Origin of the sequence: Streptomyces scabichelini (assembly GCF_011045015.1) — a bacterium.
GTDB lineage: Bacteria > Actinomycetota > Actinomycetes > Streptomycetales > Streptomycetaceae > Streptomyces > Streptomyces scabichelini.
Genome location: NZ_JAAKZY010000001.1, coordinates 56841 through 162877, shown reverse-complemented (window position 1 = coordinate 162877; position 106037 = coordinate 56841). Strand labels below are relative to the sequence as shown.

General features: G+C 70.4%; 102 protein-coding genes (1 of these 102 only partly in view). 53 read left to right on the top strand and 49 right to left on the bottom strand.

What is annotated here, in order from left to right; all coding sequences use genetic code 11:
* Window positions 1–112: 112 nt before the first annotated feature.
* On the top strand, window positions 113–1303 hold the full coding sequence (locus G5C60_RS00765; protein WP_165254156.1) for a zinc-dependent alcohol dehydrogenase: 1191 nt from the start codon (window positions 113–115) through the stop codon (window positions 1301–1303).
* 22 nt (window positions 1304–1325) lie between these two features.
* Here the strand turns inward: G5C60_RS00765 and G5C60_RS00760 are convergent, their stop codons facing one another.
* From G5C60_RS00760 to G5C60_RS00750, 3 genes are read right to left on the bottom strand one after another with little or no spacing between them, the layout of a single operon-like run.
* Window positions 1326–4496, bottom strand: coding sequence for a carboxyl transferase domain-containing protein (locus tag G5C60_RS00760; RefSeq protein ID WP_165254155.1), 3171 nt, complete (start codon window positions 4494–4496; stop codon window positions 1326–1328).
* 59 nt (window positions 4497–4555) lie between these two features.
* On the bottom strand, window positions 4556–5251 hold the full coding sequence (locus G5C60_RS00755) for an HAD family hydrolase (protein ID WP_165254154.1): 696 nt from the start codon (window positions 5249–5251) through the stop codon (window positions 4556–4558).
* Between the two features lie 20 nt (window positions 5252–5271).
* Complete coding sequence (locus G5C60_RS00750; protein WP_165254153.1) at window positions 5272–5748, bottom strand: Lrp/AsnC family transcriptional regulator; 477 nt, start codon at window positions 5746–5748, stop codon at window positions 5272–5274.
* Window positions 5749–5989: 241 nt separating this feature from the next.
* Here G5C60_RS00750 and G5C60_RS00745 point away from each other — a divergent pair, with 241 nt between their 5' ends.
* The 3 genes from G5C60_RS00745 (at window position 5990) to G5C60_RS00735 (ending at window position 9965) form a co-directional block, all read left to right on the top strand.
* Window positions 5990–7507 carry an FUSC family protein gene (locus G5C60_RS00745; RefSeq protein WP_165254175.1) on the top strand — a complete coding sequence of 506 codons (1518 nt, stop codon included), beginning with the start codon at window positions 5990–5992 and terminating at the stop codon, window positions 7505–7507.
* A gap of 172 nt (window positions 7508–7679) precedes the next feature.
* Complete coding sequence (locus G5C60_RS00740) at window positions 7680–8864, top strand: nitric oxide synthase oxygenase (protein ID WP_165254152.1); 1185 nt, start codon at window positions 7680–7682, stop codon at window positions 8862–8864.
* A gap of 60 nt (window positions 8865–8924) precedes the next feature.
* A complete protein-coding gene (locus G5C60_RS00735; protein ID WP_165254151.1) occupies window positions 8925–9965 on the top strand; it encodes a beta-propeller fold lactonase family protein in 1041 nt (346 codons plus the stop codon).
* 189 nt (window positions 9966–10154) lie between these two features.
* On the opposite strand, the gene G5C60_RS00730 is transcribed toward G5C60_RS00735, so the two are convergent.
* The 4 genes from G5C60_RS00730 to G5C60_RS00715 form a co-directional block, all read right to left on the bottom strand.
* Window positions 10155–11078 (bottom strand): sirohydrochlorin chelatase, encoded by a 924-nt coding sequence (locus G5C60_RS00730; RefSeq protein WP_206438925.1) that lies wholly within the window; start codon window positions 11076–11078, stop codon window positions 10155–10157.
* 120 nt (window positions 11079–11198) lie between these two features.
* Complete coding sequence (locus G5C60_RS00725; protein ID WP_165254173.1) at window positions 11199–12191, bottom strand: N-acetylglucosamine kinase; 993 nt, start codon at window positions 12189–12191, stop codon at window positions 11199–11201.
* A 14-nt stretch (window positions 12192–12205) separates the two neighbouring features.
* Window positions 12206–12883 carry a uracil-DNA glycosylase gene (locus G5C60_RS00720; RefSeq protein ID WP_165254150.1) on the bottom strand — a complete coding sequence of 226 codons (678 nt, stop codon included), beginning with the start codon at window positions 12881–12883 and terminating at the stop codon, window positions 12206–12208.
* A 159-nt stretch (window positions 12884–13042) separates the two neighbouring features.
* Window positions 13043–14128, bottom strand: coding sequence for a WD40/YVTN/BNR-like repeat-containing protein (locus G5C60_RS00715; protein WP_165254149.1), 1086 nt, complete (start codon window positions 14126–14128; stop codon window positions 13043–13045).
* Between the two features lie 209 nt (window positions 14129–14337).
* Between G5C60_RS00715 and G5C60_RS00710 the strand changes: the two genes are divergently transcribed.
* A complete protein-coding gene (locus G5C60_RS00710) occupies window positions 14338–14916 on the top strand; it encodes an Rv1733c family protein (RefSeq protein ID WP_165254148.1) in 579 nt (192 codons plus the stop codon).
* Between the two features lie 113 nt (window positions 14917–15029).
* On the opposite strand, the gene G5C60_RS00705 is transcribed toward G5C60_RS00710, so the two are convergent.
* Window positions 15030–16109 (bottom strand): oxidoreductase, encoded by a 1080-nt coding sequence (locus G5C60_RS00705; RefSeq protein WP_165254147.1) that lies wholly within the window; start codon window positions 16107–16109, stop codon window positions 15030–15032.
* Between the two features lie 176 nt (window positions 16110–16285).
* Between G5C60_RS00705 and G5C60_RS00700 the strand changes: the two genes are divergently transcribed.
* On the top strand, window positions 16286–16645 hold the full coding sequence (locus G5C60_RS00700) for a helix-turn-helix domain-containing protein (RefSeq protein WP_165254146.1): 360 nt from the start codon (window positions 16286–16288) through the stop codon (window positions 16643–16645).
* Here G5C60_RS00700 and G5C60_RS00695 read toward each other — a convergent pair.
* The 3 genes from G5C60_RS00695 to G5C60_RS00685 form a co-directional block, all read right to left on the bottom strand.
* On the bottom strand, window positions 16565–17962 hold the full coding sequence (locus G5C60_RS00695; protein ID WP_165254145.1) for a nucleobase:cation symporter-2 family protein: 1398 nt from the start codon (window positions 17960–17962) through the stop codon (window positions 16565–16567). The genes G5C60_RS00700 and G5C60_RS00695 overlap by 81 nt on opposite strands.
* Window positions 17963–18164: 202 nt before the next feature.
* Entirely contained in the window at window positions 18165–19517 is a 1353-nt protein-coding gene (locus G5C60_RS00690; RefSeq protein WP_165254144.1) for an FAD-dependent oxidoreductase, read from the bottom strand.
* A 90-nt stretch (window positions 19518–19607) separates the two neighbouring features.
* A complete protein-coding gene (locus G5C60_RS00685; protein WP_165254143.1) occupies window positions 19608–20258 on the bottom strand; it encodes a DUF305 domain-containing protein in 651 nt (216 codons plus the stop codon).
* 204 nt (window positions 20259–20462) lie between these two features.
* Here G5C60_RS00685 and G5C60_RS00680 point away from each other — a divergent pair, with 204 nt between their 5' ends.
* Window positions 20463–21965, top strand: coding sequence for an LVIVD repeat-containing protein (locus G5C60_RS00680; RefSeq protein ID WP_165254142.1), 1503 nt, complete (start codon window positions 20463–20465; stop codon window positions 21963–21965).
* Here G5C60_RS00680 and G5C60_RS00675 read toward each other — a convergent pair.
* From G5C60_RS00675 to G5C60_RS00655, 5 genes are all read right to left on the bottom strand, one after another.
* On the bottom strand, window positions 21953–22645 hold the full coding sequence (locus G5C60_RS00675) for a TetR/AcrR family transcriptional regulator (RefSeq protein WP_165254141.1): 693 nt from the start codon (window positions 22643–22645) through the stop codon (window positions 21953–21955). The two genes, G5C60_RS00680 and G5C60_RS00675, sit on opposite strands and share 13 nt — an antisense overlap.
* Window positions 22646–22831: 186 nt before the next feature.
* The gene (locus G5C60_RS00670; protein ID WP_165254140.1) at window positions 22832–23524 is read right to left on the bottom strand and encodes an HAD family hydrolase; all 693 of its coding nucleotides are present in this window, start codon (window positions 23522–23524) and stop codon (window positions 22832–22834) included.
* 69 nt (window positions 23525–23593) lie between these two features.
* Entirely contained in the window at window positions 23594–24280 is a 687-nt protein-coding gene (locus G5C60_RS00665) for a phosphatase PAP2 family protein (RefSeq protein WP_165254139.1), read from the bottom strand.
* Window positions 24281–24348: 68 nt separating this feature from the next.
* Entirely contained in the window at window positions 24349–25284 is a 936-nt protein-coding gene (locus G5C60_RS00660; protein WP_165254138.1) for a M56 family metallopeptidase, read from the bottom strand.
* A 104-nt stretch (window positions 25285–25388) separates the two neighbouring features.
* On the bottom strand, window positions 25389–25922 hold the full coding sequence (locus G5C60_RS00655) for a DUF5134 domain-containing protein (RefSeq protein ID WP_165254137.1): 534 nt from the start codon (window positions 25920–25922) through the stop codon (window positions 25389–25391).
* Window positions 25923–26085: 163 nt separating this feature from the next.
* Between G5C60_RS00655 and G5C60_RS00650 the strand changes: the two genes are divergently transcribed.
* The 7 genes from G5C60_RS00650 to G5C60_RS00620 all read left to right on the top strand — a co-directional run bounded on the left by G5C60_RS00650 (window position 26086) and on the right by G5C60_RS00620 (window position 34666).
* Window positions 26086–27723: an FUSC family protein gene (locus G5C60_RS00650; protein WP_165254136.1), complete on the top strand. Its 1638-nt coding sequence runs from the start codon at window positions 26086–26088 to the stop codon at window positions 27721–27723.
* Window positions 27720–28250 carry a MarR family winged helix-turn-helix transcriptional regulator gene (locus G5C60_RS00645; protein ID WP_165254135.1) on the top strand — a complete coding sequence of 177 codons (531 nt, stop codon included), beginning with the start codon at window positions 27720–27722 and terminating at the stop codon, window positions 28248–28250. Before G5C60_RS00650 ends, G5C60_RS00645 begins: the two co-directional genes overlap by 4 nt.
* A 147-nt stretch (window positions 28251–28397) precedes the next feature.
* Entirely contained in the window at window positions 28398–29534 is a 1137-nt protein-coding gene (locus G5C60_RS00640; protein ID WP_241266375.1) for a LacI family DNA-binding transcriptional regulator, read from the top strand.
* Between the two features lie 24 nt (window positions 29535–29558).
* Window positions 29559–30806 (top strand): sugar ABC transporter substrate-binding protein, encoded by a 1248-nt coding sequence (locus G5C60_RS00635; protein WP_165254134.1) that lies wholly within the window; start codon window positions 29559–29561, stop codon window positions 30804–30806.
* Window positions 30807–30813: 7 nt separating this feature from the next.
* Complete coding sequence (locus tag G5C60_RS00630; RefSeq protein ID WP_165254133.1) at window positions 30814–31776, top strand: carbohydrate ABC transporter permease; 963 nt, start codon at window positions 30814–30816, stop codon at window positions 31774–31776.
* Window positions 31773–32600, top strand: coding sequence for a carbohydrate ABC transporter permease (locus G5C60_RS00625; RefSeq protein WP_165254132.1), 828 nt, complete (start codon window positions 31773–31775; stop codon window positions 32598–32600). The genes G5C60_RS00630 and G5C60_RS00625 overlap by 4 nt, the downstream gene beginning before the upstream one ends.
* Window positions 32601–32656: 56 nt before the next feature.
* Window positions 32657–34666, top strand: a complete 2010-nt coding sequence (locus tag G5C60_RS00620) for a glycoside hydrolase family 31 protein (RefSeq protein ID WP_165254131.1) — start codon at window positions 32657–32659, stop codon at window positions 34664–34666.
* Between the two features lie 16 nt (window positions 34667–34682).
* Here the strand turns inward: G5C60_RS00620 and G5C60_RS00615 are convergent, their stop codons facing one another.
* Window positions 34683–35447 carry a VOC family protein gene (locus tag G5C60_RS00615; protein WP_165254130.1) on the bottom strand — a complete coding sequence of 255 codons (765 nt, stop codon included), beginning with the start codon at window positions 35445–35447 and terminating at the stop codon, window positions 34683–34685.
* Between the two features lie 167 nt (window positions 35448–35614).
* Here G5C60_RS00615 and G5C60_RS00610 point away from each other — a divergent pair, with 167 nt between their 5' ends.
* On the top strand, window positions 35615–36559 hold the full coding sequence (locus G5C60_RS00610; RefSeq protein WP_165254129.1) for a GNAT family N-acetyltransferase: 945 nt from the start codon (window positions 35615–35617) through the stop codon (window positions 36557–36559).
* 192 nt (window positions 36560–36751) lie between these two features.
* On the opposite strand, the gene G5C60_RS00605 is transcribed toward G5C60_RS00610, so the two are convergent.
* Window positions 36752–37654 carry a TIGR03619 family F420-dependent LLM class oxidoreductase gene (locus G5C60_RS00605; protein ID WP_165254128.1) on the bottom strand — a complete coding sequence of 301 codons (903 nt, stop codon included), beginning with the start codon at window positions 37652–37654 and terminating at the stop codon, window positions 36752–36754.
* Between the two features lie 336 nt (window positions 37655–37990).
* A complete protein-coding gene (locus tag G5C60_RS00600) occupies window positions 37991–38233 on the bottom strand; it encodes a hypothetical protein (RefSeq protein ID WP_165254127.1) in 243 nt (80 codons plus the stop codon).
* A 68-nt stretch (window positions 38234–38301) separates the two neighbouring features.
* Between G5C60_RS00600 and G5C60_RS00595 the strand changes: the two genes are divergently transcribed.
* The gene (locus G5C60_RS00595) at window positions 38302–39552 is read left to right on the top strand and encodes a serine hydrolase domain-containing protein (protein ID WP_165254126.1); all 1251 of its coding nucleotides are present in this window, start codon (window positions 38302–38304) and stop codon (window positions 39550–39552) included.
* 530 nt (window positions 39553–40082) lie between these two features.
* On the opposite strand, the gene G5C60_RS00590 is transcribed toward G5C60_RS00595, so the two are convergent.
* The gene (locus G5C60_RS00590) at window positions 40083–41132 is read right to left on the bottom strand and encodes a Ppx/GppA family phosphatase (protein WP_165254125.1); all 1050 of its coding nucleotides are present in this window, start codon (window positions 41130–41132) and stop codon (window positions 40083–40085) included.
* Between the two features lie 140 nt (window positions 41133–41272).
* On the opposite strand from G5C60_RS00590, the gene G5C60_RS00585 reads away from it, so the two are divergent.
* The 4 genes from G5C60_RS00585 (at window position 41273) to G5C60_RS00570 (ending at window position 43656) form a co-directional block, all read left to right on the top strand.
* Window positions 41273–41620 carry a DUF6479 family protein gene (locus G5C60_RS00585; protein ID WP_241266374.1) on the top strand — a complete coding sequence of 116 codons (348 nt, stop codon included), beginning with the start codon at window positions 41273–41275 and terminating at the stop codon, window positions 41618–41620.
* A gap of 101 nt (window positions 41621–41721) precedes the next feature.
* Window positions 41722–42021 (top strand): plasmid stabilization protein, encoded by a 300-nt coding sequence (locus tag G5C60_RS00580; RefSeq protein WP_165254123.1) that lies wholly within the window; start codon window positions 41722–41724, stop codon window positions 42019–42021.
* Window positions 42022–42101: 80 nt separating this feature from the next.
* Window positions 42102–43115, top strand: a complete 1014-nt coding sequence (locus G5C60_RS00575) for a DNA topoisomerase IB (protein ID WP_165254171.1) — start codon at window positions 42102–42104, stop codon at window positions 43113–43115.
* 52 nt (window positions 43116–43167) lie between these two features.
* On the top strand, window positions 43168–43656 hold the full coding sequence (locus tag G5C60_RS00570; RefSeq protein WP_420907327.1) for a flavin reductase family protein: 489 nt from the start codon (window positions 43168–43170) through the stop codon (window positions 43654–43656).
* A gap of 12 nt (window positions 43657–43668) precedes the next feature.
* Here G5C60_RS00570 and G5C60_RS00565 read toward each other — a convergent pair whose 3' ends face one another.
* Together G5C60_RS00565 and G5C60_RS00560 are read right to left on the bottom strand one after the other, a co-directional pair.
* Window positions 43669–44631: an SMP-30/gluconolactonase/LRE family protein gene (locus G5C60_RS00565; protein ID WP_165254122.1), complete on the bottom strand. Its 963-nt coding sequence runs from the start codon at window positions 44629–44631 to the stop codon at window positions 43669–43671.
* On the bottom strand, window positions 44628–45266 hold the full coding sequence (locus G5C60_RS00560) for a diguanylate cyclase (protein WP_241266373.1): 639 nt from the start codon (window positions 45264–45266) through the stop codon (window positions 44628–44630). Before G5C60_RS00560 ends, G5C60_RS00565 begins: the two co-directional genes overlap by 4 nt.
* A 144-nt stretch (window positions 45267–45410) precedes the next feature.
* Here G5C60_RS00560 and G5C60_RS00555 point away from each other — a divergent pair, with 144 nt between their 5' ends.
* Together G5C60_RS00555 and G5C60_RS00550 are read left to right on the top strand one after the other, a co-directional pair.
* Window positions 45411–46376 carry an LLM class F420-dependent oxidoreductase gene (locus G5C60_RS00555; RefSeq protein WP_165254121.1) on the top strand — a complete coding sequence of 322 codons (966 nt, stop codon included), beginning with the start codon at window positions 45411–45413 and terminating at the stop codon, window positions 46374–46376.
* A gap of 71 nt (window positions 46377–46447) precedes the next feature.
* Window positions 46448–46822, top strand: a complete 375-nt coding sequence (locus tag G5C60_RS00550; RefSeq protein WP_165254120.1) for a VOC family protein — start codon at window positions 46448–46450, stop codon at window positions 46820–46822.
* Between the two features lie 11 nt (window positions 46823–46833).
* Here the strand turns inward: G5C60_RS00550 and G5C60_RS00545 are convergent, their stop codons facing one another.
* On the bottom strand, window positions 46834–47220 hold the full coding sequence (locus G5C60_RS00545; protein WP_165254119.1) for a VOC family protein: 387 nt from the start codon (window positions 47218–47220) through the stop codon (window positions 46834–46836).
* A 69-nt stretch (window positions 47221–47289) separates the two neighbouring features.
* On the opposite strand from G5C60_RS00545, the gene G5C60_RS00540 reads away from it, so the two are divergent.
* Entirely contained in the window at window positions 47290–47832 is a 543-nt protein-coding gene (locus G5C60_RS00540; protein ID WP_165254118.1) for a GNAT family N-acetyltransferase, read from the top strand.
* Window positions 47833–47872: 40 nt separating this feature from the next.
* Here G5C60_RS00540 and G5C60_RS00535 read toward each other — a convergent pair whose 3' ends face one another.
* A complete protein-coding gene (locus G5C60_RS00535) occupies window positions 47873–48556 on the bottom strand; it encodes a glycerophosphodiester phosphodiesterase (RefSeq protein WP_165254117.1) in 684 nt (227 codons plus the stop codon).
* A gap of 402 nt (window positions 48557–48958) precedes the next feature.
* On the opposite strand from G5C60_RS00535, the gene G5C60_RS00530 reads away from it, so the two are divergent.
* The 3 genes from G5C60_RS00530 to G5C60_RS00520 are packed head-to-tail and all read left to right on the top strand — an operon-like array spanning window position 48959 to window position 52208.
* Window positions 48959–50356 (top strand): DUF6421 family protein, encoded by a 1398-nt coding sequence (locus G5C60_RS00530; protein WP_165254116.1) that lies wholly within the window; start codon window positions 48959–48961, stop codon window positions 50354–50356.
* A gap of 38 nt (window positions 50357–50394) precedes the next feature.
* Entirely contained in the window at window positions 50395–51141 is a 747-nt protein-coding gene (locus tag G5C60_RS00525) for an SDR family oxidoreductase (protein ID WP_165254115.1), read from the top strand.
* Complete coding sequence (locus tag G5C60_RS00520) at window positions 51138–52208, top strand: beta-eliminating lyase-related protein (protein WP_165254114.1); 1071 nt, start codon at window positions 51138–51140, stop codon at window positions 52206–52208. Before G5C60_RS00525 ends, G5C60_RS00520 begins: the two co-directional genes overlap by 4 nt.
* 88 nt (window positions 52209–52296) lie before the next feature.
* Here the strand turns inward: G5C60_RS00520 and G5C60_RS00515 are convergent, their stop codons facing one another.
* Together G5C60_RS00515 and G5C60_RS00510 are read right to left on the bottom strand one after the other, a co-directional pair.
* Window positions 52297–52545, bottom strand: a complete 249-nt coding sequence (locus G5C60_RS00515) for a helix-turn-helix domain-containing protein (RefSeq protein ID WP_165254113.1) — start codon at window positions 52543–52545, stop codon at window positions 52297–52299.
* The gene (locus tag G5C60_RS00510; protein WP_165254112.1) at window positions 52545–53036 is read right to left on the bottom strand and encodes a DUF2975 domain-containing protein; all 492 of its coding nucleotides are present in this window, start codon (window positions 53034–53036) and stop codon (window positions 52545–52547) included. Before G5C60_RS00510 ends, G5C60_RS00515 begins: the two co-directional genes overlap by 1 nt.
* 158 nt (window positions 53037–53194) lie before the next feature.
* Here G5C60_RS00510 and G5C60_RS00505 point away from each other — a divergent pair, with 158 nt between their 5' ends.
* On the top strand, window positions 53195–53788 hold the full coding sequence (locus tag G5C60_RS00505; RefSeq protein WP_165254111.1) for a transglutaminase domain-containing protein: 594 nt from the start codon (window positions 53195–53197) through the stop codon (window positions 53786–53788).
* Between the two features lie 33 nt (window positions 53789–53821).
* Here G5C60_RS00505 and G5C60_RS00500 read toward each other — a convergent pair whose 3' ends face one another.
* Window positions 53822–54550 (bottom strand): lysophospholipid acyltransferase family protein, encoded by a 729-nt coding sequence (locus tag G5C60_RS00500; RefSeq protein ID WP_165254110.1) that lies wholly within the window; start codon window positions 54548–54550, stop codon window positions 53822–53824.
* A 272-nt stretch (window positions 54551–54822) separates the two neighbouring features.
* On the opposite strand from G5C60_RS00500, the gene G5C60_RS00495 reads away from it, so the two are divergent.
* The 4 genes from G5C60_RS00495 to G5C60_RS00480 all read left to right on the top strand — a co-directional run bounded on the left by G5C60_RS00495 (window position 54823) and on the right by G5C60_RS00480 (window position 57997).
* The gene (locus G5C60_RS00495; RefSeq protein ID WP_338145635.1) at window positions 54823–55206 is read left to right on the top strand and encodes a TlpA family protein disulfide reductase; all 384 of its coding nucleotides are present in this window, start codon (window positions 54823–54825) and stop codon (window positions 55204–55206) included.
* Window positions 55207–55429: 223 nt separating this feature from the next.
* Entirely contained in the window at window positions 55430–55939 is a 510-nt protein-coding gene (locus G5C60_RS00490) for a flavin reductase family protein (RefSeq protein ID WP_165254108.1), read from the top strand.
* 255 nt (window positions 55940–56194) lie between these two features.
* Window positions 56195–56980, top strand: coding sequence for an electron transfer flavoprotein subunit beta/FixA family protein (locus G5C60_RS00485; RefSeq protein ID WP_165254107.1), 786 nt, complete (start codon window positions 56195–56197; stop codon window positions 56978–56980).
* 54 nt (window positions 56981–57034) lie between these two features.
* Complete coding sequence (locus G5C60_RS00480) at window positions 57035–57997, top strand: electron transfer flavoprotein subunit alpha/FixB family protein (RefSeq protein ID WP_165254106.1); 963 nt, start codon at window positions 57035–57037, stop codon at window positions 57995–57997.
* An 87-nt stretch (window positions 57998–58084) separates the two neighbouring features.
* Here the strand turns inward: G5C60_RS00480 and G5C60_RS00475 are convergent, their stop codons facing one another.
* Window positions 58085–58993, bottom strand: coding sequence for an endonuclease/exonuclease/phosphatase family protein (locus G5C60_RS00475; RefSeq protein WP_338145633.1), 909 nt, complete (start codon window positions 58991–58993; stop codon window positions 58085–58087).
* Between the two features lie 211 nt (window positions 58994–59204).
* Between G5C60_RS00475 and G5C60_RS00470 the strand changes: the two genes are divergently transcribed.
* Window positions 59205–60509, top strand: a complete 1305-nt coding sequence (locus G5C60_RS00470) for a DUF6986 family protein (protein ID WP_165254104.1) — start codon at window positions 59205–59207, stop codon at window positions 60507–60509.
* Between the two features lie 120 nt (window positions 60510–60629).
* Window positions 60630–62588, top strand: a complete 1959-nt coding sequence (locus tag G5C60_RS00465) for a protein kinase domain-containing protein (RefSeq protein ID WP_165254103.1) — start codon at window positions 60630–60632, stop codon at window positions 62586–62588.
* On the opposite strand, the gene G5C60_RS00460 is transcribed toward G5C60_RS00465, so the two are convergent.
* Together G5C60_RS00460 and G5C60_RS00455 are read right to left on the bottom strand one after the other, a co-directional pair.
* A complete protein-coding gene (locus tag G5C60_RS00460; protein WP_165254102.1) occupies window positions 62534–63337 on the bottom strand; it encodes a hypothetical protein in 804 nt (267 codons plus the stop codon). The genes G5C60_RS00465 and G5C60_RS00460 overlap by 55 nt on opposite strands.
* Before the next feature lie 3 nt (window positions 63338–63340).
* Window positions 63341–64435 (bottom strand): LacI family DNA-binding transcriptional regulator, encoded by a 1095-nt coding sequence (locus G5C60_RS00455; protein WP_206438922.1) that lies wholly within the window; start codon window positions 64433–64435, stop codon window positions 63341–63343.
* Window positions 64436–64633: 198 nt separating this feature from the next.
* On the opposite strand from G5C60_RS00455, the gene G5C60_RS00450 reads away from it, so the two are divergent.
* Window positions 64634–65593: an ROK family protein gene (locus tag G5C60_RS00450; protein WP_165254100.1), complete on the top strand. Its 960-nt coding sequence runs from the start codon at window positions 64634–64636 to the stop codon at window positions 65591–65593.
* A 90-nt stretch (window positions 65594–65683) separates the two neighbouring features.
* On the opposite strand, the gene G5C60_RS00445 is transcribed toward G5C60_RS00450, so the two are convergent.
* The gene (locus G5C60_RS00445) at window positions 65684–67729 is read right to left on the bottom strand and encodes an NPCBM/NEW2 domain-containing protein (RefSeq protein ID WP_206438921.1); all 2046 of its coding nucleotides are present in this window, start codon (window positions 67727–67729) and stop codon (window positions 65684–65686) included.
* Window positions 67730–67995: 266 nt separating this feature from the next.
* On the opposite strand from G5C60_RS00445, the gene G5C60_RS00440 reads away from it, so the two are divergent.
* The 5 genes from G5C60_RS00440 to G5C60_RS00420 all read left to right on the top strand — a co-directional run bounded on the left by G5C60_RS00440 (window position 67996) and on the right by G5C60_RS00420 (window position 72614).
* On the top strand, window positions 67996–69264 hold the full coding sequence (locus tag G5C60_RS00440; RefSeq protein WP_165254098.1) for an ABC transporter substrate-binding protein: 1269 nt from the start codon (window positions 67996–67998) through the stop codon (window positions 69262–69264).
* Between the two features lie 20 nt (window positions 69265–69284).
* Window positions 69285–70199, top strand: coding sequence for an ABC transporter permease subunit (locus G5C60_RS00435; protein ID WP_165254097.1), 915 nt, complete (start codon window positions 69285–69287; stop codon window positions 70197–70199).
* Window positions 70196–71122: a carbohydrate ABC transporter permease gene (locus G5C60_RS00430; RefSeq protein ID WP_165254096.1), complete on the top strand. Its 927-nt coding sequence runs from the start codon at window positions 70196–70198 to the stop codon at window positions 71120–71122. The genes G5C60_RS00435 and G5C60_RS00430 overlap by 4 nt, the downstream gene beginning before the upstream one ends.
* A 36-nt stretch (window positions 71123–71158) precedes the next feature.
* Window positions 71159–71362 carry a hypothetical protein gene (locus tag G5C60_RS00425; RefSeq protein WP_165254095.1) on the top strand — a complete coding sequence of 68 codons (204 nt, stop codon included), beginning with the start codon at window positions 71159–71161 and terminating at the stop codon, window positions 71360–71362.
* 187 nt (window positions 71363–71549) lie between these two features.
* Complete coding sequence (locus G5C60_RS00420; RefSeq protein WP_338145632.1) at window positions 71550–72614, top strand: NUDIX hydrolase; 1065 nt, start codon at window positions 71550–71552, stop codon at window positions 72612–72614.
* 93 nt (window positions 72615–72707) lie between these two features.
* On the opposite strand, the gene G5C60_RS00415 is transcribed toward G5C60_RS00420, so the two are convergent.
* A complete protein-coding gene (locus G5C60_RS00415) occupies window positions 72708–74063 on the bottom strand; it encodes a dipeptidase (RefSeq protein WP_165254093.1) in 1356 nt (451 codons plus the stop codon).
* A gap of 175 nt (window positions 74064–74238) precedes the next feature.
* Here G5C60_RS00415 and G5C60_RS00410 point away from each other — a divergent pair, with 175 nt between their 5' ends.
* Window positions 74239–75441 carry a geranylgeranyl reductase family protein gene (locus G5C60_RS00410; protein WP_165254092.1) on the top strand — a complete coding sequence of 401 codons (1203 nt, stop codon included), beginning with the start codon at window positions 74239–74241 and terminating at the stop codon, window positions 75439–75441.
* A gap of 73 nt (window positions 75442–75514) precedes the next feature.
* Here the strand turns inward: G5C60_RS00410 and G5C60_RS00405 are convergent, their stop codons facing one another.
* Window positions 75515–76075 carry a nitroreductase family deazaflavin-dependent oxidoreductase gene (locus tag G5C60_RS00405; RefSeq protein ID WP_420907326.1) on the bottom strand — a complete coding sequence of 187 codons (561 nt, stop codon included), beginning with the start codon at window positions 76073–76075 and terminating at the stop codon, window positions 75515–75517.
* A 106-nt stretch (window positions 76076–76181) separates the two neighbouring features.
* Between G5C60_RS00405 and G5C60_RS00400 the strand changes: the two genes are divergently transcribed.
* On the top strand, window positions 76182–76916 hold the full coding sequence (locus G5C60_RS00400; protein ID WP_165254090.1) for a TetR/AcrR family transcriptional regulator: 735 nt from the start codon (window positions 76182–76184) through the stop codon (window positions 76914–76916).
* On the opposite strand, the gene G5C60_RS00395 is transcribed toward G5C60_RS00400, so the two are convergent.
* Entirely contained in the window at window positions 76871–77707 is an 837-nt protein-coding gene (locus G5C60_RS00395) for an AfsR/SARP family transcriptional regulator (RefSeq protein ID WP_165254089.1), read from the bottom strand. The genes G5C60_RS00400 and G5C60_RS00395 overlap by 46 nt on opposite strands.
* Before the next feature lie 106 nt (window positions 77708–77813).
* Here G5C60_RS00395 and G5C60_RS00390 point away from each other — a divergent pair, with 106 nt between their 5' ends.
* From G5C60_RS00390 to G5C60_RS00380, 3 genes are read left to right on the top strand one after another with little or no spacing between them, the layout of a single operon-like run.
* Window positions 77814–79982, top strand: a complete 2169-nt coding sequence (locus G5C60_RS00390; protein ID WP_165254088.1) for an MMPL family transporter — start codon at window positions 77814–77816, stop codon at window positions 79980–79982.
* Window positions 79983–80034: 52 nt separating this feature from the next.
* Complete coding sequence (locus G5C60_RS00385; protein ID WP_165254087.1) at window positions 80035–81318, top strand: sensor histidine kinase; 1284 nt, start codon at window positions 80035–80037, stop codon at window positions 81316–81318.
* Window positions 81315–81980: a response regulator gene (locus tag G5C60_RS00380; protein ID WP_165254086.1), complete on the top strand. Its 666-nt coding sequence runs from the start codon at window positions 81315–81317 to the stop codon at window positions 81978–81980. The genes G5C60_RS00385 and G5C60_RS00380 overlap by 4 nt, the downstream gene beginning before the upstream one ends.
* Here the strand turns inward: G5C60_RS00380 and G5C60_RS00375 are convergent.
* Both G5C60_RS00375 and G5C60_RS00370 read right to left on the bottom strand, forming a co-directional pair.
* Window positions 81941–82225: a DUF6332 family protein gene (locus tag G5C60_RS00375; RefSeq protein ID WP_165254085.1), complete on the bottom strand. Its 285-nt coding sequence runs from the start codon at window positions 82223–82225 to the stop codon at window positions 81941–81943. The genes G5C60_RS00380 and G5C60_RS00375 overlap by 40 nt on opposite strands.
* An 81-nt stretch (window positions 82226–82306) precedes the next feature.
* Complete coding sequence (locus G5C60_RS00370) at window positions 82307–83791, bottom strand: MFS transporter (protein WP_165254084.1); 1485 nt, start codon at window positions 83789–83791, stop codon at window positions 82307–82309.
* An 85-nt stretch (window positions 83792–83876) separates the two neighbouring features.
* Here G5C60_RS00370 and G5C60_RS00365 point away from each other — a divergent pair, with 85 nt between their 5' ends.
* Window positions 83877–84284 carry a MarR family winged helix-turn-helix transcriptional regulator gene (locus tag G5C60_RS00365; protein WP_165254083.1) on the top strand — a complete coding sequence of 136 codons (408 nt, stop codon included), beginning with the start codon at window positions 83877–83879 and terminating at the stop codon, window positions 84282–84284.
* Between the two features lie 36 nt (window positions 84285–84320).
* Here G5C60_RS00365 and G5C60_RS00360 read toward each other — a convergent pair whose 3' ends face one another.
* Window positions 84321–85067 (bottom strand): maleylpyruvate isomerase family mycothiol-dependent enzyme, encoded by a 747-nt coding sequence (locus G5C60_RS00360; RefSeq protein WP_165254082.1) that lies wholly within the window; start codon window positions 85065–85067, stop codon window positions 84321–84323.
* Between the two features lie 193 nt (window positions 85068–85260).
* Here G5C60_RS00360 and G5C60_RS00355 point away from each other — a divergent pair, with 193 nt between their 5' ends.
* Window positions 85261–86487 carry a cytochrome P450 gene (locus G5C60_RS00355; protein WP_165254081.1) on the top strand — a complete coding sequence of 409 codons (1227 nt, stop codon included), beginning with the start codon at window positions 85261–85263 and terminating at the stop codon, window positions 86485–86487.
* Window positions 86488–86530: 43 nt separating this feature from the next.
* On the opposite strand, the gene G5C60_RS00350 is transcribed toward G5C60_RS00355, so the two are convergent.
* From G5C60_RS00350 to G5C60_RS00325, 6 genes are all read right to left on the bottom strand, one after another.
* On the bottom strand, window positions 86531–87811 hold the full coding sequence (locus G5C60_RS00350) for a cytochrome P450 (protein WP_165254080.1): 1281 nt from the start codon (window positions 87809–87811) through the stop codon (window positions 86531–86533).
* On the bottom strand, window positions 87808–88488 hold the full coding sequence (locus tag G5C60_RS00345; protein ID WP_165254079.1) for a GTP-binding protein: 681 nt from the start codon (window positions 88486–88488) through the stop codon (window positions 87808–87810). The genes G5C60_RS00350 and G5C60_RS00345 overlap by 4 nt, the downstream gene beginning before the upstream one ends.
* Entirely contained in the window at window positions 88469–88825 is a 357-nt protein-coding gene (locus tag G5C60_RS00340; RefSeq protein ID WP_165254078.1) for a DUF742 domain-containing protein, read from the bottom strand. The genes G5C60_RS00345 and G5C60_RS00340 overlap by 20 nt, the downstream gene beginning before the upstream one ends.
* A gap of 4 nt (window positions 88826–88829) precedes the next feature.
* A complete protein-coding gene (locus G5C60_RS00335; protein ID WP_165254077.1) occupies window positions 88830–89240 on the bottom strand; it encodes a roadblock/LC7 domain-containing protein in 411 nt (136 codons plus the stop codon).
* Window positions 89241–89358: 118 nt separating this feature from the next.
* Window positions 89359–91119, bottom strand: coding sequence for a sensor histidine kinase (locus tag G5C60_RS00330; protein ID WP_165254076.1), 1761 nt, complete (start codon window positions 91117–91119; stop codon window positions 89359–89361).
* Between the two features lie 431 nt (window positions 91120–91550).
* Window positions 91551–92720 (bottom strand): MFS transporter, encoded by a 1170-nt coding sequence (locus tag G5C60_RS00325; RefSeq protein ID WP_165254168.1) that lies wholly within the window; start codon window positions 92718–92720, stop codon window positions 91551–91553.
* 262 nt (window positions 92721–92982) lie between these two features.
* Between G5C60_RS00325 and G5C60_RS00320 the strand changes: the two genes are divergently transcribed.
* Complete coding sequence (locus G5C60_RS00320) at window positions 92983–94461, top strand: glutamate-cysteine ligase family protein (RefSeq protein ID WP_165254075.1); 1479 nt, start codon at window positions 92983–92985, stop codon at window positions 94459–94461.
* A gap of 51 nt (window positions 94462–94512) precedes the next feature.
* Here G5C60_RS00320 and G5C60_RS00315 read toward each other — a convergent pair whose 3' ends face one another.
* From G5C60_RS00315 to G5C60_RS00300, 4 genes are all read right to left on the bottom strand, one after another.
* Window positions 94513–95640: a Gfo/Idh/MocA family protein gene (locus G5C60_RS00315; RefSeq protein WP_165254074.1), complete on the bottom strand. Its 1128-nt coding sequence runs from the start codon at window positions 95638–95640 to the stop codon at window positions 94513–94515.
* Window positions 95610–96320 (bottom strand): ThuA domain-containing protein, encoded by a 711-nt coding sequence (locus G5C60_RS51410; protein ID WP_165254073.1) that lies wholly within the window; start codon window positions 96318–96320, stop codon window positions 95610–95612. Before G5C60_RS51410 ends, G5C60_RS00315 begins: the two co-directional genes overlap by 31 nt.
* A 212-nt stretch (window positions 96321–96532) precedes the next feature.
* The gene (locus G5C60_RS00305; RefSeq protein WP_165254072.1) at window positions 96533–96859 is read right to left on the bottom strand and encodes a hypothetical protein; all 327 of its coding nucleotides are present in this window, start codon (window positions 96857–96859) and stop codon (window positions 96533–96535) included.
* Between the two features lie 249 nt (window positions 96860–97108).
* A complete protein-coding gene (locus G5C60_RS00300; RefSeq protein ID WP_338145631.1) occupies window positions 97109–99193 on the bottom strand; it encodes an RICIN domain-containing protein in 2085 nt (694 codons plus the stop codon).
* A gap of 335 nt (window positions 99194–99528) precedes the next feature.
* On the opposite strand from G5C60_RS00300, the gene G5C60_RS00295 reads away from it, so the two are divergent.
* Window positions 99529–100170 (top strand): hypothetical protein, encoded by a 642-nt coding sequence (locus G5C60_RS00295; RefSeq protein ID WP_165254070.1) that lies wholly within the window; start codon window positions 99529–99531, stop codon window positions 100168–100170.
* A 115-nt stretch (window positions 100171–100285) separates the two neighbouring features.
* Here the strand turns inward: G5C60_RS00295 and G5C60_RS00290 are convergent, their stop codons facing one another.
* Both G5C60_RS00290 and G5C60_RS00285 read right to left on the bottom strand, forming a co-directional pair.
* On the bottom strand, window positions 100286–100603 hold the full coding sequence (locus G5C60_RS00290) for an antibiotic biosynthesis monooxygenase family protein (protein ID WP_165254069.1): 318 nt from the start codon (window positions 100601–100603) through the stop codon (window positions 100286–100288).
* A gap of 67 nt (window positions 100604–100670) precedes the next feature.
* Window positions 100671–101459, bottom strand: a complete 789-nt coding sequence (locus G5C60_RS00285) for a DUF429 domain-containing protein (RefSeq protein ID WP_165254068.1) — start codon at window positions 101457–101459, stop codon at window positions 100671–100673.
* Between the two features lie 221 nt (window positions 101460–101680).
* Here G5C60_RS00285 and glnT point away from each other — a divergent pair, with 221 nt between their 5' ends.
* The 5 genes from glnT to G5C60_RS00260 form a co-directional block, all read left to right on the top strand.
* Complete coding sequence (gene glnT, locus G5C60_RS00280; RefSeq protein ID WP_165254067.1) at window positions 101681–103009, top strand: type III glutamate--ammonia ligase; 1329 nt, start codon at window positions 101681–101683, stop codon at window positions 103007–103009.
* 65 nt (window positions 103010–103074) lie between these two features.
* A complete protein-coding gene (locus tag G5C60_RS00275; RefSeq protein WP_165254066.1) occupies window positions 103075–103950 on the top strand; it encodes a class II glutamine amidotransferase in 876 nt (291 codons plus the stop codon).
* Window positions 103938–104612 carry a GltB/FmdC/FwdC-like GXGXG domain-containing protein gene (locus tag G5C60_RS00270; protein WP_165254065.1) on the top strand — a complete coding sequence of 225 codons (675 nt, stop codon included), beginning with the start codon at window positions 103938–103940 and terminating at the stop codon, window positions 104610–104612. The genes G5C60_RS00275 and G5C60_RS00270 overlap by 13 nt, the downstream gene beginning before the upstream one ends.
* Before the next feature lie 14 nt (window positions 104613–104626).
* The gene (locus tag G5C60_RS00265) at window positions 104627–105958 is read left to right on the top strand and encodes an FMN-binding glutamate synthase family protein (RefSeq protein ID WP_165254064.1); all 1332 of its coding nucleotides are present in this window, start codon (window positions 104627–104629) and stop codon (window positions 105956–105958) included.
* On the top strand, window positions 105955–106037 hold the start of the coding sequence (locus G5C60_RS00260; protein WP_165254063.1) for an FAD-dependent oxidoreductase. Its footprint extends 1009 nt past the window's final position; 83 of the gene's 1092 nt are visible here — the first part of the coding sequence; the start codon lies at window positions 105955–105957; its stop codon lies beyond the right edge, outside the window. The genes G5C60_RS00265 and G5C60_RS00260 overlap by 4 nt, the downstream gene beginning before the upstream one ends.

Below are 106037 nucleotides of genomic sequence, written 5' to 3'. Positions count from 1 at the left end.
GCGGGCGGGCGGGTGAGCGTCCCGAACCCGGGTACTCGGCGAGCGCCTCCGGCAACGACGAGCAGCCGACGACGGACGAGCCGACGACGAGCAGCGGCGAAGGGAGCGCACGATGAGGGCCGTGACCTGGCAGGGCAAGCGCGAGGTGCGGGTGGAGACCGTACCCGATCCGGTGATCGAGGAACCGACGGACGCGATCGTACGCATCACCTCCAGCGGGCTCTGCGGTTCCGACCTGCATCTGTACGAGGTGCTCACCCCGTTCATGACCCCGGGGGACATCCTCGGGCACGAGCCCATCGGCGTGGTCGAGGAGACCGGCTCCGGGGTGACCGAGCTGAAGCCCGGCGACCGGGTGGTCGTACCCTTCCAGATCGCCTGCGGGCACTGCTGGATGTGCGGCGCGGGGCTGCCGACGCAGTGCGAGACCACCCAGGTGCACGACTCGGGCATGGGCGCGGCGCTGTTCGGCTACACCAGGCTCTACGGCGGCGTGCCGGGCGCCCAGGCCGAGTATCTGCGGGTTCCGCAGGCCCAGTTCGGGCCGATCAAGGTACCGGAAGGGCCGTCGGACGACCGTTACGTCTATCTCTCCGACGTACTGCCGACGGCCTGGCAGGCCGTGCAGTACGCCGACATCCCGCCCGGCGGTTCCGTCGCCGTCCTCGGTCTCGGGCCGATCGGCGACATGTGCTGCCGGATCGCCCGGCTCCAGCGGGCCGAGGTCGTCATCGGCGTCGACCTGGTCTCGGAGCGGCTGCGCCGGGCGCGCGAGCGGGGCGTGGAGACGTACGACCTGCGGCGGTACGAGGGGCGGAAGGAACTCGTCGAGGAGATACGCGACCGGACCGGCGGTCGTGGCCCCGACGCCGTGATCGACGCCGTGGGAACCGAGGCCCACGGCAGCCCCGTCGGGCGGACCGCCCAGCAGATGTCCTCGATGCTGCCCCGCGCCTGGGCCGCCCGGCTCGCCGAGCGGGCCGGCACCGACCGGCTGGCCGCGCTCCTCACCGCCATCGAGCTGGTGCGGCGCGGCGGCACGATCTCGCTGAGCGGTGTCTACGGCGGCATGGCCTCGCCACTGCCGCTGATGACGATGTTCGACAAGCAGATCCAGCTGCGGATGGGCCAGGCGAACGTACGGCGCTGGGTCGACGACATCCTGCCGCTGCTCACCGACGAGGACGCGCTCGGCGTCGACGGCTTCGCCAGCCACCGGCTTCCGCTCGAGGAGGCGCCGCACGCGTACGAGATCTTCCAGCGCAAGCAAGAGGAAGCGGTGAAGATCCTCTTCCAGCCCTGAGACACCGGTCCCGCCACCCCGCTCACCAGGTGTCGACGAACGAGCGCCCCGCCCCCTCCCGCGGCGGCATCTCCCCGTGCCCGTCCAGCGCCGACAGGATCCACCCCCGGGAGTCCGCCGGATCGATCACCGCGTCGATCTCCAGGGCGGCCGCGGCGTTCACCGCCTTGCCGTGCTCGTACAGTTCGGCGACGCGCTCCTCGAAGGCACGCGCGCGGGCCTGCGGATCGGCGATCGCCTCGAGTTCCTTGCGGTAGCCGAGCCGGACCGCGCCCTCCAGGCCCATACCGCCGAACTCACCGCTCGGCCAGGCGGCAGTGGCCAGCGGGGCGCGCGTCGAGCCGCCCATCATGGCCATCGCGCCGAGACCGTACGCCTTCCTGAGCACCAGACTCACCAGGGGGACGCGGAGATTCGCGCCCGTCACGAAGAGGCGGGCGAAGTGCCGTACCGTGGCGGTCCGTTCGGCGTCCGGGCCCACCATGAAACCCGGTGTGTCACAGAGTGAGACGACCGGGAGCCCGAAGGCGTCACACAGTTGCAGGAAGCGTGCCGTCTTGTCGGCCGCGTCGCGGTCGATCGCGCCGCCCAGGTGCGCCGGATTGCTGGCGACGAGGCCCATCGGCCGGCCCTGGATGCGGATCAGCGTCGTCAGGATGCCGATGCCGAACTCCCGCCGCAGTTCGAGAACCGATCCGGTGTCCGCCAGCCCTTCGACGGCCGCACGCATGTCGTAGGCCCGCCGCCGGTTCTCCGGGACGGCGTGCCGCAGCAGCCGCCGGTCCGGTTCCGTCCAACTGTCCTGCGGGCCCTGGAAGTACGAGAGGTACTGACGCGCCACCCGCACGGCGTCCGCCTCGTCCGAGACCGCGATGTCCACGACTCCGTTCGGCACCTGGACGGACAGCGGGCCGACGTCCTCCGGCCGGTACGCCCCGAGTCCGCCGCCCTCGATCATCGCGGGCCCGCCCATGCCGATGGTCGCCTCCGGCGTGGCGATCACGACGTCGCAGCAGCCGAGCAGTGCGGCGTTGCCCGCGAAGCACCGGCCGGACGCGATACCGACCAGCGGCACCAGGCCGCTGAGCTTTCCCATCTGGTGGAACGTGGTCACGTCGAGCCCGGCGATCGAGGTCGTGTCCGTGTCTCCCGGCCGACCGCCACCGCCCTCCGCGAACAGCACCACCGGCAGCCGCCGTTCCTCGGCGAGGTGCAGCATGCGGTCGGTCTTGCGGTGGTTCTGCAGGCCCTGGGTGCCGGCGAGGACGGTGTAGTCGTACGACATCGCCACGCACGGCTCGCCGTTCACGTGCCCGGTGCCGGTCACCATCCCGTCGGCCGGAGTCGAGCGGATCAGGTCGTCCAGCGACCGCCGCTGCCGCTGGGCGGCGATCGCGAGCGCCCCGAACTCGGTGAACGTGCCCTCGTCGCACAGGTCCTGGATGTTCTCGCGTGCGGTGCGGCGTCCGCTGCCGTGGCGTCGCGCGACCGCCTCGGGACGGTGCTCGTCAAGGCCGAACGCGTGCCGGCGCAGGGCTTCGGCCAGGTCGGGCCGGATCTCGTCGAGGTCCACCGACTCGGTGTGGTCGAGGGCCGGTGAGTCCGTCATCCCGTCCACGGCCACCAGGAACTGCCCCTCGGCGACGGTGTCGCCCACGCGCGCCCGCACGGCCCGTACGACCCCGGAGCCCGGCGCGCGCACGACGTGCTCCATCTTCATGGCCTCCAGAACCAGCAACTGCTGCCCGGCCCGGACCGGTTCACCGGGGGAGACGTCGACGGAGACGACCGTGCCGCTCATGGGCGCGGTCACCATGCCGTCGAGGGCAGGCTCCAAGACAACCGGGGAGTCCGCCAGATGCTCCTCGACCAGGCCCGCAAGGGCCCAGAATCCCGGCTGTGCGAGAACTTCCCGCAGCAGGGGAATCCCGGTCCCGACGCCCTCGACCCTGAACTCGCCGAGCGCTCGCCGGGCCCGTTCGCAGGCCGCGGTCACGCTGTCGTGCGGCACGTGGGCGATCACCTTCGCGAGCAACGAGTCGTAGCGCACGCCGATTTCGACGCCTGCGCGGGCCGCCGTGTCGACGCGGACGCCAGGACCGGTGGGCACGTCGAAGCGCGTGAGCCGCCCGGCCGACGGCCGCACCGTCCCGTCGGCCGCGGCGACCTCGGCGTTGACGCGCGCCTGCACGGCGAATCCGCGCGGCGGCGGGGGCGGTCCTGCCAGGCCCAGTTCCTCCAGCGACTCGCCCGCCGCCAGCCGCAGTTGTACGGCGACCAGGTCGACGCCCGTCACCTCCTCGGTGACCGTGTGCTCGACCTGAAGCCGCGGATTGGCCTCGATGAAGTGGAACTCCTCGCCCTGGACGAGGAATTCGAAGGTGCCGAGCCCCGAGTAGAAGCCAAGTCCCGAGGAGTGGGTGGCGCGCGCCATCCGCAGGGCGCTGTCCAGGAGCATCTCCCTGACGCCGGCCGGCAGTTCGGGCGCCGGAGCGATCTCGATCAGCTTCTGGTGACGACGCTGGGCGGTGCAGTCACGCTCCCACAGGTGTGTGACGGCCCCCGTCCCGTCCCCGACGACCTGCACCTCGATGTGCCGGGCCCCCTCCAGCAGCCGCTCGACGTACAACTCTTCCCGGCCGAAGCTCTGTCGGGCTTCCGAACGGCACCGCTCCCAGGCCTCGTCGAGCTCGTCGGGTGAGCGGACGACCCGCATGCCACGGCCGCCGCCACCGCTGATGGCCTTGAGCATCATGGGCCCGCCTGTCAGGAAGTCCCGAGCCTCCTCAAGGTTCGTGGCACGCCGCGTCCCCGGGAGAACCGGCACCCCCACCAGGAGGGCCAGTTCCCGTGTGCGTCCCTTGTCCCCGAAGAGAGCGAGGACTTCGGGCGACGGCCCGACGAAGGTGATCCCGGACTCGGCACACTGCTGGGCGAAGGCGGAGGACTCGCTCAAGAACCCGTAGCCGGGGTGCAGGAACTCGCAGCCCGTGTCGTGAGCGGCGGCCAGCAGGGCGTCGGCGTCCAGATAGCCCGAACCCTTCAACGCCACGGCTTCGTCGGCCAGTTGGACATGCGGGTCGTCGCCCTCCGCGTACACCGCGACCGTCCGCAGCCCGGCCTCGGCGGTGGCGCGCAGGATGCGTACGGCGATCTCCCCGCGGTTGGCGACGAGCACGGCGGCAGAACCCATGGAGCGCCTCCGGGGCGTGGCGGTCGGTCCCGCCATGCTCATTGACGCTGATATCAACGTCAACGGGACGGAGCCGAGCGCACCAGCCAGTCGTACGCGGTCCGCGCCGTGAACTCGGCCTGACCGCCGCGCAACAGCAGCCCCGCGGTGGCGAACGCCGGATCGTCGGCCTGCGCGGCCACGTACGGGATCGCGATGCAGCGCATCCCCGCCGCGTGCGCCGCCGCCGCGCCCGGGGCGGCGTCCTCGAGGACCACGCAGTCCTCCGGGGCTGCTCCCAGCCGCCGTGCCGCCTCCAGAAAGACGTCGGGGGCGGGCTTGCCGTGGGCGACCTCGTCCGCCGAGACGACCGTCCGCAGACTGGTGTCCAGCCCTGTGCCCGCCAGGACCACCTCGATCGCCACACGCGATGAGCCAGAGGCGACGGCCATGGGCACGCCCTCGGCGGCCAGCAGCTCCACGAACTTCCGCATCTCCGGGTAGACGCGCGTGGAGGCGCGGGCCAGTTCCAGATAACGGCGGTTCTTCTCCGCGAGCAGTACCTCCGGTGAGGCCTCTATCGCGTGCCGCTCCTTCAGCAGTGCGGTCGTCTCCGCGGCGCTGATGCCGACGTACCCCTCGTGTTCCGCCCAGGTGAAGTCGGTGACGCCGTACTGGGCGAGCGTCTGCCGTGCTGCCTCGTAGTAGTTCGGCTCGCTGTCCACGAGCGTTCCGTCGAGATCGAAGATGACCGAAGTGGCGCCGAGTGTGCTCATGCGTTCCAGGATGCCAACGATCAGTTCACGGCCGCGCGTCCGATCGACTCCACCAGCGGCAGCAGCCGGTGCGGCACGCGCTCGCGCAACGCCACCTCCGTACGCGTCCGGACGACCCCCGGCAGGCTGATGAGCGCCTGGATCACATCCTCCAAGTGCGCGTTGTCCCGCGCGACGACCCGGGTGATCAGGTCCCCGCCACCGGTGATCGAGAACGCCTCGACGATCTCCGGCACGGCGGCCAACGCGTCGCCCACGTCGTCGAGATGCCCCTGGGTGACCTCGATATGGACGAAGGCGAGCACCGGGTGGCCGAGCGCGGCGGGGGAGAGCGAGGGACCTGTGCCGGTGATCACACCGTCCCGCTCCATCCGGTCGAGCCGCGCCTGCAGCGTGCCGCGGGCGACACCGAGGATGCGGGCGTACTCGCGCACGCTGGTGCGCGGCTGCTCCAGGAGGAGCCGCAGGATGCGGGTGTCGAGCTCGTCCACGGCCATGGTCCGTTGGCCTCCTCGTGGTACTGACTGATCGCTGCCGACTGTACCAATGGCTCAGCAGTTCACGAGCCTGTTGAGCCAGTGCCTCGGTGTTGCGTATCGTGTATCTATCGATGGCGCCGCGCAGCGCCGGACGGCGAAGATGCCGATCCGTGCCCGCGGCGCCATTCCCATGGTCTGAAGGTCATGTCCTGAAGGTGTGGTCAACGCGAAGAGGGGCGAGCTGCCGACGGTGAAGAAGATGTTCATGGCTCCGGATCCGGGCCTGGTACGGCTGCGGGTCTCACTGCGGGCGGTGCTCGGTATCGGCCTCGCGGTGACCGCGTCGGCACTCGCCGGGCTCTCGCTGCCCGCGTCGATCACGGGCGGACTCGCCGCGCTCCTCGCGCTGTTCACGGTCGGCGACCAGACCGTGCGCGGCCAGGCGGTCACCACCGCCCTGCTGCCCGTCGTCGGCTTCCCCGTGCTCGCCCTCGCGACCGCGCTGCACTCGGTGCCGGCCGTGCGCGACGCGACCTGGCTCGCCGTGATCTTCTTCGGGGTGTACGCCCGCCGCTGGGGACCACGCGGGCACGCGCTCGGCATCTTCGCGTTCATGACCTTCTTCATCACGCAGTTCCTGCACGCCGTGCCCGGCCAGCTCCCGCAGCTGTACGCCGCGATGGCGCTGTCGCTGGCCGCCTCCTCAGCGGTGCGCTTCGGCGCGTGGTGTATCGAGCGGCGCACTCCGCCCCCGGCGGTGCCCGCTCCGCTCGACGGCCGCGGGCTCGCCCGGCCGACCACCCGGCAGGCCTTCCAGGCCACGGCCGCCTGCGCGATCGCGATCGCCGCGGGCCAGTTCCTGTCGCACGAGCGCTGGTACTGGGCCGTCGGCACCGCCTGGTGGATCTTCGTCAACACGGCCTCGCGCGGCGAGACGCTGGTACGCGGCTTCCGGCGCGTCGTCGGCACGGTCACCGGTATCGCCGCCGGCCTGCTGATCGCCGTACCGCTGCACGGCGCCCCGGCGCCCACGGCAGTGATCGTCGCCGTGTGCGTCTGGGGCATCTTCTACACCGCGGCGCTCTCGTACAGCTGGATGATGTTCTTCGTCACCGTCATGGCGGGCCTGCTGTACGGGCTCCTCGGCGTGCTGCATCCGGGACTGCTGGGGCTGCGCCTCGCGGAGACCGCGGCCGGCGCGCTCGGTGCGGCCCTCGCCGTCGCGCTGATCCTGCCGGTCACCACGCACGCGGTGACGGATCGCTGGGTGGCCCGTGCCGTGCATGCCGTGCACGGCTGCACCTCGGCGGCGGCCCGGCGCCTGGCCGGAGACTCCGGCGCGGATCCCGCGACGCAGGCCGCGGAACTGGAGGCGCTGCTCGGCCGGGTCCGCTTCGCCCTCGCCCCGCTGGTCCACCCCCTCAACCCGCTGCGGGCGCGTAAGGCCCGGGCCCGGCAGGTGCTCGCGCTCCTGGACGACTGCGCCTGCGAGGCACGCGGTCTCGCGGCCGTCGCCGCCGATCCCGACGCCTCGCACGACGCCCGCCTCACCGCCGCCTGTGGACGCGTCGAGGCGGCGGTCGAGGTCCTGGTCGGCGCCGTTCCGGACCGTGCCGTGACGTCGGCCGCGCAAGGGCCGGGCACAGGGGTGTCGGTCGCGGGGCCCCCGGGCCGGCACCCGGGAGCCGAGCAGGCACTCGCCCACCTCCACGGCCTGGAACGGGCGCTCGCCGCACTGGCCACACCGCTGCGCGGCTCCTCTGCGGTGGGAGCCTGAACGTCCGCTCCGCCCTGCTGGGTTGGACACCCGGACCGTGAATGAGGCAGGTGCACCGGGCACTTGGAGGTGGATCAGGCCGACGGACGGGTAACCCCGCGGCTATCAGACGCACAGAGCCCGCGGGCCGTGCGGGAGCGGCCCGCGGAACGCAGCCGCCTGGGGGTGCGCCATGCTGAAGATCCCGCGCGGAACCGGAGGGTGGCCCGGGTGCGTTCGGGACGACGCCCTCTGCCTTGCCGCCGCCGATTTCATCACCCTTCACCACACCGAGGAGCGGCTCGGTGACCCGGCCCACCGGATTGCCGCGGCGCACGCGGAGATCGCGGACTCGGGAACGTACCGGCACACGACGGAGGAACTCGTCTTCGGCGCCCGAGTCGCCTGGCGCAACGCCAACCGCTGCATCGGGCGGCTCTACTGGCACTCCCTGCACGTACGAGACCGCAGGGACATGACCGAGGCGGAGGACGTCGCCGAGGCCTCGGCCGACCATCTGCGCGAGGCGACACGCGGCGGCCGTATCCGCGCGCTCATCACCGTCTTCGCGCCCGACACACCCGAGCGGCCGGGCCCGCGGATCTGGAACGAACAGCTCATCCGGTACGCCGGCCACCCGCGCCCCGACGGCGGCGTGACCGGTGACCCCCGAAACGTCGGCATCACCGCGCTCGCCCGCCGGCTCGGCTGGCCGGGCGGCCCCGGAACCCCCTTCGACATACTGCCGCTCGTGATCCAGGGCGCCGACGGGGCGCCCCGGTGGTTCGCGCTGCCGGAGGACGCGGTGCTCGAAGTGGATCTCGCCCATCCCGAGTACACCTGGTGGCGCGAGCTCGGACTGCGCTGGCACGCCGTGCCGGCCCTGGCCAACATGTGCCTGGAGATCGGCGGCATCTGCCACCCGGCCGCGCCCTTCAACGGCTGGTACATGGGCACGGAGATCGGCGCCCGCAACCTCGCCGACGCCGACCGCTACGACCTTTTGCCGCACATAGCCGACCGCCTCGGCCTCGACACCCGCAGCGACCGCTCCCTGTGGAAGGACCGCGCGCTCGTCGAACTCAACCGCGCCGTGCTGTACTCCTTCGACCGCGCGGGCGTCACGGTCACCGACCACCACACCGAATCCCGCCGCTTCCTCGCCCACCTCGGCCGGGAGGAACGCAGGGGCCGCCCGGTCGGCGCGGACTGGTCCTGGATCGTGCCGCCCATCTCGGGGAGCGCCACGCCGGTCTTCCACCGGACGTACGAGGCGGTGGAGCGGCATCCCGCCTATGTGCACCATCCGGAGGCGCGCGCCCGCGCGCGCGGGGAGACGGCCCCGGCTCTCGCCCGGCTGACGACCGGTTTGGTCTAGGCCTTTGATCGTCGGCTGCTACCGTCGCCCCGGACAGCGCGGTACCGAGAGGGGACGGCAGTGGCAGACGGCGGCAGGCGGCAACGACGGGCGTTCATCGGCTCCTTCACGGCGGCGGGAGGGCTGGGTGTCCTCACCGCGTCCGTGGACGAGGACAGCGGCGCGCTGACGGTGCTGAGCAGCGTGGATGATGTCCCCGACCCCTCGTACCTCGCGCTGTCGCCCGCCGGGGACACGCTCTACGCGGTCAGCGAGACGGCCGAGGGCGCGGTGGCCGCGTACCGCGTGAAGGGCGACAAACCGGAGCTCACGGGCCCACCCGTCCCGATCGGCGGCAGCGGGCCCACCCACCTCGGCGTCCACGCCGGACACGTCCTGACCGCCAACTACGGCTCCGGCAGCGTCACCGCCGTGCCCGTCCGCGCCGACGGCAGCCTGGAGGGCGCCGCGTCCTGCGTGCTCCGGCATTCCGGCTCGGGCCCGTACACGCCGCGCCAGCAGGGCCCGCACGCCCACCAGGTGCAGCCCGACCCGAGCGGACGGTGGGCCGTGAGCGTCGACCTGGGCACGGACTCCGTACGGGTGTGCGCGCTGCGGGACGGGGCGCTCACGGTCCACCGCGAGATCGCGCTGCGCCCCGGGTCCGGGCCCCGCCACCTCGCGTTCCACCCCGACGGCGAGCACGCGTACGTGGTCAACGAGCTCACGCCCACCGTCACCGTCTGCCGCTGGGACGCCGCCGACGGCACGCTGCGGCCGCTCGGCGAGACGCCGGTACTGCCGGCCACCCCGGACGGTGACGCCTATCCGTCGGGCATCGTCGTGTCGTCCGACGGACGCTTCGTGTGGACGGCCACGCGCGGCCAGGACGTCCTCTCCGTGCTGGCGGCCGACGGGGAAGGGCTTCGCCTCGTCATCACGGTGCCCTGCGGCGGCAACTGGCCTCGCGCCCTCGCCCTGCACCCCTCGGGGCGCTTCCTGTACGTGGCGAACGAGCGCTCCGGAGACGTGACCTGGTTCACGGTCGACCCGGACACCGGCATCCCACGCCGCGGCGGCTCCATCGAGGCGCCTGCGGCGTCGTGCGTGGTGTTCGACTGAGCCGACTTGTCGAAGTCCGGTGCAGTACCGCGCCCCTCAGGGAGGCCGCAGGCCTCTTAGGGGTGCGGGGCTGTATCAACTTGCGGCTCCGCAGCGAGGGCGCGACCAGCGCCCTTTAGGGGCGCGGGGAACTGCGCGACCAGCCACGACGAACCCGCAGCTTCGAACCGCGCCTAACCAGCGGAGCGTTTAGCGGACCGGCGCACCCTGCGGCTGCTGCGGCGCGATGCCCAACGCCGTCGTGTACTTGGCGAGGGCGAGCTTGCCGATCGCCGGGTACGCGCCGAGCGACTCGGCAGCGGAGCAGCCCGCCTCCTTCGCGGCCGCGTCGAGCAGAGCCGGGTCGAGCTCGGGACCGATCAGGTACGGCGCGAGCGCCAGATGCTGGGAGCCCGAGGAACGCAGCTGCTCGGCGGTGGCCGCGATCGCGCCCTCCTCGTCGAGTGCCGCCGCCATCACCGGCACGGCGAGACGGGCGGCGAGCAGCATGCCGGTGATCCCGGCCGCCTGCACGGCCTCATCGCCGCCCACGGACGCCAGAATGATGCCGTCCGCGGCGGTCGCCACCGTGAACAGGCGGGCGCGGTCGGCACGCGCCAGACCCGCCTCGGAGAGGCGCACGTGCAGCGCCTCGGCGAGCAGCGGGTGAGGGCCGAGCACATCGGTCAGTTCGGCCGCGATACGGCTCTCCATGACGGCCTGGCGGATACGGCGCAGCAGCGCGTTGTCCGGACCGGCGAGCAGCGGCACGACGACGGCGACAGGTCCGTCCGGCTCCGTCACGTCCATGCCGGCGGCGCGGGCCTGCTCGAAGCGGGCGGTGCGCTCCTCGGCGGCACGCACCAGCACTGACTGGAGCGTGGGGAACTCCGCGTCGTCACCGTCGAGGTACCCGATCCGGCCGTCGAGGCCGGGCAGCTCGGAGCGCGCGATGCTCACGACCTCGTCGGCGAGGCTGCGGACGGCGCCGCTGGGCGTGCCGGGCACCGCGAGGACGAGCGCGGGCGCGCCCTCGGGAGCCGCCAGCGGCTCGGGACGGCGGTGCCGCCCGGGCTGGCGGGGTCGCGGCATTCGTACTGGCAGGCCGGACGCGGGCCCAGTGGGGGAGCTCATGGCGCCGCATGTTACTGGTTTCCTGGGCTCCCTTGTTCGGGGAGGGTGCAGGTGAACGGTATACGTCCACTTTTGTCTGATGAGTTACGTACGGATTGATCTCATCGAGTACGTACGGGGTCAGGGCGAGCGTTCCGCCGCCACGACGTACAGCATGTTCACCTCGCGAGGAAGCGTCAGGCGGTCGTCGGCCAGGTCCACGGCGATGCGTACGGCGCCGACGAGCGGGTCGCCCTCGGGCGGGACCAGCCGCGCGTACGGCAGCCGGTCCGCAAAGGCGGCACGCAGGGGTACGAGAAGGGGCTCGCCCATCTTGAGCAGTCCACCCGTGAGGGCGACTCGGACCTCCCCGGAGACCTCGCCCTCGGTGGGGCAGACCGCGGCGGCGGAGTCGGCGATGTGCCGGGCGGCCTCGGCCAGGATGTCCGCCGCCACCGGGTCGTCGCCGGCGCAGCCCGCCACCTGGGGCGCGAAGGACGCGAGCAGGGCGGGGCGGTCGGTGCGCGGGTAGAGCTGCCCCGGCCAGGTGGCGGGCCGACCGAACATCTCCTCGGCGCGCACCAGCAGCCGGGCAGAGCCCCCGGACCGTCCGTCGTGCGAGCGCAGGGCCGCGTCGAGCCCGGCCCGCCCGATCCACGCCCCGCCGCCGTTGTCGCCCAGCAGATGGCCCCAGCCGTCCGCCCTGCGCCAGCTCGTCAGATCCGTGCCGATCGCGATCAGACCGGTGCCGGCCGCGACCACCGCGCCCGATCGCTGCCCGAGCGCACCCACGTACGCGGTGACGCCGTCGGCGGCCAGTGCGAGCCTGCGCACGCCGAGTTCGCGGGCCAGCGCCGACGGCAACTCGTCGCGCAGCGAGTCACCCAGTGTGGTGTAACCCGCGGCCCCGACGGCGACGGCTCGGAGCGCGTCGAGTCCCGCATCCGCCATCAACTGCCGGGCCATCGGCACCAGTTGCTCCACCAGATGCCCGGCGTCGATGCCACGCGGCCCCGTGCGCACCGGCTCCTTGGACTTCAGCGGAACCGTGCCCCCGCCGTCCCGGCCACCCTGGACCGACAGCACGGCACGCAGTCCCGAACCCCCGGAGTCCACACCCAGCACGCCCGACATCTCGTCGGGACCGGTCACGGCAGCCGCCAGTCCACGGGCTGACCACCCTGACGGACCAGCAGGTCATTGGCCCGGCTGAACGGGCGCGAGCCGAAGAAGCCCCGGTCGGCCGACATGGGCGACGGGTGTGCCGATTCCACCGACGGCAGATCACCGAGCAGCGGCCGGAGGTTACGGGCGTCGCGCCCCCACAGGATCGACACCAGAGGCCGTCCGCGCGCGGCCAGCGCCCGTATCGCCTGCTCGGTGACCTCTTCCCACCCCTTGCCCCGGTGCGCGGCGGGGCGGCGCGGGGCCGTGGTGAGCGCCCTGTTGAGCAACAGCACACCCTGCTGCGTCCAGGGCGTCAGGTCGCCGTTGGACGGCTGGGGCAGCCCTAAGTCGCTGTTCAGCTCCCGGTAGATGTTGATGAGGCTGCCCGGCAGCGGCCGCACCTCGGGCGCGACCGAGAAGGACAGCCCCACAGCGTTTCCAGGTGTCGGATACGGGTCCTGGCCGACGATGAGGACCCGGACGTCGTCGAAGGGCTGCTGGAAGGCGCGGAGCACATTCGGGCCCGCCGGGAGATAGGTGCGTCCCGCGGCGATCTCCGCACGCAGGAAGTCACCCATCTCGGCGATCCGTCCGGCCACGGGGTCCAGGGCCTTGGCCCAGCCCGGTTCGACGATTTCATGCAACGGTCGTGGTGCCACGGCGTCACCCTACTGCCGTACAGGCGGACGCGATCAACCGGTGGCCGAGGAACGACCAAGAGTGATACGTCCGTTGACTGCGAGGGGCGCCAGGCCCCGGCAGACGACCGCCAGGCCCCGGCAGACGACCGCCGGGGCTCGACCGACGACCGCCGGGGCTCAACCGATGACCGCCGCGCGTACGCACAGCACATCCGGCAGATGCGACGCCAACTGCTGCCAGCTGTCCCCGTCGTCGGCCGATGCGTACACCTCCCCGTTGCGGTTGCCGAAGTACACGCCCGCCCGCTCCGCGTCGTCCGTGCACATCGCGTCGCGCAGCACCGTGCCGTAGTGGTCCTCCTGCGGCAGTCCCGCGGAGAGCGGCTCCCAGGTCTTGCCCGCGTCCGCCGTGCGGAAGACCCGGCACCGGTGCTCGGCGGGAACCCGGTCCGCGTCGGCGTTGATCGGGAACACATAGGCCGTGTCCCCGCGGTGCGGGTGGGCGGCCGCGGCGAAGCCGAACGTGGACGGCAGGCCCTCGCCGATGTCCGTCCAGTGCGCGCCCGCGTCGTCGCTGCGGTAGACACCCCAGTGGTTCTGGAGATACAGCCGGTCCGGCGTCGCCGAGTCCTTCGCGATCTTGTGGACGCACTGGCCGAACTCCGGGTTCGGATCGGGCAGGAACACCGCGGAGACACCGGAGTTGGACGGCGCCCAGGTCTCCCCGCCGTCCGTCGTACGGAAGACTCCGGCCGTGGAGACGGCGACCGTCACCGCGTTCGGATCGCGCTCGTCGGTGATGACGGTGTGCAGGCCCTCTCCGCCGCCGCCGGGCACCCACTGCGAGCGCGTCGGGTGCTCCCACAGGGGACGGACGAGCTCGAAGGTCTCGCCGCGGTCCTCTGAGCGGTACAACGCGGCCGGTTCCGTGCCCGCGTACACCACGTCCGGCTCGGCCGCCGCCGGGTGCAGCTGCCACACCCGCTCCAGCGAAGCACCCGTGTCCTGGGGGAACTTGACCGCGGGCTTGGCCGGTTCCGTCCATGTGCGGCCCAGGTCGTCGGAGTGGAACACGGAGGGGCCCCAGTGCGCGCTGTCCCCGCCGGCGAGGAGCCGTGGCACGTCGCCGCGGGTGTCGATGGCGACCGAGTAGACGGCCTGCGCGTTGAAGTAAGGACTGTCGTCGAACTCCCAGGCGCCGCCGCGCCTTCGCCCGATGAACAGGCCCTTGCGTGTGCCTACCGTGAGCAGTACGTCGGCCATGCCGACCACCTCCGGACGTCATTGTCACCAGACACGGGTCAGTCTGCACCCAGGCACTGACAATCACCCCTGGACGCGCTGTCCAGGCAGGTCAGGGCATTTTCAGCGCCTGCCGGCGATGTGGGGAACGTCTCCGTGTGAGCACCGGGACGATCCCTCTCGTATGGGAGGGAGGGACTGGTGTGTCGGTTGAGGAGAAGGGGCGTTCGATGGCGGCATTCCGTGGTCCGAGGGTGTGGCTGTGGCGATGGCGGCGCAATCCGCTGCGGCGCCGCAGTGACGAACTGGAGGCCTGGATCGTGCTCGCCACCTGGGCCCTGACCCTGGCCACCGCGCTGCTCACCGGCTTCGCGACGGCACACGCGGTCAAGGACAGCCTCGCCCAACAGCGCGCCGAGTGGCACCCCGTCCTCGCGCTGACCAGCGAGAACACGCCCGCTCCCACCACGACCACGTCCAGTACCGAACGGGTGTGGGCAGAGGTGCGCTGGACCGCGGGCGACGGGTCGGCACACACGGGGCAGGCACGCGTCGCGCCCGGCAGCACGGCCGGTACCCCGGTCATGGTGTGGACGGACCGCGACGGCCGTCTCGTGACCAAGCCCGCCAGCGAGTCCCAGGCCGAACTGCGGGCCGGTCTTGCCGGGTCGCTGGTGGGGGCGAGCGCGGCCGCCGTGCCCCTCGGCGCCGGGCGGCTCTTACGCCAGCGACTGGACCGGCGGCGCATGGAGCAGTGGGACGCGGAGTGGGAGCGGGTCGGCCCTCAGTGGGGGTGGAAGACGGGCTGAGGGCACACCCGACCACGCTCGCTGCCGTCGCGGACGGTCGGTTCCGTACGGACCGGTGGTCGGTTCCGTACGGACTGCCAGCCAGACGGAATGCCGGTCAGACGGACCGGCGGTCAGACGGACCGGTGGTACTGGTCCGGTACATGCACGTCGTCCCCGATTTCTCGTGCCGCGTGCCGGGCCCACGACGGGTTGCGCAGCAGTTCCCGGCCCAAGAGCACGGCGTCCGCCTCCCCGTTGGCGAGGATCTTCTCGGCCTGCCCGGCGTCGGTGATGAGGCCGACGGTGGCGACCGGCATGGAGGTCTCGTTCTTCACGCGGGCCGCGAAGGGGACCTGGTAGCCAGGGCCGACGGGGATGCGCACGCCGGACGCGTTGCCGCCGCTGGAGACGTCCAGCAGATCGACGCCATGGGCCGAGAGTTCGGCGGCGAAGCGGACCGTGTCGTCGGCGGTCCAGCCGTTCTCCTCCAGCCAGTCGGTGGCCGAGATACGGAAGAAGAGCGGCTTGTCGTCCGGCCACACGGCTCGTACGGCGTCGACGACTTCGAGAGCGAGGCGCGTGCGGTTCTCGTACGAGCCGCCGTACGCATCCGTGCGCCGGTTGGAGTGCGGGGAGAGGAACTCGCCGATCAAGTAGCCGTGCGCGCCGTGGATTTCGACGATCTCGAAGCCGGCGGCGAGAGCGCGGCGCGCGGCGTCGGCGAACTGGTCGACGATCTCCCGGATCCCCTCGACCGTGAGCTCGGTCGGCACCGGGTGGCCGGCGTCGAAGGCGAGCGGGCTCGGCCCGAGCGGCTGCCAGCCATGGGCCTCAGGACCGACGGGGGCACCGCCCTTCCAGGGGCGGTCCGTCGACGCCTTGCGACCGGCGTGCGCGAGTTGCACTGCCGGGACCGTGCCCTGCCCCTTGAGGAAGCGCGTGATCCGGCGGAAGGCCTCGGTCTGCGTGTCGTTCCAGATGCCGAGGTCGTACGGCGAGATCCGGCCCTCGGGGCTCACAGCCGTGGCCTCGACGACGATCAGGCCCGTGCCGCCGGTGGCGCGCGCCGCGTAGTGGGCGAAGTGCCAGTCGTTCGGGGCGCCGGCCTCCGGGCCCTCGGGTGCTGCCGAGTACTGGCACATCGGGGGCATCCACACCCGGTTCGGGATGGTCAGATCGCGCAGGGTGTAGGGCTCGAAGAGCGCGCTCACGGCGGACTCCAATCGTCACGGGGCCGGTGTACGACTCGTACGATAAGCATCGTAGTACGGAGGATGTCAAACTACGAAGGGTCTCGTACAATGGACCTCTATGGACTTCTCCGGAGGGCAATCGAGCCCTCGGAGGCCTTCGGCCAGAAGGCCGGACCAGAAGGACTGGAGCCGCCGTGACGACCGCCGCCCCGACCAGCAGCAGCCGCGACCTCCCGCACCCCGTGCGCGAGGAGATCCGCCTGGAATCCGTGCTGCACGCGCTCTCCGACCCGATGCGGCTCCGGGTCGTGCGAGAGCTCGCCGCCGACGGCGACGAGCTCTCCTGTTCGCACTTCGACCTGCCCGTCACCAAGTCCACGACCACGCACCACTTCCGGGTGCTGCGTGAGGCCGGTGTGATCCGGCAGATCTACCGGGGCACCGCCAAGATGAACGGGCTGCGCCGGGACGACCTAGACGACCTCTTCCCGGGACTTCTCGACAGCGTCCTCGCTGCCACCGCCCGCCAGGCCGTCCGCCTCGGAGGCAGCTGAACCGCCCTTCCCGGGAAGGTGGTTGAAGAGCAGGTTCAGCACGATCGCCGTCAGGCATCCCGCGCTGATGCCGCTGTTCATCACCGTCTGGAACCAGTCCGGGAACTTCTCGTAGACCGTCGGCACCCCGACCGGCAGCATGCCCACGGCGACCGAAACGGCCACGACCGTCAGGTTGTCGTTGCCCTTGAAGTCCACCTGTGCCAGCGTCCGCAGCCCGCTCGCGGCAACCGTCCCGAACATCACCAGGCCCGCGCCGCCGAGCACCGGCGCCGGGATCGCCGCGACCACGGCGCCCAGCTTGGGCAGCAGGCCGAGCAGGACGAGGATGCCGCCGGCGACGGCCACGACCCAGCGGCTGCGGACCCGCGTCATGCCGACGAGGCCCACGTTCTGCGCGTACGCCGTGTACGGGAAGGTGTTGAAGACACCGCCGAGGACCGTGGACAGGCCGTCGGCGCGCAGACCGTCGGCGAGCGGGCGCGGCTCGACTTTGCGCCCGGTCATCTCGCCGACCGCGATGAAGTCACCCGTGGTCTCGGTCATCGTCACGAGCGCCACGACCAGCATCGACGCGATCGCCGACGCCTCGAAGGTGGGGGCGCCGAAGTGGAACGGCGTACTGATCCCGAGCCAGTCCGCGTCCCCGACCCCGCCGAAGTCCGTGAAGTCGAAGGGCACCGCGACCGCGAGGCCCACGGCGATGCCGATCAGCACCGCGATCCGGCTCAGGAACGCCGGGGCGAAACGCTGCACGCCGAGCACCACCGCGAGGACGAACGCCGCGAGCGCCACGTTCTTCGGCTCACCGAAGTCCGGCGAACCCACGCCACCCGCCGCCCAGTTGCCCGCCACCGGCAGTAGCGAGAGCCCGATGATCAGGATCACCGTGCCGGTGACCAGCGGCGGGAAGAAGCGCAGCAGCTTCCCGAAGACCGGCGCCAGAAGGATGATCGCGAGCCCGGCGACGATCACCGACCCGTAGATCGCGGGCAGCCCGCCGCCGCCCGTACCGATCAGCACCATCGGCGACACGGCCGCGAAGGTGCACCCCTGCATGATCGGCAGCCGCACACCGAAGCGCCAGAAGCCGACGCACTGGATGAGCGTCGCGATACCGCACAGCAGCAGATCGGCCGTGATCAGATACGCCATGTCCGCGGGCGACAACTTCATCGCGCTGCCGACGATCAGCGGGACCGCCACGGCGCCCGCGTACATCGCGAGCACGTGCTGCAGCCCGAAGGCGGCCAGGTGGCGGACGGGTGGGACCTCGTCCACGGGGTGCACTTGACGTGCGGAGGTCGTGGTTGGCATGGGCACTCCTGGAGCGGCGGTGGAGCGGGGACTGCACGAGACCGTAGGCGACTTGAACAGTTTGTTGATTTCCGGTCTGTTGCCGCTGGGTGTCCTACCCAACCGTGGTACGTAATCTGCGGATCCGCTGTGGCTGGTCGCGCCCACGCGGAGGAGCCGCAAATTGACACAGCCCCGCGCCCCTAAGGGGCCTGCGGCCTCCTTACGGCGCGCTACCCTGCCGCGCCGCTTCCCGCAGCGACGGCCAATCGGGGAGTTTGACCACGCTCCGGCCCAGTGAGGCCCCCAGCTCCGCCTCGGCCCGCTCGATCGCCTGCCAGCCCGCCCACTCGACCGGCTGCAACCCCTCCGCAAGCAGTGCGGCCAGCGGATCGTCCGGCAGCTCACGCCGTACGAGTACGGGCGCGTCCTCCAGCAGCGAGGTCACCGTCTCCTTCGAGCAGGGCCGGTTGGTGCCGATCACGCCGGTCGGACCCCGCTTGATCCAGCCCGCCACGTACTCTCCCGGCGCCACCGAGCCCTCCCGCAGGACCCGCCCCGCGAGATGCGGCACGGTGCCGTGTTCCGCGTCGAACGGCAGCCCTTCCAGCGGCACTCCGCGGTAGCCGACCGAGCGCAGCACCAACTGCGCCTCGATGTCCTCGTACCGCCCGGTGCCCGTCACTCCGCCGTGCCCGTCCGGCAGCGTCCGCTCGAAGCGCACCGCGCCCACGCGCCCTCCGTCGGGGAGCAGTTCCACCGGGCGGAGGAAGAAGCGGAGCCGGATCCGGTGGGAGCCGCCGCGCGGCGGCCGTTCGGCCCAGCCGCGCAGCACCTCCACGTTGCGGCGCTGGGCGGCGGGCAGCGCGGAGGGATCGGCGTACGCCGGATCGAGCGCCAACTCCTCCGCATCCACGACCACGTCGGTGTCGGGGAGCGCGCCCAGCTCCCGCAGTTCCTTGGTGGTGAAGCGGGCCTGCGAGGGGCCGCGCCGGCCCACCATCTGGATGTCCCGCACCTGGCTGTGGCTGAGCGCGGCGAGCGCCGCCTGCGGCATGTCCGTGGGGCTCAGCTCCGCGACGCCCCGGGCCAGCATCCGGGTCACGTCCACCGCGACATTCCCGACGCCGATGACGACCGCCGCCCGCGCGCCGAGGACGAAGCCGTCGGACACGGCGTCCGGGTGCGCGCTGTACCAGGACACGAACTCGGTCGCCGACCAGCTGCCCGGCAGCTCCTCACCGGGCACCCCGAGACGCCGGTCGGTGGCGGCTCCGACGCAGTACACGACGGCGTGGTACAGCTCCCGCAGCCGGGCGGTCGGCAGCCCGTCAGGGCCGACCTGGACGCCGCCCAGAAAACGCACCCGCTCGTGCTCCAGGACCGTACGCAGATTGTTCTGCAGCGACTTGATCTTCTCGTGGTCGGGCGCCACGCCGTAGCGCACCAGGCCGTACGGGCACGGCAGCCGGTCCAGGACGTCCACGTGGACGTCCGGCACCTGGCTCTGCTGGACGAGACTCTGAGCGGCGTACACCCCACTCGGCCCCGAACCGACGACGGCGACGTGCAGCACGGCAGAACTCCTTCCCCGCGGGAAAACGAGGAGATCGCTGATGCCTCCAGGATCGCACCGCGCCGCCCGCCATGGGAGGGACCGAACGGGTCAGGGCATGTCGCGCATCTTGTTGATCTCGGTCGTCTGCTGTGCGATCACGTCGTCGGCCATCTCGCCGATCTGGATGTTGTTGCCCTGTGCGAGCACATCCGTGGCCATGGTGAGCGCTCCTTCGTGATGGGTGATCATCAGCTTCAGGAACAGTTCGTCGAAGGCCTTGCCCTTCGCGGCGCGCAGCTTCTTCAGCTGCGCCTCGGTCGCCATGCCGGGCATCGCCTCGTGCTCGTGCGTCGTGCCCTTCTTGCTGCCGCCGTGGGTCTTCTGCCAGCCCTTCATGGCGTCGATCTCCGGTCCCTGAGCGGCCGCGATCCGCTCGGCTAGACGTTTCAGCCGGGTCGACTCGACGCGTTTCGGGGCGAGTTCGGCCATGTCCAGGGCCTGGGTGTGGTGCTTGATCATCATCTGCGCGTACGCGAAGTCCGCGGAGTTGGGGGTGTCGTCGTCGGAGCGCTGTTTCGCGGCGTCCTCGGCGGAGAGCGTCTGCGCCGCCTCGCCCGGCTTGCCCGGAGCGATCACCGAGGGGCCCTTGTCCGACGCGGAGCCGGTGTCGTCGTCCGAACCGGTGCAGCCCCCGAGTACGAGGACGACGGCCGTCACGGAGGCGGTGACCACGTGGCGGGACGTACGGGGTAAGAGCACGGCGACCTCCTGCGGCGCACGGGATGACAGACGCCTTGTGGGCGTTGAGAACCGTCCTAGCACGCTTCGGGCATGCTTCCGATCGTCAGTGATCAAAAAGATTCGTTACGAGTGTGTTGCCCTCTGTTGATCTGTGCATGATGAAGACGATACTTCCGTGGTACCTGAACCGTTCAACTGCGAACGGCTACAAGGGAGGAAGCAGTGACCCTGTTAATCAACCACCGAACGCGGCGCAGACGGCTGGGAGTTGTCGCCACCGCGGCCGGACTTCTGGCCGCGCTGCTCACAGCCGGTCCGGCGGTCGCGACCCCAGACCCCGGGGACACGCCGGCCACCCCGCAGAAGGTCTCCAAGAGCGAGGCGGCCGAAGCCAGGGCGGCGGTGGAGAGCGGCGAGATACCCGGACAGGACGAGATCGTCCACTCGGACAACATCACCCACCTCGCCAATATCCCCAAGGACGCGCTGCCGGGCACCAATTCGGACCTGGCCTTCCAGGGGAAGTACGCGTACGCCGGCAACTACGACGGCTTCCGCATCTTCGACCTCAGCAACCCGAAGGCTCCGAAGACGGTCTCCCAGGTGCTGTGCCCCGGCTCGCAGAACGACATCTCCGTGTCCGGAAACCTGCTCTTCCTCTCCACCGACTCCTCGCGCAGCGACAACTCCTGCAACAGCACCACGCAGCCCGCAACCGAGAAATCCTCGTGGGAGGGCATGAAGGTCTTCGACATCAGCGACAAGGCCAACCCGAAGTACGTGGCCGCCGTCGAGACCGCGTGCGGCTCGCACACGCACACACTGGTGCCGGAGCGCAGGAACGTCTACGTGTACGTCTCCTCGTACTCGCCCAGCGCAGCCTTCCCCGACTGTCAGCCGCCGCACGACGGCATCACGGTCATCAAGGTGCCGCGAAGTGCCCCCGAGAAGGCGGCGGTCGTCGGCTTCCCGGTGCTCTTCCCCGGTGAGGGGCCCGACGGCGGTGGCAACCCGGGCTCGCCCACCAACCCGGGCGTCTCCAAGACCACCGGCTGCCACGACATCACCGTGCTGCCCTCCAAGGACCTCGCGGCGGGCGCCTGCATGGGCGACGGCATCCTGTTCGACATCAAGGACCCGGAGAACCCGAAGATCATCGACCAGGTCCAGGACAACGTGAACTTCGCGTTCTGGCACTCGGCGACCTTCAACCAGAAGGCCAACAAGGTCGTGTTCACCGACGAGTTGGGCGGCGGCGGCGCGGCCACCTGCAACGCGGAGATCGGCCCGAACCGTGGTGCCGACGGCATCTACGACATCGTCGGCAAGGGCGACAAGCGCAAGCTCGTCTTCCGCAGCTACTTCAAGATCGACCGCCACCAGGCGGACACCGAGGTGTGCGTGGCCCACAACGGCTCGCTGATCCCGGTCAAGGGCAAGGACATCATGGTCCAGGCCTGGTACCAGGGCGGCGTCTCCGTCTGGGACTTCACCAACTCCTCGAAGCCCAAGGAGATCGCCTACTTCGAGCGCGGACCGCTGACCATGGACCGGCTCACCACCGCGGGCTCGTGGTCGGCGTACTACTACAACGGCTACATCTACTCGAACGACATCGCCAAGGGCTTCGACGTCCTGAAGATCAACGACCGGCGCACGGACCCGGCGAAGTGGGTCCGCATGCCTGAGCTGAACGTGCAGACGCAGCCCGATTACTTCGACTGATCGGCCTGACCTGCCGCGTCGGCTTCGCGGTCCTGAGGCGAGAAGAACCGTGAGAGGTCCTCGCCATACGTCCCGCCGGGCGCCTCGGCGTCCGGCGGGACACCCAGCTCCAAGTCGAGCCCGTAGCGCTGGAACAGCTCGGCCCGCAGGGACCGCAGGGGCATCGGGACGCCCGGCACCAGCGCCGCGTAGACCGCACCCATCAGCAGCGCCCGCAGCATCGAGTAATCGACGGTGGCGTCCGGCGAACCGTACCGGGCGACGGTGTCCCTGAGCAGTTCGGCCAGGCGCTGCTGCTCCGCGCACTGCATGAACCCCTCGGCCTGCAGGATGCCCGCCATGTGCTGGCGCATCAGCACGGGATGGTCCCGGGCGAGCCCCAGGATCGCGTCGATGGCCCGCGCCAGGAGCTCCCGGCCGTCCTCCGTGCGCGGCTCGCGCTCCAGCGTTTCCTGGAGCGTGCAGTGCATCAGCCGGTGCACGGCCGACTGCACCAGCTGCCGCTTGCTCGGGAAGTAGTACGAGACGAGACCGCGCGCGGAGCCCGCCCGGTCCGCGATGTCCCCAAGTGTTGTCGCCTCGTAACCATGCTCGCTGACCAGCTCAAGTGCCGCCTGCAGAAGCTTTTCCCGGGAACGCCGCCGCAACTCTTCATTGACCGACGGGCTGCGAGGGGACATCCTGTAACTCCTGCGTTGACTGGCTGCCAGCCAACTATACTCAGCGCGTCCGGTCCGTACCCCCGTCAGGGGATCTTTCCGGGCTGCCGTCCGCCTGGGCGACGCGGGGGATCGTCCAGGCGGACAGGCGGGATCCGGCTCCGGATCCCGGCCCACGCCTCCAGCGCTTCCAAGACCCCCGTCGGATCAGCCGAGCAGGCCCAGGACCGGGCGGAGCCCGTCCGGGCGCTGTGCCACCGGCAGATGGTCCACGAAGTGCACCCCGCAGCCCAGGGCCGCCGCGCCGCCGTCCGCGCGGCGGTTGTCGCCGACCATCAGCGCGTCCTGAGGGGCGACACCGAGGGCGTCGCAGGCGGTCGCGAACAGGCGTGGGTCCGGCTTCTGGATGCCGTGTTCGTACGACAGCACATACGCGCCGACGTACCGGTCGAGGCCGTGGTCACGGAAGACGGGCCGCAGGTCCCAGCCGATGTTGCTGACCACACCGACCGCGACACCGCGCTCACGCAGCGCCCCGAGCACCTCGGCCGCGTCGGCGTACGGGCGCCACGCGGCCGGTGTCATCTGGCGGTCGTACAGGGCGTCGTGCAGGGCGGGATCGGGCAGCGGCACCTGGCGGGAGAGCCCGGTGTACGCGGCCCGGTGCAGCTCGGCGCTCATGTCGCGGATGTCCCACACGGCGGCGACCTCGTCGGGAATCCGCCCCGCCGGGGAGGCCCCGCCCGGCAGCGCGCCCGCCGTCTCCAGGTCCCGGGCCGTCCGGATCAACTCCGGTTCCGGGAGGGAGACTTCGGCCTCGGCCAGTACCGCGCGCAGCCAGGACTCGGTGGACTCGATGCGGAAGAGGGTTCCGGAGAAGTCGAACAACACGGCAGCCATGGGCTGGACTTTACCGATCCTTCTGTCCAACGCCCGGCGGTTGGTGTCCCCGCGAACCCGGTCGTCCGGTCAGCGTGGCTCAGGGGTTCCCCGGAACCTCGTGTACGAGGACACCGCCAGTGCCACCGTCAGCGCCCCCAGCAGCCAGCCGCCCAGCACGTCCGTCGGCCAGTGCACGCCCAGCCAGACACGGGTGAGGCCCACGCCGAGGACGGAGACCGCCGCGACGGCCAGCGCGACACGCCACACGACAGGGCCGACGCCGTACACGCGCAGGAGCCAGAGCAGCAGACCGCAGACCACCGCGGCCGTCATGGCGTGCCCGGACGGGAAGGCGGAGTAGTGGGCCGAGTCCACGGGGTCGGGCCACACGGGCCGGTCCCGGCCGACCGCGGCCTTCAGCCCCTGCTGAAGCGCCGTGCCGAGCGCGGTGGCGGCCGCGAGCCACAGGGCGAGCCACCATGCCGAGCGCCGTACGGCCAGCCAGAGCACGGTCGCGGTGCACAGCGCGCGCATCGTCCAGGGGTCCCACACCCAGTCCGTCAGGATGCGAGACGTCTGCGTGACGTCGGGCTCGTCGACGGCCCACCCGTGCGTCGTACGCGCGATGTCGCCGTCGAGATCCATGAGCGGGTCCCAGGACAGGGCGACCAGTAGGAGCAGCAGCAGGGAGGGAACGGCAAGGGCGATCGTGGCGCGGACAGCGGTCCGGGGCCTCGGCGTGTGGGGCGGCGAGTCGACGGTGGGGGAGTGCATGGAATGATCCTCGCCGACCGATGGGGTCTCAGGCCAACTCCGATGCGTACGGCCCCTTGCGCGCTCGGTTACCCCAGCGCCCGCAGCCCCGGCACGAACGCGACGAGAACCGGAATCACCGGCACCAGCGCCGCGGCCGCCGTGAGCCGCAGCCGACGGACGGCCGGGAGGCGGTCCGGCGGAGTGAGCAGGCGGTTGACGCGCTGCGGGACGTGGGCCTGCGGGGTGGGGCAGGGGCCGAACACGCCCCGGTCCTCGTTGAGTTCCACCAGCGCGAGGGCGATCGTGAGGCGGCCGAAGCGGCGGGACGCCATGTCGTCGGCGGCGAGCTCGACCAGGCGGTGCATCTCGTCGCGGAACGCCGCGAACACGGGGACCTGCGGAAAGCCGTTGGCCAGTGCGGCCGAGGAGTGCAGCAGCCAGTCGTGCCGGGCCCGTGCGTGCCCCTGCTCATGGGCGAGCACGGCGTCCAGCTGGCTTCCCTTGAGGCGGCGCAACGCGGCGGTGGTGATGACGAGTTGGGGTGCCGCTCCGGGCAGCCACCAGGCGTCCGGACGCTCGCCCTCCAGGACGACGAGCCGGTCGCTTCCCGGCTCCTCGCCGGGCAACAGCGGGGCACGGACGAGGAGTTCGTCCCGCCGACGGCGGTGCCGCGCACGGGCCCGTACGATCTCGCGGACCAGCATCGTCGCGCTCCACGCACCACCGCACGCGAGCGCCACCGCGGTCGCCGCGGCCCACGGACCCGCTCCGGCGAGCGCGTAGGCGTCCACGACGGAGTTCGGGGCGGGAGCGAACACATGGCCGCGCACCGCCTGCCAGGCGGCGGCCGCGCTGAGCGTCATCGACAGCACGCAGCACATCAGAACCGCCACCACCACGCACTGCCACACCCACAGGGCGACCACCGGTTCGCGGTCCGCCCAGTCCGTTCGGGCGAGCAGCCGCGGAGCGAGAACGGCGGCCAGGGCGCCGAGCAGCAGCAGTGCCGCGGGGACCATCATGGGGGCAGCCTATGAGCGGGGCGGCGTCAGGGGATACGGGCGGCCGCGGCAAAGTGACGCAGACCACGGTTTCGTACAGTCGGGCAGTCGGACGGGCAGTCGGGTCACAGCGTGAGAAGCATCGCCAGCATCCCGATGCCCATCGAGAGCCGGCAGGCCAGCGCCAGCTCCGGACGGTCCCCCCAGCCGACCGTGCGGGTGCCCCCTTCGGGTCCGGTGACGACGGCCGGCACCAGGTGCGTCCCGGTCCACAGCACGTATCCGGTGAAGTACGCGAAGAGTGCCCCGGTGAGCACGGGCAGCCCCGAGTGTGTGCCGCCTGCCATCACCACCGCCATGTAGACCATCGCTGACGCGCCCACCAGATGATGCAGATGACGGCGGCAGGCCCGCGCCGCCCACAGGGCGCGCAGCGCGGCCGCGCCGAACACCGCCGCGCAGACGAGCCAGGCCCATCTCGGCGGCGTCAGCACCGCGGCGGGTACGGCCATCGCGGCCATACCGAATCCCATGAGCGCCTCATCGCCCGCCGTGCGGCGCTGTTCCTCGACGGAACTGCGCATACGCAGCAGGCAGTAGGCCCCGGTCGCCGCGCACAGCGCGACGAGCAGCCAGTCCGACGGCGCCGGTCCGTGCACGGCGCACCTCCCCCGGTCGACCTTCCCGGACAGTCCGGTCGAAGAGATGCCCGGGACGGCCGGTGCGCATACGAGCGCAAGGGGGTACGCGGGGGAGCGTGCGGGGGCGAACCGCAGATCAAAGGAGGTGCTTTACGAGTAAAACACATGTTAACCTAGTGCCATGAGCACCCCCGGACCTCCGCCTGTACGCCGACTCCCGCTCGCCGGTGTGCTGCGCGCCGGACGCCCCTCCGACATCTGGTTCAAGCCAGCTCTGAGCGTGGTCGTCGCGGTGGGCGTGCCGAACCTGACGCTGCTGGCGCTCGGCCGGCTCGATCTGGCGATGTACACGATGGCCGGGGCGCTCTGCGCTCTCTACGCCCACAACCTGCCGTATGCCGCCCGGTCCCGCACCCTCGCCGGGCTCGTGCTCGGCATGCTCGCCTCGGTCACGATCGCGCTGGTCACGGCGTCGCTGACGTCCTCCGCCGTGGTCCTGGTCACCGTGGGTGCCCTGCTCGCCGCCGCGCAGAAGGCACTGTGCGACGCGACGCGCATCGGACCGCCGGGGCCGGTGATCTTCGTCTTCATCAGCTCGGCCTCCCTCTTCGCGCCGCAGGCCCTGCACCAAGTCCCCGGCCATGTCGCCCTTGCCGCCGCGGCAGGCGCCTGGGCCTGGCTCGTCGGCATGGCGCCCGGGCTCCTCCGGCCGCACGGCCCGGAGCGCCGCGCCACCGCTCGCGCGCTGAACGCCGCCGCCGCGTATGCCGAGACGCGCGGTACCGGCCACGGCCACGAACGGACCCGGGCCGCCGGAGCCTCCGCCGTGCATGCCGCCTGGCAGTCGCTGCTCGCCACCGGTGCCCGCTCCGCGCCCCGCCGCGCCCTCGAACGCCTCGTCGTCCGGGCCGAGGTCGCGCTCGCCGCCCCCGCCGACACGGACCCGGAGCGGCTGCGCGCCTGGGCCCGCGCACTGCGCGGCACGGGGGCGGTGCCGCGCGTGGACCCGGCGGCCGACGAACTCCTCGGTGTGGAAGCCGAACTGGCCGTCGGCGAGCGCCCGTTGCTCAGCAGGCTCGGCCCGCTCCTCCCGCTGGCTCTGCGCACCGCGCTGGGCTGCGCCCTCGCCGGCTACGTCTCGCTCGCGCTCGGCGTCGGCCGCCCGTACTGGGCCCTGGTCACCGCCGCCTCGCTGTACCAGGCGAACATCACCCTGACCTGGAGTCGCGGGATCCAGCGCGTGGTCGGCAACCTCGTCGGCGTACTTCTCTTCGCGGCGATCGCCCCTGTCGCCCATCTGGGCCCGGCCGCCCTCGTGCTGTGCTGCCTCGCCTTCAACTTCGGCGCCGAGGCCCTGATGAGCCGCAACTACTGGCTCGGCAGCGTCTGCGTGACGCCCATGGCGCTGCTGATCACCGAGTTCGCGGGTTTCCAGAAGCCCGGTGAGCTCATGACCGACCGCGTCGTGGACACGCTCGTGGGCGCGCTCATCGGCTTTCTCGCGGCGGTCGCGGTCACCAACCGGCGGGCCGGCGACCGTATCGAGGACGCCCTCGCCGCCGTGGAGCACGCCCGTGAGCACGCCGCGCGGCTGGTCGCCGCCGACCGCCCCGAGGCCGGCGCCCTGGAGTCCGCCCGCCGCCGGCTGGCCGGTGCGCTCGTAGAGCTGCGCGCCACGGCCGACGCGGCGGCCGGCGAGTGGTGGCAGCGCGCCCTGCCGGAGGAGCGGGTGATGCTCGCCGAGCAAGCCGGACACCGTACGCTCGCGGCGACGGTACGACGGCAGGGACTGCACGCACTGGGGGGCGCACGGGCATGACGGCAGCGAACGGTCGGGCGACGGCGGGGGACACCGTCGCGGCGGTGGTACGGCAGTGGCAGACGGTCCACCCCGGCCTCGATACCGGGCCCATGGAGATCATCGGACGCATCAACCGCTGCGCAGCGCTGCTGCAGCAGGCCGAGGACGCCCCACTGCGTCATGCCGGACTCACCCGGCCCGAGTTCGACCTGCTGGCCGCCCTGCGCCGCACCGGCCGTGAGCTCACCCCCGGCGAGCTGGCCCGGGAGACCTTCTCCTCCGGCGCCGCCGTCACCAAGCGCCTCAAGCAGCTGACCCAGCGCGGACTCGTCGAGCGCCGCGGCGACAGCCGTGACCGGCGCGTCGCCCATCTGCGTCTCACGGACGCGGGACGCGACCTGGTCGACGGAATCCTCCCCGAACAACTCGCGTACGAGACGGTCGTACTGTCCGGTCTCGACGCCTCGCGGCAGGACGAACTCAGTGCGCTCCTCGGGGAATTGCTGGTCCAGCTCGAGGGCCGGCTGGGCGTCCCACGGGTCTGAGCGGTTCCGTCGGGTCAGAAACTTTGTGGTTACGGACCGTTGACATGAGACCTACGCCACTCCTACGTTCAGGCACGCCGGTTCGGGTAACCGGCTGACGTGCGAAATGTCGAACGACTGGTTGGCCGTGGAGGAGGTGTAGGCGCGATGTCGAACCGGTTCGACGAGATGGCCGAGAGCAGGCGCACCCCCGAGCACGAAGACAGCCGCACCGCCGTGAACAGAGACAGCCGCATTCCCGTGAACAGCGGCAGTCCCGCCCCCGTCAACATCGGGGAGATCGCCCGTCTCGCAGGCGTCTCGCGCAGCACGGTCTCGTACGCGCTGAGCGGCAAGCGGCCGATCTCGGAGCGGACCCGGCTGCGCATCCAGCAGGTCATCGACGAGTACGGCTTCCAGCCCAACGCCAGCGCCCGTGCCCTGGCCCACGGCCGTACCCAGACCATCGGTGTGGTGTTCCCGCCGGCCGGCCGCCGCTACACCGACATGCAGCTCGACTTCCTCAGCGCGGTGATCGACGCCGCCGCCGTGCACGACCACGACGTACTGCTGTCCCGCAGCGGCGAGGGTTCGGACGAGGCCTTCGACCGGCTGGTGGGCCAGCGGCGCGTCGACGGCGCGATCCTGATGGAGATCCGCGTCCAGGACTCACGGGTGGACCGGCTTCTCGGCAGCGGGTTCCCCTTCGTCACCATGGGGCGGACGGCCGATCCCGACGCCCTGTCCTGGGTCGACATGGACTGGACGGAGCTCACCGCACGCTGCGTACGGCATCTCGCCGAGCTCGGCCACCGGCGGCTCGCCCTGGTGAACCGGCCCCGGAAGCTGTTCGCCGTGGGATACGAGGCCGCGCACCGAGCCGTCGACGGCTTCCGTGCGGCCGTCGCCGAGCTGGGGCTGACCGGCGAGATCCATCACTGCGGGGACGACGCTGCCTCCGGCGAGAGAGTCGTCCGGGAAATCCTCGACCACGACCCGCTGACGACCGGCCTCGTGGTTCTCAACGAGGCGGCGCTCGTGGGCCTGTACCGCGGGCTCGACCGGGCGGGCCTGTCCGTTCCCGGCGATGTCTCCGTGACCGGTGTCGTCGGCGCCCGCTGGGCCGAGACGGTCACCCCGATGATGACCGGCTTCGACAACCCGTCGGACGTCATGGGCCGGCTCGCCGTGGACCTGCTCCTCGAACGGCTCGCGGGCCCCACCTCTGCACGGCCCCGGCAGCACCTGCTCACCCCCGAACTCACGGTCCGCGCGAGCACCGGCCCCGCGCAGACGCGCAGTTGATCCACGCACCCCTGGGAGACGCACATGTCGAACCGGTTCGACCGACGCTCGTTCCTGCGCATATCGGGTTCAGGACTCCTCGCCGCGGGACTTGCGGGCCCGCTCACCGCCTGCGGCGGCTCGGACAGCGGCTCGTCCGGCGGGAAGAACGAGCTCATCTGGTGGGACTACCTCGTCGAGGAGGCCCGCCAGCCCGGTATGAAGGCGCTCATCGCCGACATCGAGAAGCAGGTCGGCGTCAAGATCACCCGGCGTACGTTTCCGTTTGCCGAGCTGGAGCCCGCGATCATCAAGGGCGCCGCCTCCGGGGACCTGCCGGACATCGCGATCGTCGACAACACCTCGATGAACTCCTTCGTCCCGCAGGGACTCCTCACCGACCTCACCGACCGCGTGAAGGAGTGGGGCCAGTCTGACGCGTACTACGAAGGCCCCTGGAACAGCGGCGTCATCGACGGCAAGACGTACTCCGTCCCGAACAACTCCAACTGCCTCTGCCTGTACTACAACACCGAGATGCTCGAGGCGGCGGGCGTCGAGCCCCCGAAGACCTGGGACGAGCTCGCGGCGGCGGCGAAGAAGCTCACCAGGGGCGACACGTTCGGGTTCGCGATGAGCGCGATCAAGACCGAGGAGGGCGTCTTCCAGTTCGAGCCCTTCCTGTGGTCCACGGGCGGTGACCTGGACACCTTCGCCAAGGACGGCTCCACCGCACTCGCGTTCCTGAAGGAGCTGGTGGACGCGGGTTCGCTGTCGAAGCAGTGCGTCGGCTGGACGCAGCAGGACGCCAACAACCAGTTCGTCTCGGGCCGCGCGGCCATGCAGATCAACGGTCCCTGGCAGCTGCCCGCCCTCCAGGGACAGAAGAAGGTCAAGTGGGGCGTCGTGCCGATCCCGGTCGACAAGGAGCCGGCGAGCTGCCTCGGCGGTGAGAACTGGGTGATCCTCAAGACCAGCGGCAAGGCCGACCAGTGCTGGCAGGCCATCAGGCGCAGCCAGGAGAAGACGGTCCTCGCCAAGTACCTCGACGGACTCGGGCTGCTGCCCGCCCGCTCCGACATGGCCGACGCGGGCAAGTGGGCCACCGACCCCACGCTGAAGGTCTTCGTGCAGGAGTTCAGCAACGCGCGCCCGCGCTCGTACGGCCCGAACTACCCGCAGATGTCGCAGGCGATGGCCGAAGCCCTCCAGGCGTCCCTCACGGGCAGTTCCAGCCCGGGGGACGCCGCGAAGAAGGCCGCGGACGCCATCACTCCCAAGCTGCAGAAGTAGGGCAGGGATGAGCCTTCAGGTGAAAGCCCGCGAGCCGCTGAAGGCGGTGGCGAAGACCGAGACCGTGCGGCGGGGCCGTTCCCTGGCGGCCCGCCGCACCCGGGCCGGGTACCTCATGTCGGCCCCGGCCCTGCTGTTCCTCGGTGCGACCATGCTCTTCCCGCTCGCCTACAACTTCTGGACCTCCGTCCACGACGTCGCCATCGGTGATCTCCTCACCGGGGACTGGCAGTTCAGCGGCGTCGACAACTACGACAGCGTCGTCTCCGAGAGCGCCTTCTGGCACGCGGTGCGGGTCTCGCTGGTGTTCACGGCGGGCTCGCTGTTCTTCCAGTTCACGATCGGCTTCGCGCTGGCGCTGCTGTTCGTGAAGCAGTTCCCGCTCGCGGGCCTCTTCCGCTCGCTGATGCTGGTGGCCTGGCTGCTGCCGCCGATCGTCAGCGGCACCCTCTTCCGCTGGATGCTGGACGCCGACGCGGGCGCGTACAACGAACTCCTGCGCGTCGTCGGCCTGGACTCCCTCGCCCACAACTGGCTGACCGACCCCAGCACCGCCCTGCCCGGCGTCATCGCCGCCAACATCTGGGTGGGCGTGCCCTTCAACATGCTGCTGCTCCTGGTCGGCCTGCAGTCCATCGACCCGACGCTGTACGAGGCGGCCGAAATCGACGGCGCCGGGCCCTGGCAGCGGCTGCGGCACATCACGGTCCCGCTCATGCGCCCCGTGTCCGCGGCCGTGCTGCTGCTCGGCCTGATCTACACCTTCAAGGTCTTCGACCTGGTCTTCGTGCTGACCGGCGGCGGACCCGTCGACAGCACGAGAGTCCTGCCGCTGTACGTGTACGAGGTCGCGTTCAAGCTCTTCCAGCTCGGCCGGGGTGCGGCGGCGGGCACACTCCTGCTGGTCATCCCGCTGATCGTCGCCATCGTCTACGTACGCCGCCTGCGCAAGGAAGGAGCCGCCTCATGACCGGTACCAAGCGGCCCTGGCTGCTCACGCTCATCGCGGGAGTCATCACGGCGTTCTTCCTGCTGCCGCTGTACTGGATGATCGCCACCTCGCTGAAGAAGCCCGACCAGGTGCTCGTCTCACCACCGCAGTGGATCCCCTCACCGTTCACCGGCGAAAGCTACTCGCGGGCCCTCGACAAGCCGATGCTCGGCCAGGCGCTGCTCAACAGCGTCGTCATCTCCCTCGGCGTCGTGGCGCTGACGCTGCTGCTCGCGGTGCCCCTGACGTACGCGGTCGCCCGGATCCGGATGCGGGGCTCCGGTGCGATGGTCCTGTCGCTGCTGGTGGCGCAGTTGCTGCCGAGCATCGTGCTGGCCGCACCGCTGTTCATCGTGCTGCGACAGGTGGAGCTGACCAACACCCTCATCGGGCTCGTCATCGCCGATACGACCCTGACGCTGCCCTTCGCGGTCATCGTGCTGCGGCCACTGGTGCGGGCCATGCCCGTCGAGGTGGAGGAGGCGGCGCTGGTGGACGGCTGCGGGCTGCCGGGAGTGCTGGGGCGGATCGTGCTGCCCGTGATGCGGCCCGGACTGATCGCGATCGGTGGCTTCTCCTTCCTGCTCGGCTGGGGCGAGTTCGTCTTCGGGATCACGCTCAACAGCGATCCGAAGGTGCAGCCGGTGACCGTCCTGCTCAACACCTTCGTCGGCCAGACGGGTACCGACTGGGGACCGCTCATGGCGGTCGCCACGCTGGTCAGCATCCCCGTGGTATGCGTCTTCGCGATGCTCCAGCGGTTCATCGTCGGCGGGCTGACCGCCGGGAGCGTCAAGTCCTGAGTCCCATGACAACTCCCTGAGATCCATAGCAACTCCCTTTGTACGCAAGGAGTTTCATGCCTGTCTTCCGTGTGCTCGACGATGCCCTGGAGGTGCGGCACCGGCACGAGGTACTGCGTGTCGAGGCCTGGGGCACGGACAGCGCCCGCGTCCGGGTCGCCCAGTACCGCATCCCCACGGACAGCGTCGGGGCACTCGAGGTGCCACCGGAACACAGCGGCACCGTGACCGTCGGCGCGGAGAAGACCTCGGCCCGACTGGTCAACGGTGAGCTGACCGTCACGGTCGACTTCCACGCCGCCGCCCACCCCGAGTCACAGCTGACCTTCACCCGCACCAGCACCGGCGAGGAACTGCTCGCCGAGCAGCGGGAGCACCCATGGGCACCGGGCGCCCGGGACTTCAAGGGCAACCGGTCCGGCGCGTACGAGATCCACCAGCGTTTCGCGGCGTACGACGGCGAGCGGCTCTACGGTCTCGGCCAGCACACCCACGGCCGCCTCGACCACAAGGGCCTGCGCCTCGACCTCGTCCAGCGCAACGGCGAAGTGACCATCCCCTTCGTGCTCTCCAGCCGGGGCTACGGCTTCCTGTGGAACCAGCCCGCCCTCGGCCGCGTCGAGTTCGCCGGGAACGCCACCCGCTGGACGGCCGACCAGGCCCGGGGAATCGACTACTGGATCACGGCCGCGCCCACCCCGCGCGACATCCTCGCCCGATACGCCGACGCCACCGGCCACGTGCCCGAACTCCCCGACTGGGCCAGCGGTTTCTGGCAGTGCAAGCTCCGCTACCGCACACAGGACGAACTCCTCGCCGTCGCCCGCGAGCACAAGCGGCGCGGCCTGCCCATGTCCGTGATCGTCACGGACTACTTCCACTGGTCGGCCATGGGTGACTACCGCTTCGACCTCGACGAGTGGCCCGACCCACAGGCCATGGTCGACGAACTGGCCGAGCTCGACATCCAATTGATGGCCTCCATCTGGCCCACCGTCTCCTCGCTCTCCGAGAACTACGAGGACTTCCGCGACCGCGGCCTGCTCCTCGGCTCCGACCAGGGCGCCGAAGTACACCACCTCGTCCAGGACAAGGGCATGGCGGCCCGGATGCCCGTCTCCGTGTACGACCCGACCAACCCCGAGACCCGTGCGTACGTCTGGGACCTGATCCGCCGCAACTACCTCGACCTCGGCATCCGCGTCTTCTGGCTGGACGCCTGCGAGCCCGAACTCGACCCGGCCCACCACGCCAACACCACCCTGTACGCGGGTCCCGGCGCCCAGACGGTCAACGTCTACCCCCGCGACAACGCCCGTCTCTTCGCCGAGGGCATGGCCGCCGCCGGACAGCCCGGCACCGTCCTGCTGTCCCGCTCGGCCTGGGCGGGCTCCCAGAAGTACGGAGCGGCCGTCTGGTCCGGCGACATCCCCGCGACCTGGGACTCGCTGCGCTCACAAGTGCGGGCGGGACTCTCCGTCGCCGTCTCCGGCATCCCCTGGTGGACCACCGACATCGGCGGCTTCCACGGCGGCGACCCGGACGACCCGGCGTACCGCGAACTGATGATCCGCTGGTTCCAGTACGGCGTCTTCTGCCCCCTCTTCCGCCTGCACGGCGACCGCGAACCCCGCATGCCCTGGGGGTACGCGCAGACCGGCGGCCCCAACGAGGTCTGGTCGTACGGCGAGGAGGCGTACGGGATTCTGAAGGGGCAGCTGTTCCTGCGCGAGCGCCTGCGGCCCTACCTCCATGAGCAGATGCGGGTCGCGGCGGCCGAGGGCGTGCCGCCCATGCGGCCGCTCTTCGTCGACTTCCCGCAGGACGAGGCGAGTTGGGCCGTCGAGGACCAGTTCCTCTTCGGCCCTGACATCGTCGTCGCACCTGTCACGGAGCCGGGCGCGCGCAGCCGCGAGGTGTACCTTCCCGCGGGCCGCACCTGGACCGACGCCTGGACCGGCCACGATCACGAGGGCGGCCGGACCGTCACCGTCGAGGCGCCGATCGAGCGCATCCCCGTCTTCACCACTCAGGGAGCCGATCTCCCCCTCAAGGAGAGCGGGTGATTCGCAGGTAGAGGGCCTAGCCTTCCTCGCCCGCGTTGTAGAGACCGAACATCGCCCCCTGCGGATCCCGGGGCACGGCGATGCGCGGGCCGTCCGGGACCGAGGTGGGCTCCATGAGGAGGGTGCCGCCGGCCTTGATGCAGTCCTGCGCGGTCTCGTCGACGTTCTCGACGGCGAAGTAGGGCAGCCAATGGGTCGGCACCTCGTGCGGGAACTTGTCGCCCATCTCCAGCATGCCGCCGAAGTCGGCGCCTTCGAGACCCCATTGCGTGTACGACTCCGAGGCGTTGACGGTCCAGTCGAACACCGTCGTGTAGAAGGCGGTCACCGCCTCCGGGTCACGGGTCATCAGCTCGACCCAGCCGAGCGAACCAGGCGCGTTGAACAGTCCCGCGCCGGGGAAGGCCTGTGCCTGCCAGAGGTGGAAGGACGCGCCGCCCGGGTCGGCCGCCACCGCGTAGCGGCCCCGGTCGAACACGTCCATCGGTTCCATGAGGACCGCGCCGCCCGCGGCACGCACTGTCGCCACGGCCGCGTCCACGTGGGGCACCGAGAACGACACGCTCCAGGCGACCGGCTGCGACTCCTCGTCCAGCGGCGTCAGCGCCGCGACCGGCGCGTCGCCCAGGTGCGCGAAGGTGTAGCCGCCCGCCTCCGCGCGGAGGTCCGTCTCCGGGCGCCAGCCGAAGACGTACGTGTAGAACCGCTTGGCCGCCTCCAGATCACTGGTCCCCAGCTCGGTCCAGCAGGGGCCGCCGGGTACCGCCCTGTCCAACTTCATGGCTGTCCTTCCACCGGAAGCGCTTCTTCCAGCACGCTAAACCCGGCCCCGGGGTCCCGGCCATCCGACGGAAATCCCGTGGCGCGACCATCCGGCGCGGGCGTACTCTCGGCTTCGTACCGCACCTCATGGCGGCCTCCTCACGCTCAACGACCCGGAGGTCCCGTATGTCCGCGCTCAAGGTGCGCCCCTTCCACCGCAATGACCGCGACCAGCTCACCGAGCTCGTCAACGCCCATGTCGCCGCGGTCGTCCCCGGTGTCTCCGTCTCCGTGAACACCGTGCTGAGCGAACTGCAGCGGCAGCCCGACGAGTTCATCACCGACCCATGGGTGGCCGAGCGAGTCACCCTCGTTGCCGAGCAGCGCCAGTACGTGGTGGCCGGCGCGCATCTGCTGCGCTACCGCTCCGACGCCGAGGTCGGCGAGGACTACCGGGACGCGGGCGAGATCAACTGGTTCGTCTGCCATCCGACCGCTTCCTTCTGGCCGGATTCCACCGACGCCGCCGACCTGCTGATGACGGCCTGTCTGGCCCAGCTCGCTCGCTGGAATGTCCGCGTCCGGTACGCCGACGGCGCGCTGCCCGCGCCCGCCGTGTACGGCCTGCCCCGGCCCTGGCCGCACATCCGGGCCGCGTACGAACGGGCCGGCTTCCGGCACCAGGGCCACACGGAGGTCATCCTGATCGCCGAAGTGGCCGATCTGCCGCCGATGACCCCGCTGCCGGGCGTCTCCGCCGACCGCACCCTGGGCGAATGCGGCACCCGCTTCACGGCCCGCTCCGACGGACGGGCCCTCGGCTTCATCGAGGTCGACACCGCGCTGAGCCGCCCCGAGCGCCATGCCCGCAGCGGCGGTCTCGCCGACATCGGCAACTTCCACATCGACCATCCGTCGGAGGGCCTGGAGAACTGGCTTCTCGCCCAGGCCGCCCACTGGCTCCGACTCTCCGGAGTGGAGCGGCTCCTCGCGTACGAGCGCTCCGAGGACACGGAGGACATCAGGCGCCTGACCGCCGCCGGCTTCCGGGAGCTGACGCGTACGGACCGCGGCTTCACCCACATCTCCCTCTACGACAAGGAGCTGAGGATCACGCCCACCTCGCGATGAACGACATAGCGACGCGTACCAGCACCGGCCCCTGCTGCCGCATCAGCTCCGTACCCGCTGAATCGTGGCGCGGCTGGGCCCGGTGCCGGACATGTCGACCGGTACAGCGCACGGACCGCGTTTACCGAAAGACACAGGCCGGCGCCCGACGCTTGCCCGTCTGTTTCGTTCGCCCTTCCGGCCGGAACGGCGTCAGCCCTTCTCTGCCAGTTCGATCAGCTCGGTGGCGAAGTCGATGGCTCCGTCGACGCTGTGGACGGCGTACATGGAGTCGATCATGAAGTGGTCGATCCCGGTGCGCTCGTGGACGGACTTGAGGGCGTTCGCGATCTGCTGGGAGGGGGTGTCCGGGTCGATGTTGACCCGGAGGACCGCGTCGATCGCCGACGGGTCCCGGCCGGCCTCCCGGGCCAGCCGGTCGATGAGCGCCCGCTGGGCCACCAGGCCGTCGATGTCCAGATAGCTCGGCACCACGCACAACGGCAGCCAGCCGTCCCCGCGCTCGGCGACCCGCCGCAGCGCCCGCTCGGACAACGCGCCCAGATAGAACGGCGGACGGGGACGCCGCGCCGGCTTGAGTGGAGAGTGGTGCAGAGGTACCGAAACCAACTCACCCTGGTACGCGGCCGGGTCGGTCGTCCAGATGGCCTCCAGGGCGTCGAGCAGTTCGTTCATCCTGGCTCCGCGGCGGGTGAAGTCCTCGCCCGCGGCCTCGTACTCCTCGGGCGACCAGCCGATGCCGAAACCGGGCAGCAGGCGACCACCGCTGATCAGGTCGATGCTGGTCAGCGACCTGGCCAGCTGTACCGGCGGATACAGGGGAGCGATGAGTACGTGAGCGCCGAGCAGCACATGCTCGGTGGCGCTCGCGGCGACACCCAGGAGCACGAACGGGTCAGCGGCCGGGTTCAGTTCGGCCGGGATGGTGTTGCCCTGCCCGCCGTAGCCGATCTTCGGGTTGACAGCGGCGAGGTTGCGGTCGCCCACCCACAGACTGGCGGCCCCCGCATTCTCGACCTTCCGGGCGAATTCGGCGGTCCGGGCTATGCCTAAGGCCTGCTTGTGGAATTGCGGGAGGGCGAAACCGATCTTCATGGCTGTTCCTTCTCGAGTGGGGACCGAGTGGCGATCGAGCGTGCTGTTGCAAGATAGTGCGCCATGATCGGGTCCGCCTCATGGGGTCCGGGGAAGTGGCACGGCACATCGGTCAGTTGAGCGGAGTGCTCCCCCAGCCGCCGCGCCGGAGCAGAGCCTTGGACAGCGCCGTGACTCACGAGCACGCGGTTTGTGCGAGCCACCACGTCTGTCTCAGGAACGGGCCCTGATCAAGCGTCAGGTCGCCACTCCTCGAACGCTGGCACCGGACCCTGCGCAGAGAACTGCTCGCCGACTGCGGGCCGTTTGCAGGCCTCGCGGCAGCCCAGGCCGCCATCACTCCTGCGAGGCCGTGTCCGGGTCGATGAGGACACCGTCCACGTCCTCGTGAACGGCGAGGTGGTGAAGACCGTGCCGTCCAACCTCGACGCCGAGCACCTGCACCAGCTCAGGCTCCGCGGCGCCCGGCCGGCAGGACCACCATCCGCTCTTCCGGCTGTCGACCGCGTGGGCGACCTCCCCTCGCACCAGGCGCTCGAAGTCGAACGCACCGTGGATCCGAACGGCTGGTCGTGACATGCGTGTGGCCGACACGGGGCCGTCGGCCTCGATGTCAGCCCGTCGGGAGCACGCTTTATCGTCGTCGCATGGTGTTAAAGATCGATGTGCCGATGACCCTTGTGCACGGCGCGGTGGATGAGGGCTACGGTGCCGTCGCGGACGCGTTCCGGCGAAACTTCGCCGACGGCCGAGAGGTCGGTGCCGCGTGTGCCGTCTACCGTGACGGTGTCAAGGTCGTGGACCTCTGGGGTGGTTACCGCAACGGCCTGACACGAGAGCCGTGGCGGGAGAACACGATGGTGCCGGTGTTCTCCACCACCAAGGGGCTCGCGTCCCTGGCGGTCGCCGTCGCCCACGCCCGCGGACTGCTGAGCTACGACGAACGGGTGGCCGCCTACTGGCCCGAGTTCGCCGAGGCCGGCAAGAGTGACGTCACCGTGCGCCAATTGGTGTCGCACCAAGCCGGGCTGCCGGTCATCGACCGGCCGCTGAAGCTGGCGGACCTGGCGGATCCGCACGTGTTGTCCGCGGCACTGGCCGAGCAGCGCCCGGCGTGGACACCGGGGACGCGGCACGGCTACCACGGCCAGTCACTCGGCTACTACGAGAGCGAACTGATCCGCCGGGTGGACCCCCAAGGACGCAGCCTGGGCCGTTACTTCGCCGAGGAGATCGCCGCCCCGCTCGACGCGCAGTTCCACATCGGCCTGCCCTCGACGGTGGATCCGGAGCTGATCGCACACATCCACGGCTTCGCCGGTTTCGAGATGCTCCTGCACGCCGGCGAGATGCCGTTGCCGTTCGTGCTGGCGTTCAGCAACCCGCGCAGCCTCTCCGCCCGGGCGTTCGGCAATCCCCGGGAGCTGAGCAAGGTTGAGGCCTTCAACCGCCCGGACGTGCGCGCCCTGGAGATACCCGCCGCCAACGGCATCGGCGAGGTGCGTTCGATCGCCAAGCTGTACGGCGATGCCGCGACCGGAGGCAAGGCCCTCGGCCTGGACCCGGCCACCGTGGAGGCCCTCACCCGTGCCGCCCGGCCTCCTTCCCAAGGGCTGCGGGACCAGGTGCTGCGCGTGGACACCCTGTACTCCCTGGGTTACATGAAGCCCTTTCCCCGGTTCCGCTTCGGCTCCTCCACGGGCACGGCGTTCGGCACGATGGGGCTGGGCGGATCGTTCGCCTTCGCCGACCCGGACACCGGTGTCGGATTCGCCTACGCCATGAACCGGTGCGGCTTCCACTTGTGGGACGACCCGCGTGAGGTTGCGCTGCGCGACGCGCTGTTCGCCACCGTCCTGGGCGAGGCACCGCAGCGTCCGGACGCACGCCGGCGGTAGTCCGCCGGACGAGACTTGTGCCTAGTCGGCCCTGGCGGATCGCGGCCCGGCCGTGAACGAGGAGTTGGTCGAGCCGTGGTCAGGTTTGCCTGGGGCGGAGCTGCGCCGGCGGCGTGGTCACGAGCGCGTGAGGGCGGCGGGGCCGAAGCAGGAGCTGCTTTTCACGGACCGCGTCGTTCTCACCGCGGTCTACCTGCGCACGAACCTGCCGCATGCCGCGCCGGCCGAGTTGTACGACCTCGGCCGCTCGACCGTCGGCGAGGCGATGGGCCAGGTCGGGCTCCTGCTGGCCCGGCGTGGCTTCGCAGTCCCCGACCGGCCGGGACGGCGACTGCCTACCCCGGCGGATGCGTTCGCCTACGCCACCGCCGAGGGCGTCGAGCTGCGGATCGACGGTATGAAACACCCAGGGTCGCCCGCCCGAAGGCGCACCGGCCCGGACGCCGCGCGTTCGTCTCGGGCAACGGGGCCGCCTGCACCGCGTAGGACACCCCGGGGCCGGTGGGACGCACCCCACCGGCCCCGTGGAACTACCCCGCCCCACCCGGGAGCTGAGCGCCTGTCGCCGTGTCGTCCCCGCCGACGGGGTGCAGTACCCGTGGCGGCGCGGCATCGTGCCCGCGAAGGGAGGAGGGAGCCGTCCCGTCCCACCAGTCGGCGTTGCCGTCCTCGATGCAGCGGAGCAGGACTCCCTCGCGCAGCGCCCAGGGGCAGATGGTCACCTCGTCGATGCCCATCACCTTCATCGTGGTGTGCGCGACGATCGCCCCGGCCAGGGACTGGCTCGAGCGGGCGGGGGAGATGCCCGGCAGATCGGCGCGTTCCGCGGCCGGCAGCTCCGCGAGCCGGCCTGTGGCCCGGCGGAGGTCGGCCCGGGTCATGCCGCGCGGTGTGAAGGGACCAGACCGGCCGGGCGGCGCACCGCACAGACGGCCCAGCTGCTGGAACGTACGCGAGGTGGCGACCGTCGTGCGCGGCGCCTCCCAGCGGATGCGGGCCGCGACATCGCGCAGTTGGTGGCGCACATGACGGCGCAGCGCCTTGATCCTGCGCTCCGACGGCGGATCCTGGCCGCGGAAGCACTCCCGGGTCAGCCGGCTGGCGCCGAGCGGCAGCGAGATGGCGAAGTCGGGCAGCTTGCTGCGGCCGAACGCCACCTCCAGCGAGCCGCCTCCGATGTCCAGCATGGCGAGCGGTCCCGCACGCCAGCCCATCCACCGCCGCGCAGCCAGGAACGTCAGCTCCGCCTCGACCTCGCCGGGGAGGATGTGCAGCGGCACCCCGGCCTCCGTGGCGACCTGCCGCAGGATCTCCGCGCGGTTCGGGGCGTCCCGCACGATCGCGGTGGCGAAAGCGAAGGGCCGGGTCACGCCCCAGCGCCTGCCCTCGTCCCTGGCGGCCGTGACGGCGTCCACGAGCCGGGCCACCTGCTCGTCCGGCAGGTGGCCGCCACGCTCGACGTACTGCGACAGTCTCAGCCGCCGTTTCGCGGTGTGCACGGGCAGTGGAACAGCACCGTCCGTCTCCGCGATGACCAGTCGTACCGTGTTCGAGCCGACATCAAGCACTCCCATACGCATCCCCTCGAAGTACCCGGGGCGGCGGCCGCCATGCGATCGGCCCGCGTATGCCCGCGCGGGCGCCCCCCGAAGGGCTCCTGAGCACCGTTTCAGCTGTTCTCCGCGGGTACCCGAAGGACATGGACACCTTCGGTAGAGGTTTGGCCATCCCTCATGAAGTCGCGGCGGGGGCGATCCCCTTCGCGATGGGGGTGGTGATCGCGTCGATGCTGATCGTCGCGGTGTGGCTGGGCATGCGCGTGCGTGCCCGGGAACCCGAGCCCCCGCGTCCCGAGGACCAGCCCCATCTTCCCGAATCCGGCCCCGTTCACGAGATCCGCGAGATGCGCGAACTCGAAGAGATGCCGCACGACGGTGGGGTGCTCCTCCCGCACGAGCTGCGGGGCTTCGGCAACATCCGTTCACACCGCGCGAAGGACCAGACGCCGCCGCGCTGGAGTCCGAACAGCAGCGGCGGCTTCGGTAGCGGCAGCCCCGGACACCACTGAGGGCCGGCGGCCCGTCTGATCGAGGGGCGGGGCTTGTGACGGAGCCCCGTCCCACCGAAGGCTGCCCGCACGAGTGAGCTTGCGACCGAAAGGAGGCCGCCATGCCACGAGGATCGAGCTCAAAACGCGAGCGGCAGTACGAACACATCAAGAAGAGTGCCGAGGAACGCGGCCAGAGCGGTCGGGCGAAGGAGATCGCCGCCCGCACCGTGAACAAGGAGCGGGCCCGCAGTGGCGAGGCCTCGTCGTCGAGCCGTGGCGGAGGCGGAGGCGGACAGCGTTCGCAGGGCGGATCGGGCGGAACCACGCGCGACCAGCTGTATGCGGAAGCCAAGGACCGGGGAGTCAAGGGCCGCTCCCGGATGAGCAAGGACGAGCTTGCGAAGGCACTGGGCAAGTAGCGGGAGGCCCGTCGAAGGAAGGAGCGGGAAGCCCGTCGGAGGGAGGTCTGAGCCGCGTCGTGTCGTCCGAGGGTGCCCGCGTGCGGCTGCGGACCAGTGACCCGCACAAACCGGGCTTCCGCCGTGTGCGGCACGGCCGCGGCTTCCGGTACCTCGACCCGACGGGAACACCCGTCACCGACCGGGCGCTGATCGCCCGGCTGCGCGCCCTGGCCATCCCGCCCGCCTGGACGGACGTATGGATCTGCCCGTGGCCCAACGGCCACCTCCAGGCGACCGGCACGGATTCCGCGGGGCGCCGCCAGTACCTCTACCACCCGGAGTTCCGGACCCAGCAGGAGGAGGCGAAACACGAGCACGTACGCGAGGTCGCCGCGGCGCTCCCCGAGCTGCGCGAGCGGGTCGCCGTCGACCTGGCCGATCGCCGCCTGAACCGTGACCGTGTGCTGGCCTGTGCCGTACGCCTTCTCGACCTGGGGTTCTTCCGTATCGGTGGCGAGAGCTACGCCCGCGAGAACCAGACGTACGGCCTGGTGACCATGCTGCGCGAGCACGCGCTCTGCCGCGGCGGCGAGATCTGCTTCTCCTACCCGGCGAAGAACGCGAAGCAGCAGACCCGCGCGCTGGTCGACTCCCGGGCGTACGACACCGTACGGGCGTTGTTGCGCCGGCGTGGAGGCGGCGACCGGCTCTTCGAGTACTGGGAGGGAAGGGCCTGGCAGGAGGTCCGCAGCGAGGATCTCAACGACTGTCTGCGCCGCCTCTCCGGTGTGGACATCACGGCCAAGGACTTCCGCACCTGGCACGCGACCGTGCTGGCCGCGGTCGGCCTGGCCGTCTCCGCCCGCATGGCGGGTCAGTCGCCAGGGGCACGGAAGCGGGCCGTCTCCCGCGTGGTGCGAGAAGTCAGCCACTACCTGGGCAACACCCCCGCGGTGTGCCGCGGCTCGTACATCAACCCGCGGGTCATCGAGCTCTTCGAAGAGGGGCACACCATCGACGAGACCCTCGGCCAGCTGGGCGAGGACGCGGTGTTCGGGCGGCCCGCCACCCAGGGGCCCGTCGAGGAAGCCGTGCGGAAACTGCTCGGCTGACCTTGGATTGGGGGAGGGACTGTAGGCCAGTGTCAGCAGTGAGGGAGCGGCCGTGACCGCCATGCAGTCGTTCGTCGACCGGCTCGACCACCCCGTGTACGTGGTGACCGCCGCGGCCGACGGGGAACGGGCCGGCTGCCTGGTGAGCTTCGCCTCGCAGTGCTCGATCAAGCCGGCCCGGTTCATGGTCTGGCTGTCGACGCTGAACCGGACCTTCCGGGTGGCGCGGTCCGCCGAACGGCTCGCCGTGCATCTACTCGGGCGCGACCAGTACGCGCTGGCGGAACTGTTCGGCGGCGAGACCGGCGACCGCGTGGACAAGTTCGCGCGGGCGGCCTGGACGCCGGGGCCCGGCGGCGTTCCCGTACTGGACGACACCCTCGCCTGGTTCGTGGGCCGCGTGGAAGGCCAGGTCGAGACGGGCGATCACATCGGCTTCCTCCTCAGCTCCGTCGCGGGCGAGACCCGCGGGCGGCCGGAGCAGGAACTACTGCGGCTCAGCGACGTCGCCGACATCCCCGCCGGGCACCCAGTCACGTGAGCCCACGTGAGTTCACGTGGGCAGTTCGCAGACGGCGATGCCGTCCTCCAGGAGGCTGCCCAGGACCAGCGTGCCGTCGTGCTCGTACACGCTGGTCACCATCCGGTAGCCCGCCCTGATCCTCCTGAGGTCGTGGCGGACGCGGCCGTCCGGCCCGATTCCCATCACGCGCGCGACCGGGAGCGGGCGGATGTGCAGAGGGCGTACGGCCTGCCAGACCGCCCGGCGGACCTGGACGGGCGCGTGGCGCAGCCAGTCCAGAAGCGCTTGCCGCGGGCCCGCCAGGGCGACCCAGATCGTCCCGTCCGCGCCGCGGGAGAGGTTGTCAGGGAAGCCGGGCAGGTTCTCGATCAGGGTGTCGCGGCGGCCGGCCCGCGGGCCGGACAGCCACAGCCGGGTGAGACGGTACGCGCCGGTCTCGGCCACCACGACACAGGACTCGTCCTCCGACAGCACGACTCCGTTGGCGAAGTCCAGGCCGTCCAGCAGGATCTCCGGTTCGCCGCCGTCGGGCCGCAGCCGGAGCAGCCGACCGGTCGCCGTGTGCTCCATCAGGTCGCCCAGCCAGTCCTGAAGCCCGTATCGCCTGCTGGAGACGGTGAAGTACACGGTGCCGTCCGCCGCTGCGGCCACGTTGCTGCAGAACCGCAGCGGCGCGCCCGCCACGGAGTCGGCGAGAACCTCGACCTTCCCCACGACGGGCTCGATGGTGACGCGGAGCAGTCCGCGCTCCGCGTCGCACACCAGCAGCCGTCCGTCCCGCAGGACCTCGAGACCCAGCGGCCGCCCTCCGGTGCGGGCGATCTGCTGCACACGGGCGGGACCGTGCGGATGGACGCGCAGGATGCGGCCGTCCTCGACGCCCGTGACCACGCGGCCTTCGCGGTCGACGACCACGTCCTCCGGGCCCGTGCCACCGAGGGGGACCGGACGCAGGGCCGGCAGCACCCCGGGCCCGGTTCGTCGCGGTGTCATGAAGAGCGCTGTGCCCGGACGCAGCGCCTCAACTCCTCGGCGTACGGGAGAGCGACACCGGCGCCGACCACCACGCCGAGGCCCAGCAGGTACGGGGCGGACAGCGGCCTGTCCTTGGGCAGCAGCTTCCAGTCGTCGCGGCCGGGCCCGCCGCGCAGGGTCGCGCGTACCTGGTCCGAGTGCAGGCAGCCGATGAAGGCGAGCGCCGACAGCGGCAGCACTTCCAGGAAGCTGTGGATGTGCTGCTCGACGGGGCGGACTTCGCGCTTCTCGGTGGCCAGGGTCACGTCGTACAGGGCGGTGGCGCTGTGGGCCGCCGCGGCTGAGCCCATGACGGACAGGACAAGGGGGTTGACCCGGGCCAGCAGGCCCATGGCGACCGGGATCCCGCTCTCGGTCATCATGAGCGCGTGCACGACGGATTCCTTGGTGCCAGCCGTGTGCTCGATCCGGGTACGCCGGTGCATCCACCAGTCGGCGACCGCGGGCACGACCCACAGCGGCAGCACCCCGTAGAGCAGGAACCTCCGGTTCGCGTCCTCGACGTCCGTGGACGAGAGGGGAACCGACAACCGGGCGCGTCCCCGCCGCCAGTGCCGCCAGGAGCCGGTCAGGGACTTGCCGGGCAGAGCCATGGAAGACCTCCGTCGCAACACGAGGATGTGGCATGCCCGGCTCCGGTACCCGGCACCGGCCCGGGCACACTCGCCATCGGCGGCATGCGGCACACCCCGCGAAGGGGAGGTTTCGGGTACCCCTGCACGGCTACTGGGAACAACATGGTGCAAATCGGCTACACAATGATGACCGAGCAGGCCGGCCCCCGTGACCTCGTGCGGCACGTGGTGGCCGCGGAGCAGGCCGGATTCGACTTCTCGGTGACCTCCGACCATTACTTCCCGTGGCTCGATGAACAGGGTCACGCCCCCTACGCCTGGAGCGTGCTCGGGGCCGCGGCGCAGGCCACCTCCAGGATTCCCCTCATGACGTACGTGACCTGTCCGACGACCCGCTATCACCCGGCCGTCGTCGCCCAGAAGGCCGCCACGACGCAGCTGCTCGCCGAGGGCCGCTTCCGGCTCGGGCTCGGTTCCGGCGAGAACCTCAACGAGCATGTGGTGGGCGGCGGTTGGCCCGCCGCGCACATCCGCCTCGACATGCTGGAAGAGGCCGTGGACATCATCCGCGCACTGTTCGCCGGTGAGAATGTGAACCACCACGGCCCGCACTACGACGTGGAGAACGCCCGGCTGTACGACCTCCCCGACGAGCCGCCCCCGATCGGCGTCGCCGTCTCCGGCGAGCACTCCTGCGCCGTCGCCGGCCGGCTGGCCGACCTGATGATCGCCACCGAGCCGAAGTCCGAGCTCCTTGACTCCTTCGACCGGCACGGCGGCACCGGCAAGCCCAGGGTGGGTCAACTCCCCGTCTGCTTCGACCCCGACAAGGACGCCGCCGTCGCCCGGGCCCACGAGCAGTTCCGCTGGGCGCTCGGCGGCTGGCCGGTCAACGCCGAACTCCCCGGCCCCGCGAACTTCGACACGGCCACACAGCACGTACGCCCGGAGGACGTCGCGGAGACCATCCCGTGCGGTGACGACGTCGGCACCTTCGTCGAGGCCGTACGCCCCTACGTCACCGCGGGCTTCACCGAGATCGCCCTGGTCCAGGTCGGCGGCGACCACCAACTCCCGTTCCTCGACTGGGCGGAGAAGAAGCTGCTGCCGGCACTGAAGGACCTGTGAACGAGACCTGATGAACGAGACCTGATGAACGAGACCTGATGAACGAGACCTGAGCGAAAGGACTTTCCCCCATGGCCATCGCCCAGTACTGCCTGGTAGCCCTGGACTGCCCGGATCCCCCGGCCCTCGCCACCTTCTACGCGGGCGTGCTCGGCGGTGACATCAAGCAGTACAACGACGACTGGTACGACCTCTACGCGCCCGGCGGCCACCGCATCGCGTTCCAGCGCGCTCCCGGCTACCGCCCGCCCGACTGGCCGCGCGCCGACGACAACTCCCAGCAGCTGCATCTGGACTTCACCGTCCCGGACATCGACACCGCCGAGACCCAGGTACTGGCCCTCGGCGCCACCCCGCTCGACCTGGACGACGACAACGGCCGCCGCGGCTTCCGCGTGTACGCGGATCCGGTGGGCCATCCGTTCTGCCTGTGCAGGGAGGAGTGACGGGGGAAGCCTCAGGGCCGATAGCGCAGCGGATGGTCCGCGGGTACCTCCACCATCGCGATCTCGGTTCCGTCCGGATCGGTGAGCCACATTTCGATCAGGCCCCACGGTTCCTTGACCGGGGGCCGCCGGATCTCGACGCCCGCGGCCGTCAGCTCCTCGTACGCGGCTGTCACGTCCGCCACCTGGAGCCACAGCTTGACGGCGGGGGAGGGGGGTTCCTCCGAGCGGCCGGCGACTTCCAGGAAGCCGCCGCCGAGGAAGTAGACGGTGCCGCGCTCCGGGCCCGTGCCGAATTCGCGGTAGACGGCGAGGCCCAGCTGCTCACCGTAGAAGGCGCGGGAGCGCTCGGGGTCGGTGGGGCGGAGCAAGGTCCGGCTGCTCAGTACATGCACCATGCCGCGCACCTTAGTGGGAGGGCTACGCTCGTCGGTGCCCGAGCCGCGCCGATACCGGAGACCGTTCCCATGGACACCGCCGCCACTGGTCTGACCTTCCGAGAGGCCGCCGACGCCGACGTCGACGCCGTTGTCCTGCTCGTCGAGTCGGCCTACCGAGGGGACTCCAGCCGCATCGGCTGGACCACCGAGGCGGACATCCTGGAGGGACAGCGGACGGACCCGGAGGGCGTGCGCGAGGTCATCGAGTCGCCCGACAGCCGTCTGCTGACCGTCGAGCGCGACGGCACGCTGATCGCCTGCTGCCAGCTCGAACACCGCGGTGACCACGCCCACTTCGGCATGTTCGCGGTCAGCCCCGCACAGCAGGGCGGGGGCCTCGGCAAGGTGATCCTCGCCGAGGCCGAGCGGCACGCGCGCGAGATCTGGGGCGTCGCGGAGATGCACATGGCCGTGATCTCCGTGCGCGAGGACCTCATCGCCTGGTACGAGCGGCGCGGCTACCGCCGTACGGGAAAGATGATCCCCTTCCCGTACGGCGACGAACGGTTCGGCATTCCGCAGCGCGACGACCTGGAGTTCGAGCTCCTGGTGAAGCCACTTGTGCCGTGAGGCCGCTTGTGCTGTGAAGCCGCCTGCCCGGTGAAGTGCCCTACGCCGTGAAGCGTCCGGTGCGCTTGATCTCCGGGTAGTCGGTGGTCGCGCCGTCCAGCCCCAGGGCGCGCACCAGCCGCAGATGGTCCTGCGTGTTCACCACCCAGCCGATGATCCGCAGGTCCGCCTTGCGCGCGCACTCGACGATCTCCAGGGTCAGCCGCCGGATGTTCAGTACGAGACCGGTGGCGCCGACGGCGGTGGCGCGCTCGACGACATCGGTGCCGTACCGGCTGGCGACGAGCGCGGTGCGTACGCCCGGGACGAGCCGCGCGATCTCGGCGATCGCCTCGTCGTGGAACGACAGCACCTCGACCCGGCCGGCCAGATCCCGCCGGTGCATGACCTCGGCGAGCGCCTGGGCCGCCGCGACGTCCTTGATCTCGGCCTGCAGCGGCGCCGTGACGGCGTCCAGGACCTCCTCGAAGACCGGGATGCGTTCCCCGCGTCCCGCGTCCAGCGCCCGCAGCTCCGCGAGGGTCTGCTCGGCGATCGGGCCCGAACCGTCGGTCGTACGGTCCACGTCGGCGTCGTGCATGACGACGAGCTCGCCGTCCTTGCTCAGATGCAGATCGAGTTCGATCACGTCGAGGCCCGCCTGCTCGGCGGCGACGAAGGAACGGAGGGTGTTCTCGGGTTCGACACCCATGATTCCGCGGTGACCGATGGTGAGGAAGTTCAACGTTGACTCCGCTTCCGTCGACGGCGGCTCGGCTGCCGCGCGCTGCGGTCCCGTGCCCACGCGGCCAGCCCGCAGCCTAATCGCCGGACCCGCTGATGAACCCGGTCCGACAGCGGGGAATGACGCCTTCCAGCCGCACGAACACGGACTGTCGCGGCTCCCGGCTCACCCCTGAGTGGGCGAGTCCCGGGAGCGTTGACCGACGGCGCTCCGGTAGCGCATGGAGGCCACCCGCGCCGCTACCCAGGAAGCGACGGAAGTATTCGCAACGACGGCATCCGGCAGGAAAAAGAGCGGTGAAGATGAGGTAACGCAGGATAATTTCCCGAGTCTCCACTTGTGAGGAGGAACGCCGCACGCATACGGTGTCCAAACGCGAGGTTCTTCTGTGAAGGATGGGTCATGACGGAAATTCTTGTGCAGGTGGGTGCGGAGGGGCAGGTTCCTCCCAGCGGCAGGGTGGTGGAGCACCCGGCTTGGCCCGTGCTCAAGGATGCCGTGGAGCAGATCCGGCCATGGCAGTCCAAGGACGGCTCGATCGACTTCGACTCCGAGGGCGCCCCTGATCCCGGGGACGCCGATCACGCCGTACGCCGTGTCGTGGGCGCCGTCGAGGCGCTCGCGCCACTGCTTCCGCACGACGCCGCGTACCACGAGGCGCTCGTCGGTGACCTGCGCCGCTGGGCGGACGAGGGTTTCAAGATCCCCGACTTCCTCGACTCGCTGCTGGCCTTCCAGCCCGCCGCACACCGCGAGGACGGCCTCCAGCACCTGGTCGTCTTCCCCATGTACACGCAGAACGGCAACCCGGACCGCAACCTGGAAGCGGTCGTGCTGCGCATGGTGTGGCCGGACTGGCTCGCCGAGCTGGAGCGCACCCGCTATGACAACCCGCTGTTCTGCGGCATCACCTTCGAGGACTTCACCTCGGGCTACGACACCAACTCGGCCGTCCTCTTCCCGGAGACCGTCGCCGTGCGCGAGGCCCCCGAGCGGTTCAGCTGGGGCGGCATCTTCTGCGACCGCGAGGCCGCCCGCTTCCGCCGGGTCACCGAGGCCGCCGTCGGCATCCTCGGGCTCGAACTGCCCGACGACATCCGGGAGATGGTCGGCGACCAGGACCGCTGCCAGCAGGCGTTCGTCCTGTGGGACATGGTCCACGACCGCACCCACAGCCGCGGCGACCTGCCCTTCGACCCGTTCATGATCAAGCAGCGCCAGCCGTTCTGGATGTACGGCCTCGAGGAGCTGCGCTGCGACCTCACCGCCTTCAGGGAGGCCGTGAAGCTCGCGGACGACGGCTTCCCGCAGGGCCGTGACGTGCAGTACGCGGTGCTGTTCGACCGGATGTTCCGCTTCCCGGTCACCGGTGAGCGTGTCCGCAACTACGACGGCCTCGGCGGCCAGCTGCTCTTCGCCTACCTGCACAAGCACGATGTCGTCCGCTGGACCGACAACAAGCTGTCCATCGACTGGCAGCGCGCCCCGCAGGTCACCAACGAGCTGTGCGCCGAGATCGAGAAGCTGTACCGCGACGGCATCGACCGTCCGAAGCTGGTCCACTGGTTCGCCGGCTATGAACTGGTCTCCAGCTACCTCGCCCCGCACCCGGGCTCCAAGTGGGCCAAGGGTCCGGACGCCCTGGATCTGAGCCGGCCGCCGCGAAAACTCGTCGATGACGTGCTTCCGGACGAGTTTCCGCTGAGCATGTTCTATGAGGCACTGTCCAAGAAGCTGAAGAACGTGATCGCCTCCGCCAAGGGCATCACGGCGGACAGTGCCCAGCGGGTCGCCGCGTGAGCGATCATGCCCGGAACAGTGCTCAGGAGGCGAGGACCATGCAGAACGGGGCTCTCAGCGGTGCGGTGGTCGCGGTGGCCGGCGCGGGCGGACCCGCCGGACGTGCGACGCTGCTGCGGCTCGCCGAGGCAGGGGCGACCGTCATCGGGGCGGACAACGACCCCGAGCGTCTTGCGGAGGCCGTGGACGCGGCGCGCTACGCGCACGGCGGCGCCACCGTCATCGGGGACACGGTCGACCTGCTCGACCGGGAGTCGACCCGCGACTGGGCGATTCACATCGAGAAGGACTTCGGCCGTGTCGACGGCCTGGTCCACCTCGTCGGCGGCTGGCGCGGCAGCGAGACCTTCACCAGGACCAGTCTCGACGACTGGGATCTGCTGGAGATGCTGCTGATCCGCACCGTGCAGCACACCTCCCTGGCCTTCCACGAGGCGTTGCAGCACAGCGATCGCGGCCGTTACGTCCTGATCAGCGCCGCCGGCGCCAGCAAGCCCACGGCGGGCAACGCCGCGTACTCCGCCGCCAAGGCCGCCGCCGAGGCGTGGACGCTGGCCCTGGCCGACTTCTTCCGCAAGGCCGGGGGTGAGTCCGGGCCGAGGGCGGCGGCTGCCATCCTGATAGTGAAGGCGTTGGTGCACGACGCGATGCGCGCCGAGCGCCCCAATGCGAAGTTCGCGGGCTTCACGGACGTCAATGATCTGGCCGAGGCCATCGTCGACGTCTGGGACGAGCCCGCCGCCGAAGTGAACGGAAAGCGTCTGTGGCTGACCGAGAAGCCGTGAACCCTCCGAAGACCGACGCCCGGCGTCATCACGACCCGGAGGTCCGCGGCTTCGCCAGCGACAACTACGCGGGGGCCCACCCCGAGGTGCTCGCCGCCCTGGCCCTGGCCAACGGCGGTCACCAGGTCTCGTACGGCGAGGACGCGTACACCGAGCACCTCCAGCAGGTGATGCGCAGCCACTTCGGCGCGACGGCCGAGGCGTTCCCCGTCTTCAACGGGACGGGCGCCAACGTCGTATCACTCCAGGCGCTCACGGACCGCTGGGGCGCGGTGATCTGCGCGGAGGGCGCGCACATCAACGTCGACGAGGGCGGCGCCCCCGAGCGCATGGGCGGCCTCAAACTGCTGACGGTGCCCACCCCGGACGGCAAGCTCACGCCCGAGCTGATCGACCGGCAGGCGTACGGCTGGGAGGACGAGCACCGCGCGATGCCGCAGGTCGTCTCGATCACCCAGAACACCGAACTCGGCACCGTCTACACGCCCGACGAGATCCGCGCGATCTGCGAGCACGCCCACGCGCTCGGCCTGAAGGTGCACCTCGACGGAGCCCGGATAGCCAACGCGGCCGCCTCACTGAACGTCCCGATGCGGACGTTCACCGACGCGGCGGGCGTGGACGTCCTGTCCTTCGGCGGCACCAAGAACGGCGCGCTGTTCGGCGAGGCCGTCGTCGTCCTCAACCAGGACGCCGTCAGCCACATGAAGCACCTGCGCAAGCTGTCGATGCAACTCGCCTCCAAGATGCGCTTCGTATCGGTGCAGTTGGAGGCGCTGCTCGCCAAGGACCTGTGGCTGCGCAACGCCCGCCATGCCAACGAGATGGCTCAGCGTCTCGCCGAGGGCGTGCGAGCGGTGCACGGCGTCGAGATCCTCCACCCGGTGCAGGCCAACGCGGTCTTCGCCCGGCTGCCCCACGACGCGAGCGAACGCCTCCAGAAGCGGTACCGCTTCTACTTCTGGGACGAGGCCGCGGGCGACGTCCGCTGGATGTGCTCCTTCGACACGACGGAGGACGACGTGGACGGCTTTGTGGCGGCACTCAAGGAGGAGATGGCGCGTTAGCGCTCCGCTGGGGGTGCAGTACGACAGGTGCGGGTCGTCTGTGGTTGGTCGCGCAGTTCCCCGCGCCCCTAAGGGGCCTGCGGCCTCCTTAGGGGCGCGATACCCCGTCCGCGGAATCCTCGTCCGAGGCGCCCCTGGCCTCCCAGCGCAGCAGGTCTCCCGGCTGACACTCGAGTACCTCGCAGAGCGCGGCGAGGGTGGTGAAGCGGACCGCCTTGGCACGGCCGTTCTTGAGCACCGCCAGGTTGGCGGGTGTGATCCCGACGCGGTCCGCGAGCTCGCCCACGGACATCTTCCGCTTGGCCAGCATCACATCGATGTCGACGGCGATCGGCATCAGATCACCTCGGCCAGCTCGGCCTGCAGCTCTGTCGCCTGGATGTCGCGCGCGACGGCCTGGGCGAGCAGCATCCGCAGTACGAGCACGATGAGCGCGACCCCCAGGATGGCCACGCCAACTCCGCCCATGATGAGGGTGACTCCGGGGTCGTCCCGCTGGCCCGGCGCATTGATGGCCGTGACCGCGAACCACACGAGGGCAGCCGCCACGATCGCGCCGATCACGCCGTCCACGTACCGGAAGGCGGCGTGGGAGAACACGGTTCCGTGTCGCACCATCGTCACCAGCCGCCATACGCAGACCAGGGCGACCTGGACCGACACCATGCCCAGGATCGTGATCACGCGCAGCGGGGTCAGCGGGAGCGACCCGTCCTCCGGGTCGCTCCCGCTGACCAATGTCCACACCATCAATGCCTGCACGAACACGGTGCCGGCGAGCACCAACGCGAGCACGGCACGCAGCGCAAGCACAGTCAGCTTCCCCATCGCCTCTCCTTCGATCGACCTACGATGGAAACCTATCGATTCTCGATAGGTTCAGCAATGGTTTCGGCGGTAGGTTCTGGTCGGTAGGTCTGCATAGATATGCGCCTAGGAGAAAAGTCATTGACTCGCCATCGGTCGCATTCCTATGCTCTGCGGCCATGGAGCTGATCCAGGAAACCCCCGACCTGTCCGCCTACTTGGCTGCCGACGAGGTCATCGACCATCACCATCCGCTGGTGCGGCAGACAGCGGCGCGCCTCGCCTCGACGGTCGCCGACTCGTATGGCTATGCGCAGGCGGCGTACGAATTCGTCAGGGACGACATCCCGCACTCGGCCGACAGCGGCGACATGCGCGTCACCTGGCGCGCCTCGGACGTCCTGGAACAGGGAACCGGCATCTGTCACGCCAAGGCTCACGCGCTGGCCGCACTGCTGCGCGCCGAGGACATCCCCACGGCGCTGTGCTACCAGTCGCTGATGCACGACGACGGCAGTGCGCTCTGCGTGCACGGTCTGATCGCCGTGCGGTTCAACGGGGCATGGCACCGGCAGGACTGCCGCGGGAACAAGCCGGGAGTCGACGCCCAGTTCTCACTCGAGGGTGAGCGCCTTGCCTGGGTGCCCGACTCGAAGTCCCATGAGGTGGACTACCCGGTTCTGTGCGCCGAACCTCACCCTGTCGTAGTGCGCGCCCTCAAGGACGCCCCGGACCGGGAGTACCTGTGGCGGACCCTCCCCGCCGCACTCTGAGTCAAGTCACCGTCCTGGCGCCGGAGCAGCGGCTCAGCGCGCCTCGGCGGCCTTCACTTCTTCGGGCGTCGGGGCCGTGCCGCCGAGATGGGCCGGCATCCACCAGGTGTCGTTCGGGTCCTTGGGGCGTACGGGGTAGGCGCGCTGGGCTGCTTCCAGCAACTCCTGTACGCGCTCGCGCAGTTGACGGGTGATCGCGCCCGCGTACTTGTCCCGGGAGGCCTCGATCGCCTCGCCGACGCGGATGGTGATCGGGATGTGGCTGCGCTTGAAGTTCTTCGGATGGCCCTTCGTCCACAGCCGCTGCGTGCCCCACAGAGCCATCGGGATCAGCGGGACGCCGGCCTCCTGGGCCAGGCGCGCGGCACCCGACTTGAAGCTCTTCAGCGTGAACGACTGCGAGATGGTGGCTTCGGGGAAGACCCCGATGACCTCACCGGAGCGCAGGGAGTCCAGCGCGTGTGCGTACGCCGCCTCGCCCTGGTTGCGGTCCACGGGGATGTGCTTCATGTTGCGCATCAGCGGGCCGGAGATCTTGTGCCGGAAGACCGACTCCTTGGCCATGAAGCGGACCAGGCGCTTCTGCGGCAGGGCGGCGAGACCGTCGAAGATGAAGTCGAGGTAGCTGATGTGATTGCTCACCAGCACCGCACCGCCCGAGCGCGGGATGTTCTCCGATCCCTTGCAGTCGATCTTCAGGTCCCAGGCCTTGAACAGCGTGCGGGCGAGACCGATGGCGGGACGGTAGGCAAGCTCAGCCATGAACGGAGTGGACCCTTCTCTCTGCCTGGGAAGGGGGTATCCCGGCGGGAAAGTTACGCAGCCGTAGGTTTACGGCAATGCGCAGATCGTGCCCGAAGAACGGACGAGTAGCCAGTCCTGGTTCCTTCGAGTGGCGAGATTCTCATCACGTCGGCGTACGGTCCGGCTGCCGTGGCACCGGGAATCTCCGCGGTGCACCGGGAATCTCCGCGGTCTCGTGAGCGCTGAAGACGTGGTGGTGCTCACCGTGGCGGCCGCCTACGGATTCGTGCATCGACAGCTATGGAGTGCTGCATCGGCAGCGGAGCGGGAGGGTGAGCGTGCGCGGGCGGGATGGCGGAAAGCGCCTCGGGGTGGCCGAGTTGGGCGAGAATCTCGGCGAACGGGCCACGCTGGTCCAGTTCTCCAGCGCCTTCTGTGCGCCCTGCCGGGCGACTCGCCGAGTGCTCGGCGAGATTGCTGGAATGGTCCCGGGCGTGACCCACGTCGAGATCGATGCCGAGGACCACCTGGACCTCGTACGCGCACTCGACATCCTCAAGACACCGACCGTGCTGGTGCTCGACGCGGACGGAGCCGTCGTGCGCCGCGCGACCGGGCAGCCGCGCAAGGCGGATGTGATCGCCGCGCTCGGCGAGGCTGTTGGAGCGACCTGAGGGCGGGGGTGCGCCGGCGCATGCGGCTGCCGGTGACGCATCTCCCAGATGCCGGAACGCACTTGACTGCACGTGCCAACCATCGTCAGCCTGGCCGTGTGCCTCCGGAACTCCTTCTCTTCGAGCGTGTCCACGTGGACCTGGCCCGCACAGCGAGCGCGCGCTGTCCGGGCTGTTGAGCAGCCCAGAACCAGCTCATCGTCTCCCGCAGAAGGACAACTCCATGACGGCCACGCCCGGCCTCGGCACACCTCGACTCGCCTCTCCCGACCTGCTCCGCTCCGTCTTCCGGCGGCACGCGGCCGGAGTCGCCGTGATCACCGCACAGGGCGGCAGCAGCCCTGTCGGCTTCACCGCCACCTCGCTCACCTCGGTCTCCGCCGAGCCCCCGCTGCTCTCCTTCGGCATCGGCACCGGCGCCTCGAGCTGGCCGGTGATCTCCGAGACGGAGCACGTCGGCGTCCACATACTCGGGGAGCACCAGCGGGAGCTGGCCGCCACCTTCGCCCGCAGCGGCGCCGACCGCTTCGGTCCGGCCACGAGCTGGCGTGAGGGTCCCGAAGGCGTGCCCGTACTCGACGACGTCCTGGCCTGGCTCGTGTGCCGGATCGTCGCGCGGGTGCCCGCGGGGGACCACCGCATCGTGCTGGCCGAGGTCGTCCTCGGCGATCCCACCGGCGCAGGGCGCCCGCTCCTCTACCACCAGGGGCGTTTCAACGGCCTGCGCGAATGAAGAACACGACGGACGAATGCGACGGACTCGAGGGACCGGGCAGCCGGGGCCCCTGCGGAAGCGTCGAGTTCCGATTACGCTGCGTTGCAAAGGTCACAGTTCAAAGCGCTTGCTTAGCGGGCAGGAACTGGATGTACTGACGAGTAATATTTGGTTCGGAGGGCAGGCCGCCCCAACCGGGACGAGCCGCTCGAGGCGCCTATGCTGCCTGAAACAAAGCAGCTCGGAAATGACGATTGCAGTAGGAGAGCCGGCGTGAGCTTGAGGATCGTTGTCACTGTGAAGTACGTGCCCGACGCCACTGGCGACCGGCACTTCGCCGATGACCTGACCGTCGACCGGGACGACGTGGACGGTCTGCTCTCGGAGCTCGACGAGTACGCGGTCGAGCAGGCACTGCAGATCGCCGACGAGGCCGACGACGCTGAGATCACCGTCCTGACGGTGGGCCCGGAGGACGCCAAGGACGCGCTGCGCAAGGCGCTGTCCATGGGTGCGGACAAGGCCATCCACGTCGAGGACGACGACCTGCACGGCACCGACGCCATCGGTACGTCGCTGGTGCTGGCCAAGGCGATCGAGAAGGCCGGCTACGACCTGGTCATCTCCGGCATGGCCTCCACCGACGGCACCATGGGCGTGGTCCCGGCGCTGCTGGCCGAGCGGCTGGGCGTCCCGCAGGTCACGCTGCTTTCCGAGGTGTCGGTCGAGGAGGGCACGGTCAAGGGCCGCCGCGACGGCGACTCCGCCTCCGAGCAGCTGGAGGCCTCCCTTCCGGCGGTCGTGTCCGTCACCGACCAGTCGGGTGAGGCGCGCTACCCGTCCTTCAAGGGCATCATGGCCGCCAAGAAGAAGCCGGTGACCTCCTGGGACCTGTCCGACCTCGACATCGAGGCCGAGGAGGTCGGTCTGGAAGGCGCCTACACGGTCGTCGACTCCGCCGCGGAGCGCCCGGCGCGCACGGCCGGCACGATCGTCAAGGACGAGGGCGAGGGCGGCAAGCAGCTCGCTGAGTTCCTCGCGGGCCAGAAGTTCGTCTAAGGCCCAACCCGCTTACCGCCCCTCATCTTTCGCAAGCAGGAGAGAAGAAGTCCCATGGCTGAAGTTCTCGTCTACGTCGACCACGTGGACGGTGCCGTCCGCAAGCCCACCCTGGAGCTGCTGACGCTGGCCCGCCGCATCGGCGAGCCGGTCGCCGTCGCCCTCGGCGCGGGTGCCGAAAACACCGCCGCCGCGCTCGCCGAGCACGGCGCGACCCGCGTCCTGACCGCCGACGCCCCCGAGTTCGCCGACTACCTGGTCGTACCGAAGGTGGACGCCCTCCAGGCCGCCTACGACGCCGTGTCCCCGGCCGCCGTGCTGGTCCCGTCCTCCGGTGAGGGCAAGGAGATCGCCGCCCGCCTCGCGGTCCGCATCGGCTCCGGCATCATCACCGACGCCGTCGACCTGGAGGCCGGCGACGAGGGCCCGGTGGCCACGCAGTCGGTGTTCGCCGCCGCCTTCACCACCAAGTCCCGGATCTCCAAGGGCACCCCGGTCATCACGGTCAAGCCCAACTCCGCCGCCGTGGAGCCCGCCCCGGCCGCGGGTACCGTCGAGGCACTGTCCGTGACCTTCTCGGACAAGGCGACCGGCACCAAGATCACGTCCCGTACGCCGCGCGAGTCGACCGGCCGCCCGGAGCTGACCGAGGCCGCGATCGTGGTCTCCGGCGGCCGCGGCGTCAACGGCGCCGAGAACTTCGCGATCATCGAGGCGCTCGCCGACTCCCTCGGCGCGGCCGTCGGCGCCTCGCGCGCCGCGGTGGACGCGGGCTGGTACCCGCACTCCAACCAGGTCGGCCAGACCGGCAAGTCCGTGTCCCCGCAGCTGTACATCGCCTCCGGTATCTCCGGTGCGATCCAGCACCGGGCCGGCATGCAGACCTCGAAGACCATCGTGGCGGTCAACAAGGACGCCGAGGCCCCGATCTTCGACCTGGTCGACTACGGCGTGGTCGGCGACCTCTTCGAGGTCGTCCCGCAGCTCACCGAGGAGATCAAGACCCGCAAGGGCTGAGCGTCTCCGAACAGTACGAGGCCCCTGGGACCGGCGACACGGTCACAGGGGCCTCGACTCATCCCGGACTCCCCGGACTCCCCGGACTCATCCCAGGCTCAGCGACGCCTGTACGGGCAGATGGTCGCTCGGGAACTGGCCGTTCACGGAGAAGGTGTTGATCGAGGCACTGTGCGCGGTCACGCCGGGTGTGGCGAGGACCCAGTCGATGCGGTCGCCGTCCGGGATCAGGGGCCGGTAACCGTGGAAGGTCGCGTACAGCTTGCTCCGCTTGGCGGCCGTGTCCCAGGTGTCGACGAGACCGGCGCCCAGCATGGTGTCGTAGACGGGGTTCTTGTGTGCGGCGACGTTGAAGTCGCCGGTCACGACGAGCGGCAGTGAGCGGTCGAGGCCCGCGATGCGCTGGGCGGTCAGATCGGCGGCACGCGCGCGTGCGTTCTGACTCGCGTTGTCGAGGTGCGTGTTGAGGAAGTAGAACTCCCGCTCCCCGTCGGCCAGATCGCGGAACCGTACCCAGGTCACCATGCGGATGGACCCGCCGCCCCAGGTGTTCGAGCCGATCACGTCGGGCGTGTCGGAGAGCCAGAAGTGGTCGTACTCCACGGGGGCGAGCCGGCGGGTGTCGTAGAAGATCGCCATGAACTCGTCGCGGCTGCCGCCCGCGCGACCCGTGCCGATCCAGTCGTAGTGCGGTCCGAGATCCGTCTCGATGTCGCGCACCTGCTGGTAGAGGCCTTCCTGGGTGCCGATGACGTGGAGCCGCTCGCGGCGCAGCAGTTCGCGCATCACGGGGCGGCGGGCGGCCCAGCTGTTGGGTTCGGCAGTGCTCGCGTAGCGCAGGTTGAACGACATGACCTCCAGGCGGCGGCCGGATCTGTCCACCGGCGCGGCGGTCGCGGTGATGGGTGCTGTACTGGTCAGAGGCAAGGCGATCGCGGCGGCGACGGCGGTCTTCAGGCCCAGACGTCGCGAGACTCGGTTGTGCTTGGTGGGCACGGGAGGGCTCCTTCGGTGGCGGATGCCGGGTGAGTCGTGCGCACCGCAGTGTCGAAGTTGGGCGTGAACATGTCGAGAGCCCGCGGTGGCCATGGAGGGAAGTCCCGGGGTGCACCTCGGCGGAAGGGGTGTTGACCAGCGGGAAGGTCCCTGGATAACTTCGCTCTACGGATTGTTGATTCCGGTTGGCGGAAAACAGAGAGGTGTCGGGATGGGCCAGGGGCAGCAGGAGAAGGTGGCGACGAGCCTCGCGGGCGCCGTCAGCGAGGAGATCAGCGCCTCCCTCGCCCCGGTCGACGCCGAGCTGGAGCGCCGCTACCCCGGAGACCCCGGCACCCGCCAGCCCGTCCACACCGTCTACGTCCCCGGGGACGTCTTCGCCGCCGACACCATCCGCTCCTGGGGCGACCTGGCCCTCGCCGCCCTGGACGAACACGCCCCGGACGCCGCGTCCTTCGCCGCGGTCCTCGGCCTCGCCGACGAGCTGGCCGGGCCCGTCCACGACCGCGTACGCGCCAAGCTGGAGCGTGAGCCCATCGAGGACCTGCGCGTCGACTTCGAGGACGGCTACGGCCCGCGCCCCGACGCCGAGGAGGACGAGGCGGCCGCCCGTGCCGCACGGCTGATCTCGGAGGCGTACGAGAACGGCACGGCCGCCCCGTACATGGGTATCCGGATGAAGTGCATGGAGGCGCCGGTGCGCGAGCGGGGCATCCGGACCCTCGACATCTTCCTGACCGGGCTGATGGAGGCGGGCGGACTGCCGGACGGTCTGGTGCTCACGCTGCCGAAGGTGACATACGCCGAGCAGGTCACCGCGATGGTGCGGCTGCTGGAGGCGTTCGAGAAGGCGCGCGGGCTCGAGCATGGGCGGATCGGGTTCGAGATCCAGATCGAGACCAGCCAGTCCATCCTCGCCACCGACGGCACCGCGACCGTCGCGCGGATGATCCAGGCCGCCGAGGGCCGTGCCACCGGGCTGCACTACGGGACCTTCGACTACAGCGCCTGCCTCGGCGTCAGCGCCGCCCACCAGGCCAGCGACCACCCGGCCGCAGACCACGCGAAGGCGATCATGCAGGTCGCGGCGGCGGGCACCGGCGTACGGGTCTCGGACGGCTCCACCAACGTCCTGCCCGTCGGCCCGACTTCCAGGGTCCACGACGCCTGGCGGCTGCACTACGGCCTCACCCGGCGCGCCCTGGCCCGCGCCTACTATCAGGGCTGGGACATGCACCCGGGCCACATCCCGACCCGGTACGCGGCCGTGTTCGCCTTCTACCGCGAGGGCTTCGAGCAGGCGGCCGCGCGCCTCGCCCGGTACGCCAACCGCGCGGGCGGCGACGTGATGGACGAGCCCGCGACCGCCAAGGCACTCAGCGGCTATCTGCTGCGGGGCCTGGACTGCGGGGCCCTCGACATCGCGGAGGTGGCGCGTGTGACGGGCCTGACCCGCGCGGACCTGGAAGGCTTCGCGATGCCCAGGCGGGGCGGCCTGACCGTCTCCGCCCAGTGACTCCGACTGTCTTCGCCGAGTAGCGGGCCTGTCACAGCCATCGCCTTGGGTCCGCGCTGTCACTCACGCCCCCCTAGGCTGTTAGCGACTTGATCGGCGTGTGACAGGAACGGGGCAGGGGTGTCTTCGGGGGAGAACGAACAGACGGATGGGATCGGCCGGCTCCTGGCCGGGCGATACCGAATCGTGGCCCAGCTCGGGCGCGGCGGCATGGGCGTCGTCTGGCGGGCCCTCGACGAGGTACTCGGCCGCGAGGTCGCGGTCAAGGAACTGCGGACGTACACCGACGCTGCCGCTCCCGAACTCGCCGACCTGGGGCGCAGGATGCAGCGCGAGGCGCGCGCGGCGGCCCGGGTGCGCCACCCCGGAGTCATCGCCGTGCACGACGTGGCCGAGGTCGAGGGCCGCCCGCTGATCGTCATGGAACTGGTCGACGGGCCCTCCCTCGACGACGTGCTGCGGGAGCGGGGCCCGCTCGACCCGCGCGAGGCCGCCGAGATCGGCGCGAAGGTCATGGACGCGCTGGCCGCGGCCCACCGCGCCGGAGTCCTCCACCGCGACGTCAAGCCCGGCAACATCCTGCTCGACCGCTCCGGCCGGATCGTCCTCACCGACTTCGGCATCGCGACGATGGACGACCCCGGCGACGGCTCCACCACGCACCTGACGCGCAGCGGCGAACTGGTGGGTTCCCTGGACTACTTGGCGCCCGAGCGCGCCCAGGGCCAGGACCCGGGACCCGCGTCCGACGTCTGGGCCCTGGGCGCCACGCTGTACGCGGCAGTCGAGGGCACCTCACCGTTCCGCCGTACGTCGACGTGGTCCACACTCACCGCGATCGTCGTCGAACCGCTGCCGGAGGCGCGGGGCGCCGGGCCGCTGGGTCCCGTACTGCAGGAGCTCATGCGGAAGCAGCCGCAGGACCGGCCGGACGCCGACCGGGCACGCGAACTGCTGGAGGCGGTGGCGGCGGAGACGCCCGACCAGGACTCCGCGACCACCGGCCTGCGCGGATCCGCGCCGAAGCCACGCGAGACCACCGAGCGGAGTGTGCCGTCGGTACCGCCCGGCTTCGGGGCGCCGGGCTCGGGCGGACCGGGCTTCGGGGCGCCGGAGGCGGGGCACGCCGCACCGCCGTCGATGAACGGGCCGGGGGACGGGCCGCCGGAGTCCGGTGGAGCGGAGTTCGGGGCTGCGGGCGTGGCTGGATCGGGCGCGGGGACTCCGGGTGCGGACGGACCGGGCGCGGGGACTCCGGGTGCGGCCCAGCAGGCGTTCGGAACTCCGGAATCCGGCCTCCCCGCATCGCCACCTCCGGCCGGACCGGGCTTCGGAGCGCCGGGCTCAGGCGGACCAGGCGTCGGAGCCCCACAGCCGGAGCTCCAGACCCAGGTCACCACTTCCGGAGCTCCCCGGCGTCGTAAGACCCGAGCGCTGCTCGCCGCCGCGGCGGTCACCGTCGTCCTGGCCGCGACCGGCGTCACCGTGGCCCTGCTGAACGACTCGGGTGACTCGAAGACGGCCTCCGGGGCACCTGCCACTCCAGAAGCCGGCGACTCCCCGTCCTCGGCGGACGCCAGTCGCGGCTCGGTGGACCCGTCGGACGACCCCGAGCCCACCGAGCAGGGCGACAAGAATCCCCCGCCTGCGCCCAAGGAGCCGGAGGGCACGGAGGACTCCGAGCCGACGACGAAGGCCCCCGCCCCCACTCCCAGGCCCACCGACGACGGCGGAACCACGGGCGGCGGTGGCACGCCGGGCGGCACCAGCGGCGGCGGAGACGATCCCAGCCCCGCCCCCGTCTGCAATTCCATCGGCGGCGGAAAGTACAACTGCGAGGTCTGGCGCACCGCCACGTCCTACACCGCCGACGGAGCCGAGGCCGGCACCCTCAACGCGGGCACCAACTACTTCTACTGCCAGCAGAACCTGGGCCGCCGCGAGACCTACGGCGAGTGGACGAACATCTGGTGGGCGAAGACGGACGACGACAGCGGCAACACGAACGTCTTCGTCAGCGACGTCTACATCAAGGGCGGCGACAACGACGCACCGGTGCCGGGACTGCCGGTCTGCTGAGCGCGTACGTACTTCTCCAGACCGGAGGCCGTCGCCCGCCCCTCCTCGGCGAACAGCCGGGTGCCCCGCATGCAGAGCGCCCGGTCGCCGCGCGCCCGCGTGCAGAACTCCTCGGGCGTGGAGCCGAACAGTTCCCTCAACCGCGGTGACTCGGCGAGGAGTTCGGTGAGCAGCGCGTGCTGGCCCTGATGCCGGCGCGGCGTACCGGTGCCGTTGTGGAGAACGCCCCGCCGGTTGACGTAGAGATGGGCGCCGTCGAGCAGCTCGCCCGATTCCAGCTCGACCGCCACGTCGGAAGCGGGCAGCAGGACACGGTCGTACGCACCGGACGGCGCCGTGACTCCCTCGCTCGCGTCGATCGCCGTGAGCTGCGCTGAGTTCAGCCAGGTGAGGAACAACTCCCGGGTGAGCCCGGGAGCGCGGAAGGGCGACGCGGACATGTACCCCATCCCGCTGACATGCGCGGAGACACCGACCTCGATGCCCGTGACCTTCGCCTTCACCAGGGGGATGGGCGACTCGATCCCGAACTCCCGCATCTTGTGCCGGAGTTGCGCGGGGCAGGCGTTGGAGCCGACCGCGAGGACGGGGACGCGATCCTCGAACGTGAGGCGGCTGAGGGGCAGCAGCCGGTCGCCGTCCAGGAGCCCGGACTGTTCGGGCCAGGCGCCCGGATAGGTCAGAGGGTGATCGCGCGGGGCTTCGGCGAGGCCGAGTGCCGCGAGCGTGCGACGGTCCGCATACGTCATGGGTCAGCCCGCCGGCGGCAGCTCGCCCGAGCCGCGGGTGATCAGCCTGGTCGGGAGTTCGATGCGCTCCGGAAGGACGAGCGTGCCGTCGAGCTGGCGGAAGAGACGCTCGGCGGCGGTGCGGCCGAGCTGGGCGGAGTCCTGGGCGACGACGGTGACGCCGGGCTGGAGGAGGTCGGCGAGTTCGATGTCGTCGAAACCGACGAGGGCGACGGGGCCGGAGCGCTCGGCGAGGATGCGGACGACGGTGACCGTCACACGGTTGTTGCCCGTGAAGATCGCGGTGACGGGAGAGGGGCCCGACAGCATGGCCTCGGCGGCCCGGCGGACCCGCTGCGGATCAGTGACGCCCAGGGACGTCCAGGCGTCCTCGACCGGGATGCCGGCGTCCTCCATGGCCGTGCGGTAGCCACGCAGCCGCTCCGCGGCGGTGTGGATGCGGGGCATGTCGCCGATGAACCCGATGCGGCGGTGGCCGTGCGCGATCAGATGGGCGACGCCGTCCCGCGCGCCGCCGAAGTTGTCGGACAGCACGACGTCCGCGTCGATCTGACCGGCGGGGCGGTCCACGAAGACCGTGGCGACGCCCGCCTTTATCTCCGGCTCCAGATAGCGGTGGTCGTCACCGGCCGGGATGACGACGAGCCCGTCCACGCGGCGCGCGCACAGCGCCAGGACCAGCTCCTGCTCGCGGTCCGGGTCCTCGGCGCTGGAACCGTTGATCAGCAGGGCGCCGTGGGCGCGGGCCACCTCCTCGACCGCGCGGCTGAGCGGTCCGTAGAACGGATCGGAGAGATCCTCCAGGACGAGGCCGATGCTCGCGGTGCGGCCCTTGCGCAGCACCCGCGCGCTGTCGTTGCGGCGAAAGCCCAGCGCGTCGATCGCCTCCTGCACCCGGCGCTCGGTGTCCGGGGTGACGCCCGGCTCACCGTTGACTACACGCGATACCGTCTTGAGGCCGACTCCGGCACGCGCCGCGACGTCCTTCATGGTCGGACGGTTGCCGTAGCGGTTGTCGGTTCGGCGGGCGGTCTCGGCCACGATGCGCTGTCCTGTCCTGTAGTCCACGGGGTACGTCGGTCCTGATGACGTGCTCATTGGTGATGTGGCGTCGAGCATAGAGCCTGGACAACGTTGTCAGATGCAGGGGACACTGTCCATCGCATTCTCCGGCCTGCCCTCCCTTCGGGGCCAGTCGTGCTGCCTGTTCGTCCGGCCGGGGGTCCGGGGGACACCCCTGGTAATACTTCGGGGGTCGCCCCTCGGAAAGACACCACAGCGGGAGATCAGACACTGATGCACACCGACCTCGTGGCCGCGCTCGACATCGGCGGCACCAAGATCGCCGGAGCGCTGGTGGACGGCCATGGCCGCATCCTCCTGCGCGCGCAGCGCGCCACGCCCGCGCAGGAGGACGGCGACACCATCATGCGGGCCGTCGAGGCCGTGCTCGGCGAGCTGACCGCCGCGCCGCTGTGGAGCCGCGCCACGGCCCTCGGCATCGGCAGCGCGGGCCCGGTGGACGCCTCGACGGGCACCGTGAGCCCCGTGAACATTCCGGGCTGGCGCGACTACCCGCTGGTCGAGCGGGTCCGCACCGCCACGGGCGGGCTGCCCGTGGAACTGATCGGCGACGGCGTGGCGATCACGGCCGCCGAGCACTGGCAGGGCGCGGCCCGCGGGCACGACAACGCGCTGTGCATGGTCGTCTCCACGGGCGTCGGCGGCGGTCTCGTCCTGGGTGGCCGACTGCATCCCGGACCCACGGGCAACGCCGGCCACATCGGTCACATCAGCGTGGATCTGGACGGCGACCTGTGCCCGTGCGGGTCCCGTGGCTGCGTCGAGCGCATCGCGAGCGGCCCCAACATCGCGCGCCGCGCCATCGAGGGCGGCTGGCAGCCCGGCCCCGACGGCGACACCTCGGCCGCCGCGGTGGCCGCCGCCGCCCGCGCGGGCGACGCCGTCGCTCTCGCGTCCTTCGAGCGCGCCGCCCAGGCCCTGGCCGCCGGTATCGCCGCGACCGCGACCCTGGTGGAGATCGACATCGCGGTGATCGGCGGGGGAGTGGGCAAGGCGGGCGACATCCTGTTCACGCCCCTGCGCGCCGCCCTGCGCGACTACGCGACGCTGTCCTTCGTCCAGCGCCTCACCATCACTCCTGCCCAGATGGGGACGGACGCGGGTCTGGTCGGCGCGGCGGCGGCCGCGCTCAGCCGCAGGCCGAGCGCGACGGCGGCGGGGGTCGGCGGCTGAGCGTCGAACGGGGCCTGACGGGGTGCCCTCGTGCGGCCGACGCGAGAGCACGAGGGCACGAGTGCACGAGGGCACCCCGACCAAGGGACCTCAGCAGCTGAGTTGTGCGTCCGCCCAGTCGGCGTGGTCCGAGGTGACGTCGTCGCCGCCGTCCGTGACGACGAGGCGCACCACCTGCGCCCCGCTCACATCGGCCGACATCGCCTGTGCGGGCTGGGCGTTGGTCAGTACGCCGGTCGAGGCGACCTTCGCGTCGTCCGCCCAGATCTCGAACGCGACGGAGCCCTCGGCGCCCTCCTCGTCATCGACGCCCACCTGCGCGGTGACCGTCTCGCAGGCCTTGCCGGTGTAGTACTCGACGGCGCTCTCCGCGTGCACGCCGAGCCCCTTGGCGTACACGACCCCGTCGATGGTGAGGGGATTGCCGTCACCCGCCGCGCTCTCCCCGTTGCTGGTGTTGCGCTCGACAGGGCCCCAGCCGTTGGCCGCTGAGAGCCACGGCAGATCGCCGAGGTGGGACGTGCCCGACGGTGGCGCCGCCACGACGGACACCGTCAGCGGCAGCACACTCTCCGCCCGTATCCCGGTCGGCGAGCGATAAGTCGCCTTGAGTGTCAGGTCGTACGATCCCGTCTTCGCATCCGCAGGCGCGGTCACCGTCCACTTCGTACGGAGCGCGCGACCCGTCGGCAGGGTGCCCGCGGTGGTCGGCGAGTTGGCCTTCACGGTCCAGCCCGAGGGTCCGCTCAGTGACACGGAGACGCGCGTCGCCGGAGTACGGCCCAGGTCGGTGACCGACGTGGTCAGTGCGGTCGGCTTGCCCGCCTCGACCAATTGGCTCCCGGCCAGGCCGAGTTCGACGGCAGGCGGGTTCTTGGCCCACTCGGCGTCGGCCGAGACGCGGAGGAGGACGGTGCCGTGCGCGGGGACGGTCGCCGAGATCGTGCCCGCCGTGTTGTAGCTCTTGTGCTGCCACAGGTCGCGCATCGTGTACGCGTCGGCCTTGGGAAGGCCTACGGCCGCGGCGGTCGTGGCGATGCGCTGCGCGCTGCCCGTCTCGTTGAAGAGGGCCACGGCCCGGCTGCCGTCCTTCATCTCCTTGGCGACGACCCAGCGTCCGCCCTCGGAGGAGACGACCGCACCCTGCTTGCCCAGCGGGTCCTGATCGACCGCGATGACTTCCTTGTTGCCGAGGATCTCGAAGGTCTCCTCGGACACCGACCGCAGATCGGAGCCGATGAGCAGCGGCGCGGCCATGATCGACCACATCGAGAAGTGCGTGCGGTACTCCGTGTCCGTCATTCCGCCGTTGCCGACCTCCAGCATGTCGGGGTCGTTCCAGTGCCCGGGACCGGCGTACTGGTCGAGCGGCAGGTTCTGCTTCATGATCGACAGCATCGAGCCCCAGTTGTCACTGATGTCGCCGGTCGTACGCCACAGATGTCCGACATCCGCGGCCCACTCCCAGGGCTTGTTCTGGCCCCACTCGCAGATGCTGTAGACGATGGGACGGCCCGTCTTCTCAGAGGCGGCCTTGAGCGCGTCCCGCATCGTCGTGTAGCGCTGTTTGGCGTCCACGCCCTGGTTGTTGCAGTTGTCGTACTTGAGGTAGTCGACGCCCCAGTCCGCGAACTGCTGGGCGTCGCTGTACTCGTGGCCGAGCGCGCCGGGGAAGCCGGCGGTGTTGCAGGTCTTGGTGCCGGCGCTGGTGTAGATGCCGAGCTTGAGTCCCTTGGAGTGGACGTAGTCGGCAACCGCCTTGATACCGCCCGGGAAGCGGACCGGGTCGGGCACCAGCTTGCCGTTCGCGTCGCGCTGCGGCAGGGCCCAGCAGTCGTCGAGGTTGACGTACTGGTAGCCGGCGTCCTTGAGTCCTTTCTCGACGAAGATGTCGGCGATGCCCTTGACCATCGCTTCGTTGAACTCGGCGCGGCAGTGCGTGGCGTTCCAGTTGTTGAAGCCCATCGGCGGGGTGAGGGCCTGCCCGTCGTCGAGGAGCGGGGCGGCGGCGTTGCCCGTCGGTCTGTCCGCCTCCTGTGCCGTGGCGGATGCCGTGAGCCCGGTGGTGCACAGTGCGGCTGCGGCAAGCGCTCCGACCACTCTTCGGCGGGTAGTGCGGGTTGGGAGATGACGCATCGTTACGTTCCTCCGTACTCGCGAAAGATGGGATGACTGCGGCTCGGGAGCCATCGGCGCGCGCTTACGGTAGGCCGTGTTGGACTGTGTTGGAAGAGATGCGGTAACGCTTGTTCGATATCCCGTCAGAACCCTTGACGGTGCCCTCTATGAGGAGTGAGATCCCAACCGCGTTCGGTTGTGTTGGGTTGCACCCCGAGGAGGGGGACATGGCACAGTCATCGTTCAATGGTTCTGGCGTGCGCCGAAGCGCCGCGGAACATCGGATGTCCAGGCGCAATCTCCTGCGTGGTGTGGCCGCCGGAGCCGGGGCGGTCACGCTGCCCGCACTGCTCTCCGCCTGCGGTGAGGGTCCCGGCGGTGACGGCAACACGGTCACCATGGGGTCCAATGCGTCCGACCCCGTGCCCAAGAAGGCGTACGCGGCTGCCTTTCAGCGCTACGAGAAGAAGACCGGGAAGACCGTCAAGGTCAACACCAAGGACCACAACGACTTCCAGGAGAACATCAACCGCTATCTGCAGGGCCGGCCGGACGACGTCTTCATGTGGTTCGCCGGCTACCGCATGCAGTACTTCGCGGAAAAGGGTCTGCTCACCGAGATCAGCGACGTGTGGCAGGACTTCAAGGGCTTCTCACCGGCCTTCAAGGACCAGGCCACCTATGACGGCAAGCAGTACTTCGTGCCGTACTACTACTACCCATGGGCGGTCTTCCATCGGAAGAGCCTCTTCGAGGAGCGTGGATACGAACAGGCAAAAACCTGGGACGAGTTCATCGCGCTGGCCAAGAAGATGCACGGCGACGGAATTCCGGTCGCCTTCTCCGACAAGGACGGCTGGCCGGCCATGGGCACCTTCGACTACATCAACATGCGCGCTAACGGATACGACTTCCACAAGAGCCTCATGGCCGGCGAAGAGGCGTGGACCAGCCCCAAGGTCAAGAACGTCTTCGACCTGTGGCGCGAACTCATGCCCTACTACCAGAAGGGCGCCCTCGGCCGCACCTGGCAGGAGGCCGCCCAGGGTCTGCAGAAGCGCACGGCCGGCATGGCGGTCTTCGGAATGCCGCACCCCGGGCAGCAGTTCCCGGAGAGCGAACGCGACGACATCGACCTCTTCGCCTTCCCTGAAATCGACCCGCAGTACGGACAGGACGCGGTGGAAGCACCGATCGACGGCTTCCTCATCGCGAAGAAGTCGAAGAACGTCGACGCCGCCAAGGACCTCCTGAAGTTTCTGGGCACGCCCGAGGCCGAGGAGCTCTATCTGTCCGTCGACCCCAACAACGTCGCGGTCAACGAGGGCGCCGACACCTCCAAGTACTCCGCCCTGCAGAAGAAGTCCGTGGACCTCATGGCGAACGCCAAGCAGATCTCGCAGTTCATGGACCGGGACACCCGTCCCGACTTCTCGTCGACCGTGATGATCAAGGCGATTCAGGACTTCATCGCCAACCCGAATGACGTCGACGGACTGGTCAACGGTATCGAGCGGCAGAAGAAGACCATCTTCTCGCAGCCCGTGGGCTGAGCATTGGGGGAATACGAACCGTGCCGCTGAACATCACGCGGCACGCCGGACGGCGAGGCCTGCGGCGTTTCACGCGCCGTGACCTTGCCGTCCTCGGCGTGCTCCTGGGCATTCCGATCCTCATCGACATCTTCATCATCTGGGGGCCCACGCTGGCCTCCATCGGCCTGTCCTTCACCGCATGGGACGGGATCGGCGACGTGCACTGGGTGGGCGGTGAGAACTACGACAACCTGGCCAACAACTACCCGGTGTTCTGGCCCGCGGTCCGCCACAACCTCCTCTGGCTGGCCTTCCTCGGGCTGATCGCCACACCGTTCGGACTCTTCCTCGCCATACTCATCGACCGCGGCGTGCGGTTCAGCCGTTTCTACCAGTCCACGCTCTACATGCCCGTGGTGCTCTCGCTCGCCATCGTCGGCTTCATCGCACAGCTGGTGCTCGGCACCGACCAGGGCGCGATCAACACCATGCTCGCCAACCGCGACGACCCCATCGACTGGCTCGGCAACTCCGATCTCAACCTCTGGATGATCATGATCTTCGCGAGCTGGCGGCATGTCGGCTACGTCATGATCCTCTACCTGGCCGGACTCAAGTCCGTGGACCCGGAGCTGAAGGAGGCGGCGGCGATCGACGGCGCCAACGCCCGCCAGACCTTCTTCCGCGTCGTCTTCCCGACCCTCCGCCCGGTCAACGTCATCGTCGGCGTGATCACCGTCATCGAGGCACTGCGCGCCTTCGACATCGTCTACGCCGTCAACAAGGGCCGCAACGGCCTCGAACTGCTCTCCGTCCTCATCACGGACAACATCATCGGGGAGGCCAGCCGCATCGGATTCGGCTCCGCCATCGCGGTCGTCCTGCTCACCTTCTCCCTGGGGTTCATCGTGACGTTCCTGGTCCAAGAGCTGCGAGGTGCGCGCGACCGATGACCGCCGACATCCGCACCACCGCGCCCACGCGCCGGGTCGCCCGTCCGGCCAAGGCCCCCGCGCCCGGCCGGCCGCGCCGTGGCCGCTTCGGGACGCATCTCTTCCTGACCGTCGTCTCGCTGGCCTTCCTCGCCCCGCTGCTGCTCGCCGTCTACGCCTCGCTCAGGCCGTACGACGAGACGGCGCAGCACGGCTACTTCTCGTTCCCGAAGGACCTGTCCTTCGACTATTACCGCCGGGCCTACAGCGAATCCGGCATGGGCAAGTACTTCACCAACACCCTGCTGATCGCCGTACCCGGCGTGATCATCACGCTGTTCCTCGCCGCGTTCGTCGCCTTCGCCGTGTCCCGGCTGAGGATCCGCGGCGGCATCGTCCTGCTGATGTTCTTCACGGCGGGCAACCTGCTCCCGCAGCAGGTCATCGTCACCCCGCTGTACGTCCTGTTCAACCGGATCCCGCTGCCCTGGTGGATGTCCGACTCCCTGACGATGTACGACTCGTACTGGGCCGTGCTCATCGTCAACATCGGCTTCCAGCTGGGGTTCTGCGTCTTCGTGCTCGCCAATTTCATGCGGGCGCTGCCGCAGGAGATCCTGGAGGCGGCGATCGTCGACGGTGCGGGCGTGTGGACCCAGTTCTGGCGCATCACGCTGCCGCTGTGCAGGCCCGCTCTCGCGGCGCTCGGCACCCTCGAATTCACCTGGATCTACAACGACTTCCTCTGGGCCCTGATCTTCATCTCCAATCCCGACAAGCTCCCGATCACATCGTCGCTGAACAACCTCAGGGGTCAGTTCTTCACGGACTACAATCTGCTGGCCGCGGGCTCGGTCCTGGTGGCCCTCCCCACCATCCTCGTCTTCCTGCTCCTCCAACGGCACTTCATCGCGGGGCTCACCCTCGGCTCCACGAAGGGCTGACCGTGACTCCTGCCCGGTTTCGCAGTTGAGCCGGGCATGAAGAAGAGAAGCATGCTCGCCGTCGCGTCCCTCGCCACCGGATTCGTGGTGGCGGCGGTCACCCCGTCCCACTCCCTCGAAAGCGACGCCGTCGGCGTCGAACACGTAAAGGACACGCTCACCACGCTCAACCACGCGGTCAGCGACTCCGGCGTGGCCAGCGTCTCCGTGGAGAAAAACGTTCCGCAGCGCAAGGGCTGACCGACCCGAGCCCGCCAGGCTCCATCTCGACATCTCGACATCCCAACGTCACGACAGAAGCCCGGCCCGCCCACGGCCGGGCTTCCGCATGCGTCCGGCCCCGTGGAAGGCGGCCTCATCAGGGCCTGGTTTCCGTGGCAGGGTGGAAGGGGCAAGCCTCAGGGGGCCATCAGAAGAGGGGGGCAACGTGATCGTTTGGATCAACGGCGCGTTCGGTGCGGGGAAGACCACCACCGCACGGGAACTGATCGACCTGATCCCGGACAGCACACTCTTCGACCCCGAGCTCATCGGAGCCGGACTGACGCATCTGCTGCCGCCCAAGCACCTCGCCGAGGTCGGCGACTTCCAGGACCTGCCGATCTGGCGGCGGCTCGTGGTCGACACCGCGGCCGCGCTGCTAGCCGAACTCGGCGGCGTCCTCGTGGTCCCCATGACCCTGCTCCGCCAGGACTACCGCGACGAGATCTTCGGCGGGCTCGCCTCCCGCCGGATTCCGGTACGCCATGTGCTCCTCGCCCCGGCGGAAACGATCCTGCGGGAACGAATAGCCGGCCGGGAGGTGCCGGTCGACATGGGTGGCGCGCCGGATCTGCCCGACGGGGAGGTACGGGTGCGCCAGTGGTCGTACGACCACATCGAGCCCTACCGCGCCGCGCTGGCCGGCTGGCTCACCGCCGACGCCCACCTCGTGGACACCAGCGCGCTCACCCCGTACGAGACCGCGGAGCGCATCGCCGACGCCGTACGCACCGGCGCGGTGCCCGTCTGCGACATCGTGCAGACCCCCGAGCCCACCGCGGAGACCGTCGCCGCCGGGGTGCTCCTCTTCGACGAGCAGAACCGTGTGCTCCTCGTCGACCCCACGTACAAGGCCGGCTGGGAGTTCCCCGGCGGCGTCGTCGAACGCGGAGAGGCACCCGCCCGCGCGGGCATGCGCGAGGTCGCCGAGGAAACCGGCATCCAACTCGACGACGTACCCGGCCTGTTGGTCGTCGACTGGGAACCACCCGCACCCCCCGGCTACGGCGGACTGCGCCTCCTGTTCGACGGCGGACGCCTCGACGGCGCCGAGGCCCGACGGATGCTGCTGCCGGGCCCCGAACTGCGTGACTGGCGCTTCGCCACCGAGGAGGAGGCCGCCACTCTGCTGCCACCGGTCCGCTACGAGCGGCTCCGCTGGGCACTGCGCGCGCGGGAACGAGGGGCGGCGCTGTATCTGGAGGCCGGGGTGCCCGTCGGTCACGCGTAGGGCCGGGCGGCCGTGCGCAGCACCGCCGACGCGTCCTCGATCGTCGGATGGCCGGATCACCGCGACCGAGGCACGCCACTTCGGCGTATGCGATCAGCTCGCCGCGTAGTTGCGCAGGAACAGTGCCTCGGCGACCGAGAGGCGTTCCAGCTCCTCCGGAGACACGCTCTCGTTCACGGCGTGGATCTGGGCCTCCGGCTCGCTCAGGCCGATCAGGAGGATCTCCGCGCGCGGGTAGAGGGAGGCGAGGGTGTTGCACAGGGGGATGGAGCCGCCCTGGCCCGCGTACTGCATCTCCGCCCCGTCGTACGCGAGCCTCATCGCCTCGGCCATCGCCGCGTACGCCGGGCTGGAGGTGTCGGCGCGGAACGCCTGGCCCTGGCCGATCTGTTCGGTGCTCAACCGCGCGCCCCACGGCGTGTGCGCCTCCAAGTGGGCCTGGAGCAGCTTGGTCGCCTCGGCCGCGTCCACGCCCGGCGGCACCCGCAGGCTGACCAGCGCACGGGCGCCCGCCTGCACGGACGGGGTGGCGCCGACCACCGGCGGGCAGTCGATGCCGAGCACCGTCACGGCCGGACGCGCCCAGATACGGTCGGCGACCGTGCCGGAGCCGATCAGCCCGACGCCGTCGAGCACCTTGGCGTCCTCGCGGAAGCGGTCCTCCTCGTACTGCAGACCGTCCCACCGCGCGTCGCTCGTGAGCCCGTCGACCGTCGTCGAACCGTCCTCGGCGCGCAGCGAGTCCAGTACGCGGATCAGCGCGGCCAGCGCGTCGGGTGCCGCACCGCCGAACTGCCCCGAGTGCAGGTTGCCTCCGAGGGTGTCGATCCGGACGCGTACGAGCGTCATGCCGCGCAGCGCCGTGGTGACCGTCGGCACACCGGCCCGGAAGTTGCCGGCGTCGCCAATGACGATCGTGTCGGCGGCGAGCAGCTCCGGGTGTTCCTCGGCGTACCGCTCCAGGCCGCCCGTGCCCTGCTCCTCCGAACCCTCCGCGATCACCTTGACGTTGACCGGGACGCCGCCGTTCGCCTTGAGGGCGCGCAGCGCCAGCAGGTGCATGATGAAACCGCCCTTGCAGTCGGCGGCACCCCGCCCGTACCAGCGGCCCTCGCGCTCCGTCAGCTCGAACGGCGGTGTCAGCCACGCCGTTTCGTCGAGCGGCGGCTGCACGTCGTAGTGCGCGTACAGCAGCACGGTCTTCGCACCCTCGGGCCCGGGCAGGAAGCCGTACACCGACTGCGTACCGTCCGGGGTGTCGAGCAGCGCCACGTCCTGGAAACCCTCGGTGCGCAGCGCCTCGGCCACCCAGTTCGCGGCGCCCTCGCTCTCGCTGCGGGGGAACTGGCCGAAGTCCGCCACCGACTTGAAGGCCACCAGCTCGGTGAGCTCCGCCTTCGCCCTGGGCATCAGGGAGGCGACGGTCTCGGCGACCGGGTTCGACGACATGGGCACGCTCCTCGTAGGTGCGACGTTGTACGGATGGGTACGTGGGGGATGCACGCGCGTACGGGTGCGCGTCGTGCATACGCTGCCGATACTCCCACAGCGGTGTTCGCCGAGGCCCGCCGTAGGATGCGTGAGGCAGGAGCGGCAGGCGGCTGGATCGGAGCAGCAGACCATCGTGAGCAGCGAGAACTCTTCGGACGACGCACAGCGGGTATGGGACGTCGTCGTGGTCGGTGCGGGGCCCGCGGGCGCCTCGGCGGCCTATGCGGCAGCGGTCGCCGGGCGCCGCGTCCTGGTGCTGGAGAAGGCGGAGCTGCCCCGCTACAAGACGTGCGGCGGCGGCATCATCGGCCCCTCGCGCGACGCCCTGCCGCCCGGCTTCGAGCTGCCCTTGCGGGACCGGGTGCACGCGGTCACGTTCTCGCTCGACGGCAGGTTCACGCGTACCCGCCGCTCCAAGCAGATGCTTTTCGGGCTGATCAACCGGCCCGAGTTCGACCAGCGGCTTGTCGAGCACGCGCAGAAGGCGGGTGCCGAACTGCGCACCGGCGTCACGGTCGCGCGCGTGGAACAGCACGGCTCGGCCGTACCGGACCGGCGCACCGTGGCCGTCGTACTGCAGGACGGCGAGACCGTGCTGGCGCGGGCCGTGATCGGCGCGGACGGCAGCGCCAGCCGGATAGGAGCGCATGTCGGGGTGAAGCTCGACCAGGTCGATCTCGGCCTGGAGGCGGAGATCCCCGTCCCGGAGACCGTCGCCGAGGACTGGAAGGGGCGGGTCCTCATCGACTGGGGTCCCATGCCCGGCAGTTACGGATGGGTGTTCCCCAAGGGCGACACCCTCACCGTCGGCGTGATCTCGGCGCGTGGTGAAGGAGCCGCCACCAAGCGGTACTTGGAGGACTTCATCGCCCGGCTCGGCCTCGCCGGCTTCGAGCCGAGCATCTCGTCCGGGCATCTGACGCGGTGCCGCGCCGACGACTCGCCGCTCTCGCGCGGGCGGGTGCTGGTGTGCGGGGACGCGGCGGGGCTCCTCGAGCCGTGGACCCGCGAGGGCATCTCGTTCGCTCTGCGGTCGGGGCGGCTCGCGGGGGAGTGGGCGGTACGGATCGCCGAGGCGCACGACGCGGTGGACACCCGGCGCCAGGCCCTGAACTACGCCTTCGCCATCAAGGCGGGTCTTGGCGTCGAGATGAGCGTGGGCAAGCGCATGCTCATGGCCTTCGAACGCCGCCCCGGTGTGTTCCACGCCGCGATCACGGGCTTCCGGCCGGCCTGGAAGGCGTTCACGGGGATCACCCGCGGTGCGACCTCGCTGGGCGAACTCGTACGCAGCCACCCGATGGCCGGGCGCGCCCTGACCGCGCTCGACCGGTAGCCGGGCCGGGCCCCCAGTCCAGCCGGTCCCCAGTCCGGGCCGGGGGACCCGGGCTGGGGACCCCGGCGTACGGTCAGTTCTTCACGGTGATCCGGAACACGGGGTGCTTGTGCGCGGCGGCGAGCAGTTCCTGGTCGCTGGACTTGTCTGTGATGTCACCGAAGAAGCGGCCCACCTCCCAGCCCCACTTCTTCAGGTACGGCCGCAGGACGACGGGCTTCTCCTCGTCGGGCAGCTCCACGGCGGTGAACTCCTGTGTTCTGCGGCCCACTTGGAGCCGGCCTCCGCCGGCCGCCCGCAGATTGCGCACCCACTCGGACTGGCCGCGCGCCGAGACGAGGTACGGGCCACCCTCGTAGGGGAGCGGATTGACCGGCACCTTCCGCCATTCGCCGCTCTTGCGGCCGCGGATGGAGAGCTCGGCGTGGCCGAGGATGCTGACGCCGCGGCGAGCGAGCCAGCCGACGAAGCGGTTCATGCCGGCTTCGAAACCGCTGGGCTTGACGTAGTGCTGCTGTGCCATCGGGGACCCCCCATTGAGTGGTGCCGGTTGCGAGAGCACTGCTCTCGCTTGAGAGCAGTGTGCACGAGATCGGTGATCCAAAGCAAGAGCAGTGCTCTCGAAAGTGGGCACCGCTCTCGAAAGTGAGCGTGGTGGCGAGCGCGAGAGCGCCGATCCGACATCGGAGCACCGCTCACGTTTGTGTGCACTGCTCCGAATTCATGGGACACTGCCTGACATGAGTACCGCCCGAGGAGCTCGTGCGCGAGCCAGGATCGAAGTCACCGCGGCGATCAAGGACGAGGCGCGCAGACAGCTCGCGAAGGAAGGCGCCGCCAAACTCTCGTTGCGGGCCGTGGCCCGCGAACTCGGCATGGTCTCCTCCGCGTTGTACCGCTACTTCCCCAGTCGTGACGACCTGCTGACCGCCCTCATCATCGACGCCTACGACTCGCTTGGCGAGAGCGCGGAGGCCGCGCACGGCAAGGTCGTCGACGCCGGCCCGATCCGACGCTGGGGCGCGGTGTGCGAGGCGGTGCGCGGCTGGGCGCTCGCGCATCCGCACGAGTACGAGCTGATCTACGGTTCGCCCGTGCCCGGATACGCCGCGCCGGACTCGACCGTGCCCGCGGCGTCCCGGGTCGCGCTGCTGCTCGTCGACATCGTCCGCGACGCACACCAGGGCGTGGGCGTCGCCCTACCGCGAGTGCCCGCCGAACTCAAGCCGGAGGCACGGCGGTTGGGGCAGGACATCGCACCGGATCTGCCGCCCGAGGTGGTGACGGCGCTCGTCGTGGCGTGGGCGCAGCTGTTCGGGCTCGTCGGCTTCGAGCTGTTCGGGCAGTTCAACCGCGTGGTCGAGGACCGTGAGACGTTCTTCCGGCACGCGGCGGCCCAACTCGGCCATGGCGTGGGCCTGGTGTTCCCTCAGGACACCGGCACGGGAGGCGCCGGCAGCAGGTCGGGGTCCTGACGCAGGATCCGTGCGTGCAGTGACCGCAGCGGCGGCCCCGGGTCCGCGCCCATCGCCTCCGCGAGCCGCTGCCGCGCCGCCTCGTAGGCGACCAGCGCGTCCGAGGAGCGGCCCGTCCGGTACAGGGCGAGCATCAGCAGCTCGACGAGCCGCTCCCGCAAGGGGTGCGCGGCGACGAGCCGGACGAGCTCGTGGACGTACTCGAAGGACCGGCCGAGTTCGATCGCGCCGGCCAGCCGCGCTTCCAGCACGGTGAGCCGTTTCTCGGCCCAGCGCAGCCGCTCCGCCGCCAGGTAGGGCGCCTGCAGGCCCTCCGCGAAGTCGCCGCGCCAAAACTCCTCGGCGCGCGTGGCCAGTTCACCCGCGCGCCGCAAGTCACCCGCGTCCCGCGCGGCGAGGGCCTCGTCGATCAACTGCCGCCGCTCGCGCAGGTCGTCGATGTCCGCGCCGGTGAGCCGGTATCCGCTGCCCGTCCACGACAACTCCGCGGCGTCGCCCAAGGCTCGGCGCAGCCCGGAGACGTACTTCTGCACGAGGTTGCGTACATGCAGAGGCGGGGTGCCGCCCCACACGGCCTCGACGAGAGCGTCGTACGAGATGGAGCGGCCTTCCTGGAGGAGAAGCACGGCGAGCACGGCCCGCTGTTTCGGCGGGCCCAGCGGCAACTCGACACCGTCGCGCAACGCCCTGAGCGGACCGAGCAGTTCGAAACGCAGACCGCCGCTGTCCGCGGCCTCGCGCGACCCGTCCGGCATCCCCTCGCCCAAGCCCTTCCGCGTCCCCTCACCCATGCGTCGAGGGTAGCCCGGCGTGTGCGTTCCAGTGGATCTTCCAGCGGACGGTCAGCGGCGGCGGTGACCGTGTCGGGTACGGATTCCCGGCGAAAGGCCCACCACGATGCTCACCCGGCTCGGCCGCCTGGCGGTGCGGCGCAGCCGCGCCGTCCTGATCGGCGTACTCCTCGCGTTCCTCGGCCTCGGCGCGTACGGCGCGAGCGCGCAGAACGACCTGGACCTCTCGCGCTGGAGCGCGCCCGGCACCGAATCGGTGCGCGCGGGCGACATGCTGCGTGAGGAGTTCGGCACCGGCAACCCCAATCTCGCGCTGCTCGTCACGGCACGCGACGGTGACGTGGACAGCGCCCGCACCAAGGGGGCGGCCCGTGCGTTCGCCAGAGAGGTCGAGAGGCTGCCCCTGGTCACGGACGTCACCTCGTACTGGGACGCGGAGAGCCCGGCCCTGCGCAGCACCGAAGGCGATCGCGCCCTCGTCCTGGCCCGCATCGAAGCCGACGCCACGGCGGCACGCGAGGAACTCGCCACGCTGTCGCCCCGTTTGACGCGCACGACACCCGAACTCACCGTCCAGGTCGGTGGTCAGGAGGAGATCTCACGGCAGGTCGGCGAGCAGGCCCGCACGGACTTCCTGCGCGCGGAGCTCTTCGCGCTGCCCGCCGTCGTACTCCTGCTGATCCTCGTCTACCGGCGCACCACGGCCGCCCTGCTGACCGTGGCGGTCGGTCTGCTGTCCGTGGTCGGGACCCTCGCCGGGCTGCGGGCGATCGCGCAGTTCACCGAGGTGTCGACGTTCGCCGCGAATCTCGCGCTCGTCCTGGGCCTCGGACTCGGCGTCGACTACAGCTTGTTCGTGATCAGCCGCTATCGCGAGGAGCGCGCGGCCGGGCATGCCCAGCCCGACGCCGTCGTACGGGCGACGGCCGTCGCCGGGCGCACGGTGGTCTTCAGCGGGGTGACGGTGGCGGTGTCGCTGTGCGCGCTGCTGGTGTTCCCGTTCTTCTTCCTCAGCTCGTTCGCGTACGCGGGTGTGCTGGTCGTGGTGACGGCGGTGACCGGAGCGGTGCTCTTCCTGCCGGCGGCCCTGGCCCGCTGGGGCCACCGCGTCGAACGAGCAACCGCCCCCGCGTCCGGCTTCTGGCACCGCACGGCCCTCACGGCGATGCGGCGCCCCCTGATCGCGGGCGCCGGCGTCGTCGCGGTCCTGCTCCTCGCCGCCTCACCCCTGCTGGGGCTGCGCTTCGGCCTCCCCGACGAGCGGACGCTCCCCGAAGGCACCTCCTCGCGCACCACGTCCGAGATCGTGCACAGGGAGTTCCCCGCCGAGCCCACGGACACCATCCAGGTCGTCCTCACGGAAACGACGGAAACGGCCGACATGCGCGCCTACGCCGCCCAACTCTCCCGTATGCCGGGTGTGTTCCAGGTCGACGCACCTGCCGGTGCCTACCGCGAGGGGCAGCGGACGGGAGTGCCAGGGCAGGACCGGCTCACGGCGCCCGACGGCCGCGTACGACTGGCACTCGTCCCGACCCAGCAGGCGATGTACGGCGACGTACCCGCGCTGGTCGAGCGCATCCGGGACACTCCCGCGCCTGCCCCGGTGCTCGTAGGCGGCTACCCCGGAGAGACCACGGACTTCCGGTCCACGCTCCTCGACCGGCTGCCGCTCGCCGCCGGGATCGTCCTTGTGGCGACGTACATGATCCTCTTCCTGATGACCGGCAGCGTGCTGCTGCCGCTCAAGGCGACCGTGCTGAATCTGCTCAGCCTGTCGGTGATGTTCGGCTGCCTGGTGTGGGTGTTCCAGGACGGGAATCTGTCCGAGCTGCTCGGGTTCACGCCGACCGGTTCGATCGAGCCGAGCATTCCGGTGCTGATGTTCTGTGTGGCGTACGGCCTGTCGATGGACTACGAGGTCTTCTTGCTGTCGCGCATCAAGGAGGAGCACGACAGGACCGGCGACACCGAGCGGGCGGTCGGCGAGGGCATCCGGCGCAGCGCGCCGCTGATCACCGCCGCGGCCGGGATCCTCGCGCTGTCCTTCCTTTCATACGTCACAGGGGGCGTCGTCTTCCTCAAGGAGCTCGGCCTCGGCACGGCCCTGACGATCCTCGTCGACGCGACCCTCATCCGCGTGGTGCTGCTGCCCGTGACGATGCGGCTCGCGGGCCGCGCGAACTGGTGGGCGCCGAAACCCCTGCGCCGCTTTCGCATCAGGGAGGAAGCGCAGGCGCAGACGGAGGAGGTACTCCGCCGGGAGTACGTGTGATCACCACGCTCGGCGGACGCCCGGCGCGGCCGTGGCGTCTAGCGTTGCTGACATGGAAGAGCAGCGCACACGCCTCAGCGGCGGTCCGCCCTGGGTGCGGGGCGGACCACCGTGGCGATGGCGGCACGGGCCGCCGTGGTGGAACCAGGGCGACGACGAGACAGCGGGGAGCCGGCCGCGCCTGCCCTGGCGTTCGACGCTGCTGCTCACCGTGTTGGTGCAGGTCGGCAGCAGCTTCGCCGCGCAGGAGCAGGAGGGTGTCCGCGAGTCCCTGGGCCTCTTCGCCAGGGCCCTGCTGCTCGTGGGCACCCTCCTGCTTCTGTGGCGGCATCGGTATCCGGTGTTCGTGGTGTTCGGCGTCGTGGCGTCGGCGCTGGTCTACTTCGGTGCCGGATATCCGTACGGCCCGATCTTCCTGACCATCGCCCTCGCCTGCTTCAGCGCCGTCGTCGCCGGGCACAGGCGGGCGGCCTGGGCGGCGCTCGGCACGCTCTGGGTGGCCCATCTGCTGGAGGGGCACTGGCTCTACCAGTGGCTGCCGCCGAGCGACGACACAGTGGGCGACTGGGGCGAGGACGTCTCGGTGGCCGCCTGGATGGTGGCCATCGCCGCGGTCTCCGAAGTCGTCCGCGTGCGCCGTGAGCAGTGGGACCGGGACCGGGCGGAGCGTCGGCAGGCGGCCCAGCGGCGTGCCGACGAGGAGCGGCTGCGGATCGCCCGCGAGCTGCACGACGTCCTGGCGCACAGCATCTCGGTCATCAACGTCCAGGCGGGGGTGGGCCTCGCGCTGCTCGACTCCGATCCGGATCAGGCCCGTACCGCGCTCACCACCATCAAGGCGGCGAGCAAGGAGGCCCTGGGGGAGGTCCGCCAGGTGCTCGACACGCTCCGCACGCCCGGCGACGCGCCACGTGCGCCGGCGCCCGGCCTCGACCGGCTGCCCGAGCTCGTCGAGCAGGCGGCGAGCGCCGGACTGACGGTCGGCGTCGAGACCGAGGGGAAGCGCAGGGCCCTTCCTCCGGGCGCCGATCTCGCCGCCTTCCGCATCGTCCAGGAGGCGCTGACCAATGTCGTACGGCACTCCGGTTCGCGGCACGCGCGCGTGCTGGTCGGTTACGAGGACGATGCGTTGAAGCTCCGTATCGACGATGACGGCCCTGCGACCGGTGCGGACGCGGGCGGCAGCGGCAACGGGCTGGCCGGAATGCGGGAGCGGGCCGCGGCTCTGGGTGGCACGATCGAGGCCGGGCCGCGCGAGGACGGCGGCTTCCGGGTGCTGGCCGTACTGCCGCTCGCGCACAAGGCCAAGCTCGCCAAGCTGAAGGAGGACCGGTGATCCGCGTACTGCTCGCCGACGACCAGTCACTGGTCCGCGCAGGCTTCAAGGCGCTGCTCGACGCACAGCAGGACATTGAGGTGGCCGGGGAGGCCGCCGACGGCGAGGAGGCGCTGCGCAAGGTGCGCGAACTGCGCCCCGACGTCGTCCTGATGGACATCCGCATGCCCCTGCTCGACGGTCTCGCCGCGACCCGGCGCATCACCGACGACGCGGACCTGAAGGACGTCAAGGTGGTCATGCTCACCACCTTCGAGCTCGACGAGTACGTCTTCGAGGCCATCCGTTCCGGGGCCTCCGGCTTCCTGGTCAAGGACACCGAACCGGATGAACTGCTGCGCGCGGTCAGGGCGGTGGTCGAGGGCGATGCGCTGCTGTCGCCCGGGGTGACGCGGCGGCTGATCGCCGAGTTCGCGGCCCGGTCCAAGGAGCCGGCGGTGGCGGAGTCGCTCGCCGAGCTCACGGAGCGGGAGCGGGAGGTGATGGCGCTGGTGGGGATCGGGCTGTCCAACGACGAGATCGCCCGCCGCCTGGTCGTCAGCCCGCTCACGGCGAAGACGCATGTGAGCCGCACGATGGTGAAGCTGGGGGCCCGTGACCGGGCCCAACTGGTCGTCCTGGCCTATGAGTCGGGGCTGGTGCGGCCGGGCTGGCTGGGCTGAGGCCCACGCCGGAATCGGACCAGCACACTGACGACACGTACGAAGAAGACGATGACCGCGAGCCCGGTGCCGGTCAGGAGCAGCGGGTCTTCGGCGGCGTCCGGCAGAGCGAAGAGCAGCGCCGGTCCTGACACGGCTCCGAAGACGAGGGCAGCGGCGAACGCCGCGCTGCACAGCGCGTATCCGGTCTCGACGGTGATCGCGTCCCGCTCGGCCTGAGTCCGTCGGCCCCCGCTGTTCCTCATGCGGCGAAGTCTCACAGCCGTGCGCCCGGCGGGCAAGAACAGCCCGCTGGGCGCACGGCTGTGGTCACGCAGGTGGTGGGGTCAGTCGCGGACCGGTACCCGCTCCTCCTGTACGGGCTCGGACTTGGCGACCAGGACCGTCCGCCCAGGACCCTGCGTACGCTGCTTGCGCAGCCCCGTGGCCGTGATGAGCAGCCCCAGCACCGCGATCGCCGTCACCACGATCAGCCCTGTGCGGTAGCTGTCGAGAACGGCCTGCGGAGAGGCGTCGTCGGAGGCACTCGCGGTCACCACGGCCGTCACGACCGCGAGGAAGATCGCGCCGCCCACCTGCACCGAGGTGTTGAGCAGCCCCGAGACCATGCCCTGCTCGTGGTCGTCCACGCCGTTGGTGGCCTGGATGTTGAGCGAGGGGAAGACCAGCGCGCAGGCCGCGCCGATCAGCAGCATCGTCGGCAGGATCACCGCCGCGTACACGGGGTTGAGGTCGATGTTGAGGAACAGCGCGTACGCGACGACCATGCTGGCGAAGCCCACCGGGATCAGCTTCCGGGTGCCGAACCGGTCGACGACGGCTCCCATCTTCGTGGCGGACAGCGCCACCAGCGCGCCCGCGGGCAGGAAGGCGAGCGCCGTCTGCAGGGCCGACCAGCCGAGCAGCGACTGCAGGTACAGCGTGGCCAGGAACTGGAAGCCGATGTACGAGCCGAAGAACGTCATCGCGCCGAGCTGGGCCCGGACCTGGTTGCCGGAGCGCAGCACGCCGAGCCGGACCAGTGGGCCCGCCGAGCGCTGCTCGATCCGGACGAAGACGGTGAGCAGGATGGCGACGGCGAGGAACGAAAGGAGCGTGCGGGCCGACGTCCAGCCGGCCTCCGGGGCCTGCACGACGGTGTAGACGAGCAGCAGCATCGACGCGGTCCCGAGGATGGCACCGGGGATGTCGTAGCCGTTGTGGTCCTTCTCCCGCTCACTGCGCGGGAGCAGCTTGAGGCCGGCTATCAGGGCGATGATCGCGATGGGTGCGGGCAGCAGCATGGTCAGGCGCCAGCTGGCCTCGGTGAGCAGTCCGGACAGGACGAGGCCCATGGAGAAACCGGTGGCGGCGCAGGTGGTGTAGATCGAGAGGGCGCGGTTGCGCAGCGGGCCCTCGGCGAAGGTCGTGGTGATGATCGACAGGCCCGCGGGCGCGGTGAACGCCGCGCTCAGGCCCTTGATGAAGCGGCTGGCGATCAGCAGCGGGCCGGAGTCGACGAGCCCGCCGAGCAACGAGGCGAGCGCGAAGACGCCCAGGGCGACCAGGAAGACCTGACGGCGGCCCAGCAGGTCGGCGGTCCGTCCGCCGAGGAGCAGCAGTCCGCCGTAGCCCAGGATGTAGCCGCTGACGACCCACTGCAGGGCCGAGGTGGAGAGGTCCAGTTCGGAGCCGATGGACGGCAGGGCGACGCCGACCATCGACACGTCCAACGCGTCCAGGAACATCGCGGCGCAGAGCACCAGGAGGGTGCCCCACAGGCGAGGAGTCCAGCGTTCCTGAGCCGCGGGCTTGGTGAGCGGAGAGGTCATGCGCCTCACACTACATGCGCATGCATTGAATGCAAGCGCATTTAATTCCAGTGCAACAAACTCGGTTTTTTGCTACGGTGCGGCCATGGCGGCTGTGGAGAATGCCGAGCAAGGGCTCGTCGACCAGTGGCGCGACATCCTCGCGGTGCACGCGCGCACCCTGTCCGAGCTCGACCGCGCACTGCATCAACACGGCCTGTGCGCCAGCGACTTCGAGGTGCTCGACGTATTGGCCCGGTGCGCCGAGTCCGACGGCGGCGGTGCGTATCGCGTCCAGGAGATCGCCGAGTGTGTCCACCTCAGTCAGAGCGCCCTGTCCCGGCTGATCGGCCGGCTCGAGAAGGACGGCCTCGTGGAGCGCTGCATGTGCCCGGAGGACCGGCGGGGTGTGCGCGTCTCCCTCACGCCGAAGGGGCGCGCGCTGCACGGAGACGTGCTGCCGGTGCAGCGCGCGGTGCTGGCGCGGATGCTGGCGGACGGTCCGGGCGACTGACGGGCTCGCCGCCCGGCCCCGCCGGGCGGTCGGGACTCAGTTCCAGGTGACCGCCGACTTCTCGCGCCACAGCGTCGCGACGGAGGAGTCTCCGGTCACGCTCGGGAACGGCCGCCGGTTCCACAGCGACAGATAGACGTCGGCGGCCGGACCCGCCAACTCGCAGTCGCCCTCTGCCGTTTCGCCCCGCTCGCCCGCGGGCGGCTCGGCTGACAGCCGTACGGTCCACACCGCGCCAGTACCCTCGGCGTTCTCGGCCCGCACCCTCAGCACCCGCGGCACATCCGTGCGCACCCTGCTCTTCTTGCGTGCATGGAAGCCGAGCAGCAGCTCGTCGATGCCGTCGACCGCGAAGTCGACGACGATCGTGCTGGGCTTCCCGCCGAGCGCGGACTCCGCGTCGATCCGGTGCACCGTCGTCTCGTGCGCCTGCCGCCGCGCCCAGAACGCGAGCGGCGAGGGCGCGGGCAGAAAGCTCCAGCACTCCACATCGGCAGGGGCGTTGGCGAGCGTGTCGACGAGCCACCGGTGGCCCTCGCGGAACCAGGCCAGCAACTCCTCCCCGTCCAGATCGGGCAGGCCCCCATCGGGGTGGAACGAAGTGTGCCTCTCGGCGACGAACGCCGTGGCCCAGCGGTGCACCATGCCCGTGTGCCGCACCAGGTCCCGCACCTGCCAGCCGGGGCAGGTCGGCACCTTGGCGTCCGTCCCGGCCTTCTCGGCGGCCGCGGCCAGCAACTGGCCCTCGGCGTCCAGGGTTCCGATGAGCTGCGCAGTCTCCATGCGAGGCAGTCTGCCGGATGGAGTGCGGTCGAGGGGAGCGCGGTCAGGGAACCTGCGCGTCACACCAGCGGCTGGTGTGGCTCAAGTGTCCGGAGTGGTGGGCGGGCTCGGCCAGTAATCGGCTGTGCCACACCCCCGCATGATCAATAGCCTGGAACGGTCTGCCGGTTGACGCTTCAAGGAGTCCCCCCACGTGACCACCGCACCGGACCTGCCCGACATCCTGTCGGACGAATTCGCCGAGGACCCCTATCCCGCCTACCGGATCATGCGCGAGAAAGCCCCGCTGATCTGGCACGAGCCCACCCAGAGCTACATCGTGTCGCGCTACGAAGACGTCGAACGGATCTTCAAGGACCGCGACGGACAGTTCACCACCGACAACTACGTATGGCAGATCGAGCCCGTGCACGGCAGGACGATCCTGACGCTCAGCGGGCGCGAGCACGCGGTGCGGCGGGCCCTGGTGGCCCCGGCCTTCCGCGGCCGGGACCTGCAGGAGAAGTTCCTGCCCGTCATCGAGGCCAACGCCCGGGACCTCATCGACGGCTTCCGGCACACGGGAATCGCCGACCTCGTCAGGGACTTCGCGACGCGCTTTCCCGTCAACGTCATCGCCGACATGCTGGGCCTGGACAAGGCCGACCACGACCGCTTCCACGGCTGGTACACGTCGGTGATCGCCTTCCTCGGCAATCTCTCCGGCGATCCGGAGGTCGCCGCGGCCGGTGAGCGCACCCGCACCGAGTTCGCCGAGTACATGATCCCGATCATCCGGCACCGCCGTGATCACCTGGGTGACGACCTGCTGTCCACCCTGTGCGCCGCCGAAGTGGAAGGCGTGCGCATGAGTGACGAGGACATCAAGGCGTTCTGCAGCCTGCTGCTCGCGGCGGGCGGCGAGACCACGGACAAGGCGCTGGCCAGCATCTTCGCCAACCTCCTTGCGCATCCGGAACAGCTCCGGGCCGTGCGGGAGGACCGCGGGCTGATCGACCGGGCCTTCGCGGAGACCCTGCGGTACACCCCGCCGGTCCACATGATCATGCGGCAGACGGCCGTGGAGGTCGACCTGAGCGGCGGCACCGTTCCGCCGGGAGCCACGGTGACCTGCCTGATCGGGGCCGCGAACCGCGACCCCGCCCGTTACCGGGAGCCCGACCGCTTCGACATCTTCCGAGACGACCTGACGACCACGACGGCCTTCTCCGCCGCGGCCGACCATCTGGCGTTCGCCCTGGGCCGCCACTTCTGCGTGGGCGCCCTGCTGGCCCGCGCCGAGGTCGAGATCGGCGTCAACCAACTCCTGGACGCCATGCCCGACGTACGACTCGACGATGGTTTTCGGCCAGCGGAGCAGGGCGTGTTCACGCGGGGACCGCAGGCGCTGCCGGTGCGCTTCACCGCGGCCGCGCCCTGATCCCTTCCCGCCCCCGACGTACTCGTACAGGCGGGGGCGGGCCTCACCGCAGTGTGGGCGTGAACTCCACCGGCAGTGAGGTCAGCCCCCGCATCCAGATGGACGGCCGCCACACGAGCTCCTCCGGATCGACCGACAGCACGACGTCGGGCAGCCGCTCCAGCAGCGTCTCGACGGCCGTACGCGCGATGACGTCGGCGAGCAGCGGCGCCGGGTAGGGGCAACGGTGCTCGCCGTTGGAGAAGGACAGGTGGGCGCCGTTCCCCTCCGCGCCGACATGGCCCTCGGGCCAGATCTGGGGATCGGTGTTGGCCGCCGCGAGCCCGAGGACGAGACAGTCGCCCGCCTTGATCCGACGCCCGCCGAGCAGGGTGTCGCGCACCGCCCAGCGGCCGATGAAGTTCTGGGTGGGTGTGTCCAGCCACAGCACCTCGGTGAGGGCCTCGCCGACGCTGACCCGGCCGCCGGAGACGTTGAGCGCGAAGCGGTCGTCGGTGAGCAGCAGTCGCAGCGTGTTGCAGATCCAGTTCGCGGTGGGCTGCTGGGCCGCCGCGACGACCGAGATCAGGTCCTGGACGATCGCGTCGTCGCTCAGGCCTTCGGGGTGCGCCAGCATGCGGGAGACCACGTCCGCGCCGGGCTCCGCTCGCTTGTCCTTCACCAGTTGCTGAATGCGTTCCTGTACGCGGACGTAGGCGGCGACCGGATCCTCGCCCTCGCCCGTGTCCAGGGAGATGCGCAGGTCCCTGACGAGGTCGTCGGTGTCCGTGCTGTGGGCCGACATGCCGCACATCTCCACCGCGGCCCGCATCGCCAGGGGATGTGCGTACGCGCTCATCAACTCGGCCTCGCCGCTGCCCGCGAAGGCATCGATGAGCTGGTTCGCGATCCGCCCGCAGTTGACGCCGAGCTCGAACTGGTCGACGCCCTCCAGGGCCTCCGTGATGACGCCGGCCCGACGCTGGTGCTCGGCGCCCTCGGTGAACAGCACCGACGGCTGGTAGCCGACGAAGGGCAGCAGCGGCCAGTCCGCGGGAATGTTCTCCCACTGGTTCCAGCGCCGGGAGTCGCGGGCGAAGAGGTCGTCGTGGGAGGTGACGAAGGAGACCTCCGGATAGCCGAGGACCAGCCAGGCGGGCACGTCTCCGTCCAGCAGCACGGGCGCCACGGGGCCGTGGGAGCGCCGCAGTTCCTGGTACAGAGCGGCGGGAGTCTGCTGGTACTCCAGGCCGCTCAGCGGTACCGCGTCGGCGTGTACCGGGCAGCCCGAGGTCTGCTTCGGGTCGGCGGGGCGCGGGTCGGAGCCGGTCGCGTCGTCGTTCATGGGGTCATCTCCCGGGCCATGGCCAGTTCGTAGAGGTGGTCGACAAGAGTGATCAGGACGTTCTTGCCGGACGAGCGGACCCGTGCGTCGCAGTCGATCAGCGGTATGTGCTCGGACAGTGCGAGTGCCTGGCGTATCTCGCTCAGGGAGAAGGCGCCGGTGTCGCCCTCGAACCGGTTGACCGCGACGACGAAGGGCGTCTTGTGGTGCTCGAGGCGGTCGATCGCGTACCAGCAGTCGCTCATCCGCCGGGTGTCCACCAGGACGACGGCGCCCAGGGTGCCCGCGAAGAGCCTGTCCCACAGGAACCAGAACCGCTCCTGGCCCGGGGCGCCGAACAAGTACAGGACCGTGCGCTCGGTCAGGCTGATCCGGCCGAAGTCGAAGGCGACGGTCGTCGTGGACTTGTCGGCCAGGCCCGCCGTCCGGTCGATGCCGACGCCGGCCTGGGTCATGACCTCTTCGGTGTTCAACGGCCGGATCTCGCTGACCGAGCGGACCAGAGTGGTCTTGCCGACGCCGAAGCCGCCCACCACGACGATCTTGAGCCCGGTCTCGGCCGCGGCGCTCAGCGGCGTACGGGCGGAGGGCTCAGCACTAGTACGGGCGGACGACTCAAGGTGCGTACGGCCGGAGGAATCAGAGCTTACGGAGTCCTCAAAGCTTACGGAGTCCATCGAGAACCTCCAGCAGGAGAGCGGATTCGGGCAGAGCGGCCACGGCCGCGGCGGCCCGCGGATGGCGTGCGGTGACCTTCGCCATCGCCAGCAGGTCGCCCACGAGGATCCGGACCACCGTCACCGGCAGCCGCAGCTCGGCGGCGATCTCGACCACGGCGGTCGGGCGACGGCACAGCTCCAGGATCCGGACGTGCTCGGACTGCATGCCGCGCGCGGGTTCGCATTCGCTGACGATCAGTGAGACGAGGTCGAGATCGTCGGGGGCCTCGCTGCGGCCCCCGGTGATGGTGTACAGCCGGTCCGGGTCCCCGGTGTCGACCGGACGTCGGCTCATGGGATCAGCTCTCCTCTATCGGGGCGCGGGCCTCGGCACGCAGGTGCTCGCCGATCCTCTCCACCAGGTCGGTCATGTGGTGCCCCACCACGCCCGGGTCGGCGCCGTCATCCGCGACGACCGCCAGGTGCGCGCCCTCACCGGCCTCGACGATGAACAGCAGGCCGCCGTAGAACTCCGTCATCGAGTGGCGTACGCCGCCGCTGCCGTCGCCGAACTCGACCGACGCGCCCTGCGCCAGCGCCTGCATCCCGGAGGCGATGGCCGAGAGCTGGTCGGCCTGGTCGATGCCCAACCGCTCGGTCCAGCACAGCTTCAACCCGTCACGGGAGAGCACGAGGGCGTGCCGGGTGCCCGGGGCGCGCTCGAGAAGGCCTTCCAGGAGCCAGGTCAGTGTGTTGTCAGTGGTCTGCATGGGTGGGTGAAGAGCTGGTGATCCGCGGAGGCCCGGCCACCGGCCCTTTCCTCCAATCTCCGGTCTGTGGCGGGTCGGGGCGCCCGGTCGAGGCGTCCCGCGAGAAGAAGGGCCGGGCTCAGTCGGCGTCGTGCGGATCGGCCGGTTCGGCGGACGGGGCCGATTCGGGAAGGGACGGGGCCGGTTCGGCGGACGGGGCCTGCTCGCCTGTCGCCGCGGCCCGGCGTGCGCGGTGGAAGGCACCGAAACTCTTCCCCGCGTCACGGGTGGCGGGCCGGTCGTCCGCGGGACGTTCCGCCGGTGTGCGGACGCGGTCGGCGGCCGCCATCGTGCGGCCGGGCGGACGTACGGGCAGACCGTTGGGGGTCACCGACCCGTTGTCGCTGCCGCCGGTCGAGGCCTTCGGCTCGGGCGCCGGGACAGGGGCCGGGCCGGCCGCCTGCGACCCGGTGTGCTCGGCGGCGGCCATCGCACGCTCGCGCGGCCGGGCGGAGGGATCGTGCCGCGGGTTCTCCGGAAGTGCCGTGCGCTGCTGGGCCAGCAGTTGGGCCGGCAGGTGTACGACGACGCCGGTGCCGCCCCGGGAGGAGGGGCGGTAACTGACGGAGATGCCGTACTTGACGGCGAGCCGTCCGACGACCGCGAGCCCCAGCCGGGTCCCCTGGAGGGAGGCGAGGTCGCTCGTCGCGCCCGAGACCGCCTCTTCGGCGCGCCGCAGGGCGGCGTCGGCCATCTTCAGCCCGCTGTCCTCGATGGTGACGACGATGCCGGCGGAGCGCTCCTCCACGTAGACGTGGACCTGGTCGATCGGCGCGGAGAAGCTGGTCGCGTTGTCCATCAGCTCGGCGAGGAGGTGCATCACGCCCTCGGCCGCGAACCCGGCGACCGCCGTGTTGCTGGAGCAGTTGAGGCTGACCCTGCGATAGGCGGCGATCCGTCCCACGGCGCCGCGCAGGATGCTCTCCATCGGGATCGGCTTGTTCCAGGAGCGGCTCGCCCGCCCGCCCATGAGCAGTGCCAGCCGGTCGGTGAGCAGGCCGAGTTGGGAGGTGCTGTGGTCCAGGGTGAGCAGGTCGCCGAGGACCGCCTCGCCGTGCCGGTCCTGCATCTCGCGCAGATCCGCCAGGATGCTGACGGCCTGGGCCTGCACCCGGCTCAGGGCCTTCGCGCTGGCGGCCTGGGCAGCCGCGGAACGCCGCTCGCTGACCGCGAGTTCGCGTAGGCCGGTCTCCACCAGGTCGCGCACGACCGGGTGGGAGTACTCGGACAGCCGCAACTCGGCGCGGACCGTGTCCAGCGAGGCCCCCTCGCCCAGTCTCCGCACCGCCGTGGGCAGGGTCTCCGACCTCGCCTTCACCAGATCGTCGGTGATGCTCGCGAGGGCTTGCATCGCCTGCTCGCGCTCGCTGTCCGCCGTGGCCGCACGCTGCTGCGCCGCGCCGAGGGCCTCCTCCACGGCGCGCTGCACGGCCGCGAGTTGAGGCTCCGTCGGACGCCATGCGCCGACCGGTCCCGTCGACGCTCGCATGTGTCCCGTCGCTGCGGGCGTGGCATCCTTCGCCGGGTCCTTCAACGCCGCGGTCAGCTCCGGCACCACCGTGCCGGCCAGATACGCGGCCTCCGAGCGGCGCTGCGCCGACTCCGCCAGGGACCTGTCCGCCTGAGCGGTGAGCCTGCGGTGCAGTCGCGTGGCCGCCGAGGCGAGCAGGACGAGGCAGCCGCCTGCCCCCACGACGGTGCCCGCGACCCAGCCGCGTGCGGCATCCGGTGCGGCGAACGCGAGAGGCGTGCCGACGGCCGCGGTCACCACCAGACTGGCGATCGGCAGAAGCCGCCATGCCGACCTCTGACGCGGGCGGGACGCGTCGGGATGTGCCATTCCGCGATCCTTGATGCTTGTGGGGTGTGTGTGCTTGCCGCGCACGCATGCGACGTCAAGTCACCTATGTGCAGCGGTACTTGATGTGCGAAACATGCTAACCACGGGTTCCGGGCGGAAGCCGGACCTCCACATCGCCCACACACGCCGGGAACAGGTCGTCGCATTGTGAGCCGCCGCGGACGTCCGTGTGATACGTACCGACCGCCGACGGACCGCTTTCGAACTCCGCCGAACACCCCGCAGGCAGGGGTGGAGCAGACGTTTTCGGCATGCGTCGATGCGCAGGACAAATGCATGGAATTCCCAGCGGGACAACGCTGTACGGCAGGGCGAATTTCATGTGAAGGCAATCGAACTTCGGCCATTTTGGTGGCGGCAGAGTCAATCCCGGAGGCGTCGGCTGGGGCTTTGTCCTGGCTTGTGGGCCGTCAGTCCACGGCCGCGCGACGTGTCACGAAGCCGATGACGGCGGCCACCGCCGCCAGCGCGGCCACGCTTGTGAGGGCGGTGGGCAGGGAGAACCAGTCCGCCATGAACCCGATGGCGGGCGGCCCGAGGAGCATGCCGCCGTAGCCGAGGGTGGACGCGGTCGCGACGCCGCTGGGGCCGGCCAGTGCACCGGCGCGTTCGACGGCGACCGGGAAGATGTTGGCGAGGCCGAGTCCGGTGACCGCGAAGCCGAGCAGGGCCGCCCACACCGAAGGGGCGAGCGAGCCGAGCAGCATGCCGACGGCAGCCGTGGCGCCGCCGACCACCACCGTCCGGGTGCGCCCGAGCCGTTCCAGGAGTGCCGTCCCGCTGAGCCGGCCGATCGTCATGGCGAGCGCGAAGCACGAATAGCCTGCCGCGGCTATGCCGGGGTGAGCCTTCAAGTCCTGCTCCAGGTGCAGTGCGCCCCAGTCGGCCAGGGCCCCCTCCCCGTACGCCGTGCAGAGGGCGATCAGTCCGAAGACGGTCACAAGACCGCGGGTGCGGGCGTCGAGACGGCGCGGCTTGTGCTCCTCTTGCCGCGTACGATCCGGCGGCACCGGGGGCTCGTATCGCAGCAGGGCGCGTCCGGCGACGGCGGTCACAGCCAGGCCGATCAGACTGAGGCCCAGCAGATGGCGGGTGGGGGACAGGGATCCCGCGACCAGTCCGCCGATCCCCGCGCCGGCCATGCCGCCCAGGCTGAAGGCCGCGTGGAAACTGGGCATGATCGGCCGCCGCAGCGCCGCGACCAGGTCGACGGCGGCGCTGTTGAAGGCGACGTTTATCCCGCCGTATGCGCTGCCGAACAGAAGGAGGACGGCGCCGAGCGCCGGTGCGGAGTGGGTGAGCGGGGGCAGGGCGACGCTGAGGGAGAGGAGGACGCCGCAGACGACGGTGACCCGGTGGTTGCCGTAGCGGCGGCAGAGGCGTCCGGTGAGGGTCATGGTGACGACGGCTCCGGCGGAGACGCCGAGCAGGGCGAGTCCGAGGGCGCTTGCCGAGGCGCCGGTCTGTTCCTTGATGGCAGGGATGCGGACGACCCAGCCGGCGAAGAGGAAGCCGTCGAGGGCGAAGAAGATGGTGAGGGTGAGGCGGAGTCGGGTGAGGTCGTTGCCGTTGCCCGGCACGACACTGTGCGATCGGGTTTTGTTTATTTGCGGCACAAAGTCAGCGTAGGGGTGCGCGGTGGTGCTCACAAGGGAGTAGCGGTGCTCAAAGGTTTGGCGGATGGACGGCTGCCGTGGCCGCCATGGGCGTCCGGGTGTCCCTTTGAGGCCGGCTCACACTGCACTGCGGGACCGCGTCTGTGCGCTGCCTGTCCGGATGCCGTCCGAGGTGGGACGCTGGGGGGGAGGAGAGGTATCCGCCGAGGAGACTCGGGGAGGGCCGATGGGACGTGACGTGCCGGCCCTGGTGTTCACGCGGGAGGACCGCCGTCGGTACCGGGACAAGATGCACACCTGCCTCGATGTGCTGGCGCAGATGTTGCGCGAGTCGAGTTTCGAGAGCGAGCGCCCCCAGGTCGGGCTGGAGATCGAGCTCAACCTGGTGGACGGCGACGGGCTGCCGGCGATGCGGAACTCCGAGGTTCTCCAGGCGATCGCCGAGCCCGCCTGGTCGAGCGAGCTGGGCCGCTTCAACCTGGAGATCAACATCCCGCCCCGGCAGCTGACGGCCGGTGGTCCCGGCGCCTGGGAGGAGACGATCCGCGACGCGCTCAACCACGCCGAGGAACGCGCCTCGGCCGTGGGCGCGCACCTGATCATGATCGGTATTCTGCCGACCCTGAGGGAGGCGGACATGGGCGAGGCCGCCCTGTCCGGTGATCCGCGGTACCGGCTGCTCAACGAGCAGATCTTCGCGGCGCGGGGTGAGGATCTGCGGATCAGGGTGGACGGCGTCGAGCGTCTGTCGACGTACGCCGACACCATCACCCCCGAGGCCGCGTGCACCAGCACGCAGTTCCATCTGCAGGTCGCCCCGAAGCAGTTCGCGGACTACTGGAACGCGGCCCAGGCCATCGCGGGCGTGCAGATTGCCCTGGCGGCGAACTCGCCCTTCCTCTTCGGCAGGGAACTGTGGCGCGAGACCCGCATCCCCCTGTTCGAGCAGGCCACCGACACCCGCCCCGAGGAGATCAAGGCCCAAGGGGTACGACCCCGGGTGTGGTTCGGAGAACGGTGGATCACCAGCGTCTTCGACCTCTTCGAGGAGAACGTGCGGTACTACCCGGCGCTGCTGCCGCTGTGCGACGACGAGGACCCGCAGGAAGCCCTCGACCGCGGCGGCGTTCCGCAACTGGGGGAACTGACGCTGCACAACGGCACGATCTACCGGTGGAACCGCCCCGTCTACGCCGTCACCGACGGCCGGCCACATCTGCGCATCGAGAACCGGGTCCTGCCCGCCGGCCCCACCGTGGCCGACATCATCGCCAACGGCGCCTTCTACTACGGCCTGACCCGGGCCCTGGTCGACGAGGACCGGCCGGTGTGGACGCGGATGTCGTTCGCGGTCGCCGAGGAGAATCTGCACACCGCGGCCCGCGACGGCATCGACGCCCGCCTCTACTGGCCCGGCGTTGGCGAAGTGCCCGTCACGGAACTGGTGTTGCGGCGCCTGCTGCCCCTGGCCCACCGGGGCCTCGAGCTGACCGGCATGGACGCGGAGTGGCGCGAACCCCTGCTGGGGATCGTCGAGCAGCGCTGCGTCACCGCCCGCAACGGCGCCCTGTGGCAGGCGGAGACGGTCCACCGCCTGGAGAAGGCCGACACCTCCGACCGGTGGGAGGCGCTGCGGCAGATGACCGCGACGTACATGGACTACATGCACCTGAACGCGCCCGCGCACACGTGGGACGTGGACTGACACTTACGGCCCCTGCCGTCGCCCGCCGATGGCGCCCGTCGGTTGTCGGTTTCACTGCAGTGCGGGTCCGCGGGCGGCCTGTCCCCTCCACTCCTCGGCAGTCGTCAGCGGAACGGGAACCGGCGGCTCTGCCGACGTGGTCAGCTCGATGCGTCGCCCCTCGGCCGACGAGCGGAGGAGGGCGGTCATCGTCTCCAGCACGTGCAGGGCGAGATCACCGTTCGCGCGAGGCGCCCGCTGCCCGTCGGCGGCGATGAAGTCGAGCAGACCGACACCCCGTGCGCCGTCGGCGTATCCCGCCGACGGCGGTAGCGTGCGCCATTGTGCGGCGCCGAGTTCGAAGAGCCGCACCTCGCCGTCGAAGCCGTTCGGATCCGGGACCGCGAGGGTCCCCGCCTCACCGTGGACCTCGATCGGCGCGGCTGTGGTGGCCACACCGTCGAAGCTCGTCGTGATCGTCGTCAGGGTCCCGCCCACGTGCTCGAGCACACCGGAGACATGGCTGTCCACCTCGACCGGTATCCGCTCGCCCGCGCGCGGACCGGAACCGATGACGCGCTCGGCGCGCAGCCTGCTGGACACCCCGGTCACGGTACGGACCGGACCCAGCAGATGCACCAGGGACGCGAGGTAGTACGGCCCCATGTCCAGCAGCGGGCCGCCCCCGGCGGTGTAGTAGAAGTCGGGGTGAGGATGCCAGCGTTCGTGTCCCGGGGTGACCATGACGGCCGAGGCGAACAGGGGGCGCCCGATGCTCCCCGCCTCGACAGCCGCGCGCGCCGTCTGAATTCCGGTGCCCAGGACGGTGTCCGGTGCGCACCCCACCGCGACCGCCGCCTGCGCGGCGGCCGCCATGACGGTGCGGGCGTCGGAGAGGGTGGCGGCCAGCGGCTTCTCTCCGTAGACATTCTTTCCGTGGCCGATGGCGCCGAGGGCGATCTCGGCGTGCGCCCCGGGGACGGTGAGGTTCAGCACCGTGTCCACGTCCGGGCTGCTCAGCAATTCCTCGACGGTCAACGCCTCGACGCCGGGCAGACCGGCGGCGGCCACGGCCGACCTGGAGGCGTCGAGGTCGGCGACCGCGGTGACGCGCACGGCGGGATGGCCGACGAGCGTGTCCAGGTACGCGCGGGAGATCACCCCGAGACCTACGACTCCGATGCGGTGCGCGTCGCCCACAGCATGCCCCTCTCGATGACGGTGCGGACGTTCGGGTTCTCCAGGACGTCGACGCTGTGGCCCGGTGTCGTCACCACGACGCGCCCGGCACCCCACCGGCGGGTCCAGACCGCCGGCGAGCGGACCGGCCGGTGCCAGGGTTGCCACGGCCTGGCGGGATGAGTGGTGGTGGCCAGGACGTCGATCAGGTCGTCGTGGAGCACCCAGTACTGCTCGGTGTACAGCTCGAAGTCCTCGATGCCCGCGGTGACGGGGTGCTCGCGGCCCAGTTCGGTGATGTTGACGACGTGCGGCAGGTAGTTGTCCTCCGCGTCGCCCTGGCGCTCACACGGCTCCTTGCCGGGGTGGGTCGCGAACTGGCCTCCCACCAGGTGGAGATAGTCGGAGGAGGCGCGGAAGGAGTCGGCGATGCCGCCGTGCCAGCCGGTGAAGCCGGTGCCGGCCACGACAGCCGCGCTCAGTCCCGACAGCTGCCCGGGGGAGATCTCCGACATCGTGATGCACTGCACGACGAGGTCGGTGCCCGCCATCTCGGCGGCGTCGGCGTAGACGTCGGTCGACTCCTCGATCCGGATGTCGTATCCGTTGCTCTGGAGGAAGGGCAGGAACAGCTCCGTGGCCTTGACCGGCTGGTGTCCCTCCCATCCGCCTCGGACCACCAGGGCCTTCTTCTGCGTCATGTTGTCCCTTCGTGGGGCCGTCGCCCCGGAGCATCACGTTGCATGAACCGTTCCAGCGGCCGACCTCGTAGGACAGCGCCATCACTATGCGCCATTCGGTGCGCTCTGGAAAGAGTCGGCGAATTTCACGAAAGTTTCGAGCGGTGCCGGTCTTGTGGCCATGGAGAGTTGGTCACCACTGAAAGCTGTTGCGAGCGTCCCGGGAGGCCTTCTCACGCCTTCTGGCTGACCGCGGCCCTCCTGAGGGCCAAGACCGCAAACACCAGGGACAGCGCGCCCGAGGCGAAGAACAGAGGCTCGACCCACCAGGCATTCCCGCCGGTGATCGTGCCGTTCTCGGCCATGCACGCCACCTCCGGCGGGAACAGACTTCTGCGCACATCGCCGCAGAAGTTGGGTAAGTCGTCGTTGATCACATACGCCTTGGCCCAGCTCATGAACCAGTTGATGAGGAAGACGGAGATCGAGGCGACGAAGGCGCCCCACAGCTGGTTCTGAGGATCCGGCACCGGATGTGCGTACGACTTGTGTTCTGGCATGAACGGGGAGCGTACGCGAGTGCCCCGTCGTTATGGGTCAGCCGCCGGATGGCTTACGGGACTTGGCCGCCCGGAGCCCCGCGACGGCTCAGCCGCCGGGTGGTCAGGGTCCGCAAGCCGGCGGCGATCTCGTCACCGGGCCGCAGCAGTCCCAGATCCCGGCGGACGCGGCGGTTGCGTACGGGTCACGTCCGCCGCCGTGACCGCGCTCCGGGCCGGGTCGTCGGTGACGACCCGGCAGTCGGTCGTCTAGGGGGCGAACGGTGCGACAGGCACTCCGGCCACCTCGATCGATGCCGCGGCGGCCTCCGAGGCCGTGTCGTCGACCACGGCCCAGCGCTGGTTCGCGCCCGAGGTCGGGGTGTACGTGGACACCTTGGCGCCGTCCGCGGAGGACTGCCCGGTGACGTCGACGAGGCGACCGGTGGCGGCGTTGACGAACGTCCATGTGCCGTCGCCGGTCGTCGACATGATCCACTGCGCCGTGTCATCGACCCGGCCGCTCTCCGCCTCCTCGAGGACGGCTTGGTTGTCGCGCACCGCGAGCCGCTTTCCGGTGGCGGCGTTGGTGAGGGTGTAGCGCTCGCGGTTGTCGGTGCCGCGGGTCAGCTTCCTGACGGACCAGAGCTGCTCCGCGCTGCCGGTGTCGGTCGTGCGGATGACGACGCCGCTGCCGTCCTCCGACGGAGTCAACGACTTGCCGCTCTGCGCACCCTGCAGCCGGTAGACATGACCGGGCTGAACGAGAGCGGCATCCTTCGCCACGCCGCTGACGCCTTCGATCAGGAAGGTCGTGACGGACTTCGCGGGGACGTCGAGCGTGGCCGACCGGTCGGTCACCCGAACCGGTGCGCCCCGTACCAGGGCGCCGTCGGTGCTCGTCACCACAGGAGTGACGGTGGCCCGCTTGCCGACCTTGCCGAAGCGCGAGAGATCAAGGGTCACGGAACGCGCGGACGTGCCGCTGTTCACGTGCACGACGTTCGCCCCGCGGCCGGACTTCTTCACCGCGGCGACGCTGGAGGGATCGTCGACCTTCACGAAGCGATCGCCGGGGCGGATGTGGTGGGTGAAGTTCCGGATGGTGTGGAACTTCGAGTTGGCCCGGATCGGGCAGCTTTCAAGGGTGTCCTCGGCCGTGCAGTTGAACGGGATGTGGATGCTGCCCCAGTTCTTGCCGGCCGCGGCCTGGGGGATCGAGTCCTCGACGGGCTGCCAGAACACCCAGGCCGAAGGCTCCAGTTCGCGCATGTCGTCGACCATCCGGGTGGCGATCCCGAGCCCGGGCTCCATGCTGGTGAAGTCGGTGCCCGTGCCCCAGTTGCCCTCGACCTCACTCATCCACAGCTTCTTGTCAGCGCCCTTGGCGATGTCGCGTGGGCTGGTGCGCATGCCCGTGCCGTAGGTGTGCACATTGAGCTGGGGGACGGCGGCTCGCGCGGGGCCGCCGTAGGCGTTCCAGTTCTGGGTGAAGATGCCGGGGTTGGTCTCGTCCATCGCGGAGATCTCGGCGCCGGTCTTCGCCTTGCCGAGAGCGTCCTTGAGCGCGAGGACCACCTTCTGCTGGAGTTCCGGCCCGGCGTGCGCGCCTTCCTGGCGCCCGCCCGTGGGCTGGCCGTCCGGTCCGAGCTGGGTGCCCCAGTAGGGCGTGTTGGGTTCGTTGAGCGGGGCGATGGTGTCGAACCTGATGCCGTGTGCCTTCTCCAGGCGTTCGCTCACGCGCACCAGGTAGGCGGCGAAGTCGTCGACGCGGTCCGCGCGGATCTGATCCGTGCTGGGGTCGAAGCCTCCGGAGACATAACCGCTGACCGTCTGAAACCAGGGCGGTGAGTTGCTGAACGCCTCCCAGCGGGTGACCTTCTTCTTGACCTGGTCGACCCACCAGCGTTGGTTGGCGTCGGCGCCCCAGTTCCAATGGTCCGGGTTGTTCGGGTTCCACCACTCCATGTCCTGCCGGGTGGTTCCCTCGGGGGCCTTCCAGAAGCCCTCCATGGTCGCGCCGGCCTTCATGTAGTCCTTGCGGACATCTGGGGCGTTGCCGCCGCCGATGTTGTAGCGCGCGATGTTGAGGCGGAGACCGTCTTCGCCGAACAGCATGTCGACGAGCCGTCTTCGGATGGGCTCCGGGTAGCCGCCCGTTGCGTTGGCGAACCAGACGAGGCTCGTCCCCCAACCCTCGAACTGCTGCTGCTGGTAGGAGGGGTCGATCCGGACCGTGACCGCGCTCTGCGGCGGTGAGTCCGCGGTGGCTGCGGGTGCGGCGATGAGACCCGCACTGAGCACCAGGGGCACTGTTGGCGCCAACGCCCGGACGATGCGATGTCGGTTGGACACGGCACTCCCTTCACAACAGAGGCGAACAGGATCGATCAGAAAAGATCGGGTCCAGGGCATGCTTGATGACGAAAATGAACACGTCAAGACAGTGCGCAGCCATAGGCTGCCTCGATATCGGGCCATCGCGGCGCGGTGATACCCAGCAGCGTTGACATGCTCAAAACATCCGGTTAGCATCCCGGAAATCTTAGAAAGCGCTTTCCCCTTGTCCCGCACCGGGACACGGCTCACCGCCTGGCCGCCATCGATTCGCTCCGCATGTTCGACGGGCGAACTGATCCGCCGTCATGCCCCCACCTGCCTACCGGTCAACCCCACAGGAGGACCCCTCAATGAGCCGACGACGGACCCCGGTGCCCACCGGGCGGACGACCATACCCAGACGCAACAAGGTGGCCGTGGCCCTGCTGGCAGCTGCCCTGCTGGCCGGGCCCGGCGTGGCGCAAGCCGCCCCGCAGCAGCCCGTACCGGCATCGCAGGAACGGGTGGCGGCGGCCAGCATCACCTGGAGCCTCGAACGGGCGAGCAACCCGACCCAGGACCAGCTGGCGGCCTATGACTTGATCACCAAGGCGATGAACGCTGCGGTGGCCCGGTACAACAACCTCAGCGACCTCGGTAAGAGCATCACCGTCCGCTACGACCCCGGCGTGCCCACCGCTGACGGCAACATCAACGGGACCATTCGCTTCGGCAATCGCGGCTACATGACCGAGAGGACCGCTCTGCACGAGATCGCGCACACCATCGGTGTGGGTACGAGTTCGGGCTGGTCCTCCCTCGGCGGTGGCGGTACGTGGCGTGGCGCGCAGGCCACGGCACTCGTCAGACAGTTCGATGGTTCGGGCGCCACGCTGTCCACCGGTGGGGGACACTTCTGGCCCTACGGCCTGAACTACGAAAACGAGTTCTCGAACACGGCGGCCGATCGCCACGTCCAGATCGTCGCCGCCATGGTGCGCGACGGTCTGTGACCTGAGGACTGATGCCTGGGAGCGGTATTCGCCCCCAGACACCAGTTCCCAGGCACCAGTTCCCAGGCGTCAGTTCGCAGCACCAATGACCATGTGACCGACAGCGAAGAGCGGGTCAGCCGGACTTGGGTGCCGCCTGTTCGAGGACCTCGAAAGTCCACACCGTCGCCCCGGCGGCGGCCGGTCCGGGCCGGCCGCTCCCGCCCTGGTGCGCCGCCTTCATCGGGCCCTCCATCCACGCCTGGAACGACTCCTCGTCGCGCCACCGGGTGTAGACGAGGTAGTTGTCCGTGCCTTCGACGGGGCGGAGGAGTTCGAACCACTCGAAGCCGTCGGCACTCTCGACGATTCCAGCTCGCGAGGCGAAGCGCTTCTCCAGCGTCTCGCGCTGCTCGGCCGGCACGGTGAGGACGTTGATCTTGACGATGCTCATGGGTTCATCCTGCCGCACGGAACGTGGGTGGTCGCGGGCGGGCGGGCGCTCGCGGGGCGGGCTGACCTCATGGTTCCGACGCGGGCCTGCGCGCCGAGCTTGCCGTCGGCATGCTGCTGGGCCTCGCGAGGAGACGCGGCATACTGCCGACGACCGGCAGGTGGATCCACCCCTCTACGCGCGCCACGTCAAGGTCCTCGCCGGTCGGGCGGTGCGTCAGCCCCTGGGCCACCGCCCGCGCGGTCAGGGCGCAGATCAGCGCGTCGAAGGCATGCTCGTTCGCGTCGTAGAGCGCCCGGACGCCCGGTTCGCAGCGCAGCCATGGTGCGAGGCGCTGCAACTCACCCATCGACCTCTCTTTGCCCAGGCCCCAACGAAGCCGAGTGGCCCGTGGATACACCTCGGCGATCCGTCCGGTGCCGGCCCGGTCCACCGCATGTCCCCGGCCGGCCAGTTCGTCCGCCAGGTGAGCCCAGCGGGCGACCATGGCGCCGATCCTGTCGAAGGGCGCTGCCAGCGGAGGAGGGCCGGGTTTGACCGCCTCCCAGATGACCTGGTCGGTGCGGCGAAAGCGGAGGGTCGAGAGCCGGTGCATAGTACTGTCCTGACCGCGTCCCGGCCACGGTTGGCCCGCGGCGTGAGCGCTGACGGCCCGGACGAACTCGATGGGCCAGCCGAAGGGCGAATCGACGGCTGCCCGGTCGTCGGGTCCGAGGCCTGTGAGCACCGCGAGCAGCTCGGGGTCCGTGCATCGCGTCAGCGGGGCCTCGATCATGGCGTGATCGGTGTGCCAGACCACCACCGCGACCGCGGTGTTGTCGAGGCTCGCGGACAGGTCGATGCCGACGGTGCGCATGGCGCCCATCGTGGCAGACCCCCGCTCCGGGAGCCGACGCCCGCCCGGCCCGTGCGGCGGATCAGCCATACCGGCCCTGCCCGTTCCTCGGCTTACGAGGACCTTCCGTCGCGGAAATCCCGTCGTAACCTCAAAGCTGTCTACTCGCAGGCAACAAAGGTTCATCGCAGTGAACATGTGGACCTGATGGTGGACATCTCATCGTGAGCAGGGAGACCTCCATGGCGACCGACACGGAAGCGGACACATCCGATCTCGCCGAACTGGTCCGTGCCGACGGCATCGAGTTCGTGCTCGCCGTCTTCGTCGACCTCACCGGCAAGCCCTGCGCCAAGCTCGTCCCGGCCCAGGCCGTGGAGGAACTGCGCGACGAGGGCGTCGGCTTCGCCGGATACGCGGCAGGCGCGCTCGGCCAGCAGCCCAGCGACCCCGACGTCATCGCACGGCCCGACGCCTCCTCGTACACCCCGGTCCCCTTCGTGAAGCCGGGCCTCGCCCTTGTGCACTGCGACCCGTACGTGGAGGGCAAGCCGTGGCCGTACGCACCGCGCGTCATCCTCCGTACGCAGCTGGAGCGGGCCGCGGCCCAGGGGCTGACCCTGGCCGTCGGCGCCGAGGTGGAGTACTTCCTGGTCAACCGGGACGAGCACGGGGTGCTCAGTGTCGCCGACGGCAAGGACACCGCCGCTCAACCCTGTTACGACGCCCGCGGACTGACCCGCATGTACGACCACCTGACGGCCGTCTCCAGCGCCATGAACAGCCTCGGCTGGGGCAACTACGCCAACGACCACGAGGACGGCAACGGCCAGTTCGAGCAGAACTTCAAGTACGCCGACGCCCTCACTACCGCCGACCGGGTCATCACGATGCGGTACCTCGTGTCCGTACTGGCCGAACAGCGCGGCATGACCGCCACGTTCATGCCGAAACCGTTCACCGACCGGACCGGCACCGGCATGCACATGCACATGTCGTTGTGGCGGGGGAGTGAGGCCGCCTTCCCCGACGCGACGGACGCGCGAGGGCTCGGCCTCTCCCCGCTCGCCTACTCCTTCGTCGCCGGGATCGTCGAGCACGCCCGCGCGCTCCAGGCGGTGATCGCGCCGACCGTCAACTCCTACAAGCGGACCGGCGCCGTCTCCACCCGATCGGGCGCCACCTGGTCGCCGCGCGTGGCGGGGTACGGCGGCAACGACCGCACGCACTTCGTGCGCGTCCCCGACGGCAACCGCATCGAGCTGCGCGGCGGCGACGGCGCCGCCAACCCCTACCTCGCCGCGGCCGCCGCCCTGGCCGCCGGGCTCGACGGCATCGGGCGCGGCCTCGACCCTGGCGAGCCTGGCGCCGGCGGCAAGGGGCCCGAGCTGCCGCCCACCCTGCTGCACGCCGTCGAGGCGCTCCAGGCGGACGACGTGATCAGCGGGGCCCTGGATGCGGCCGGACTGGGGGTGAGCCAGTACTTCGCGGACCTCAAGCGCGAGGAGTTCTTCGACTGGCACTCCACGGTGGGTGCCTGGGAGCTGGACCGGTACCTCACCGCTTTCTGATCTGATCCTGACCTTCTCGTACTCGTACCTCGTACACCTCGTACAACCCGTACAAGGAGAGCCGCATGTGCGGAATCGTCGGGCTCCATCTGCGCGAGCCCTCCCTTGAACCACGGCTCGGGGAACTGCTGGCCGCGATGCTGGGCCAGGTCGTCGAACGCGGCCCGGACTCGGCAGGCGTCGCGGTCTACGGCGACCCGCGCCTGTCCCCGCCGGGCCGTGCCGTCGTCTCGCTGCTGGGCGTCCCGAAGGCCGACGCGGAGGCCGCGCTGCCGGATGCCGTGGCCATCACCGCCGACGCCACCACGGTGCTGCACGCGGACCTGACGGTCGCCGAGCTGCTCGCCGCCGTGACGGCAGCGCTGCCGTACGCCACGGTCATCGGCTCCGGCCAGGACATGGCCGTACTCAAAGGCACCGGAAACCCGGTGGAGTTGGCCGAGTCCTTCGGCCTTGCCGGGGTGACCGGATGGCAGGGCGTCGGCCACACCCGCATGGCCACCGAGTCGGCCGTCACGCCCGAGGGCGCTCACCCCTTCTCGGTCGGCCCCGCCCAGTGCCTGGTCCACAACGGGTCGTTCGCCAACCACGCCACCATCCGCAGGGAACTGCGCGCCCAGGGTGTCACCTTCGACAGCGAGAACGACTCCGAAGTCGGCGCCCGCTTCGTCGCGCACCGACTCGCCGAAGGCGCCGACCTGGAGAAGGCGCTGCGGCTCCTGTGCGAACGCTTCGACGGCTTCTACACACTGCTCGTCTCCACCGCCGACTCCTTCGCGGTCGTGCGCGACGCCATCGCCTGCAAGCCCGCCCTGGTCGCGGAAACGCCCGAATGGGTGGCGATGGCCTCCGAGTACCGCGCGCTGGACGTCCTGCCGGGCATCGAGCAGGCCCGCATCTTCGAACCCGAGCCGGAGGAGGTGTACGTATGGCAACGGTGATCGACCTGGCGCAGACCCCGGTACGGGACCTCAACCAGTCCCTCCACAAGCCCGACTCGACCTCCTGGCGAGTCCTCAACCCGCGCGGCGCGCACGCCGTGGCCTGTGGCATCCGGGAGAACCTGACCGTCGATGTCGAGGGCCACGTCGGCTACTACTGCGCCGGCATGAACCAGCGCGCCACCGTCACGGTCCACGGCAACGCGGGCACCGGAGTCGCCGAGAACATGATGTCGGGCACCGTCCGGGTACGCGGCAACGCCTCCCAGTCCGCGGGCGCCACCGCCCACGGCGGCCTGCTGGTCGTCGACGGCGACGCGGCCGCCCGCTGCGGGATCTCCATGAAAGGCGTGGACATCGTCGTCGGCGGCGACGTCGGCCATATGAGCGCCTTCATGGGCCAGGCCGGACGCCTGGTGGTGTGCGGCGACGCGGGCGACGCGCTCGGGGACTCGCTGTACGAAGCCCGCATCTACGTCCGCGGCACGGTCCGGTCCCTCGGCGCCGACTGTGTGGAGAAGGAGATGCGGGACGAACACCTCGCCGAACTCGCCGAGTTGCTGAAGGCGGCCGAGCGGGACGAGGACCCGGCCGGCTTCCGCCGCTACGGCTCCTCCCGGGAGCTGTACCACTTCAAGGCCGACAACTCGGCGTCGTACTGAGGGAGTCAGCAGACATGGATCACGCATCCCACGGCCTGCGCGAGTCGGCGACCTTCGACCGTGCCACCATCCACGCCATCCAGCGCGCCGCCGAGACCGGCATCTACGACATCCGCGGCTGGGGCGCCAAGCGCGAACTCCCGCACTTCGACGACCTGTTGCTGCTCGGCGCCTCCATGTCCCGCTATCCGCTGGAGGGTTACCGCGAGCGCTGTGACACGGACGTGGTGCTGGGCACCCGCCATGCCAAGCACCCGCTGCACCTGGCCACCCCCGTCACCATCGCGGGCATGAGCTTCGGCGCGCTGTCCGCCCAGGCCAAAGAGGCCCTCGGCCGGGGAGCCTCCGAGGCCGGTACGTCGACGACCACGGGCGACGGCGGCATGACCCCCGAGGAACGCGGCCACTCCAAGCACCTCGTCTACCAGTACCTGCCGTCCCGCTACGGCATGAACCCGGACGACCTGCGCGCCGCCGACGCCATCGAGGTCGTCCTCGGCCAGGGCGCCAAACCCGGCGGCGGAGGCATGCTGCTCGGCCAGAAGGTCACCGAGCGGGTCGCCGGGATGCGCACCCTGCCCGTCGGCATCGACCAGCGCAGCGCCTGCCGCCACCCCGACTGGACCGGCCCCGACGACCTCGCCATCAAGATCCTCGAACTGCGTGAGATCACCGACTGGGAGAAGCCGGTCTATGTGAAGGTCGGCGCCACCCGCACGTACTACGACGTCAAACTCGCCGTCCACGCGGGCGCCGACGTCGTGGTCGTCGACGGTATGCAGGGCGGCACGGCGGCCACGCAGGACGTGTTCATCGAGCACGTCGGCATCCCCACCCTGGCCGCGCTGCCCCAAGCGGTGCAGGCGCTCCAGGAGTTGGGCGTCCACCGCGAGGTGCAGCTGATCGTCTCCGGCGGCATCCGGTCGGGCGCCGACATGGCCAAGGCGCTCGCCCTCGGCGCGGACGCGGTCGCCATCGGCACGGCCGCGCTGATCGCACTCGGCGACAACCACCCCAAGTACGACACCGAGTACCGCGAACTCGGCTCCGCCGCCGGGTACTTCGACGACTACCAGGACGGCCGCGACCCGGCCGGCATCTCCACCCAGGACGAGGCGCTGTCCGCCCGCCTCGACCCGGCGGAGGGCGGCCGCCGCCTTGCCAACTTCCTCCGGGTGATGACCATGGAGGCCCAGACCCTCGCCCGCGCCTGCGGCAAGGCCCACCTCCACCACCTCGAACCCGAGGACCTGGTCGCCCTCACCATCGAGTCGGCCGCCATGGCCCGCGTTCCGCTGGCCGGCACCCACTGGATCCCCGGAGCGGGTCCGGGAGCGGGCCTGTGATCGCCGTCGTCGGCGCCGGCCTCATGGGCGCGGCCACCGCCTGGCAACTCGCCCGGCGGGGCCACGAGGTCACGCTGAT

Bases quoted from the DNA above. Each gene is read 5' to 3' on its own strand.
- G5C60_RS00390 (WP_165254088.1), top strand. From the start codon at position 77,814: ATGCTCACCCGGCTCGGCCGCCTGGCGGTGCGGCGCAGCCGCGCCGTC.
- G5C60_RS00650 (WP_165254136.1), top strand. From the start codon at position 26,086: ATGAGCACCCCCGGACCTCCGCCTGTACGCCGACTCCCGCTCGCCGGT.
- G5C60_RS00490 (WP_165254108.1), top strand. From the start codon at position 55,430: ATGACGGCCACGCCCGGCCTCGGCACACCTCGACTCGCCTCTCCCGAC.
- G5C60_RS00500 (WP_165254110.1), bottom strand. From the start codon at position 54,550: ATGGCTGAGCTTGCCTACCGTCCCGCCATCGGTCTCGCCCGCACGCTG.
- G5C60_RS00620 (WP_165254131.1), top strand. From the start codon at position 32,657: ATGCCTGTCTTCCGTGTGCTCGACGATGCCCTGGAGGTGCGGCACCGG.
- G5C60_RS00710 (WP_165254148.1), top strand. From the start codon at position 14,338: ATGGCGGCATTCCGTGGTCCGAGGGTGTGGCTGTGGCGATGGCGGCGC.
- G5C60_RS00730 (WP_206438925.1), bottom strand. From the start codon at position 11,078: ATGAGCTCCCCCACTGGGCCCGCGTCCGGCCTGCCAGTACGAATGCCG.
- G5C60_RS00290 (WP_165254069.1), bottom strand. From the start codon at position 100,603: ATGAGCATCGTCAAGATCAACGTCCTCACCGTGCCGGCCGAGCAGCGC.
- G5C60_RS00375 (WP_165254085.1), bottom strand. From the start codon at position 82,225: ATGAGGAACAGCGGGGGCCGACGGACTCAGGCCGAGCGGGACGCGATC.
- G5C60_RS00445 (WP_206438921.1), bottom strand. From the start codon at position 67,729: ATGCGTCATCTCCCAACCCGCACTACCCGCCGAAGAGTGGTCGGAGCG.
- G5C60_RS00370 (WP_165254084.1), bottom strand. From the start codon at position 83,791: ATGACCTCTCCGCTCACCAAGCCCGCGGCTCAGGAACGCTGGACTCCT.
- G5C60_RS00515 (WP_165254113.1), bottom strand. From the start codon at position 52,545: ATGCCGATCGCCGTCGACATCGATGTGATGCTGGCCAAGCGGAAGATG.
- G5C60_RS00525 (WP_165254115.1), top strand. From the start codon at position 50,395: ATGCAGAACGGGGCTCTCAGCGGTGCGGTGGTCGCGGTGGCCGGCGCG.
- G5C60_RS00640 (WP_241266375.1), top strand. From the start codon at position 28,398: ATGTCGAACCGGTTCGACGAGATGGCCGAGAGCAGGCGCACCCCCGAG.
- G5C60_RS00670 (WP_165254140.1), bottom strand. From the start codon at position 23,524: ATGGCTGCCGTGTTGTTCGACTTCTCCGGAACCCTCTTCCGCATCGAG.
- G5C60_RS00510 (WP_165254112.1), bottom strand. From the start codon at position 53,036: ATGGGGAAGCTGACTGTGCTTGCGCTGCGTGCCGTGCTCGCGTTGGTG.
- G5C60_RS00415 (WP_165254093.1), bottom strand. From the start codon at position 74,063: ATGTCGTCGAACCCGGTCGCCGAGACCGTCGCCTCCCTGATGCCCAGG.
- G5C60_RS00695 (WP_165254145.1), bottom strand. From the start codon at position 17,962: ATGCCAACCACGACCTCCGCACGTCAAGTGCACCCCGTGGACGAGGTC.
- G5C60_RS00450 (WP_165254100.1), top strand. From the start codon at position 64,634: ATGCACACCGACCTCGTGGCCGCGCTCGACATCGGCGGCACCAAGATC.
- G5C60_RS00725 (WP_165254173.1), bottom strand. From the start codon at position 12,191: ATGTCGGGCGTGCTGGGTGTGGACTCCGGGGGTTCGGGACTGCGTGCC.
- G5C60_RS00340 (WP_165254078.1), bottom strand. From the start codon at position 88,825: ATGAGCCGACGTCCGGTCGACACCGGGGACCCGGACCGGCTGTACACC.
- G5C60_RS00580 (WP_165254123.1), top strand. From the start codon at position 41,722: ATGCCACGAGGATCGAGCTCAAAACGCGAGCGGCAGTACGAACACATC.
- G5C60_RS00550 (WP_165254120.1), top strand. From the start codon at position 46,448: ATGGCCATCGCCCAGTACTGCCTGGTAGCCCTGGACTGCCCGGATCCC.
- G5C60_RS00320 (WP_165254075.1), top strand. From the start codon at position 92,983: ATGGGACGTGACGTGCCGGCCCTGGTGTTCACGCGGGAGGACCGCCGT.
- G5C60_RS00600 (WP_165254127.1), bottom strand. From the start codon at position 38,233: ATGTCACGACCAGCCGTTCGGATCCACGGTGCGTTCGACTTCGAGCGC.
- G5C60_RS00425 (WP_165254095.1), top strand. From the start codon at position 71,159: ATGAAGAAGAGAAGCATGCTCGCCGTCGCGTCCCTCGCCACCGGATTC.
- G5C60_RS00665 (WP_165254139.1), bottom strand. From the start codon at position 24,280: ATGCACTCCCCCACCGTCGACTCGCCGCCCCACACGCCGAGGCCCCGG.
- G5C60_RS00455 (WP_206438922.1), bottom strand. From the start codon at position 64,435: ATGAGCACGTCATCAGGACCGACGTACCCCGTGGACTACAGGACAGGA.
- G5C60_RS51410 (WP_165254073.1), bottom strand. From the start codon at position 96,320: ATGACGCAGAAGAAGGCCCTGGTGGTCCGAGGCGGATGGGAGGGACAC.
- G5C60_RS00630 (WP_165254133.1), top strand. From the start codon at position 30,814: ATGAGCCTTCAGGTGAAAGCCCGCGAGCCGCTGAAGGCGGTGGCGAAG.
- G5C60_RS00635 (WP_165254134.1), top strand. From the start codon at position 29,559: ATGTCGAACCGGTTCGACCGACGCTCGTTCCTGCGCATATCGGGTTCA.
- G5C60_RS00285 (WP_165254068.1), bottom strand. From the start codon at position 101,459: ATGCGCACCGTCGGCATCGACCTGTCCGCGAGCCTCGACAACACCGCG.
- G5C60_RS00675 (WP_165254141.1), bottom strand. From the start codon at position 22,645: ATGTCCCCTCGCAGCCCGTCGGTCAATGAAGAGTTGCGGCGGCGTTCC.
- G5C60_RS00745 (WP_165254175.1), top strand. From the start codon at position 5,990: ATGTTCATGGCTCCGGATCCGGGCCTGGTACGGCTGCGGGTCTCACTG.
- G5C60_RS00755 (WP_165254154.1), bottom strand. From the start codon at position 5,251: ATGAGCACACTCGGCGCCACTTCGGTCATCTTCGATCTCGACGGAACG.
- G5C60_RS00430 (WP_165254096.1), top strand. From the start codon at position 70,196: ATGACCGCCGACATCCGCACCACCGCGCCCACGCGCCGGGTCGCCCGT.
- G5C60_RS00645 (WP_165254135.1), top strand. From the start codon at position 27,720: ATGACGGCAGCGAACGGTCGGGCGACGGCGGGGGACACCGTCGCGGCG.
- G5C60_RS00595 (WP_165254126.1), top strand. From the start codon at position 38,302: ATGGTGTTAAAGATCGATGTGCCGATGACCCTTGTGCACGGCGCGGTG.
- G5C60_RS00270 (WP_165254065.1), top strand. From the start codon at position 103,938: ATGGCAACGGTGATCGACCTGGCGCAGACCCCGGTACGGGACCTCAAC.
- G5C60_RS00660 (WP_165254138.1), bottom strand. From the start codon at position 25,284: ATGATGGTCCCCGCGGCACTGCTGCTGCTCGGCGCCCTGGCCGCCGTT.
- G5C60_RS00555 (WP_165254121.1), top strand. From the start codon at position 45,411: ATGGTGCAAATCGGCTACACAATGATGACCGAGCAGGCCGGCCCCCGT.
- G5C60_RS00330 (WP_165254076.1), bottom strand. From the start codon at position 91,119: ATGGCACATCCCGACGCGTCCCGCCCGCGTCAGAGGTCGGCATGGCGG.
- G5C60_RS00350 (WP_165254080.1), bottom strand. From the start codon at position 87,811: ATGAACGACGACGCGACCGGCTCCGACCCGCGCCCCGCCGACCCGAAG.
- G5C60_RS00470 (WP_165254104.1), top strand. From the start codon at position 59,205: ATGGGCCAGGGGCAGCAGGAGAAGGTGGCGACGAGCCTCGCGGGCGCC.
- G5C60_RS00400 (WP_165254090.1), top strand. From the start codon at position 76,182: ATGAGTACCGCCCGAGGAGCTCGTGCGCGAGCCAGGATCGAAGTCACC.
- G5C60_RS00750 (WP_165254153.1), bottom strand. From the start codon at position 5,748: ATGGCCGTGGACGAGCTCGACACCCGCATCCTGCGGCTCCTCCTGGAG.
- G5C60_RS00540 (WP_165254118.1), top strand. From the start codon at position 47,290: ATGGACACCGCCGCCACTGGTCTGACCTTCCGAGAGGCCGCCGACGCC.
- G5C60_RS00565 (WP_165254122.1), bottom strand. From the start codon at position 44,631: ATGACACCGCGACGAACCGGGCCCGGGGTGCTGCCGGCCCTGCGTCCG.
- G5C60_RS00360 (WP_165254082.1), bottom strand. From the start codon at position 85,067: ATGGAGACTGCGCAGCTCATCGGAACCCTGGACGCCGAGGGCCAGTTG.
- G5C60_RS00505 (WP_165254111.1), top strand. From the start codon at position 53,195: ATGGAGCTGATCCAGGAAACCCCCGACCTGTCCGCCTACTTGGCTGCC.
- G5C60_RS00460 (WP_165254102.1), bottom strand. From the start codon at position 63,337: ATGACGTATGCGGACCGTCGCACGCTCGCGGCACTCGGCCTCGCCGAA.
- G5C60_RS00345 (WP_165254079.1), bottom strand. From the start codon at position 88,488: ATGGACTCCGTAAGCTTTGAGGACTCCGTAAGCTCTGATTCCTCCGGC.
- G5C60_RS00610 (WP_165254129.1), top strand. From the start codon at position 35,615: ATGTCCGCGCTCAAGGTGCGCCCCTTCCACCGCAATGACCGCGACCAG.
- G5C60_RS00275 (WP_165254066.1), top strand. From the start codon at position 103,075: ATGTGCGGAATCGTCGGGCTCCATCTGCGCGAGCCCTCCCTTGAACCA.
- G5C60_RS00365 (WP_165254083.1), top strand. From the start codon at position 83,877: ATGGCGGCTGTGGAGAATGCCGAGCAAGGGCTCGTCGACCAGTGGCGC.
- G5C60_RS00760 (WP_165254155.1), bottom strand. From the start codon at position 4,496: ATGGGTTCTGCCGCCGTGCTCGTCGCCAACCGCGGGGAGATCGCCGTA.
- G5C60_RS00265 (WP_165254064.1), top strand. From the start codon at position 104,627: ATGGATCACGCATCCCACGGCCTGCGCGAGTCGGCGACCTTCGACCGT.
- G5C60_RS00395 (WP_165254089.1), bottom strand. From the start codon at position 77,707: ATGGGTGAGGGGACGCGGAAGGGCTTGGGCGAGGGGATGCCGGACGGG.
- G5C60_RS00335 (WP_165254077.1), bottom strand. From the start codon at position 89,240: ATGCAGACCACTGACAACACACTGACCTGGCTCCTGGAAGGCCTTCTC.
- G5C60_RS00590 (WP_165254125.1), bottom strand. From the start codon at position 41,132: ATGCGTATGGGAGTGCTTGATGTCGGCTCGAACACGGTACGACTGGTC.
- G5C60_RS00545 (WP_165254119.1), bottom strand. From the start codon at position 47,220: ATGGTGCATGTACTGAGCAGCCGGACCTTGCTCCGCCCCACCGACCCC.
- G5C60_RS00615 (WP_165254130.1), bottom strand. From the start codon at position 35,447: ATGAAGTTGGACAGGGCGGTACCCGGCGGCCCCTGCTGGACCGAGCTG.
- G5C60_RS00295 (WP_165254070.1), top strand. From the start codon at position 99,529: ATGAGCCGACGACGGACCCCGGTGCCCACCGGGCGGACGACCATACCC.
- glnT (WP_165254067.1), top strand. From the start codon at position 101,681: ATGGCGACCGACACGGAAGCGGACACATCCGATCTCGCCGAACTGGTC.
- G5C60_RS00440 (WP_165254098.1), top strand. From the start codon at position 67,996: ATGTCCAGGCGCAATCTCCTGCGTGGTGTGGCCGCCGGAGCCGGGGCG.
- G5C60_RS00385 (WP_165254087.1), top strand. From the start codon at position 80,035: ATGGAAGAGCAGCGCACACGCCTCAGCGGCGGTCCGCCCTGGGTGCGG.
- G5C60_RS00625 (WP_165254132.1), top strand. From the start codon at position 31,773: ATGACCGGTACCAAGCGGCCCTGGCTGCTCACGCTCATCGCGGGAGTC.
- G5C60_RS00715 (WP_165254149.1), bottom strand. From the start codon at position 14,128: ATGGCCGACGTACTGCTCACGGTAGGCACACGCAAGGGCCTGTTCATC.
- G5C60_RS00530 (WP_165254116.1), top strand. From the start codon at position 48,959: ATGACGGAAATTCTTGTGCAGGTGGGTGCGGAGGGGCAGGTTCCTCCC.
- G5C60_RS00740 (WP_165254152.1), top strand. From the start codon at position 7,680: ATGCTGAAGATCCCGCGCGGAACCGGAGGGTGGCCCGGGTGCGTTCGG.
- G5C60_RS00765 (WP_165254156.1), top strand. From the start codon at position 113: ATGAGGGCCGTGACCTGGCAGGGCAAGCGCGAGGTGCGGGTGGAGACC.
- G5C60_RS00480 (WP_165254106.1), top strand. From the start codon at position 57,035: ATGGCTGAAGTTCTCGTCTACGTCGACCACGTGGACGGTGCCGTCCGC.
- G5C60_RS00560 (WP_241266373.1), bottom strand. From the start codon at position 45,266: ATGGCTCTGCCCGGCAAGTCCCTGACCGGCTCCTGGCGGCACTGGCGG.
- G5C60_RS00605 (WP_165254128.1), bottom strand. From the start codon at position 37,654: ATGAAGATCGGTTTCGCCCTCCCGCAATTCCACAAGCAGGCCTTAGGC.
- G5C60_RS00305 (WP_165254072.1), bottom strand. From the start codon at position 96,859: ATGCCAGAACACAAGTCGTACGCACATCCGGTGCCGGATCCTCAGAAC.